Source organism: Pseudophaeobacter sp. 1A16562 (genome assembly GCF_041008785.1).
Classification (GTDB): Bacteria; Pseudomonadota; Alphaproteobacteria; order Rhodobacterales; family Rhodobacteraceae; genus Phycobacter; species Phycobacter gallaeciensis_A.
The window spans coordinates 1-115,343 of the sequence record NZ_JAXGFT010000012.1; the positions used below are offsets into that span (position 1 = coordinate 1).

102 protein-coding genes and 2 tRNA genes (1 of these 104 running past the window's edge) are annotated in these 115,343 nt (G+C 61.1%); 49 read left to right on the plus strand and 55 right to left on the minus strand.

Translation table 11 applies throughout. The features are described 5' to 3' along the window. Positions 1-233 precede the first annotated feature (233 nt). The 3 genes from SM764_RS16270 (at position 234) to grxD (ending at position 1,179) form a co-directional block, all read left to right on the plus strand. On the plus strand, positions 234-470 hold the full coding sequence (locus SM764_RS16270) for a BolA/IbaG family iron-sulfur metabolism protein (RefSeq protein WP_065270190.1): 237 nt from the start codon (positions 234-236) through the stop codon (positions 468-470). Between the two features lie 5 nt (positions 471-475). Next, positions 476-706 carry a hypothetical protein gene (locus SM764_RS16275; RefSeq protein WP_065270189.1) on the plus strand — a complete coding sequence of 77 codons (231 nt, stop codon included), beginning with the start codon at positions 476-478 and terminating at the stop codon, positions 704-706. Between the two features lie 110 nt (positions 707-816). Then, positions 817-1,179: a Grx4 family monothiol glutaredoxin gene (gene grxD, locus SM764_RS16280; RefSeq protein ID WP_274828054.1), complete on the plus strand. Its 363-nt coding sequence runs from the start codon at positions 817-819 to the stop codon at positions 1,177-1,179. A gap of 131 nt (positions 1,180-1,310) precedes the next feature. Here grxD and SM764_RS16285 read toward each other — a convergent pair whose 3' ends face one another. Further along, positions 1,311-1,712, minus strand: coding sequence for a cell division protein ZapA (locus SM764_RS16285; RefSeq protein WP_065270187.1), 402 nt, complete (start codon positions 1,710-1,712; stop codon positions 1,311-1,313). Continuing rightward, entirely contained in the window at positions 1,712-2,509 is a 798-nt protein-coding gene (locus SM764_RS16290) for a coiled-coil domain-containing protein (RefSeq protein WP_369002214.1), read from the minus strand. Before SM764_RS16290 ends, SM764_RS16285 begins: the two co-directional genes overlap by 1 nt. Positions 2,510-2,788: 279 nt before the next feature. On the opposite strand from SM764_RS16290, the gene tkt reads away from it, so the two are divergent. Beyond that, the gene (gene tkt / locus SM764_RS16295) at positions 2,789-4,810 is read left to right on the plus strand and encodes a transketolase (RefSeq protein WP_369002215.1); all 2,022 of its coding nucleotides are present in this window, start codon (positions 2,789-2,791) and stop codon (positions 4,808-4,810) included. A gap of 186 nt (positions 4,811-4,996) precedes the next feature. Here tkt and SM764_RS16300 read toward each other — a convergent pair. Continuing rightward, positions 4,997-5,082: transfer RNA gene (locus SM764_RS16300), tRNA-Leu, on the minus strand. A gap of 159 nt (positions 5,083-5,241) precedes the next feature. Here SM764_RS16300 and SM764_RS16305 point away from each other — a divergent pair. Together SM764_RS16305 and SM764_RS16310 are read left to right on the plus strand one after the other, a co-directional pair. After that, the gene (locus tag SM764_RS16305) at positions 5,242-5,820 is read left to right on the plus strand and encodes a YqaA family protein (RefSeq protein WP_274832189.1); all 579 of its coding nucleotides are present in this window, start codon (positions 5,242-5,244) and stop codon (positions 5,818-5,820) included. Then, positions 5,817-6,281, plus strand: coding sequence for a disulfide bond formation protein B (locus SM764_RS16310; RefSeq protein ID WP_368946635.1), 465 nt, complete (start codon positions 5,817-5,819; stop codon positions 6,279-6,281). The genes SM764_RS16305 and SM764_RS16310 overlap by 4 nt, the downstream gene beginning before the upstream one ends. Positions 6,282-6,324: 43 nt before the next feature. Here SM764_RS16310 and SM764_RS16315 read toward each other — a convergent pair whose 3' ends face one another. Continuing rightward, positions 6,325-6,750 carry an Lrp/AsnC family transcriptional regulator gene (locus SM764_RS16315; protein WP_065273447.1) on the minus strand — a complete coding sequence of 142 codons (426 nt, stop codon included), beginning with the start codon at positions 6,748-6,750 and terminating at the stop codon, positions 6,325-6,327. Positions 6,751-6,866: 116 nt separating this feature from the next. Between SM764_RS16315 and rocF the strand changes: the two genes are divergently transcribed. Next, positions 6,867-7,793: an arginase gene (gene rocF, locus SM764_RS16320; protein WP_369002216.1), complete on the plus strand. Its 927-nt coding sequence runs from the start codon at positions 6,867-6,869 to the stop codon at positions 7,791-7,793. Next, positions 7,790-8,854, plus strand: a complete 1,065-nt coding sequence (gene ocd, locus SM764_RS16325; RefSeq protein WP_369002217.1) for an ornithine cyclodeaminase — start codon at positions 7,790-7,792, stop codon at positions 8,852-8,854. The genes rocF and ocd overlap by 4 nt, the downstream gene beginning before the upstream one ends. 8 nt (positions 8,855-8,862) lie before the next feature. On the opposite strand, the gene SM764_RS16330 is transcribed toward ocd, so the two are convergent. Beyond that, the gene (locus SM764_RS16330) at positions 8,863-9,447 is read right to left on the minus strand and encodes an HNH endonuclease (RefSeq protein WP_065270180.1); all 585 of its coding nucleotides are present in this window, start codon (positions 9,445-9,447) and stop codon (positions 8,863-8,865) included. Positions 9,448-9,663: 216 nt separating this feature from the next. Between SM764_RS16330 and SM764_RS16335 the strand changes: the two genes are divergently transcribed. Beyond that, positions 9,664-10,353: an rRNA large subunit pseudouridine synthase E gene (locus SM764_RS16335; RefSeq protein WP_369002218.1), complete on the plus strand. Its 690-nt coding sequence runs from the start codon at positions 9,664-9,666 to the stop codon at positions 10,351-10,353. A gap of 27 nt (positions 10,354-10,380) precedes the next feature. On the opposite strand, the gene SM764_RS16340 is transcribed toward SM764_RS16335, so the two are convergent. After that, a complete protein-coding gene (locus SM764_RS16340) occupies positions 10,381-11,046 on the minus strand; it encodes an alpha/beta hydrolase (protein WP_065270179.1) in 666 nt (221 codons plus the stop codon). Next, positions 11,043-11,717, minus strand: coding sequence for a DNA-3-methyladenine glycosylase family protein (locus SM764_RS16345; RefSeq protein WP_369002219.1), 675 nt, complete (start codon positions 11,715-11,717; stop codon positions 11,043-11,045). The genes SM764_RS16340 and SM764_RS16345 overlap by 4 nt, the downstream gene beginning before the upstream one ends. Before the next feature lie 104 nt (positions 11,718-11,821). Between SM764_RS16345 and SM764_RS16350 the strand changes: the two genes are divergently transcribed. Further along, positions 11,822-13,042 carry an MFS transporter gene (locus SM764_RS16350; protein WP_369002220.1) on the plus strand — a complete coding sequence of 407 codons (1,221 nt, stop codon included), beginning with the start codon at positions 11,822-11,824 and terminating at the stop codon, positions 13,040-13,042. 91 nt (positions 13,043-13,133) lie between these two features. On the opposite strand, the gene SM764_RS16355 is transcribed toward SM764_RS16350, so the two are convergent. The 5 genes from SM764_RS16355 to SM764_RS16375 all read right to left on the minus strand — a co-directional run bounded on the left by SM764_RS16355 (position 13,134) and on the right by SM764_RS16375 (position 18,850). Further along, positions 13,134-13,910 carry a squalene/phytoene synthase family protein gene (locus tag SM764_RS16355; protein ID WP_369002221.1) on the minus strand — a complete coding sequence of 259 codons (777 nt, stop codon included), beginning with the start codon at positions 13,908-13,910 and terminating at the stop codon, positions 13,134-13,136. Beyond that, entirely contained in the window at positions 13,900-14,868 is a 969-nt protein-coding gene (locus SM764_RS16360) for an alpha/beta fold hydrolase (protein ID WP_369002222.1), read from the minus strand. Before SM764_RS16360 ends, SM764_RS16355 begins: the two co-directional genes overlap by 11 nt. After that, positions 14,868-16,490, minus strand: coding sequence for a citramalate synthase (gene cimA / locus SM764_RS16365; RefSeq protein WP_274836992.1), 1,623 nt, complete (start codon positions 16,488-16,490; stop codon positions 14,868-14,870). The genes SM764_RS16360 and cimA overlap by 1 nt, the downstream gene beginning before the upstream one ends. 109 nt (positions 16,491-16,599) lie before the next feature. Further along, the gene (gene cysS / locus SM764_RS16370) at positions 16,600-18,024 is read right to left on the minus strand and encodes a cysteine--tRNA ligase (RefSeq protein WP_369002223.1); all 1,425 of its coding nucleotides are present in this window, start codon (positions 18,022-18,024) and stop codon (positions 16,600-16,602) included. A gap of 277 nt (positions 18,025-18,301) precedes the next feature. Further along, positions 18,302-18,850 carry a hypothetical protein gene (locus tag SM764_RS16375; RefSeq protein WP_369002224.1) on the minus strand — a complete coding sequence of 183 codons (549 nt, stop codon included), beginning with the start codon at positions 18,848-18,850 and terminating at the stop codon, positions 18,302-18,304. 491 nt (positions 18,851-19,341) lie between these two features. Here SM764_RS16375 and SM764_RS16380 point away from each other — a divergent pair, with 491 nt between their 5' ends. Together SM764_RS16380 and SM764_RS16385 are read left to right on the plus strand one after the other, a co-directional pair. Next, the gene (locus tag SM764_RS16380; RefSeq protein ID WP_369002225.1) at positions 19,342-20,892 is read left to right on the plus strand and encodes a trimethylamine methyltransferase family protein; all 1,551 of its coding nucleotides are present in this window, start codon (positions 19,342-19,344) and stop codon (positions 20,890-20,892) included. A gap of 121 nt (positions 20,893-21,013) precedes the next feature. Further along, a complete protein-coding gene (locus SM764_RS16385) occupies positions 21,014-21,793 on the plus strand; it encodes a hypothetical protein (RefSeq protein WP_369002226.1) in 780 nt (259 codons plus the stop codon). Here SM764_RS16385 and SM764_RS16390 read toward each other — a convergent pair. The 6 genes from SM764_RS16390 to pdxH all read right to left on the minus strand — a co-directional run bounded on the left by SM764_RS16390 (position 21,780) and on the right by pdxH (position 29,132). Beyond that, a complete protein-coding gene (locus SM764_RS16390; protein WP_369002227.1) occupies positions 21,780-22,523 on the minus strand; it encodes a glycosyltransferase family 2 protein in 744 nt (247 codons plus the stop codon). The two genes, SM764_RS16385 and SM764_RS16390, sit on opposite strands and share 14 nt — an antisense overlap. A 219-nt stretch (positions 22,524-22,742) precedes the next feature. Continuing rightward, on the minus strand, positions 22,743-26,417 hold the full coding sequence (locus SM764_RS16395) for a vitamin B12-dependent ribonucleotide reductase (protein WP_369002228.1): 3,675 nt from the start codon (positions 26,415-26,417) through the stop codon (positions 22,743-22,745). Between the two features lie 832 nt (positions 26,418-27,249). After that, positions 27,250-27,326 (minus strand) — tRNA-Pro (locus tag SM764_RS16400). 43 nt (positions 27,327-27,369) lie between these two features. Continuing rightward, on the minus strand, positions 27,370-27,858 hold the full coding sequence (locus SM764_RS16405; protein WP_065270168.1) for a DUF192 domain-containing protein: 489 nt from the start codon (positions 27,856-27,858) through the stop codon (positions 27,370-27,372). A 4-nt stretch (positions 27,859-27,862) separates the two neighbouring features. Beyond that, the gene (locus SM764_RS16410) at positions 27,863-28,408 is read right to left on the minus strand and encodes a cold-shock protein (protein WP_065270167.1); all 546 of its coding nucleotides are present in this window, start codon (positions 28,406-28,408) and stop codon (positions 27,863-27,865) included. Between the two features lie 118 nt (positions 28,409-28,526). Then, positions 28,527-29,132, minus strand: a complete 606-nt coding sequence (gene pdxH, locus SM764_RS16415; protein ID WP_274836985.1) for a pyridoxamine 5'-phosphate oxidase — start codon at positions 29,130-29,132, stop codon at positions 28,527-28,529. A 222-nt stretch (positions 29,133-29,354) separates the two neighbouring features. Here pdxH and fabI point away from each other — a divergent pair, with 222 nt between their 5' ends. From fabI to trpE, 5 genes are all read left to right on the plus strand, one after another. Continuing rightward, positions 29,355-30,158, plus strand: a complete 804-nt coding sequence (fabI, locus tag SM764_RS16420; protein WP_274833995.1) for an enoyl-ACP reductase FabI — start codon at positions 29,355-29,357, stop codon at positions 30,156-30,158. Positions 30,159-30,315: 157 nt separating this feature from the next. Beyond that, complete coding sequence (gene gpt, locus SM764_RS16425) at positions 30,316-30,819, plus strand: xanthine phosphoribosyltransferase (protein WP_065270164.1); 504 nt, start codon at positions 30,316-30,318, stop codon at positions 30,817-30,819. 168 nt (positions 30,820-30,987) lie between these two features. Further along, positions 30,988-32,163 (plus strand): aminotransferase, encoded by a 1,176-nt coding sequence (locus SM764_RS16430; RefSeq protein WP_369002229.1) that lies wholly within the window; start codon positions 30,988-30,990, stop codon positions 32,161-32,163. Between the two features lie 156 nt (positions 32,164-32,319). Then, positions 32,320-34,164, plus strand: a complete 1,845-nt coding sequence (locus tag SM764_RS16435; RefSeq protein WP_369002230.1) for a peptidylprolyl isomerase — start codon at positions 32,320-32,322, stop codon at positions 34,162-34,164. A gap of 30 nt (positions 34,165-34,194) precedes the next feature. Further along, on the plus strand, positions 34,195-35,706 hold the full coding sequence (trpE, locus tag SM764_RS16440; RefSeq protein ID WP_274832169.1) for an anthranilate synthase component I: 1,512 nt from the start codon (positions 34,195-34,197) through the stop codon (positions 35,704-35,706). 82 nt (positions 35,707-35,788) lie between these two features. On the opposite strand, the gene SM764_RS16445 is transcribed toward trpE, so the two are convergent. After that, on the minus strand, positions 35,789-37,345 hold the full coding sequence (locus SM764_RS16445) for a divergent polysaccharide deacetylase family protein (RefSeq protein ID WP_369002231.1): 1,557 nt from the start codon (positions 37,343-37,345) through the stop codon (positions 35,789-35,791). A gap of 194 nt (positions 37,346-37,539) precedes the next feature. On the opposite strand from SM764_RS16445, the gene SM764_RS16450 reads away from it, so the two are divergent. From SM764_RS16450 to lexA, 7 genes are all read left to right on the plus strand, one after another. Continuing rightward, positions 37,540-38,121, plus strand: a complete 582-nt coding sequence (locus SM764_RS16450; protein WP_065270159.1) for an anthranilate synthase component II — start codon at positions 37,540-37,542, stop codon at positions 38,119-38,121. After that, positions 38,118-39,140 carry an anthranilate phosphoribosyltransferase gene (trpD, locus tag SM764_RS16455; RefSeq protein ID WP_369002232.1) on the plus strand — a complete coding sequence of 341 codons (1,023 nt, stop codon included), beginning with the start codon at positions 38,118-38,120 and terminating at the stop codon, positions 39,138-39,140. The genes SM764_RS16450 and trpD overlap by 4 nt, the downstream gene beginning before the upstream one ends. After that, positions 39,140-39,790 carry a uracil-DNA glycosylase gene (locus SM764_RS16460; RefSeq protein WP_369002233.1) on the plus strand — a complete coding sequence of 217 codons (651 nt, stop codon included), beginning with the start codon at positions 39,140-39,142 and terminating at the stop codon, positions 39,788-39,790. The genes trpD and SM764_RS16460 overlap by 1 nt, the downstream gene beginning before the upstream one ends. A 14-nt stretch (positions 39,791-39,804) precedes the next feature. Beyond that, positions 39,805-40,617: an indole-3-glycerol phosphate synthase TrpC gene (trpC, locus tag SM764_RS16465; protein ID WP_369002234.1), complete on the plus strand. Its 813-nt coding sequence runs from the start codon at positions 39,805-39,807 to the stop codon at positions 40,615-40,617. Further along, a complete protein-coding gene (gene moaC, locus SM764_RS16470) occupies positions 40,617-41,087 on the plus strand; it encodes a cyclic pyranopterin monophosphate synthase MoaC (protein WP_369002235.1) in 471 nt (156 codons plus the stop codon). Before trpC ends, moaC begins: the two co-directional genes overlap by 1 nt. Next, a complete protein-coding gene (locus tag SM764_RS16475; RefSeq protein WP_369002236.1) occupies positions 41,088-42,266 on the plus strand; it encodes a molybdopterin molybdotransferase MoeA in 1,179 nt (392 codons plus the stop codon). Positions 42,267-42,494: 228 nt separating this feature from the next. Beyond that, complete coding sequence (gene lexA, locus SM764_RS16480) at positions 42,495-43,187, plus strand: transcriptional repressor LexA (protein WP_369002237.1); 693 nt, start codon at positions 42,495-42,497, stop codon at positions 43,185-43,187. Positions 43,188-43,288: 101 nt separating this feature from the next. Here the strand turns inward: lexA and SM764_RS16485 are convergent, their stop codons facing one another. After that, on the minus strand, positions 43,289-45,301 hold the full coding sequence (locus SM764_RS16485; RefSeq protein WP_369002238.1) for a ComEC/Rec2 family competence protein: 2,013 nt from the start codon (positions 45,299-45,301) through the stop codon (positions 43,289-43,291). 79 nt (positions 45,302-45,380) lie between these two features. Between SM764_RS16485 and gltX the strand changes: the two genes are divergently transcribed. From gltX to SM764_RS16500, 3 genes are all read left to right on the plus strand, one after another. Continuing rightward, positions 45,381-46,781, plus strand: coding sequence for a glutamate--tRNA ligase (gene gltX, locus SM764_RS16490; RefSeq protein ID WP_368946659.1), 1,401 nt, complete (start codon positions 45,381-45,383; stop codon positions 46,779-46,781). Positions 46,782-46,909: 128 nt separating this feature from the next. Further along, on the plus strand, positions 46,910-48,205 hold the full coding sequence (gene gltA / locus SM764_RS16495) for a citrate synthase (protein ID WP_065270151.1): 1,296 nt from the start codon (positions 46,910-46,912) through the stop codon (positions 48,203-48,205). Between the two features lie 250 nt (positions 48,206-48,455). Continuing rightward, on the plus strand, positions 48,456-49,328 hold the full coding sequence (locus SM764_RS16500) for a calcium-binding protein (RefSeq protein ID WP_368997073.1): 873 nt from the start codon (positions 48,456-48,458) through the stop codon (positions 49,326-49,328). 64 nt (positions 49,329-49,392) lie between these two features. On the opposite strand, the gene SM764_RS16505 is transcribed toward SM764_RS16500, so the two are convergent. From SM764_RS16505 to SM764_RS16525, 5 genes are all read right to left on the minus strand, one after another. Continuing rightward, a complete protein-coding gene (locus SM764_RS16505) occupies positions 49,393-50,169 on the minus strand; it encodes an enoyl-CoA hydratase-related protein (RefSeq protein ID WP_274828022.1) in 777 nt (258 codons plus the stop codon). A 114-nt stretch (positions 50,170-50,283) separates the two neighbouring features. Further along, positions 50,284-50,763, minus strand: a complete 480-nt coding sequence (locus SM764_RS16510; protein WP_425537395.1) for a cytochrome c-type biogenesis protein — start codon at positions 50,761-50,763, stop codon at positions 50,284-50,286. Positions 50,764-50,774: 11 nt separating this feature from the next. Further along, positions 50,775-52,742, minus strand: coding sequence for a heme lyase CcmF/NrfE family subunit (locus SM764_RS16515; RefSeq protein WP_369002239.1), 1,968 nt, complete (start codon positions 52,740-52,742; stop codon positions 50,775-50,777). Between the two features lie 79 nt (positions 52,743-52,821). Then, a complete protein-coding gene (locus SM764_RS16520; RefSeq protein ID WP_369002240.1) occupies positions 52,822-53,415 on the minus strand; it encodes a holin family protein in 594 nt (197 codons plus the stop codon). Next, a complete protein-coding gene (locus SM764_RS16525) occupies positions 53,412-54,032 on the minus strand; it encodes a holin-associated N-acetylmuramidase (protein ID WP_369002241.1) in 621 nt (206 codons plus the stop codon). Before SM764_RS16525 ends, SM764_RS16520 begins: the two co-directional genes overlap by 4 nt. Positions 54,033-54,231: 199 nt before the next feature. On the opposite strand from SM764_RS16525, the gene asd reads away from it, so the two are divergent. Next, positions 54,232-55,122 (plus strand): archaetidylserine decarboxylase, encoded by an 891-nt coding sequence (gene asd, locus SM764_RS16530; protein ID WP_369002242.1) that lies wholly within the window; start codon positions 54,232-54,234, stop codon positions 55,120-55,122. Between the two features lie 3 nt (positions 55,123-55,125). On the opposite strand, the gene SM764_RS16535 is transcribed toward asd, so the two are convergent. Continuing rightward, the gene (locus SM764_RS16535) at positions 55,126-55,548 is read right to left on the minus strand and encodes a PaaI family thioesterase (protein WP_274828018.1); all 423 of its coding nucleotides are present in this window, start codon (positions 55,546-55,548) and stop codon (positions 55,126-55,128) included. A gap of 58 nt (positions 55,549-55,606) precedes the next feature. Here SM764_RS16535 and SM764_RS16540 point away from each other — a divergent pair, with 58 nt between their 5' ends. The 3 genes from SM764_RS16540 to gluQRS all read left to right on the plus strand — a co-directional run bounded on the left by SM764_RS16540 (position 55,607) and on the right by gluQRS (position 58,936). Further along, positions 55,607-56,395, plus strand: a complete 789-nt coding sequence (locus tag SM764_RS16540; protein ID WP_369002243.1) for an enoyl-CoA hydratase — start codon at positions 55,607-55,609, stop codon at positions 56,393-56,395. A gap of 339 nt (positions 56,396-56,734) precedes the next feature. Further along, the gene (gene trmFO / locus SM764_RS16545) at positions 56,735-58,078 is read left to right on the plus strand and encodes a methylenetetrahydrofolate--tRNA-(uracil(54)-C(5))-methyltransferase (FADH(2)-oxidizing) TrmFO (protein ID WP_369002244.1); all 1,344 of its coding nucleotides are present in this window, start codon (positions 56,735-56,737) and stop codon (positions 58,076-58,078) included. Between the two features lie 15 nt (positions 58,079-58,093). Further along, entirely contained in the window at positions 58,094-58,936 is an 843-nt protein-coding gene (gluQRS, locus tag SM764_RS16550) for a tRNA glutamyl-Q(34) synthetase GluQRS (RefSeq protein ID WP_369002245.1), read from the plus strand. Positions 58,937-58,942: 6 nt separating this feature from the next. Here the strand turns inward: gluQRS and hisI are convergent, their stop codons facing one another. Next, positions 58,943-59,338: a phosphoribosyl-AMP cyclohydrolase gene (gene hisI / locus SM764_RS16555; RefSeq protein WP_368946668.1), complete on the minus strand. Its 396-nt coding sequence runs from the start codon at positions 59,336-59,338 to the stop codon at positions 58,943-58,945. Positions 59,339-59,396: 58 nt separating this feature from the next. Between hisI and SM764_RS16560 the strand changes: the two genes are divergently transcribed. Together SM764_RS16560 and SM764_RS16565 are read left to right on the plus strand one after the other, a co-directional pair. Beyond that, on the plus strand, positions 59,397-59,849 hold the full coding sequence (locus tag SM764_RS16560) for an iron-sulfur cluster assembly scaffold protein (RefSeq protein WP_274828013.1): 453 nt from the start codon (positions 59,397-59,399) through the stop codon (positions 59,847-59,849). Between the two features lie 59 nt (positions 59,850-59,908). Further along, a complete protein-coding gene (locus tag SM764_RS16565) occupies positions 59,909-61,315 on the plus strand; it encodes a methyl-accepting chemotaxis protein (protein WP_369002246.1) in 1,407 nt (468 codons plus the stop codon). 256 nt (positions 61,316-61,571) lie between these two features. On the opposite strand, the gene SM764_RS16570 is transcribed toward SM764_RS16565, so the two are convergent. From SM764_RS16570 to sciP, 5 genes are all read right to left on the minus strand, one after another. After that, complete coding sequence (locus tag SM764_RS16570) at positions 61,572-61,694, minus strand: hypothetical protein (protein WP_274831152.1); 123 nt, start codon at positions 61,692-61,694, stop codon at positions 61,572-61,574. A 150-nt stretch (positions 61,695-61,844) separates the two neighbouring features. Next, positions 61,845-63,935 (minus strand): ATP-dependent DNA helicase RecG, encoded by a 2,091-nt coding sequence (gene recG, locus SM764_RS16575; RefSeq protein WP_369002247.1) that lies wholly within the window; start codon positions 63,933-63,935, stop codon positions 61,845-61,847. Continuing rightward, a complete protein-coding gene (gene ligA / locus SM764_RS16580) occupies positions 63,932-66,184 on the minus strand; it encodes an NAD-dependent DNA ligase LigA (RefSeq protein WP_369002248.1) in 2,253 nt (750 codons plus the stop codon). Before ligA ends, recG begins: the two co-directional genes overlap by 4 nt. A gap of 292 nt (positions 66,185-66,476) precedes the next feature. After that, a complete protein-coding gene (gene ctrA, locus SM764_RS16585; protein WP_065273438.1) occupies positions 66,477-67,202 on the minus strand; it encodes a response regulator transcription factor CtrA in 726 nt (241 codons plus the stop codon). Positions 67,203-67,374: 172 nt separating this feature from the next. Next, on the minus strand, positions 67,375-67,653 hold the full coding sequence (gene sciP / locus SM764_RS16590; RefSeq protein WP_065273437.1) for a CtrA inhibitor SciP: 279 nt from the start codon (positions 67,651-67,653) through the stop codon (positions 67,375-67,377). Positions 67,654-67,800: 147 nt separating this feature from the next. On the opposite strand from sciP, the gene mnmA reads away from it, so the two are divergent. Next, entirely contained in the window at positions 67,801-68,946 is a 1,146-nt protein-coding gene (mnmA, locus tag SM764_RS16595) for a tRNA 2-thiouridine(34) synthase MnmA (protein WP_369002249.1), read from the plus strand. Here the strand turns inward: mnmA and lpxB are convergent. The 12 genes from lpxB to pyrH form a co-directional block, all read right to left on the minus strand. Then, positions 68,943-70,100 (minus strand): lipid-A-disaccharide synthase, encoded by a 1,158-nt coding sequence (lpxB, locus tag SM764_RS16600; RefSeq protein WP_369002250.1) that lies wholly within the window; start codon positions 70,098-70,100, stop codon positions 68,943-68,945. The genes mnmA and lpxB overlap by 4 nt on opposite strands. Continuing rightward, a complete protein-coding gene (locus tag SM764_RS16605; protein ID WP_369002251.1) occupies positions 70,097-70,888 on the minus strand; it encodes an LpxI family protein in 792 nt (263 codons plus the stop codon). The genes lpxB and SM764_RS16605 overlap by 4 nt, the downstream gene beginning before the upstream one ends. Positions 70,889-70,892: 4 nt before the next feature. Continuing rightward, a complete protein-coding gene (gene lpxA, locus SM764_RS16610) occupies positions 70,893-71,678 on the minus strand; it encodes an acyl-ACP--UDP-N-acetylglucosamine O-acyltransferase (RefSeq protein ID WP_065273433.1) in 786 nt (261 codons plus the stop codon). A gap of 5 nt (positions 71,679-71,683) precedes the next feature. Beyond that, positions 71,684-72,148, minus strand: a complete 465-nt coding sequence (fabZ, locus tag SM764_RS16615) for a 3-hydroxyacyl-ACP dehydratase FabZ (protein WP_369002252.1) — start codon at positions 72,146-72,148, stop codon at positions 71,684-71,686. 99 nt (positions 72,149-72,247) lie between these two features. Next, complete coding sequence (locus SM764_RS16620; RefSeq protein WP_490363084.1) at positions 72,248-72,934, minus strand: OmpH/Skp family outer membrane protein; 687 nt, start codon at positions 72,932-72,934, stop codon at positions 72,248-72,250. Positions 72,935-72,938: 4 nt separating this feature from the next. Then, positions 72,939-75,344 carry an outer membrane protein assembly factor BamA gene (gene bamA, locus SM764_RS16625; protein ID WP_065273430.1) on the minus strand — a complete coding sequence of 802 codons (2,406 nt, stop codon included), beginning with the start codon at positions 75,342-75,344 and terminating at the stop codon, positions 72,939-72,941. A 429-nt stretch (positions 75,345-75,773) separates the two neighbouring features. Then, on the minus strand, positions 75,774-77,123 hold the full coding sequence (gene rseP, locus SM764_RS16630; protein ID WP_369002253.1) for an RIP metalloprotease RseP: 1,350 nt from the start codon (positions 77,121-77,123) through the stop codon (positions 75,774-75,776). Positions 77,124-77,132: 9 nt separating this feature from the next. After that, positions 77,133-78,302: a 1-deoxy-D-xylulose-5-phosphate reductoisomerase gene (gene dxr, locus SM764_RS16635; RefSeq protein WP_369002254.1), complete on the minus strand. Its 1,170-nt coding sequence runs from the start codon at positions 78,300-78,302 to the stop codon at positions 77,133-77,135. A 17-nt stretch (positions 78,303-78,319) separates the two neighbouring features. Further along, positions 78,320-79,093 carry a phosphatidate cytidylyltransferase gene (locus tag SM764_RS16640; RefSeq protein ID WP_369002255.1) on the minus strand — a complete coding sequence of 258 codons (774 nt, stop codon included), beginning with the start codon at positions 79,091-79,093 and terminating at the stop codon, positions 78,320-78,322. After that, on the minus strand, positions 79,090-79,848 hold the full coding sequence (uppS, locus tag SM764_RS16645) for an undecaprenyl pyrophosphate synthase (RefSeq protein WP_065273427.1): 759 nt from the start codon (positions 79,846-79,848) through the stop codon (positions 79,090-79,092). Before uppS ends, SM764_RS16640 begins: the two co-directional genes overlap by 4 nt. Before the next feature lie 9 nt (positions 79,849-79,857). Further along, a complete protein-coding gene (frr, locus tag SM764_RS16650) occupies positions 79,858-80,421 on the minus strand; it encodes a ribosome recycling factor (RefSeq protein ID WP_065273426.1) in 564 nt (187 codons plus the stop codon). Positions 80,422-80,633: 212 nt separating this feature from the next. Beyond that, complete coding sequence (gene pyrH, locus SM764_RS16655) at positions 80,634-81,380, minus strand: UMP kinase (protein WP_065273425.1); 747 nt, start codon at positions 81,378-81,380, stop codon at positions 80,634-80,636. A 132-nt stretch (positions 81,381-81,512) separates the two neighbouring features. Between pyrH and miaA the strand changes: the two genes are divergently transcribed. The 6 genes from miaA to SM764_RS16685 all read left to right on the plus strand — a co-directional run bounded on the left by miaA (position 81,513) and on the right by SM764_RS16685 (position 90,057). Continuing rightward, the gene (gene miaA, locus SM764_RS16660; RefSeq protein ID WP_369002256.1) at positions 81,513-82,391 is read left to right on the plus strand and encodes a tRNA (adenosine(37)-N6)-dimethylallyltransferase MiaA; all 879 of its coding nucleotides are present in this window, start codon (positions 81,513-81,515) and stop codon (positions 82,389-82,391) included. Positions 82,392-82,516: 125 nt separating this feature from the next. Beyond that, positions 82,517-83,338 (plus strand): helix-turn-helix transcriptional regulator, encoded by an 822-nt coding sequence (locus SM764_RS16665; protein ID WP_274827999.1) that lies wholly within the window; start codon positions 82,517-82,519, stop codon positions 83,336-83,338. Positions 83,339-83,658: 320 nt separating this feature from the next. Then, complete coding sequence (locus SM764_RS16670; RefSeq protein WP_368946676.1) at positions 83,659-85,329, plus strand: ABC transporter substrate-binding protein; 1,671 nt, start codon at positions 83,659-83,661, stop codon at positions 85,327-85,329. A gap of 137 nt (positions 85,330-85,466) precedes the next feature. Next, positions 85,467-86,513 (plus strand): ABC transporter permease, encoded by a 1,047-nt coding sequence (locus tag SM764_RS16675; protein ID WP_369002257.1) that lies wholly within the window; start codon positions 85,467-85,469, stop codon positions 86,511-86,513. A gap of 15 nt (positions 86,514-86,528) precedes the next feature. After that, positions 86,529-87,965 carry an ABC transporter permease gene (locus SM764_RS16680; RefSeq protein WP_274827996.1) on the plus strand — a complete coding sequence of 479 codons (1,437 nt, stop codon included), beginning with the start codon at positions 86,529-86,531 and terminating at the stop codon, positions 87,963-87,965. A 4-nt stretch (positions 87,966-87,969) separates the two neighbouring features. Then, on the plus strand, positions 87,970-90,057 hold the full coding sequence (locus SM764_RS16685) for a dipeptide ABC transporter ATP-binding protein (protein WP_369002258.1): 2,088 nt from the start codon (positions 87,970-87,972) through the stop codon (positions 90,055-90,057). A 53-nt stretch (positions 90,058-90,110) separates the two neighbouring features. Here SM764_RS16685 and SM764_RS16690 read toward each other — a convergent pair whose 3' ends face one another. The 3 genes from SM764_RS16690 to SM764_RS16700 all read right to left on the minus strand — a co-directional run bounded on the left by SM764_RS16690 (position 90,111) and on the right by SM764_RS16700 (position 92,472). Beyond that, the gene (locus SM764_RS16690) at positions 90,111-91,283 is read right to left on the minus strand and encodes a cytochrome-c peroxidase (RefSeq protein ID WP_369002259.1); all 1,173 of its coding nucleotides are present in this window, start codon (positions 91,281-91,283) and stop codon (positions 90,111-90,113) included. Positions 91,284-91,415: 132 nt separating this feature from the next. Continuing rightward, complete coding sequence (locus tag SM764_RS16695) at positions 91,416-91,790, minus strand: hypothetical protein (protein WP_369002260.1); 375 nt, start codon at positions 91,788-91,790, stop codon at positions 91,416-91,418. A gap of 163 nt (positions 91,791-91,953) precedes the next feature. Continuing rightward, the gene (locus SM764_RS16700) at positions 91,954-92,472 is read right to left on the minus strand and encodes a lytic transglycosylase domain-containing protein (protein WP_425537371.1); all 519 of its coding nucleotides are present in this window, start codon (positions 92,470-92,472) and stop codon (positions 91,954-91,956) included. Positions 92,473-92,870: 398 nt separating this feature from the next. Between SM764_RS16700 and SM764_RS16705 the strand changes: the two genes are divergently transcribed. Together SM764_RS16705 and SM764_RS16710 are read left to right on the plus strand one after the other, a co-directional pair. Further along, positions 92,871-93,395 carry a single-stranded DNA-binding protein gene (locus tag SM764_RS16705; RefSeq protein WP_369002261.1) on the plus strand — a complete coding sequence of 175 codons (525 nt, stop codon included), beginning with the start codon at positions 92,871-92,873 and terminating at the stop codon, positions 93,393-93,395. Between the two features lie 103 nt (positions 93,396-93,498). Then, entirely contained in the window at positions 93,499-94,578 is a 1,080-nt protein-coding gene (locus SM764_RS16710; protein ID WP_274827993.1) for a site-2 protease family protein, read from the plus strand. 57 nt (positions 94,579-94,635) lie between these two features. Here SM764_RS16710 and aroB read toward each other — a convergent pair whose 3' ends face one another. Further along, positions 94,636-95,763 (minus strand): 3-dehydroquinate synthase, encoded by a 1,128-nt coding sequence (gene aroB, locus SM764_RS16715; RefSeq protein WP_369002262.1) that lies wholly within the window; start codon positions 95,761-95,763, stop codon positions 94,636-94,638. Continuing rightward, positions 95,763-96,356 carry a shikimate kinase gene (locus tag SM764_RS16720; RefSeq protein ID WP_065273414.1) on the minus strand — a complete coding sequence of 198 codons (594 nt, stop codon included), beginning with the start codon at positions 96,354-96,356 and terminating at the stop codon, positions 95,763-95,765. The genes aroB and SM764_RS16720 overlap by 1 nt, the downstream gene beginning before the upstream one ends. Before the next feature lie 81 nt (positions 96,357-96,437). Between SM764_RS16720 and SM764_RS16725 the strand changes: the two genes are divergently transcribed. The 7 genes from SM764_RS16725 to SM764_RS16755 all read left to right on the plus strand — a co-directional run bounded on the left by SM764_RS16725 (position 96,438) and on the right by SM764_RS16755 (position 105,440). Then, on the plus strand, positions 96,438-96,587 hold the full coding sequence (locus tag SM764_RS16725) for a hypothetical protein (RefSeq protein WP_197492328.1): 150 nt from the start codon (positions 96,438-96,440) through the stop codon (positions 96,585-96,587). Continuing rightward, on the plus strand, positions 96,577-98,139 hold the full coding sequence (locus SM764_RS16730) for a hypothetical protein (protein WP_369002263.1): 1,563 nt from the start codon (positions 96,577-96,579) through the stop codon (positions 98,137-98,139). Before SM764_RS16725 ends, SM764_RS16730 begins: the two co-directional genes overlap by 11 nt. 1 nt (position 98,140) lies before the next feature. After that, entirely contained in the window at positions 98,141-99,100 is a 960-nt protein-coding gene (locus SM764_RS16735; protein WP_369002264.1) for a site-specific tyrosine recombinase XerD, read from the plus strand. 90 nt (positions 99,101-99,190) lie between these two features. Next, the gene (locus SM764_RS16740; RefSeq protein WP_368946683.1) at positions 99,191-100,501 is read left to right on the plus strand and encodes an HlyC/CorC family transporter; all 1,311 of its coding nucleotides are present in this window, start codon (positions 99,191-99,193) and stop codon (positions 100,499-100,501) included. A gap of 58 nt (positions 100,502-100,559) precedes the next feature. Then, on the plus strand, positions 100,560-102,182 hold the full coding sequence (locus SM764_RS16745; RefSeq protein ID WP_369002265.1) for an MFS transporter: 1,623 nt from the start codon (positions 100,560-100,562) through the stop codon (positions 102,180-102,182). A gap of 111 nt (positions 102,183-102,293) precedes the next feature. Continuing rightward, complete coding sequence (locus tag SM764_RS16750) at positions 102,294-104,711, plus strand: GcvT family protein (RefSeq protein ID WP_369002266.1); 2,418 nt, start codon at positions 102,294-102,296, stop codon at positions 104,709-104,711. A gap of 144 nt (positions 104,712-104,855) precedes the next feature. Beyond that, positions 104,856-105,440 (plus strand): nucleotidyltransferase family protein, encoded by a 585-nt coding sequence (locus tag SM764_RS16755; protein WP_274827987.1) that lies wholly within the window; start codon positions 104,856-104,858, stop codon positions 105,438-105,440. 153 nt (positions 105,441-105,593) lie between these two features. On the opposite strand, the gene SM764_RS16760 is transcribed toward SM764_RS16755, so the two are convergent. The 6 genes from SM764_RS16760 to SM764_RS16785 all read right to left on the minus strand — a co-directional run. Further along, on the minus strand, positions 105,594-108,680 hold the full coding sequence (locus SM764_RS16760) for a Hint domain-containing protein (protein ID WP_369002267.1): 3,087 nt from the start codon (positions 108,678-108,680) through the stop codon (positions 105,594-105,596). 754 nt (positions 108,681-109,434) lie between these two features. Next, positions 109,435-111,870 (minus strand): DUF3772 domain-containing protein, encoded by a 2,436-nt coding sequence (locus SM764_RS16765; protein ID WP_369002268.1) that lies wholly within the window; start codon positions 111,868-111,870, stop codon positions 109,435-109,437. Next, positions 111,867-112,901: a cysteine synthase A gene (locus SM764_RS16770; protein WP_065273405.1), complete on the minus strand. Its 1,035-nt coding sequence runs from the start codon at positions 112,899-112,901 to the stop codon at positions 111,867-111,869. Before SM764_RS16770 ends, SM764_RS16765 begins: the two co-directional genes overlap by 4 nt. 81 nt (positions 112,902-112,982) lie before the next feature. Then, positions 112,983-114,107: an NUDIX domain-containing protein gene (locus SM764_RS16775; protein ID WP_065273404.1), complete on the minus strand. Its 1,125-nt coding sequence runs from the start codon at positions 114,105-114,107 to the stop codon at positions 112,983-112,985. Positions 114,108-114,140: 33 nt separating this feature from the next. After that, positions 114,141-114,581 carry a TrgA family protein gene (locus SM764_RS16780; RefSeq protein WP_065273832.1) on the minus strand — a complete coding sequence of 147 codons (441 nt, stop codon included), beginning with the start codon at positions 114,579-114,581 and terminating at the stop codon, positions 114,141-114,143. Between the two features lie 162 nt (positions 114,582-114,743). After that, positions 114,744-115,343 carry the 3' portion of a cryptochrome/photolyase family protein gene (locus tag SM764_RS16785; RefSeq protein ID WP_369002269.1) on the minus strand. It continues 837 nt past the right edge of the window, so the window shows 600 of its 1,437 coding nt (coding positions 838-1,437); its start codon lies off the right edge, out of view; the stop codon is at positions 114,744-114,746.

A 115,343-nucleotide genomic window follows, 5' to 3' on the forward strand; every position in this document is an offset into this window, starting at 1 on the left:
GGCGCCTGATAACAACCCCAACCGGGCCCCCCCCCGCGCCCGCTGGCCCCCTGCACTTGCGCACCCCCCCCTTCCGGGCGTGGGCCCGGCCCGCGCCCACCGCGGGCGGCCGGGCCCAACTCGCACGGTCTGATTTTCAATCAGGTCTTGCGCGGCGGGAGCATCTCCCTGCTTGAACTGCCTCTCCGTCAGGCCTACATTTTTAGCGAACAGAACCACGAGGATCCCACGCAATGCCCATGCAGGCCCATGAAATCGAAGAGCTTCTGCGCGCATCCTTTCCCGATGCCCAAATCCAGGTCGGTGGCACCGACGGCGTGCATATGTCCGCGATGGTCGTCGATGAAAGCTTTCGCGGCAAGAACCGTGTGCAGCAGCAGCGCGCCGTTTACGCGGCCCTCAAAGGCAAAATGGACGGCGCCAATGGTGAGTTGCACGCCCTCGCCCTGACCACCAAAGCGCCCGAGTAGCACACATGTCGCTGTTCATGTCCTTTCTGGTGGTCGGCGTTATTGTGATGACGGCAGTTGTTGCCGTCATCGGTCAACGACGCGCACCAACGGAAGAGGACGACAGCGACCCGGACTATCACACGCTGCGCTCGGACTATCAGTCCGGCATGGGCGGTGGATCTGTCAGGACCTGGAAGGTCCCCAAGGACCCGCAGGAATATGCCCGCCTCTTTGTTCCCAAAGACAAGAGCTGAGCGCGCAGAGCCTCACACATCCGTTCCCCGGCCCGGATTGGAATTCTCCACATTATTCCTTATATCTCGGGCAGCAGAACAACGGCACATCCGCCAGAAGGAAACGCAACATGAGCGACGCAAAAACCCGCATCGACGAAACCGTCAAATCCAACGACGTGGTGCTTTACATGAAAGGCACCAAGGACATGCCGCAGTGCGGCTTCTCTTCCCGCGTGGCCGGTGTTCTGAACTACATCGGCGTTGACTATACCGACGTCAACGTGCTGGCCGACGAAGAGATCCGCGCCGGGATCAAGGATTACTCGGACTGGCCGACCATTCCACAACTTTATGTCAAAGGCGAATTCGTCGGCGGCTGCGACATCATCACCGAAATGACCCTCTCCGGTGAGCTCGACGGCATGTTCGAACAGAACGGCGTCAGCTTTGACAAGGCCGCGGCGGATAAGATCCGCGAAGCCAACGGTTAAGCCGCACGACCAGACAACATGAAAAAGGCCTGTCCGCAGCACGCGTGACAGGCCTTTTTGCGTTTCGGATTCGCACATTCGGCGAGCGACATCGAAAACCGATCGCCCCCGACAGCACAGCGCCCCGCCGCCTATTGCGCGGCAGAGGCTTTTTCTTCGATCTCCTGCGCCATGGCTTCGGCGCGGGCGGCCAGTTCGGCCAGGGTTTCAGCCACCTGAGGGGGCACGACAGGTACTTCAATCCGCTCCGGCTCCGGCGCGGGCTGTGCCTTCAGCGCGGCCAGTTCCGCCTCGCGCTCAGCCAGGACCGCCTCGACTTCCTTGATGCGGTCCTCGACCGCTGCGGTCTTGTCCGCCAGCATCAGCCCCGCCATCAGCAGCATGCGCGCTTCGGGCATACGGCCAATCTGGTCCGACAGCACCTGCGCCTCATCATCCAGCATCTTGGCGGCAGAATGCAGATAACTCTCCTCGCCTTCCTGGCAGGAGACCTCGAAACCGCGGCCGCCAATATGAATGGTCACTTCGGGCATCAAATTTCCTCTCCTTCGGGCAGGTTGGGCGCTGCCGCCAGCAGCGGTTCAAGCCGGGCCAGAACCGCGTTCACCTGCGCCTTGTCACTCGCCTGCGCCGCGCGCAGACCGTCGATCTCGGCGGCCATCGCCGCATTGATCAGCCCTGCATCGCCCAGCCCTTCGGCATTGGCTTCGCGCAGGGCAGCGTTGGATGTGCGGAGCTGTTCGTTGGCCAGGCGCAATTGCTGCAATTCCGTGTCCAGTCGCTGCAGCACCTCCTCGTCAGTGCCGCCGCTTTCACCATCTGCAGTTTCGGAAGCGGACGTTTCCTGAACGGATCCGGCTTCAGCCAGCTGAGCCGTGAGTTCCGCATTGGCGGCCTCGAGCTGTTCAATCCGGTCCTCGAGGCTTTCTTTCTCGGTGGCCGCCGAATTGGCTGCGCCTTCCATCTGCGCCTTCAGCCGCGCCACTTCCTGTTTCAAGGCTTCGGCCTGCGGGGCATTTGCAGCCTCATTCCGCAATAGCTCGAGCTCGGCCTGCATTGCAGCGATATCACCCGAGGCATCTGCCGTAGACGCCGCCGGTGCCTGCTCTTCCAGCTCTTTCAACCGCCCGCGCAGGACCTTGACCCGTTCGGTCAACTGGGCATTGGCGACCCGTTCTTCGTCCAGCGCCTGTTCCAGCGCGCTGGTATCGGCCGCCGCAACGGCCTTGGCCTCGGCCGAGCTGCGCGCTTGTTCAAGTGCGCCGACACCCGTCCCGATCCGGTCCATTGCGGCCAGGATCCGGCCCTGCAAGTCTTCAATCTGCTTCATGCCTGTCCCTCACCCGTCCATCTCGCTGGCGCGATCTTCGCGCTGCCTCCTGCCGTGCCGGTTTGCACCTCTGCTTTGCACCGCTGTGCGAATCGCACATGCCTGCCGATCATACGCGCAGCTTCACCCTTGCAGGAGTAAAACACCGCCTCTTTGCTTTCAAGCACTTGCAAGCGGTCCTTCGCGTTCGAAACACAGAAACGCCTGCCAACGCTTGATCTTTGCCCCATCACTGGTATTCAGCGGCTCATCAGCCTGCCAACCTAAAGGAACAGTTCAGTGGATCTGACAGCCCTGCGCACCGCAAATCCCGAGCATTGGAACAAGGCCGCGGCCATTCGCGCCCTGACCCTTGATGCCGTCGCTGCCGCAAACTCCGGCCACTCCGGCATGCCGATCGGCATGGCCGATGTGGCCACCGTCCTGTTTGAAAAGCACCTAAAATTCGACGTAAAGGCCCCAAAATGGGCCGACCGTGACCGGTTCATCCTGTCGGCAGGCCACGGCTCCATGCTGATCTATTCGCTTCTCTATCTCATGGGCGACGAGCAGGTGACGCTGGATCAGATCAAGAACTTCCGTCAGATGGGCGCGCTGACCGCGGGCCATCCGGAAAACTTCCTGATCGATGCGGTGGAAACCACCACTGGTCCGCTGGGTCAGGGCATCGCCAACGCCGTCGGCTTTGCCATGGCCGAAGAAATGCAGCGCGCCCATTACGGCAAGAAGGTCGTCGATCACAACACCTATGTAATCGCAGGCGACGGCTGCCTGATGGAGGGCATCAGCCAGGAGGCCATCGGCATTGCCGGTCGTCAGAAACTGGGCAAGCTGATCGTGCTGTGGGACAACAACAACATCACCATCGACGGCACCGTTGAGCTGTCCGACCGCACCAACCAGATCCAGCGCTTCAAGGCCTCCGGCTGGCACGTGCAGGAAATCGATGGTCACGATCCCGAAGCCATCGACGCGGCCATCACCGCCGCGAAGAAGGCGCAGAAACCCTCGATGATCGCCTGCAAGACGCATATCGCCCTTGGCCACGCCGCGCAGGACACCTCCAAGGGTCACGGCGCACTGACCGATGCCGAGCAGCTGAAAGCCGCCAAAGAAGCCTATGGCGCTCCGCTCGGCGCCTTTGAGGTCCCCGCCGAGGTCAAAGCCCAGTGGGAAGCCATCGGCACCCGTGGCGCCGCTGACCGCGCGGCCTGGGAGGCGCGCTTTGCCGAGCTGTCCAAGCAGAAACAGGAGCGGTTCAACCGCGCCTACGCGCTGGAAGCGCCGAAAAAGCTCTCTGCTGCAATCAAGGCCCTGAAAAAGCAGATTAGCGAAGAGCAGCCTAAGGTCGCCACCCGCAAATCCAGCGAAATGGCGCTGGCGGTGATCAACCCCTTGATGCCGGAAACCGTGGGCGGCTCGGCCGACCTCACCGGCTCCAACAACACCAAGACCGGCGATCTCGGCGTCTTTGACACCGACAACCGCAAGGGCCGCTACGTCTATTGGGGTATCCGTGAGCACGGCATGGCCGCTGCGATGAACGGCATGACGCTGCACGGCGGCATGCGCCCCTATGGCGGCACCTTCTTCTGCTTCACCGATTACGCGCGTCCGTCGATGCGTCTGGCGGCGCTGATGAAGACCCCGACCGTCTTTGTCATGACCCATGATTCCATAGGTGTTGGCGAAGATGGCCCGACCCACCAGCCGGTCGAACACCTGGCGATCTGCCGCGCAACCCCGAACACCTATGTGTTCCGCCCCGCCGATACGGTAGAGGCTGCAGAAGCATGGGAAATCGCGGTTACCGCCAAGGAAACGCCCTCGGTCATGGTGCTGACTCGTCAGAACCTGCCCACCGTGCGCACCGAGCACAAGCTGAGCAACCTCACCGAAAAGGGCGCCTATGTCCTGGCCGAGGCTGAAGGCAAGCGTCAGGTGATCCTGATCGCCACCGGTTCTGAGGTTGCGCTGGCGATGGAAGCCAAGGCCAAGCTGGAAGCCGAAGGTATCGGCACCCGCGTCGTCTCCATGCCCTGCATGGAGCTCTTCGCTCAGCAAGACGAAGCCTACCGCCGCAAGGTCCTGCCCGCAGGCCCCGTGCGTGTTGGTATCGAGGCCGCCGTGCGCGCCGGTGGCTGGGACCGCTGGCTGCTGGGAGAGCGTGGCCAGGAGAAGAAAGCCGCATTCGTGGGCATGGACCGGTTCGGCGCCTCCGCGCCGGCAGATGAGCTGTTCGAGAAATTCGGCATCACCGCAGAGGCCACCGTTGCAAAGGCAAAAGAGCTGCTTGGTTGATCTGCGGACCATCCGATCAATGAGACCAGAGGCGCCCCAACTGGGCGCCTCTTTTCATTTCCGACCCGTGAAGTGTGAAGCAAGAACAGACGTCAAGCTGTTGAGGCCAGGTCACAATATCGAAAGCACCGGATAACCCCGATGTGGCAACACTTGCGAATTCATAAATTTGGATGGGGTTGAGGCTGGTACCCAAGGCCGGACTCGAACCGGCACGCCCGTTAAGGCGGGGGATTTTGAATCCCCTGCGTCTACCATTCCGCCACTTGGGCCTCGGGGCTGTTGTTACCCAAGGCGGCAGATGAGGTCCAGAGCCAAACGCTGCCACATGGCATAATTCTGTGCAAACGCCTCTCGGTCCCCACCCGCATGTTGACCTTGCCGCGCCTGCGTGCAACCTCGGCGCCACTGGGGTTAAGGGCGGATGGTCAATGTTACGCAGGCTATATGATCGCACGATGGCGCTGGCGGATCATCCGCGGGCGCTGTGGTGGCTGGCCATCGTTTCTTTTGCCGAAAGCTCGGTCTTTCCGATCCCGCCAGATGTGCTGATGATCCCGATGATTCTGGCGCGCCCCTCGCGGGCCTGGTTGATTGCTCTGGTGGCGCTGATCTCTTCGGTTCTGGGCGGGCTTCTGGGCTATGCCATCGGTGCCTTCTTCTACGAAGGCATCGGTCAGCCCATCCTTGAGATGATGGGTAAGGCGGATGCCATGGAGGCCTTTAACACCCGGTTCAACGACTTTGGCTTCTGGGCGGTTCTGGGCGCGGGCATCACACCATTCCCGTTCAAGGTGATTACCATCATGTCCGGCTGGACCGGCATGCCGCTGGTGACCTTCGTTGCAACCTCTATCCTCGCGCGATCGCTGCGGTTTTTCGCGGTTGCGGCGCTGCTGCGCCTGTTCGGCGCGCCGGTACGCGCCTTTATCGAGCGGCGGCTCGGTCTTGTTTTCACGGCCTTTGTCGTGCTTCTTTTCGGCGGCTTTCTTGTGGTGAGATACCTATGACGTTCAGAACCTTCCTGATCCTGATTGCAGCAGGCGGATCCGCTGCCCTTTTGCTGGGGGCCTTTGGCTTTCAGTACATCGGCGAGATGCCGCCGTGTAAAATGTGCTACTGGCAACGCTATCCCCACGCCGCCGCCGTTGGCATCGGGGCGCTGGCGATCCTGATACCGGTCGCGGTGTTTCCCTACCTCGGCGCGTTGGCAGCGCTGGCGACCTCAACCATCGGGGCCTATCACGCCGGTGTCGAACAGGGCTGGTGGGAAGGACCGAGCGCCTGCACCTCGGGATCGATTACCGGGCTGACACCTGATCAGTTGATGGAGCAGATCATGGCCGCGCCGATGGTACGCTGCGATGAAATCCCGTGGGAGATGTTTGGCCTGTCGATGGCGGGCTGGAACGCGGTGATTTCTGCCGGACTGATGCTGATCTGGATTGCGGCCGCGCGGCAGCGTCGCTGAACACGACGAAACGGCAACGGGCGGTGCCCCCGCCCTGCCCCGCTCAGGTCTCTTTCTTGGTGGCCAGCAACAGATTGGTTTCGCTGGTCGACACCCCATCAAAGTTACGGATCTTCGCAAGCGCAGAATCGAGCGTCTCCAGCGTTTCCGTGCCGAGTTCCACGATCAGGTCCCAGCGGCCGTTTGTGGTGTGGATTGCACGCACCTCTGGCAGACCATGTAATTGCCGCGTGATCCGGCTGGCACCGCGTCCCTCGATCCCGATCATCATCAAGCCGCGCACAGGATCCCGGAGAACGTCCTCCTTCAGGACCACCGTAAATCCCAGGATGTCACCCCGCGCCTGGAGCCGTTCGATGCGCGCCCGCACCGTGGTGCGTGACAGGTTCAGCTCCAGCGCCAGATCGGACAGGGACGCCCGTGCATTGTGGCGCAGTGCCGCGATCAGCCTTTCATCCGTTTTGTCCAAATCCACCTCCATTACGTGAAATTGCTGCGCATTATGGCCAAAATATTGACTTTAATCCACCCCGAATTGGAGCTTCCCTGAAGGCTCGACACAATCGTGATGGAGATCCTTCCCCCGTGAGCACACAGAACTGCATTCTGATCGGCGCGCCGGTCGACAGTGGAAAACGTCGCGCCGGCTGCCTGATGGGACCCGATGCCTACCGCACTGCCGGATTGTCCAAGGCTTTGACCGATCTGGGCCATCAGGTGACGGACCTTGGCACGGTGACACCCGCAGCGCACCCGCCGGAGGAGGCGAACTCGCGGCTGTTCTCGCTGAACCAGACCATCGGTTGGACCAGCGCGCTCCGCGATGCTGCTGCATCCGCAATGGAGCAAGGCTTGCCAATTTTCCTTGGCGGTGATCACGCGCTGTCCCTTGGCTCGGTCATCGGTGTGGCCAATTACGCCGCCCGGCAGAACCGGCCCCAATTCGTGCTGTGGCTGGATGCACATACCGACTTCCACACGCCGCAAACCACCGACAGTGGCAATCTGCACGGCACGCCGGTTGGCTATTTCACCGGTCGCGAAGGCTTTGACGGGTTTCCCGCCGTGACGGATCCGGTGCCTGAGGAGAACGTCTGCATGTTCGGCCTGCGGTCTGTTGATACGCCGGAGCGGCAGGCTTTGGAGGGCAGCCGGATCCGTCGCCACGATATGCGCGACATTGACGAAAACGGTATCACTGGCCCCTTGGCCGCGTTTCTGGACCATGTGGCAGCCCAGAACGGCATGCTGCACGTGTCGCTGGATGTGGATTTCCTCGACCCCTCTGTCGCCCCGGCGGTGGGCACCACGGTGCCCGGCGGCGCCACGGTGCGCGAAGCGCATCTCATCTGCGAAATGCTGCATGATTCCGGGTTGATGACCTCGCTCGACCTTGTCGAACTCAACCCCTTCCTCGATGAACGCGGCCGCACCGCGCATCTGATGGTCGATCTCTGCGCCTCGGCCCTGGGCCGTCGCGTCTTTGACCGCCCCACACGGAGCTACCAATGACCAACCTCAACCCTTCCGCCAAGGCCATGGTGCCTTTTGTCAGCGTCGACAACATGATGCGCCTGATCCATCACACCGGCGTGGAAACCATGCTGCGCGACCTTGCTGCCTATGTCGAAGAGGACTTCCGCCGCTGGGAGCTGTTCGACAAGACCCCGCGCGTGGCAAGCCATTCGGACGTGGGTGTGATCGAGCTGATGCCCACCTCGGATGGGGAGGCATACGGATTCAAATACGTCAATGGTCACCCAAAGAACACCTCGGAAGGGCTGCAGACCGTGACCGCCTTTGGCCTCTTGGCGGATGTTTATACCGGCTATCCGGTGCTGCTGACGGAAATGACGATGCTGACAGCACTGCGCACGGCGGCGACCTCGGCCATGGTGGCCAAACATCTGGCGCCGAAGGGCGCAGACACCATGGCGATGATCGGAAATGGCGCCCAGTCAGAGTTCCAGACTCTGGCGATGAAGGCGATCTGCGGGCTGAAATCCGTGCGCCTTTATGATCAGGATCCCAATGCCACCGAAAAATGCGCCCGTAATCTGGCGGGCTGCGGTCTTGAAGTGGTGAAATGCAAAACCCCCGAAGAGGCCATCGAAGGCGCGCAGATCCTCACCACCTGCACCGCGGACAAACAATACGCCACCATCCTCAGCGACAATATGGTCGGCCCCGGCGTACACATCAACGCCATCGGCGGTGACTGCCCCGGCAAGACGGAACTGGCGGCTGGTATCCTGTCCCGGTCGGATGTCTTTGTGGAATTCCCACCGCAAACCCGCATCGAAGGCGAGATCCAGCAAATGCCCGAGGATTTCGAAGTCACCGAAATGTGGCAGGTGATCACCGGCCAGAAGCAAGGACGCCGGGACGACCGGCAGATTACCCTGTTCGACAGCGTCGGTTTCGCCATCGAGGATTTCAGTGCCCTGCGGTATATCCGCGACCAGATCAAGGACAGCGAATTCTTCATCGAACTCGACATGCTGGCAGACCCGGACGATCCGCGCGATCTGTTCGGCATGCTGCAACGGGCCGGAACCGCGCACCCCGCATAAACGGCGGGTCAGGCCTCCAGTTCGGAATCCCAGTAAAGAAAGTCCATCCAACTGTCGTGCAGATGGTTGGGTGGAAACTTGCGCCCGATGTTACGTAGCTCCTCGGCGCCGGGGCGTTTGGGCGCCTTGCGCAGGTGCATCCCGGCCCGGTGCAGCGATTTTGACCCCTTGCGCAGGTTGCACCTTGAACAGGCCGCGACGACGTTTTCCCAGCTGGTCACGCCGCCAGCAGCGCGGGGCACCACGTGATCGAAGGTCAGATCCCCCCGCGCGCCGCAGTACTGACAGCAGAATTCATCCCGCAGAAATAAATTAAAGCGCGTGAAGGCCACGCGCTTTTGAGGTTTGACATAATCTTTGAGGACGACAACCGACGGTATTCGGATCTGCGTACTCGGGCTGTGCACCACGGTGTCATACTCTGCCACGATCGCCACCCGGTCCAGCCAGGCTGCCTTGACCGCATCCTGCCACGGCCACAGCGACAGCGGATAATAGGAAAGCGGCCTATAGTCCGCATTCAGTACCAAGGCCGGGTGCTGTTTCAGCGCCCCGGGGTCCCGTACAAAGTCTGTTCTGAAATCGCCGTCCATTCTAAACGTCTTCCTCGCCCTGCCTGCCCGTTACCTGACACCAGAGCGGGGAACCCGCCCCAGTCTGAGATTAACTATATATCGCGGTAGAAAGCTGGCAAGCCCCTTGCGCGCTACAACATCTCGAAGTCAGGCATAGGCCGATTCCGTGACAGACAGGTAACGGGCCTGCTCAAGAAACTTGCGCCTTTCACATGCGAGGCCTATTGCGGCGCCATGACCCGGCTTATCCGCTTTAACAAACCCTTTGACGTTCTGCCCCAGTTCACCGACCGCAGCACCGAGGGCGGCCCCCGCAAGACGCTGAGCGATTTCATCGATTGCCCCGGCGTTTACCCTGCGGGCCGTCTGGATCGTGACAGCGAGGGGTTGATGCTGCTGACGGATAATGGCCGTCTTCAGGCTTGGATCAGCGATCCGCGCAACAAGATGGCAAAGACCTATTGGGTGCAGGTCGAAGGCACACCGGATGAGGCCGCGCTGCAGGCCCTGCGGCAGGGGGTGGAGTTGAAAGACGGGTTGACCAACCCCGCCAAGGCGCGGCGGATTGATGAACCTGCGGGCCTCTGGGCACGCACTCCCCCGATCCGGGTCCGCAAATCGGTGCCCGATGCATGGATCGAGCTGACCATTACCGAGGGGCGCAACCGGCAGGTCCGCCGGATGACCGCTGCGGTCGGCCACCCCACCTTGCGGCTGATCCGTTTTGCTATTGGCGCCTGGACCCTGGATGGGCTGGCGCAGGCCAAATGGGAAGATCTGGAACCGCCAAAGGTCCCGGGACGACCAAAACCCGCACAGCTACCCAACCGCCGCGCGCAGGCCCGCCGGGCCAAGGAAAAAGCCAAAGACACCGAGCAAAAGAAAACGGGCGGCAAGCCCCGAAAGCCCCGCCGCCCGTCCTAAAATCTTCCTGTTCGGCCCCTCCGCCGGTCAGAGGCTCAGCTTGTCCCGCATGAAGGCGAGCGCGACGCTCAGCCCGTCGGGCGCAATGCCATGGCCGGTGCCCTTCTGAATATGGGCAAAAACGTCCTGAAATCCGGCTTCCTGCAGAGCCTCGGCGGCCTCGGGCAGGGATTGCACCGGCACCACGTCATCCGCATCGCCATGCACGAGCAGCACCGGCATCCGGCTAACCACCTCGTCCTTAAAGGTGTCTGGGCTCAGCAGACGACCGGAAAAGGCAACGATCCCGGCCACCGGATCCTCGCGGCGCGGTGCCACGTGCAGGCTCATCATGGTGCCTTGCGAGAAGCCGAACAGCACCACCTGCTCGGGCAGTACGTCCTCATCCACCATCAGCGCGTCGAGGAAGGCATTCAGATCCTCGACGGCGGCCTGCATGCCGCGCATGCTTTCTTCCTCGGAGGATCCATCGATCCAGGGGATCGGGAACCACTGATAGCCCATCGGCGCCCCGGCGCAGTTTTCGGGCGCATCAGGCGCCACGAACAGCGTGTCCGGCAGGTGCTCGGCCAGCGGATCAGCCAGCCCCAACAGGTCGGCTCCATTGGCGCCATAGCCATGCAGAAACACCACAACCGAGCGGGTTGAGCCGGAAAGCGGCTCTTTGCGGCCAGCAGTCAATACACGAGTCATCGGATCCCTTCCCTGTCCTTCTTCACATGGTAATAGGCCCAGAGAACCCGTGCCGCAACCGCGCGCCAGGGCGACCAGTCTTCGGCCATTTTGCGCAAGGCGCGTTCCTTGGGACGTTCCGGCAGATCGAACAACAGCCGCGCGCCCTCCTGCAAGGCCAGATCGCCGGGCGCGAAGACATCCGCCCGCCCTAGCGCAAACATTGCATAGATTTCCGCAGTCCAGACCCCGATGCCGGAAACTTCGGTCAGGATCGCCACGACTTCCGCATCCGGTTTACTCCGCAAGGCATTGAAATCGATAGAGGCCTCCGCCAAAGCCCGCGCATAGCGGACCTTTTGACGGCTAAGCCCGGCTGCGCGCATTTCCTCGTCGCTGGCCGCGATGATCGCATCCGGTTCGGTCAGCCCCGCATTGGACATCCGGGTCCAGATCGAGGCCGCCGAAGCAATGCTGAGCTGCTGGCCCACGATGGCATTCAACAACTCCGCAAAACCATCAGGATGGCGCCGCAGTGGCAAAGTTTCGATCTGGGCCAACGCATCGGCAAAGCGTGGGTGCCGCGCCGCCAGCCATTCCGCGCCCTCGGTAACGCATGCATCGCTGTGAATAATCCGGCCAACACCGTGTTCCGTGATGACACGGCTTTCTGTATCTGTGTGTGACGCCACGTCACGTTTCCTTCATCTGTTAATTTTCACAAAACTGCCGACGGAGCCCGATGAGGCGCGCCTGGCGTCTTGTTCCCGCTCACATTCAGGGTTACGCATCCCACATGACACAGACCATGACCACCCCCACCGACGACAGAGTCGCCAAGAAGAATGTTGCCATTCTCGTGATGGCGCAGGCCTTCCTCGGCGCTCAGATGCCGATGATCTTTACCATTGGCGGCCTCGCGGGGCAGTCGCTGGCCTCCAACCCCTGTTTCGCCACCTTGCCGATCTCACTGATCGTCGCCGGGTCGATGATGGCAGCAACGCCGATTTCGGCGATCATGCAGCGCTGGGGCCGCCGCGCGGGCTTCTTTACCGGAGCGCTGTTCGGAGCGCTCGGCGGCATCGTTGGCGCCTATGGTCTCTATCTCGGCTCATTCCCTGTGTTCCTGCTCGGCAGCCTTCTGACTGGTGTCTACATGAGCGCGCATGGTTTCTACCGCTTTGCTGCCGCCGATACCGCGTCCGAAGAGTTCCGTCCCAAGGCGATTTCCTACGTGATGGCGGGCGGGCTTTTGTCGGCCATCATCGGCCCACAGCTGGTCAAGGCGACCAGCCAGGCCTTTGTCATCCCCTTCTTCGGAACCTATATGGCGGTGATCGCGGTCAACGTGCTGGGCGCGGCGCTGTTTCTGTTCCTGAACATCCCGAAACCGCCGGTCCCCAGCCATGACGCCCCCAAGGGCCGCAGCCGTGTCGAGCTGCTGAAAACCCCGGTGATCGCGGTGGCGGTGATCTGCGCCATGGTTTCCTACGCGCTGATGAACCTGGTGATGACCTCGACCCCGCTGGCCGTGGTCGGCTGCGGCTATACCGAAGGCAACGCTGCCGATGTGGTGACCTCTCACGTGCTGGCGATGTATGTGCCCTCCTTCTTTACCGGTCACCTGATCGCGCGTTTCGGCGTGGAGAAGATCGTTGCCGCGGGTCTGGTCATTCTGGCCGGCGCGGGCGCCGTGGCGCTACAAGGCGTCGACCTCGGAAACTTCTTCATCGCGCTTGTCCTGCTTGGTGTTGGCTGGAACTTCGGCTTTATCGGCGCGACCACCATGCTGGCGGGCGCGCATGAGCCGCACGAACGTGGCCGGATGCAGGGTCTGAACGACCTTCTGGTCTTTGGCGGTGTCACCATGGCCTCGCTCGCCTCGGGCGGTCTGATGAACTGTTCGGGCGGCTCGCCGGTGGATGGCTGGAGCGCGGTCAACATGGCGATGGCGCCCTTCTTGGTGCTGGCCGGTGGCGCGCTGGTCTGGCTCGCCCTGCGGCCCAAGCGGGTCTGACAGTTTCATTCAGCCAAAATTCAAAAAGCCGCCCCGTGGGGCGGCTTTTTTGTGTTCGCTTGCAGAGACCCACGGGCTCAAACGCACCCGTCTACCAGCGCCCCAGTGCGGCCCGCATCATCAACCCGCTGCGGCGGCGGAACTCGCTGGTGCCAAGCGTACCTGCTGCCACCCGCTCCGGCTCGCGCATTGCTTGTTTCAGAATGCTGCGCGCTTGCCAGCCCGCCAGCATCCCCGGGGCCGCTGCACCCGACACGCTACCACGGGACCGCCGCGCTTGCTCAAGGTATTGGTATCCCTTTTCCGCCAGCTGCTGCACACCCTTTGGTGTGCCATCCAGTAGCGGCACGCGCTTTTGTTTCTCCAGCTCGGGGATCGCGCGCAGCCAGTTGGCAATGCCCATCCCGCGCCCAAAGGCGCGCACGGTTTCTTCCTCCGCATCCCCCAATGAGGCCGCCGCCATCCACAACAGGCTGCCCGAGGTGGCATCGATATAGGTATCAAACGCCGCCTCGTCCTCGAACGGATCGCGGTAGATGTCCCAGCGCCGCGCCTCGGCCATGGCGTCGATCTCTTTCGCCAGTTCGGGCCGCAGCAGCCGCCCCAGCGGGGTCGCCACATAGTGACGGCGCACCTGCTTCGCCTCTGCGATTTCGGCGCCGACATCGCGCCACCATTGCACCCGCATCTCTGCGATCATGCTTTCCTGGCTGGCCCAGGGCGCGCGGGAGAGTTCAAGATTGAAGGCATAAAGCGCGAACAGAAGCGGACGCGCGGCAACGGGCGCCGCCATGGTCGCCATGAAGCGGTCCGGATCGCCCTGCCGGACCAACTCGGCGCAGCCTTTCAGATCGTCGTCAAATTCCATTTAGGAACTCCTTCACGGCCATTGCAGTTTCCGGTGCATCGACGATGCCAAGATGGCCGACACCCGGAATGATGCGATAGCTCCCCCGGTGCGTCACTGGCGCCATCAGTGGCTCATAGCCCTCCGCGACAAAGGCTTCGTCTTTTTCCCCTGCCATTACAAAGAATTCCGGAAGAGCCCTAATGTCCGCCAGATAGTCGCTTCGCGGTGCGTATGAGGTGTTGAGCCGATAGGAATATTCCGTCGTCGCCAGATGCCCCAGCGGTCCGTCCAGAACCTGTTTCGGCATCGCGAACTGGATTACGGTCAGGTGATTGAACCACGTGATCCCCAAGGCATTCAGCATCGAAAGCCCGATGATCCGGCGCGTCAGCGGCTGCGCCCATCCGCCCGAATTCTTGCGAGTTGTCGGGGCGTTATACTTCAGGAACGGCGCCAGAAGAACGGCGCGGTCCAGCATGACCCCATGTTGCCCCCCGGCAAAGCGCACCACCAGCCCGCCGCCCGAGGAATGCCCGAGCAGAACAACTTTCTGCCGCGGTTGCACGCGGGCTGCGATCAGGTCCGCAAGGTCATCCTCCAGCTGGCCAATATACTCCACATCACCACGCCGCCCTGGGGCGGCTCCGTGCCCGCGCAGATCCGGCACCAGAACATGTCCTGCGATGTGCGGTGCAAGCGTGGCATATTGCAGCCCATTCCAGCCGGAACCATGCACCATGACCACCAGCGGCCCGGCGCCGTTGTCGAAGCTGCGCACCTGCAGCGGATAGCCATCCCGCATCGGAACGGTCTCCGGCTCTGGCATGTCCGGCCCCGCAGAGACCGCAGAGAAATCCAGCCTCTTTTCCTGCGCCGCAGGCAGCATATCTGCAGGCCTCTGCGACAGGATCAAAGCAAAGGGCAGCACCGCCGTGATGGCCAGACCGATAGCCGCCGCCCGGATCAGCGCTTCCATCATGCTTCCGGCGCGCAGTCGCGTATCAGCTTCCAGCGGATCGCATCCAGCAGCGCCTCGAAAGAGGCGTCGATGATATTCGGGCTGACGCCGACCGTGGACCAGCGGCGGCCCTGATTGTCGGCGCTGTCGATAACCACACGCGTCACCGCTTCGGTGCCGCCCTGAGTGATGCGCACCTTGAAGTCCACCAGACGCATATCGTCGATCACCTCGGAGTAACGCCCCAGATCCTTGGCCAGCGCCTTCGCCAGCGCGTTGACCGGGCCGCGGTCGCTGCCGGTTTCATCCATGGATTCGCTGACCGACAGGCGTTTTTCGCCGTCCACCTTCACAACAACGACCGCCTCGGAGAGGCTCACCATCTTGTTGTACTTGTTCTTGCGCCGCTCAACCGTGACCTTGTAGCGCTTCACCTCGAAGAATGTCGGCAGTTGCCCCAGCTCCTCGCGCGCCAGCAGCTCAAACGAGGCCTGCGCCGTGTCGTAGGAGTATCCTTCATCCTCACGCGCCTTGATCCGGTCAAGGATCCGTGCCAGTGCCGGATCGCCCTTTTCCACGTTCAGCCCGGCGTCGGTCAGCCGCTTGCGCAGGTTCGACTGACCGGCCTGATTGGACATGGGAATGATGCGCGCGTTGCCCACCAGTTCAGGCTGGATATGCTCATAGGTCGACGGATCCTTCAGGATCGCGCTGGCGTGCAGACCCGCCTTATGGGCAAAGGCCGAGGCCCCGACATAGGGCGCCTGCTTCATCGGCACCCGGTTGAGGATATCATCCAGCATCCGGCTTTGTTGCGTGAGGCTGGTCAGCGCCTCAAGGCTGACGCCGGTCTCGAACTGGCTGGCGTAGGGTTCCTTCAGCAGCAGCGAGGGGATCAGCGTCGTCAGATTGGCATTGCCACAGCGTTCGCCCAGCCCATTCAGCGTGCCCTGCACCTGCCGCACGCCCGCATCCACGGCCGCCAGCGAACAGGCCACGGCGTTTTCTGTGTCGTTATGCGTATGGATGCCCAGACGGTCCCCGGGGATGCCTGCAGCGATCACCTCGGTCACGATGCGATGGACCTCGGCGGGCATGGTGCCGCCGTTGGTGTCGCACAGAACCACCCAGCGCGCGCCCGCATCCAGCGCCGCACGGCAGGCGGCCAGCGCATACTCCGCATTGTCCTTGTAGCCATCAAAGAAATGTTCGGCGTCAAAAAGCGCCTCGCGCCCCTCGGCCACGATATGCGCCACCGAGGCGCCGATATTCTCAAGGTTCTCTTCCAGCGTGATGCCGAGCGCGGCCGTAACGTGGTAATCGTGTGATTTTCCGACTAGGCAGACCGTATCGGTTCCCGCGTTCATCACTGCCGCCAGAACATCGTCATTGGCAGCCGAGCGCCCTGCCCGTTTCGTCATTCCAAAGGCCGCCAGCCGCGCGCGGGTTTTCGGCGCCACCTCGAAAAAGGCACTGTCGGTCGGATTGGCGCCGGGCCAGCCACCTTCGATGTAGTCGATACCGAGATCATCCAGCGCTTCGGCGATCTGCTGCTTTTCCGCGGTCGAGAACTGCACGCCTTGCGTCTGCTGACCATCGCGCAGCGTGGTGTCGTAAAGGTAGAGACGTTCTTTGCTCATTCCTGCCTCGTTGTGTTCGCCGGGCGGCGCCCGGCCCGGGGTGGGCGTAAAGCGCCCGCCCATGGGACGGGTCGGGCGCTGCCCGGAGGCGTGCTCCGGGCGGGTCGGATCAGATCTCGTCCAGCTTGGCCGGATCAAACCCCGGCCCCGGTACCAGTTCGACGCCTGTCTTGCTCATCCGGACTTCCAGTCCTGCGTCCATATAGGCCGTCTTCAGTCGATCCACTTCAGAGAAGTCCTTGGCCTCCATGGCAGTCTGACGGACCTCAAAAAGGCGCGTCTCATGTTTCGTCAAATCAGCCGAAGGAGCATCTGCCCAGTGACCTGTTTCCGGCAGCAAAAGCCCAAGGACATTGGCAGTCGCGACAAAATCTGCTTTGGAAACCGGCCCCTCTGGCGTCTCCACCCCGTTTTCAATAGCCCTTGCCATCGCTCTTAGGCGCTGAATTGCGAGCGGGGTATTTAGATCATCAAATAGAGGTAGCAATTCAATTTCACTGGGCTTTCCGGGCTCGGCATCCCCTGAAATACGCCTCCATTTACGGAGTGTTCTCTCGGCTTGCTCAGCCTTTTCCGAAGTCCAATCCATCGGCTTCCGATAGTGAGTTTCTAAGAACACAAACCGGATCACCTCACCCGGAATACCCTGCTCCAGCAGATCATGCACGGTGAAGAAATTGCCGAGCGATTTCGACATCTTCTTGCCTTCAACCTGCAGCATCTCGTTGTGCAGCCAGTAGTGGGCGAACTCCCCTTCGGGATGGGCGCAGCAGCTTTGGGCGATCTCGTTCTCATGGTGCGGGAACATCAGGTCGTTGCCGCCGCCGTGGATGTCAAAGGTGTCGCCCAGCAGCTCGTAGGACATGGCAGAGCATTCGATATGCCAGCCGGGGCGTCCGCGTCCCCAAGGGCTGTCCCAACCGGGCAGATCATCGGTTGACGGTTTCCACAGAACGAAATCCATCGGGTTCTTCTTATAGGGCGCGACCTCGACGCGTGCGCCCGCGATCATGTCGTCGACCGAACGGCCCGAGAGCTTTCCATAGCCCTCACGCCAGCTGTCGACGGCGAAAAGCACATGCCCCTCGGCGGCATAGGCGTGGCCCTTGGTGATCAGATCCTCGATCATTGCGACCATCTGGGGAATATATTCCGTTGCCCGCGGCATGTGGTTCGGCTCCAGCGCGCCAAGGGCGCCCATGTCATCCAGGAACCACTGGGTCGTCTCGGCGGTGATCTCACCAATCGCGCGGCCGCTTTCGGCAGCGCGCGCGTTGATCTTGTCGTCCACGTCGGTGAAATTGCGGGCATAGGTCACGTGATCCGCACCATAGACGTGCCGCAGCAGCCGATAGAGCACGTCGAACACCACGACAGGCCGTGCGTTGCCCAGATGCGCCCGATCATAGACCGTGGGGCCACAGACATACATCCGCACGTTTTCCGGATCGATCGGAGTGAAGACTTCTTTCTTGCGGGTCTTCGTGTTGTGCAGTTTGATCACCGGTTGGGTCACTGTATCGGTCGTCGTCATGACAGCTCCTTTGACAGGCACGGGCGTGCAGGGCTCAAGGCCAGGCGCACGGGGGCGCAGCGCGGGCTTAGCAAGTTGTCAGTTGGAAGGGAACGACAGAAACCAGCCCGCTGTGAAATTCAGCAGGTAATGCAGCAGCTAATGGAGATAGGCGCGGCGGTTCGGGTCATGGGATGGCTGTTAGCACGCCCCGGCCCCGCCGCCAAGCATTTCGCAATGCTATGCTGGCTCTTTCTGCCCATGGTCTCGCCAACCCTTTGCAGACCCGGTGCCGCCTTCAAAACCGGAACGCGGCCCGCACTGACAGGATATCGCCGCCCTGGCCCGCAAGCGCATTTGCCGAGTCGACATCATGGTGCAGAAATTCGCCGGTCATCTGCAACACCCGGTTCACCGAGACCCGCAACCCGAGACCAAAGACCTGGCTCGGCGCCAGACCAGAGGACGCACCGTGCTGAACCTCGCCCAGCGTGACATAGCCAAGGGCATCGCCAAAATCGTATCCGGCCCGCAGATGCAGCTGCTGACTGTCCGACTGCCTGCCAAGACCAGTAATATCCAGACCGCCGCCCTGACGGACCGTGCCACCAAGGACAAGCTCACCATAATCATGATCGAAGCCCGCCTGCAGCGCGGCAGCCCCGTTTGACTGCAGCCCCGACCGAGCGACATATGCACCATTACCGCCGGATCCCGCCTGCCCCAAAGAGCGTGCCACAAAGGAGGTGGACCAATCCCCTGCCGCTGCGGGAATGGCCAGCGCAAGCCCGGTCATCGCCCCGATGACACTGGTGCTGAGATGATGAAGCTTGAAAACCCCTGACATTGTTTCGGTCCTGTTTTCGCACCCGTATCGGTACGGTATTTTACGCCAGTGATGGCGCGGCATCCCCGTGATCCAGCTTGTCAAAAATCTCTTAACACTTTGTTCCCGTATCGCGTGTGCTGAGGTCATTCCCTCGCAAAATCACCGCTTCGTTATAACGTTTTGAAAACAAGCTACTTTCCCACCGTAAAATTTCCAGAACATTCCCCAGCCCTTGCGCGGCGTCCCCGCGCAACCCTCCATCGTCCGAGCGCGCTCGTGAAATAGATGACGTTTTTTTCACATCGGTCGCAAACACGATAGTTTTGCCTTGTCGCGCTGCCATCCTGAGAGCGTGAAGGGAGGGCGCACGGATGCAGGAGGAGCAATGCTTGGTCAGTCTGGTCTGGCGTACCATCGGCGCCGCGCGGGGTCTTGCCGCGCGCGGTCGGCCAAGATCGGGTTATCCGCTTAACAAAAGAAGGTAACCCTATCTATTCACGGAATTTTCCATGACTTCTGATCCGACAATCCGCACCAATTTACGCAGCGGTGGGCGTGCGGCCCGCCGCGCCGCGCGCGCCGCGCCGCTGGACCGCGCCCTCCGTCCCATCCGCCCCGGTATGTCCGGCGGCGCCTATTCGCCCCTGTCACAGGCCGATGTGGAGAAAATCCACCACGCAGCGCTGGACGCGCTGGAGCGGATCGGCCTTGCCGACGCCCCACAAAGTGGCATTGATAGCCTGACCGCTGCGGGCTGCACGCTGGGCAGCGACGGGCGCCTGCGTTTTCCCCGCGCCTTGGTCGAAGATACCCTGGCCCACGCCAACCGATCCGTCACCCTGTTCAGCCGCGACGGGCAGACCGACCTAAACCTCTCCGGCACCCGGGTGCACTACGGAACGGCGGGCGCAGCGGTCCATATGGTTGACGTCGATGGGCGCGCCTATCGCGAATCCACCCTGCAGGACCTGCATGACGCCGCACGGATCTGCGACGCGCTTGACAATATCCATTTCGTACAGCGCCCCATGGTGGCCCGGGACATTACCGACAGCCGCGAACTTGACCTCAACACCATCTACGCCTGCTGTTCGGGAACCTTCAAACACATCGGCACCTCATTCACCGACGCGAGCTTTGTCACGCCCGCCGTGGAGATGCTGCACATGATCGCAGGTGGCGAGGAGAAATGGCGCGAACGCCCCTTTGTCTCCAATTCCAACTGCTTTGTGGTGCCGCCGATGAAATTCGCCACTGAAAGCTGTCTGGTGATGGAGGAATGCATTCGCCACGGCGTTCCTGTCTTGCTGCTGTCGGCGGGAATGGCTGGGGCCACTGCGCCATCAACCATCGCGGGCGCGATCGTGCAGGCAGTGGCTGAATGCCTGGCAGGGCTAGTTTACGTCAACGCCGTAAGCCCGGGACATCCTGCGATTTTTGGCACCTGGCCATTTGGGCTGGACTTGCGCACCGGCGCTATGACCGGCGGATCGGGTGAACAGGCGTTGCTGACGGCGGGCTGTGCACAGATGCACCGTTTTTACGGCCTGCCCGGCGGCGCGGCGGCGGGGATCGCGGATGCAAAATTGCCGGACATGCAGGCGGGATGGGAGCAGATGTGCTCCAACGTCATGGCCGGCCTTTCCGGCCTCAACATGGTCTATGAGGCCGCCGGAATGCACGCGTCGCTACTGGGGTTCTGCCACGAATCCTTGATCCTTGGCGATGATCTGATCGGCCAAGCCCTGCGCTGCGTGCGGGGGATCGAGGTGACAGATGAAACCCTGGCGCTGGATCAAATCGCCGAGGTTTGCCTTGGTGGCAGTGGTCACTATCTTGGAACGGCGCAAACCCTGTCACGGATGCAGGCCGACCATGTCTATCCAACCCTTGGGGATCGCACCTCCCCCAAGGAGTGGGAGGAAAAGGGGAAGCCGGATCTGTTGCACAAGGCACGGCAGCGGAAGGAGGAGATCCTGTCACGCCGAAGCCCGGCGCGCCTTCCCCCGGATCTGGACCGGGTCATAAGGGAGCGGTTCCTCATCCATTTGCCCAGTTAACACAGCGCGAGCACCTGAGGGTCTCAGGCATTCCGATGCTCGCACCTAGTGTTGGGCTGTCGAATGGTCCATATAGGGGAGCGTCCGCTGCGGAGAAAGCAGCGCCCTGTTGGAGCATACGATGACAACTCCCTCCCAATTATCCGCAATCGTGACCATCCACGATCAGGACCTTCTTCTGCAGTATGAAGCTGAGAACAAATTCCAAACGATTGGGTGCCCTGTCACCTATATGTTCGTAGGCAAAGGGCCGGTAGATAAGGTTCGCGCCATGGATCCCGTCATCATTGCCCGGGAACAGGCTGACAATATTGAGGATTACAAATTCCTCGTAGACTTCACGTCTTGGTACGCCTGCATCAATAACGCTGTCCCCCTGACGGAATTTGTTGCGCTTATTCAATACGATGTAACCGTAAGCGAAAGTTTCTCCAGCGCCACGCTGTCCCAGCTTCAAACCGATCCAGACGCGGTGCTGGGATATAGCCCTGTCCCCATGGCAGATCGGAATTTTATCCGTGACAACATGGGTTACGCGCCCCTGCGTGAGGCCGTGAAGAAGGTGTATGGGTTTGACATCAAACCGATCCTGCGCAGCCACATGGCCTCAGCAACCGACAAGAACTGGCCTGCCACAAACAACGTGGCTATGCGCCGCGATACGCTGTCCGATTTCGTGCGTTGGTTTACGCCGCTTGGCCTTGCGATGGGAAACAGCCGCCCGTCCGGGCATGCGTTCGAGCGCGCCATCAAACTGTTTTGCATTTTGACAGGAAGGCACAACCTGTACGACCGTGAGGTTTTGCAGCATTTCCAGATGAACTCCCACGAAACGCAGGATTTCAAAAAGGATACCGGGCGTCTGCACCAACTGCTGGCCCGAAACTCTAGAGAGCCTTGATCCTTTGGCGCAGGTATTCAAGATAACCTGAAAGGGATGTGGAGGCGGCGAATTTCTGGCGGACATAGCGCAATTCTTTTTGGCGCAGCGATTTTGAGACGCTGGCGCTGACCTGCCCCTCGTGTATCCGGTTCACCACCAGGGTCTGCGGCAGGATCACCGGATCGCCAAGCGCATCCCACAGCCGTTTGTAGAGGTCCACATCCATCAGCCAGATCAGGTTTTCATCAAACAGCTGCATACGGCTGCGCCGCATTGCCAGCACCGATGGGCTTGAGACGGTGTTTTTGCCAAACTGCAGCTTCTCAGTCAGTCGCGGCACCATGGGGCGTTCAACCGCCCCGCCATTGCGGCTGATACCCGAGCCACACAACAGCCAGTCGCCCCCCCCATCCATCGCTTCAACAATATCACCCAAGGCACGGCTTCCATTCAGGAAATCGTCCTGAAAAAGCACTTTGATGATATCACCGGATGCGTGATCCAGGGCATTGTTCACATTGGCCGATGCCTGCCGTGGTGCATCGTGGTTCCAGATGTGGCGTATGGTCAGACGATCCGAGAAAGCGGCGCAGACATCTGCCACCGCCGTGTCATCGGATTGGTCCGAAACGACAACCTCGAAATCGCGAAAGCTTTGCCCTGTCAGAATCTCCAGCGACTGAGCCAGATACTCTGCACCCTTGCCCCCCATGCCATAGGCCGGAATGCAGATACTTATGGCAGGCATGGCGTTTCTCCGGGGCTTGTTGGACTGCACTCTTGGCCTAGCAAAGAGCCGCGCCAAGGCCAAGCGGCAGAACGGGGAAACGGATACCTCACAGGAAAAAGCCCCCTCCGATGCGGAGGGGGCGAGTTTCGCCAATCAGGCTCATTAGTGTACCGCCCGCGTTTTTTTGCCTGGGCCTTCTTGGCGTCCAGGGCGAGCGCACTCGCCCCCGATCTGGTCTCAGCTGCAGCCCGAAGTGGCGCCGCAGGTGTTGCATTTCATGCAGGTGCCGTTGCGCACCAGCGTGTAGTTGCCGCATTCGCCGCAGGCCTCGCCCTCGTAGCCCTGCATCTTGGCCTTGGTGCGGGCGTCCATGCCGGTCACCGTAACCGAAGCCGTTTCCGTCACCGTTGCGCTTTCAGTCACCTCCGGCACCAGTGTTTGCAGCGCAGTCACCGGGTCAGCACCGGTGCCAAGCGGCGCGATCCCGTCCAGCACGGTCTGCCCGCCGTTCAGCACCACAAGTTCCTGCGGCAGACGCTTGCGCAAGTACCCGGTCGAGGAGATCTGCTTCAGCACCTCCAGCGAGCGGGTTGCGGCGCTTTCGCTCAGCTCGGTGACGTTGGAGACGCCCTCTTCCTCACCGCGACCGATATCATCGAATGCGGGGCCTTCGGGTTTCACGTGCGCGAGGTCGGTGCGATCCAGGTAGCTGACCGCCAGTTCGCGGAAAACATAGTCGAGGATCGAGGTTGCGTTCTTGATGCTGTCGTTGCCCTGCACCATGCCCGCCGGTTCGAACTTGGTGAAGGTGAAGGCATCGACGAACTCTTCCAGCGGCACGCCATATTGCAGGCCAACAGAGACGGCGATGGCAAAGTTGTTCATCATCGCCCGGAAGCCAGCGCCTTCCTTGTGCATGTCGATGAAGATCTCGCCAAGGTTGCCGTCTTCATACTCGCCGGTGCGCAGGTAGACCTTGTGCCCGCCGACAACCGCCTTCTGGGTATAGCCTTTGCGGCGCTGGGGCATCTTGGTGCGGTGCGATTTCACCACTTCCTTGATGACCACTTTTTCGACGATCTTCTCGGCCAGGGTGACGGCCTTTTCCGGCTGGCTACCGCTTTCCAGGATCTCCGCCGCCTCATCGTCGTCCTCGACCAGCGCAGCCGCCAGCGGCTGGCTCAGCTTGGACCCGTCACGATAGAGCGCGTTTGCTTTGACGCCCAAGGACCAGGACAGCTCATAGGCCTTCTGGCAATCCTCGATGGTGGCATCGTTGGGCATGTTGATCGTCTTGGAGATCGCGCCCGAGATAAAGCTTTGCGCCGCCGCCATCATGCGGATGTGGCTGTCAACGCTCAGGTAGCGCTTGCCCTTCTTGCCGCAGGGGTTGGCGCAATCGAAGATGTGATAGTGCTCTTCCTTCAGGTGCGGCGCGTTCTCCAAGGTCATGGTGCCGCAGACGTGATCGTTGGTCGCCTCGATATCGGCCTTGGTAAAGCCCAGATGACGCAGCAGATCAAAGGTCGGGTCGTTCAGCTTGGTCGCCGGGATGCCCAGAACACCGGTGCAGAACTCTTCGCCAATGGTCCATTGGTTGAACACGAAACGCACATCAAAGGCGCTTTCCAGTGCGGCGTCGATCTTGGCCAGCTCGTTGGGGCCAAAGCCGTGACCGGCCAGCGAGGTATGGTTGATCCCCGGCGCATTGCCGATGGTGCCGTGGCCGACGGCATAAGCAACGATTTCTTCGATCTGGGCCGAGGTATACCCGAGCCCTTCCAGCGCGGCAGGCACCGAGCGGTTGATAATCTTGAAATAGCCGCCACCGGCCAGTTTCTTGAACTTCACCAAGGCAAAGTCGGGCTCGATCCCGGTGGTGTCGCAATCCATCACCAGGCCGATGGTGCCGGTCGGGGCAATCACGGTGGCCTGCGCGTTGCGGTAGCCGTGCTTCTCGCCCAGTTCCAGCGCCTCATCCCAGGCACCTGCGGCCAGATCGGTCAGGCGTGCATCGGGGCAATTCTTCAGATCGAGCGGCACCGGCGGCACCGCCAGCCCTTCATAGCCGGTTGTCTTCCCCTGGGCGGCGGTGCGGTGGTTGCGCATCACCCGCAGCATGTGGTCGCGGTTCTTTTCAAAACCGGGGAACGGGCCCAGCTCGGAGGAGATTTCGGCCGAAGTGGCATAGGCGACGCCGGTCATGATGGCAGTGAGCGTGCCGCAGAGCGCGCGGCCTTCGTCGCTGTCATAGCCATAGCCCATGTTCATCAAGAGACCGCCGATATTGGCATATCCCAGACCCAGCGTGCGGAAGTCATAAGACCGCTGCGCAATTTCCTTGGACGGGAACTGCGCCATCATCACGCTGATTTCCAGCGTCAGGGTCCACAGGCGGCAGGCATGCATGTAGTCCTCGGCCTGGAACTCACCGTCCTTGAGGAAGGTCAGGAGGTTCAGCGAGGCCAGGTTACAGGCGGTGTCATCCAGGAACATATACTCCGAGCACGGGTTCGATCCGCGGATCTCGCCATCTTCGGGGCAGGTGTGCCAGTCATTCACAGTGTCATGGAACTGGATGCCCGGATCGGCACAGGCCCATGCGGCGTGGCCGACCTTCTCCCACAGATCACGCGCCTTGACGGTCTTGGCAACGCGGCCATCGGTACGGTTGATCAGTTCCCAATCGGCGTCCTTCTCTACCGCGTGCAGGAACGCATTGGTGACGCGGATCGAGTTGTTGGAGTTTTGACCCGAAACCGAGGAATAGGCATCGCTGTCCCAATCGGTGTCATAGGTCGGGAATTCGATCGAAGTGTGCCCCTGCTTGGCGTAATCCAGAACCCGTTTGATATAAGTCTCCGGGATCGCGACCTTTTTCGCTTCGCGGATGGCTTTTTTCAGCCCCTCGTTCTTGCTCGGCTCATAGGCGTCTGCCTCCAGACCGTCCCATTCGCGGATCGCCGCAAAGATGCCGTTCAGCATCTGCTCGTGCATCTTCGAGCCAGCAACGATCGAGGCAACTTTCTGCTCTTCGATCACCTTCCACTGGATGAAATCCTCGATATCTGGGTGATCCGCATCGACGATGACCATCTTGGCCGCGCGGCGGGTGGTGCCACCGGATTTGATCGCGCCGGCTGCCCGGTCACCGATCTTGAGGAAGCCCATCAGGCCCGAGGATTTGCCGCCACCGGATAGAGGCTCGCCCTCACCGCGCAGGTGGCTGAAGTTGGTGCCGGTGCCGGAGCCATATTTGAACAGGCGCGCCTCGCGCACCCAGAGGTCCATGATGCCACCGTCGTTCACCAGATCGTCGGACACGGACTGGATGAAGCAGGCATGCGGCTGGGGGTGTTCATAGGCGCTGTCGGATTTGGTCAGCTTGCCGGTCTTGTAATCGACATAGTGGTGGCCTTGCGCGGGGCCGTCGATGCCATAAGCCCAGTGAAGCCCGGTGTTGAACCACTGCGGCGAATTCGGCGCCGCGCGCTGGGACGCCAGCATATAGCGCATTTCGTCGTAATAGGCGCGGGCGTCTTCCTCGGTCGAGAAATAGCCGCCTTTCCAGCCCCAGTATGCCCAGCCACCGGCAAGACGGTCAAAGACCTGTTTGGAAGAGGTTTCGCCAACAAATTCAACATCAACTCCATCGGGGACCGACCGCCACAGGAATTCTGGCACGCCCTTTTCCCGGACTTTCTTCAGGCGGGACGGAACACCGGCTTTGCGAAAGTATTTCTGGGCGATGACATCGCTGGCAACCTGGCTCCATTCAGCCGGAACTTCGATGTTTTCGAGTCGGAAGACAATGGTCCCGTCAGGATTTCGAATTTCGGATGTAGCCGAGATGAAATCGAGGTCCGCATATGCGTCCTGACCAGATTTGGTGTACTTCCGTTCGATCTTCATGCTCTGCCCCTTCGCATTAGCTCTGTCCCGTCTTTTTGTTGGCCACGTCGTGGCGCAGCCTTGCCATGAAGAAACACAGAAAACAGGCGGCAACTGCTGTCAGAAGCGTGCCAGGGAGCCCTACACCGGCCCCGGTCCTTGGAATCTCTACTAGTGTTTAGTCTTGTTGCAGCGCCCAAAGAACATACAAGATTTAGTGGCGAAGCAACCGGCACCCACAATTTGGCGTAATCACGCCGTGAGGGTCAACGCAAAATTTACCACTTAGATACCATTTTTTTGGTTGACCGGTGAAATAGGAAACGCCCGTGGTTCGCTTCATCGATTCACCGACTGCACCCGCGGGCTGACCGAGCCGCCAACACCACTTCGGTAGCCTCGAATTTTTTTGCGAAACACTAATGGTTTGCCGCAAATACCTTACTCACGGCCCCTTCACCACTTCCTCGGCGACTCCACTAACACCGGCGCGCGGTCCACTTCCGAGACATGACAGCGGACTTTTCGCGCCGACCTGACACGTTGCACGAAGCGCACAGTCGATCTGCTGAAATCCTGTGCCAAGTTAGGCAAAATCCAGCTGCAGGTGGCGCCAGTTCGCGTCACATGGTTAACAATCGGTTAACACAAGATTTGGTAGCCACCAAGATTTCGGGGTCACATTTTGCGCGATTCTAATTCTCGCCACGATCACATCTAAGTGAGATCTGGATCCCTGATCGCCCTTTCAGTGAAACTGGCTGCTTGCACGCCCGCCTTAGACTTGACCGCCAAAGGACGTCACCCTGACCGGGCCAAACCGATCAGAGCTGGGATTTTTATAAGTGGAAAGTGGTCGGGGCGGCGAGATTCGAACTCACGACCCCCTGTACCCAAAACAGGTGCGCTACCAGACTGCGCCACGCCCCGGACCGTGCGCTTTCCTAGCGGTGTGAAACGGATTTGAAAAGCCCTAACAGGGCCAAACAGACGCATTAGAAGAAAAAACTTCGTGCCGCATCTGGGTGCCCGGCCCAATGCCATATCGGCGCGCCAAACCACCATTGATTTCCAGCACCGCAAACACCCGGTCGCCGCCTGGAATGGGGGTCAGATCATGGGGAATGGCATTGGAATGCACAGACGTCACCACGCCGGTTTCATCGAGGAAAATGATATCCAGGGGGATCAGCGTGTTCTTCATCCAGAAAGCCGCCCTTTGAGGATGCTCGTAAACAAACAGCATCCCCGCCCCGCGCGGCAGGTCCTCACGGTGCATCAGCCCCATTGAACGGCTGTCGACAGTATCGGCAATCTCAACAGAGAAGGACGCCTGCCCCCAATCGCCGCGAAGATCGACACGATCCGGGGCGCAGGTCTCCTGTGCCTGTGCAATACCTGCACCAAGGCACAGTATTATGGCGGCACCCCAGCGGACAATTCCAGAGGCGCGCACCGACATGATCTTATTCTTCTTCGGATGCGGTTTCGGAAATGGCCGCTTCCCAGGCCTGGACCTCGACCGCCATGCAGCCCCGCCGACCGCTGATCGATCGCATCGCGATAGCCTCGCCCGGTTGGAGATCAGCAAGACCCGACTGGCGCAACACCTCGACGTGCAAGAAGACGTCATCTCCGTAGCCGAACAGGTTGGCAAAGCCAAAGCCCTTGCCCTTGTCGAACCACTTCACACGCGCCGGGCGCAACGGAAGTGTTTTCAGCTCCTCGATATCCATATCGACAAAATCGCTGAGAACCGGCGCGTCATCCCGGGCCGGAGGCACGATTGCGACAACCTCCACAGCCTGAACGCCGCGCTCCGTCGCGTGGGTCAGAACGGTTACGCTGGACCCGTCCGCCACCGAGCTCTGCCCGAAGTTACGCAGGACATTCACGTGCAACAGGATGTCGGGACCACCCTCGTCGGACACAACGAAGCCATACCCTTTGGTCGGGTCAAACCACTTCACTATGCCCTGGATTTGCCTGAGACTGCTTTGATCGTCTGCCACTTATCTCGTCCACCGCGTCGTATTTGATTTCTCGATGCTTGATGCGCGATTTTCGCATATGAGTTCAAGTTAAAAAAATTCCCCATTATCACGAAAATGCTATTTTATGCTTAACCCATTAAGGGTTTAGCCGCACCACACTCCATTCGTCATCCGGCGTATTTCGGCGCCAGACAAATCGGTCATGCAGCCTGAAAGCCCCATCCGCCCAGAATTCAATTTCGCTCGGAACGATGCGAAATCCACCCCAGAATGGCGGCCGGTCTGGGTTCGGGCCTTTCGTGGCCGTGATTTTTGCAACCTCTGCCATCAGGGCCGAACGGCTCTGCAATGGGCGCGATTGCTGCGAAGCCCACGCCCCAAGCCTGCTTTTCAGCGACCGGGAGTGGTAATACTCGTCTGCCTGCGGACCGTCTTCGCGTGTCACATGACCACGGACACGGATCTGGCGACGCAGGCTCTTCCAATGTAGCACGAAGGCGGCCTTGCCGGACTGCTCCAGCTCCTGCCCCTTGGCGCTTTCGTAGTTAGTGAAGAAGACAAAAGCGCCATCTTCGATTTCCTTGAGCAACACCATGCGGACATTCGGCATGCCATCAGCATCCACCGTCGACAGCGCAATCGCATTCGGATCATTGAGCTCAGTCTCTTCGGCCTCCGCGAGCCATGCCCGCGCAAGTTCAAAGGGGTTATCCCCCGCAAATAATCCCGACCGCTCTGACATGGAAACCTCTTCTTAACTGTGCGCGCCAATCTATGCCGCCTTGGTTGGGCATACAAGCCAAGGTGGCTGCGGATTTATGCGTATAAATATGTGCGGCCATGCAGGCCGACATCCAAAACGGGCCGCAAAACTGATAATGCGCCTCAACCGGTACTCTCTTGATGCAGCGGCCCGAGCATATTAAAGGTCCTTCAGTTCATATTTTACAGGCGGAGAACCTGCATGCCCAGTCAACTGCTGTCCGGCAAACGTGGCCTTATCATGGGCCTGGCCAACGACAAATCCATCGCATGGGGGATCGCCAAGGCCTGCGCCGATGCCGGTGCCGAACTTGCTTTTTCTTACCAGGGTGAAGCCCTTAAAAAGCGCGTTGGCCCGCTCGCCGAACAGCTGAACAGCTCCATCGTTCTGCCCTGCGATGTATCCGACGAAACCTCGATTGACGCCTTGTTTGAGAGCCTCGAAAAAGAATGGGGTAAGCTGGACTTTGTCGTGCACGCCATTGGTTTTTCTGACAAAAACGAACTGCGCGGCCGCTACGTCGATACCAGTCGTGACAATTTTCAGATGACCATGGATATCTCGGTCTACTCCTTTACGGCTGTTGCCCGCCGCGCCGAGAAACTGATGTCCGAGGGTGGCTCGATGCTTACCCTGACATACTATGGTGCCGAGCAGGTTATGCCTCACTACAATGTGATGGGCGTTGCCAAGGCCGCGCTCGAAGCATCGGTCAAATATCTGGCCGAAGATCTTGGAAAAGACGGCATTCGGGTAAATGCGATTTCCGCCGGTCCGATCAAAACGCTGGCCGCCAGCGGAATTGGCGACTTCCGCTACATTATGAAATGGAACGAATACAATTCGCCGCTGCGGCGAAATGTTACAACCGAGGACGTCGGTAAATCCGCTTTGTATCTTTTGTCGGACCTCGGATCGGGCGTGACCGGGGAAAACCTGCACGTGGATGCTGGTTATCACGTTGTGGGCATGAAAGCCGTGGACGCCCCCGACATTACCAAATAAATGAACTGCCCCGGGCCTGTGCTGTTTTTATTTTGAATGGTGCGCCCGGGGCTATATCAACGACGCACTCGTCAGACCAACACTGGTATCGTGCCTGCTTTGCAGCCCGGCACATGACACCGCATCAGACGCTACAATTGCCGGAGCAAATCGCAAGATGACCGACCGCCTGCCGCACGAAAAAGGGTTTCACATCAGCTGGGATCAGATCCACCGGGACAGCCGCGCGCTGGCCTGGCGGCTGGACGGTCAGGGACCTGACGGTGGCGCTTGGCGTGCCGTTGTCGCGATCACCCGTGGCGGCATGGCCCCCGCGATGATCGTCAGCCGCGAGCTGGACATCCGCACCGTCGATACGATCTCGGTGAAATCCTACCACCACCAGGACCAGGGTGAGGCCGTGGTGCTGAAAGCACCCGACGCCGAGCTGATGGGTGATGGCGAAGGTATCCTGATCATCGATGATCTGGTGGATAGCGGCAAAACCCTTGAACTGGTGCGCCAGATGTATCCCAAGGCGCATTTTGCCACGGTTTATGCAAAGCCCAAGGGCCGCCCGATGGTGGACACCTTTATCACCGAGGTCAGCCAAGACACCTGGATCTTCTTCCCCTGGGATATGGCGCTACAATACGTCGAGCCCTATCGCGGCAAGGACTGACGCCGCCCCGCCCCGTGCGCGGGACAGACCGCAGCCGATTTTCAAAACACCATGAATGCGCGCCCCCGTTGGAGGCGCGCTTTTTCTTGAGCCTGCCGCGAGGGCGTGCCACAGATAAGGCCCGAATACGCCTGCCCTGGCAGGGCCTTGCGACAATAGGATGACTGCATGCATATCTCCCGCACCGAAGCGACCTTTTGTTCTCCGATCGTCGAGTCCCGCCGCTGGACCGAAGGGGTCACTTTTCCGCCGTCGCGCCCCCTGATCAACGTCAGTCAGGCCGCCCCAGCAGATCCGCCGCCCACGGGCTTGCGGCAGGCCATCGCCGATGCCGCCCTGAATGAAACCGACGCGCATCTATATGGCGCAGTTTTGGGCCGCAGCGAGCTGCGTGCAGCACTGGCGGCACAGATCTCGGAGCATTATGACGGCACCGTTGGCGCAGCGCAGGTCGGTATTACCTCTGGCTGCAATCAGGCCTTTGCCGCTGCCATCGCCGCCCTTTGCGGCGAAGGGGACGAGGTGATCATCCCGGTGCCTTGGTATTTCAATCACAAAATGTGCCTCGATATGGCAGGTGTCAAAGCGGTTCCGCTGCCGGTAGGTGCTGATATGATGCCGGATCCGCAGGCCGCGGCCCAGTTGATCACACCCAAGACGCGGGCCATCACGCTTGTCACCCCCAACAATCCCACTGGCGCCGAATACCCCTCGGGCCTCGTGCAGGCCTTCTTTGATCTGGCCCGCAAACATGGGCTGGCACTGATTCTGGATGAAACCTACCGCGACTTTGACAGCCGCGAAGGGGCGCCGCACGACCTGTTCCAGACGCCGAACTGGGACGAGACGCTGATCCATCTGTACTCCTTCTCCAAGGCCTATCGGCTGACCGGTCACCGGGTTGGAGCGATCGCGAGTTCTGCAGAGAAATTGTTCGAAATGGAGAAGTTTCTCGATACGATAACGATCTGTCCTGCACAGCTTGGACAGATCGGCGCGCATTGGGGACTTGAAAACCTCCAGTCCTGGCTCGTGGGGGAACGGCTGGAAATTCTGGACCGCAAGGCGGCAATCGAAGAGGAATTCCCCCGACTTGCCGAGAAGGGATGGAAGCTGTTGGGCTGCGGTGCCTATTTCGCTTATGTGGAACACCCCTTCGAGGAAGCCTCGTCCGAGCTGGCCAAAAAGCTGGTGCAGGACGCGTCGGTCCTGATGCTGCCGGGCACGATGTTCATGCCCGAAGGCGATCCGGCAGGCAGCAAGCAATTCCGCATCGCCTTTGCCAATGTCGACCGGGCCGGGATCGTCTCCCTGTTCGACCGGCTTTGCGCGTTTCACCCCTAACGCTACGCTGCGCCATCCGAAACTAACAAGCCCGGCACAAGATCTTGCTCCTGTACGGGCGGCAGCGTATGCAGAACACGATTATGACACAGGCACCCTGCCCGCAGCGCCCTTCCGGCGCAAAGGGAGCGGGCAACAGGTACGAATGAGGGCACAATGGCCGCAGGCATGAAAAATCTTTCCAGAACCTTTGTTTGGATCCTGATGGGGATGCTGATCGTCGGCCTTGCCGGTTTTGGTGCGGTCAATTTCACCGGCTCGATGAGCGCGGTTGCCTTGGTGGGCGACGAAGAAGTCACCGTCGACGCCTATGTGCGCGAGTTGCAGCGCGAACAACGCGCCATGCAGGCCCAGACCGGTCAGGCAATGCCGATGTCGCAGCTGACCGCAATGGGTTTGGATCAGGTTGTGCTCGGGCGACTGATCACCCTCGCCGCCATTGACAATGAGGTCAGCAAGCTGGGCATCTCCATCGGGGATGAAAACCTGCTGTCCGAACTGACCAAGGTCTCCTCATTCCAGGACTCCAGCGGCCAGTTCGACCGCGAGACCTACCGCTTTACCCTCGACAACGCCGGTTTCACCGAAGCCGAGTTCGAAGACGATCTTCGCCGCGAGGCCTCACGCACGCTGGTCCAAGGCGCCATCATGTCCGGCACCAAGATGCCCGAAGTGATGAGCGACACGCTGGTGTCCTACATCGGCGAGCGCCGCAGTTTTTCCTACGTGCAACTGTCATCCGACGATGTGCTGCTGACGCAGGAGACGCCCGATGACAGTGCGCTGCGTCGCTTCTATGACGACAATATCGCGGATTTCACCCTGCCCGAAACCAAATCCCTGACCTACGCGCATCTCAGCCCCGACATGCTGCTTGACACCGTTGAGGTCGATCAGGAGGCGCTGCGTGGCCTTTATGAAGATCGCGCCGATCAATACCTGATCCCGGAACGCCGTCTGGTGGAACGCCTTGTCTTTGCGGACAATGACAGCGCCGCAAGCGCCAAGGCGCAGCTTGACGTGAGCGGCACGACTTTTGAGGTCCTGGTGCAGGATCGCGGTCTGGCCCTGTCGGACGTGGATATGGGCGATGTGACCGAAGCTGACCTCTCGGATGCTGGCACCGAAGTATTTGCTGCAAAGGTCGGCGATGTTGTTGGCCCGCTGCCATCGGATCTTGGCCCAGCACTCTACCGGGTGAACGGCCGCCTCGAAGCCCGCGAAACCAGTTTTGAAGAGGCCGAAGCCGAGCTACGCGCCGAATTGGCGGCAGACCGCGCCCGCCGAGTGATTGAGCAGCAAGCCGAATCCATCGAGGACATGCTCGCTGGTGGCGTCACGCTGGAAGAACTGCCGGATCAGACAGACATGCAGATTGGCACCCTCGGCTGGACCGGGCTCAACGCCGAAGGCATCGCCGCATATGACGGCTTCCGCGAGGCCGCAGAGGCCGTGACGGTTGATGATTTCCCCTCGGTCGCCTTCCTTGAGGATGGTAGCCTCTTTGCTCTGCGGCTCGACGAAGTCCTGCCCCCGCGCCCCGAGCCCTTCGAAGACGCTCGGGACAAGGTACTTGCCGCCTGGAACGAAAACCGGACAGCAGAGGCCGTAAACAACCTGGCACAGGATCTGCTGAAACAGACCGAGGCAGACGGAGCCTTCCCCGAAGGCTACGACGTGCAGACCGAGACGGCGCAAACCCGCACCGCCTATATCGACACCACCCCGGTCGAGATGATGATCGAGGTCTTCGAAATGAACCCGGGCGAGCTGCGCACCGTGTCCGGTGAAGGCTCCACCGTGGTGCTGCGTTTGGACGAGGTTCTGCCTGCAGAGGACACCAGCGAGGAAATGCAGATGCTGGCCAACGCGATGCAGACCCAGCTGGATCAGGCATTGTCGCAGGCGCTGTTCGAAGCCTTCGCGCAGGACGCACAGCTGCGCGCCGCACCGCGTGTTGACCAACAGGCCCTGAACGCGGTTCAGGCCAATTTCCAATAAGCGCGCATAGATCAATCAAGGCACCTGACGATGGCTCTGACCCCGGATTTCGACACTTTCGCCGCCGCCTATGAGGCGGGAGAGAACCAGCTGGTCTATACTCGGCTAGCGGCTGACCTCGACACGCCCGTGTCGCTGATGCTCAAGCTGACGGGCGCCCAGAAGGACGCCTTCATGCTGGAATCGGTGACCGGTGGCGAGGTGCGCGGCCGTTACTCGATCATCGGCATGAAACCCGATCTGGTCTGGCGCTGCCGCGGCACGACATCCGAAATCAACCGCTCGGCCCGCTTTGATCCCGAGGGTTTCGAAGCGCAGACGGGCGCGCCGCTGGACAACCTGCGCGCGCTTCTCGCCGAAAGCCGCATCGACCTGCCCGACGACCTGCCGCAGGCCGCGGCCGGGCTGTTCGGCTATCTTGGCTATGACATGGTCCGGCTGATCGAACATCTGCCGGACGTCAATCCCGACCCCCTTGGCCTGCCCGACGCGGTGATGATGCGCCCTTCGGTGGTCGCGGTTCTGGACGGCGTCAAAGGCGAGGTGACCGTGGTCTCCCCGGCCTGGACCGGAGACGGGAAATCGGCCAAGGCCGCTTATGCGCAGGCCGCCGAACGGGTGATGGACGCGGTGCGCGATCTGGAGCGCGCCATGCCCGCCGAAACCCGCGATCTTGGCGATGCGCACGAGGTGGCCCCGCCGGTCAGCAACTTCAGCAAATCCGGCTATATGGAAGCGGTGGAAAAGGCCAAGGAATACATCCGGGCGGGCGACATCTTTCAGGTGGTTCCGGCGCAGCGCTGGAAGCAGGACTTCCCGCTGCCGCCGTTCTCGCTTTACCGCTCTTTGCGGCGCACCAACCCATCACCCTTCATGTTCTATTTCAACTTCGGTGGCTTTCAGGTGATTGGCGCCAGCCCCGAAATTCTGGTCCGTGTCTTTGGCAAAGAGGTCACCATCCGCCCCATCGCAGGCACCCGCCCGCGCGGCGCAACACCGGAAGAGGACAAGGCGCTGGAGGCCGATCTTCTGGCCGACAAGAAAGAGCTGGCAGAACACCTAATGCTGCTGGATCTGGGCCGCAACGATACGGGCCGCGTGTCAAAGATCGGCACTGTGCGCCCGACGGAAAAGTTCATCATCGAACGCTACAGCCACGTGATGCATATCGTATCGAACGTGGTGGGTGAGCTGGACGAGGACAAGGACGCGCTGGATGCGTTTTTTGCGGGCATGCCGGCGGGCACGGTGTCCGGCGCGCCAAAGGTACGCGCGATGGAAATCATTGACGAGTTGGAGCCAGAAAAACGCGGCGTATACGGCGGCGGCGTCGGCTATTTCTCGGCCGGGGGCGACATGGATATGTGTATCGCCCTGCGCACGGCCATCGTGCAGGATCAAACGCTCTATATTCAGGCCGGTGGCGGCGTGGTCTATGACAGCGACCCCGAGGCCGAGTATCAGGAAACCGTGCATAAATCGAACGCGATCCGCCGCGCTGCTGCGGATGCTGCGCGTTTCACCGGCAGCCGCAACAGCTGATAACATCAAAGCGCTCCGGGGCGCGGGGAAGCATAAGCGACCCCGTGCCCCCGGGCTCTACCCCGTGCGTGTCTATTACGGGCTATTCTGCCGTTGCAGCCAGATTGGCGCGCAGACTGGCCGAAACCGGCGCCAGCGCCACCCGGCTGGCCCGGTCCTGCAGCCCCCACAGCAACAGTGCTGAAATCGTATCGGGCTGCAACCGCCCCAGCATGATCACTGCGCCTTCCTGTCCGGCCCGGAAGGCCGCCTGATCCAGAAACCGGCGAATGGCACGCGGGTTCTGACCGGCGCCATCGAAATCCCTGAACACCACGCCGGACGGCACGCCGTCGCGCAGCGCCAGTTTCTGCACGGTATTAAGGCCGCTGTTCTGCAGCACCAGCCCGTATCCCCCGGTCCGCGCCACATCGGACACCTGATCCGCCAGCGGCCTGTTGCCCTGCACGCCTGTCTCGACGCCTTCCAGAATTCCTAGCGCCTGCGGCACCCGGTCCAGCCAGACCTCCATCGCAGTCTCCGCGTCCTGTGGCATGGCTTCGCGCGGCAGATCCGACAGGATCAGCACCTCAAAGCCCGCGGCCCGGCGCGCGGCCATTTTCTCAATCGCCCTGGGGTCTTCGGGATCGATAGCAAAGCTCAGCGGATAGGGAAAATCGACCAGCGCCTCAGCGCCGACGGATGTTTCATCATCGATGAGGACAATCGACATCAAGGGCCGCCCATCGCTGCCAGCGAAGGGTTCGGAATAGGCATCAAACGGCTGCTGCGTGGTTTCAGCGCCCGCCGCAGAGGTCTCTTCGCTGTCGCGTTCGGTCAGCGGCACCACGCGGGTTCCGATCTGCGGCGATTGCGACGTGCGGCTTCCGTCTGCGGTTGGCAGCGCGGCGATCCGACCATTTTCCGGCGCATCTCCCGTCTCGGCCTCCTCGGCGGGCGGCATGTCTTCTTCCGGCTCCGCTTCGACGACCTCAGGCTGCTCAGGCGCGGGTTCGGGGGTGGAGAAGGCAATTACCGGAGGCGCGGTCGGATCTGGGGCGCTGCCCAATTGCGGCACCGGCACCGCAGCGCCTTGCTCCAGCTGAACCGTCTCGGGCGCGCCCTGCGGCGCCGTCATTTCAGGCGCGGTGCCAGGCGCCGGGCTGTCGGTCGGGCTCTGCCCCACCTCTGCCGTGGTGTCCGGCGCCTCGGGTGTCGGCGCCGGGGTCATGGACACCTCGACACCGTCGTCGCTCTCTTCTGTTTCGGGCAACATTGCAGGCTCAGCGCCGCTAGCAGCCGTTTCCGCCTCGGACGGGGCCTCTGGCACATCCGGCAGATCGGCATCGCCAGAGCCGCGCACATCGCCCGCGGGTCCGACTTCGGGACGGGCAGCCGGTTCGGTATCCAGAGAGGTCAGGTCATTGAGGTCATCCGCAGGTGCCGTTTCAGGTGCTACCGGCGCGGCCTCGACCAGATCGGCATCGGGTTGCGGCGTCTCTATGGGCGCCAGCGCGCCCGATTGAGGCAAAGTGGCCTTTTCCGGTCCCGTGGCGCTGACGTCGACCTGCCGCGGCAGCGGGGTCGACAACGACCACATGGCAGCGCCGCACACCGCTACCAAAGCTCCGATACTCACGCCTCCCAGAAAGCCACGCATGCCCGCTCGCCCTTTATCCTTGTGTCCGGCCTGGCCATCAGGACCAGCGGGGCGTCAGCCTGTCGCCACTGCCCCGCCGAGCCTTCAAAAACGCGCCGCGCTCTTGACGCTGCCTTGCAAGCCTGAACATGTATGTCGCAACAACTATACTGCGGCGCAAGCCCTGCCCGCCACCCATAAAAGAGCCTGCCAAGATGTTGCTGCTGATCGACAACTACGATTCCTTTACCTACAACCTTGTGCATTATCTGGGCGAGTTGGGGGCTTCGATGGAAGTGCGCCGCAACGACGCGCTGGATGTCGAGGCCGCTCTGGCCCTGCGCCCCGCCGGGATCCTGCTGAGCCCCGGCCCCTGCGATCCGGATCAGGCCGGGATCTGCCTACCGCTGACCCTTGCTGCGGCAGAGGCCGGTATTCCGCTGCTGGGCGTCTGCCTTGGCCACCAGACCATCGGACAGGCTTTTGGCGGCAAGGTCGTACGCTGCCACGAAATCGTGCATGGCAAGATGGGCGCGGTGCATCATCAGGGCAAAGGCGTCTTTGCCGGGGTGCCTTCTCCGTTCCAGGCAACGCGCTATCATTCGTTGGTGGTGGATCGCGACAGCCTGCCCGACTGCCTTGAGATCACAGCAGAGCTCGAAGACGGCACCATCATGGGGCTGCAACATCGGGAGTTGCCGATCCACGGGGTGCAATTCCACCCGGAATCTATTGCCTCCGAGCACGGCCATACCCTGCTGAAAAACTTCCTGAATGAAATGAAGGTGCCCGCATGAGCGACCAGATGAAGCCGCTGATCGACGCCGCAGCCGATCGCCCGCTGACACGGGCCGAGGCGGAGCAGGCATTCAAGCTGCTGTTCGAAGGCGAAGCGACCCCCAGCCAGATGGGCGGGTTGCTGATGGCCCTGCGTACCCGCGGCGAAACTGTCGATGAATATGCTGCTGCCGCTGCCGTGATGCGGTCAAAATGCAATCCGGTGAAGGCGCCCGAGGGCGCTATCGACATCGTCGGCACTGGCGGTGACGGCAAGGGCACGCTCAATATCTCGACCGCGACCGCATTCGTGGTCGCTGGTGCAGGCACGGTTGTCGCCAAACACGGCAACCGCAACCTCAGCTCAAAATCCGGAGCGGCAGATGCGCTGGGGCAGATGGGCATTCAGGTTATGGTCGGCGCAGAAGTGGTTGAAAAGTCACTGAAAGAGGCCGGAATTGGCTTCATGATGGCCCCCATGCACCACCCTGCGATCGCCCATGTCATGCCCACCCGGCAGGAGCTTGGCACCCGGACGATCTTCAACATCCTCGGCCCGCTCACCAACCCTGCGGGCGTCAAACGCCAGCTGACCGGGGCTTTCTCCCGCGATCTGACCCGTCCCATGGCGGAAACCCTTGGGCAGCTTGGCTCTGAACGGGCCTGGCTGGTGCATGGCTCGGACGGGACCGACGAGCTGACCATTACCGGCGTCAGCTGGGTCTCCGCGCTCGAAGAAGACGGCAGCATCCGCGATGTGGAACTGCACCCGGAGGACGCGGGCCTGCCGGTCCACCCGTTCGACGATATCATCGGCGGCACGCCGGAAGAGAACGCGATTGCCTTCCGGGCACTGCTGGACGGGCAGCCTTCGGCCTATCGCGATGCCGTCCTGCTCAACAGCGCCGCCGCGCTGGTGGTCGCCGGAGACGCCGAAGACCTGCGCGAAGGCGTCGCCAAGGCGGCCCACAGCATCGACAGCGGCGCTGCACGGGACAAGATCGCAACCGTTGCGCGGATCACCTCCGGGGGCAACTGATGCCCTTGCCGGGTGGTCTTGGCGCCTGGTCCGACCTGCCGTTTTTTCAGCGTGACTGGCCCACAATAGAGGCTGCGCTGGCGGCAGAAACGCAGCCGGTTCTGCCCCCTGCGGCGCAGCGTTTTGCTGCGCTGGAGCTGACCCAGCCTGCAGACACCCGTGTCGTTATATTGGGACAGGATCCCTATCCAACCCCCGGCCATGCCCATGGGTTGGCCTTTTCCGTAGAACCGGACGTTGCGCCCCTGCCCCGATCCCTTGGCAATATTTTCAAGGAGTTGCAAAGCGATATTGGAGCAGTGCCCGCCACGGGCGACCTGCGGAGCTGGGCACGGCAAGGGGTGCTGCTTCTCAATACCGCGCTCAGCGTACCGGCAGGCGCCGCGAACGGGCACAAGGATCTGGGATGGCTATCCCTGATCGAAGAGGTGCTGCAGCGCACATCGCAGCGCCCCACGGCCTATGTGTTTTGGGGAAAACAGGCACAAAGGCTTGAAAAACACCTGAATCCGGGCGATCACCTGATCCTGAAGACCGCGCATCCCTCGCCGCTTTCGGCGCGGCGCGGCTTCTTCGGATCCCGGCCGTTTTCGGCAATAAACACATGGCTGCGCGCGCGCGGCGAAGCGCCCATCGACTGGGCCAGCTGACTGGAGGCAACGCGATGACAGAAAACGTGCTCGACAAGATCAAGGCCTACAAGCTGGAGGAAGTGGCCGCCGACAAGGCCGCCGTGCCGCTGACCGAGGTCGAAGCCATGGCTCGCAACGCGTCTCCGGTGCGCGGATTTGCAAATGCGCTGCTTGGGGCGAGCCGCGAAGGCTACGGTCTGATCGCGGAAATCAAGAAAGCCAGCCCCTCCAAAGGATTGATCCGCGAGGATTTCGACCCCGTGGCGCTGGCAGAGGCTTATGAACAGGGCGGCGCCACCTGCCTGTCCGTGCTGACCGATACGCCCAGCTTTCAGGGCGCCAAATCCTTTTTGACCGAGGCACGTGATGCCTGCAGCCTGCCCGCGCTGCGCAAGGATTTCATGTATGATACCTATCAGGTGGCCGAGGCGCGTGCACTCGGCGCCGATTGTATCCTCATCATTCTCGCCTCTGTCAGTGACGCGCAAGCAGCCGAGCTGGAAGACTGCGCCACCGAATGGGGCATGGATGTTCTTCTGGAGGTGCATGATGCCGAGGAACTGGAACGCGCCTGCGCGCTGAAGTCGCCCCTGATGGGAATAAACAACCGCAATCTCAAGACCTTCGAGACCACTTTGGACACCACGCGGGAACTGTCGCGCATGGTTCCCGCAGATCGCACCATCGTCTGCGAAAGCGGCTTGTTCACCCCGCAGGATCTGTCGGACATGGCCCGCTATGGCGCCCGCAGCTTCCTGATCGGGGAATCCCTGATGCGCCAGGAGGACGTGGCCTCTGCAACCCGCCACCTGCTCGCCAATCCCCTGACACCGGGAGCGATTTGATGCCGCTGACGCATTTTGACGGCAAGGGCGACGCCCATATGGTCGATGTCTCGGACAAGGCAGTGACCGAGCGTATCGCCACCGCCGAAGGCCACATCACCATGGCCCGGGAAACCTTTGATATCATTTCCGAAGGTCGCGCAAAAAAGGGCGATGTGCTGAGCGTGGCCCGGCTGGCCGGGATCATGGGCGCCAAGAAAACGCCAGAGCTGATCCCGCTCTGCCATCCGCTGCCGGTGACCAAGGTCGCAGTTGAGCTGACCCTGGACCCCGATCTTCCGGGCGTGCGCATCGAAGGCACCGTCAAGACCACCGGCCAGACCGGGGTCGAGATGGAAGCCCTGACCGCGGTGTCGACTGCGGCGCTCACCGTCTATGACATGGCCAAGGCCGTGGACAAGGCGATGGAAATCGGCGGCATCCGCGTTACGCTAAAAGATGGCGGAAAATCAGGACGGTACGAGGCTTAAATGATCTCAGTCAGCGAGGCACGCGCGCATCTTCTGGAGCTGGTTTCCCCGCTTGGAACCGAACTGGTCCCTCTCGCTGAGGCTGCGGGCCGGGTTCTGGCCGACGACGTCGCCGCCCGCCGGGATCAACCGCCCTTTGCCGCATCGGCGATGGACGGGTACGCGGTAAAATCTGCCGAGGTCGAACTTCACGCCATGTTCAAGGTGATCGGCGAAGCCGCCGCCGGCCACGGATTTGACGGCACCGTCGGCGCGGGTCAGGCGGTGCGTATCTTCACCGGCGCACCGATCCCCGACGGAGCCGATTTCGTCGTCATTCAGGAAGACGTCACCGCAAAAGGCACCCTGATCACCATCACCGACGCACCCGGCGACAATCCCAACGTTCGCCCCCGCGGTGGTGATTTCAAAAACGGCCAGACCATCTCGGCGCCGCGGCTACTGACACCATCTGACATCGCCCTTCTCGCTGCGATGAATATTGCCGAGGTCCCCGTTGCCCGCAAACCCGATATCGCCCTGATCTCCACCGGGGATGAATTGGTGATGCCCGGCAGCACTCCTGGACCGCATCAGATCATCGCCTCCAACACATTTGGATTGAAGGCAATGCTGGAGGGTCTGGGCGCACAGGTCCGGATCCTGCCCATCGCGCGGGACACCCACAGCTCCCTGCGCACCGCCTTTTCGCTGGCCGAGGGCGCTGATCTGATCGTCACCATCGGCGGCGCCTCGGTTGGCGATCATGATCTGGTTGGCGAGGTTGCCGCCGACCTTGGCATGGAGCGGAGTTTCTACAAGGTGGCGATGCGCCCCGGCAAACCACTAATGGCTGGCCGCCTTGGCACCTCTGCCATGGCCGGACTGCCAGGTAATCCAGTGTCGGCCATGGTCTGCGGCCATATCTTCTTGGCACCAATGGTGCGGGCGATGCTGGGGTTGCCGCCCTTGCAAGAGGTTATTCTCTCCGCTCCGCTGGCGGCACCGCTGGGACAGAACGGTCCGAGAGAGCATTACATGCGCGCCACCCTGACGGAGGACGGGCAGATCCGCGCGTTCGAGCGGCAGGACAGTGCGCTGCTGACGGTACTGGCAGAGGCCGACGCCCTGTTGATCCGCCCGCCGCATGATCCGCCCCGCGAGATCGGCGAAACAATGTCCTATCTGCGCTTGATCTGATGTTTCCGGCGCCGGGACGGCTGCCGTATCCCAACCGTCTCTCAGGTTGACCGCTCCTGCGGTATGCCCGCGCGCCACACGCCCCTTGCCCCTTGTGATCCCCCGGCCGTTCGGTGCGTCGCCACAACGCCACCGGGAAATTCGCATGGGGTCCGTTGACACAAAACGGGAACATGACTAGAACAAAGGGAAACATGGCAAAGCGTCATAGGGCGCAGAGGGGCGGACATGCTGACCAAGAAGCAATTGGATTTGTTGGAATTCATTCACACGCGTCTGCAAAAGGACGGTGTCCCGCCCAGCTTTGATGAAATGAAGATCGCACTGGATTTGCGGTCGAAATCCGGCATCCACCGCCTGATCACTGCTTTGGAAGAACGCGGTTTCATCCGCCGCCTGGCCCACCGCGCCCGCGCCATCGAAATCCTGCGTCTCCCTGACAGTATCAGCGGCGGATCCACCGAAACGAGCACGGATCGCTCCGCCAGTGCAGATGCGGGACCGGCTGCGGCCAACACCGACCGAGCGATTGGCTCCGCAATGGACTTGCCCGTCATGGGGCGCATCGCTGCAGGTGTACCGATCGAGGCAATCAGCCAGATGGCCAGCAAGGTGACCGTGCCCAGTTCGATGCTGACCTCATCCGGCAGCCACTACGCCCTTGAGGTGCGCGGCGACTCGATGATCGACGCGGGGATCAACAACGGCGATATCGTGGTGATCCGCGAAACCGACACGGCGGACGATGGCGACATCGTGGTCGCCTTGGTTCAAGGGCATGAAGCCACGCTGAAAAAGATCTATCGCCGCAACGGCGCGATTGAACTGGAGGCCGCCAACCCAGCTTATGAAACCCGCGTCTACCCCTCCGATCAGGTCGAGGTACAGGGGCGGCTGGTTGGCTTGATCCGCAGCTACTGACCGCCCGCACCGCTGTTTGGTGTGCGAAGTGTCGGCCAGTTGTCATATGCGGCGGACACCGGCCCGGTTCGGATGAGCCTTACCAATCGCGGTCAATGGCCCTAGCGGGTCCAGATGCGCTGCCCTGACAGGTTCCTCGCCGTGGTCAATTTACCTTGCTGATCGATTGCAATACTGCCCATGCGCCGCAATTGCTGTAGCCCCAAAATGATGCAGCCGCCCTCCGGCTTCAGATCAACCGTCGACACCAGAATCTCCCCCTCGGCACATGAGGTCAAACGCTCCGCAGCCCTGCTGCCTACCGCATGCACCAGACTGTAGGGACCAACCCTGGCGTGGCGAAGGCTCGGGTCGTTGCCCTGAGACCGCCAGCGGTTTGCGGCAATGACCTGTCTGACGGGATCTCCGTCATTTTCCAGCCAGACCCGCGCCGCAAAGCCCTGCGCCTTGCTGCGGGACAAGGCCCGGCCCTCTGGCCCGATTACACCGACCAAGCCGCCATTCGATGAAATCAACGCCAGCGGCCGCGTTTCTTGCGACCAAAGCGCGAAGGCCAGAGCAATCGGCATCACCCCGAGAAGGCGCAAACGCCCCTGCCAGATCAGCAGGAACACCCCGCCGACCGAAAGCAACGGCAACACCCACTGCCCCGGCTGCATCACCGTGCCCTCTGCTCCCGGCAGCTCCGCAACCGCGCGGGCGACGGTCAGGATCCAGTCAATGCCCGCTCCCATCACCGCCAGGCCGAAGCCCTCCAAACCGAGGGGCAGCAGGCAAAAGGACAGAACTGCGGCGGGCACCACAACAAGGCCCATCACCGGCACCGCGAGCAGGTTGGCCAGCAGCCCATAGTGCGACAGGGTGTTGAAATGAGCCGCGCCAAAGGGCGCCGTGGCCAGCCCTGCAACCAGCGATGACAAGACCAAGGCGGCCACAGGGCGCAGCCATTTTGGCCCGAGGGTAAGACCGCCATCCCGGATCGCCCCAAACACCCCCACCAGCGCGGCCGTGGCAGCAAAGCTCATCTGGAAGCCCGGGCTGAGCAGCGTCTCCGGGCGCCGCAACAGAACCAGAACCGCAGCAATGGCAACCGCGCGCAAGGATATCGCCCGCCGGTCCAGCAGCACCGCGACAAACATCACCGCCACCATGATAAAGGCCCGCTCGGTCGCGACATTCCCGCCGGACAGCGCCAGATATGCCCCCGCCGCCAGCAAGGCCGCAGCCGCTGATAGTTTCTTCACGTTCAGTCGCAGTGCGATGGGCGGCACCATGCACAGGGCAAACCGTAAAGACGCAAAGACAAATCCGGCCACCAGCCCCATATGAAGGCCGGAAATGGCCAGCAAATGCGCCAGATTGCTGGCTCGCAAATCCTGCAACGTTGACTGACTGACACCGCTGCGGTCGCCGGTGGTGATGGCGGCGGCGATGGCGCCGGTCTCGCCGGGCAGCCGCTGCCGCAGCGCCAAAGACAGGTCCCGCCGCAGCCCGGCCAGCGTTGGCCCCGGCGGGCCGGGATCAAGCGTTAGCACGGCAACGCGGGTGTAGCCATTCGCGCCCAGTTGCAAAAACCAGGCATGGCGCCGGAAGTCGAAACCGCCCGGCTCAGCCGGGCCCTGCGGCGACATCAGATGTGCGGTGGTGGCCACCCTTGCGCCGGGACCGGGCAACCCGCTATCCATCGGCACCGAGACACGCACCCGCGCAGGCGTTCTACTCGGCGATACCTGCTTCAGCCGCACCTGATCCAGCGTAAGACGCAGCATATCGTGCGCGGAGCGGTCGATAGTGGCGACGCGCCCCTCCACAGGACCGTAGTAGCGAAAGCCGAGTACTGGAGCGGCAACAGAATGGGTCCGCCACCCCGCAACCATGAACCCAAGAACACAAAGAAGAACCGCCCGTGCCAGCAATCCGCTGGCGCTGCCCCGCAACGAGAAAGCAGCGCACACTCCACCAAGAACCAGGGCGCAAAGATAGGTCACCGCCTCCGGCTCGACCGGGAGCGCAAAAAAGACCCCTATTCCAAGCCCCAGAAACACCGGCACCCAGGCCAGCAAATGTCCCCTTTGAACCTGTAGCAGCTGGTCCAGGATAGGCATCATACGCATGCTTGCTCCTGACCCTTCGGGTGGGTAGACAGGCAGAAACGCTACTCCTCTTATGGTTTCCAAAAGGTAAATCACCTCCATGTCCAAACCGGTCGTCACCCGTTTCGCCCCCTCGCCCACCGGCTTTCTGCATATCGGCGGCGCCCGCACCGCGCTGTTCAACTGGCTGTATGCGCGCGGACGCGGCGGTAAATTCCTGCTCAGAATCGAAGATACCGACCGGGAGCGTTCCACCCCCGAAGCCACCGCCGCCATCCTGCAGGGGCTGGACTGGCTGGGCCTGGATCACGACGGTGAGGTGATCAGCCAGTTCGAACGCGCCGACCGTCACGCCGAGGTTGCGCATCAGCTGCTGGCCGAAGGCAAGGCCTACAAATGCTTTGCCACCCAGGAAGAGATCGCCGCCTTCCGCGATGCCGCCCGGGCCGAGGGAAAATCGACGCTCTACCGCTCGCCCTGGCGCGATGCCGATGCCTCCACTCATCCGGATGCGCCTTACGTGGTGCGCATCAAGGCCCCGCAGGAGGGGACTTCGGTCATTCGCGATCAGGTGCAGGGCGATGTTTCGATCCGCAACGATCAGCTGGACGACATGATTCTGCTGCGGTCCGATGGCACGCCTGTTTATATGCTGGCCGTGGTCGTGGACGATTATGACATGGGCGTCACCCATGTGATCCGCGGCGACGACCATCTCAACAACGCCGCCCGTCAGATGATGATCTACGAGGCGATGGGCTGGGACATTCCGGTCTGGGCGCACATCCCGCTGATCCATGGCCCCGACGGCAAGAAACTGTCGAAACGCCACGGCGCCCTTGGCGCGCAGGAGTATCAGGCCATGGGGTATCCCGCGGCTGGCATGCGCAACTATCTGGCCCGTCTCGGCTGGAGCCATGGCGACGATGAGTTCTTCACCGACGCGCAAGCACGCGAATGGTTCGATCTGGATGGAATCGGCAAAAGCCCGGCCCGGTTCGATACCAAAAAGCTGGAAAGCCTCTGCGGGCAGCATATCGCCGTTAGCGATGACGCTGCACTGCGGCAGGAGATCGAAGCCTATCTTGCCGCAGCCGGTGAGCCTGCCCTGACTGACGTTCAGTCAACTGATCTTGAACGGGCCATGTACTGCCTGAAAGATCGCGCCAAGACTTTCCCTGAACTTCTTGAGAAAGCGCATTTTATCCTGACGGCACGCCCCATCGAACCGGATGCAAAGGCGGCCAAGGCGCTGGCATCTGTATCCGATAGTATACTGAATGAATTGACGCCGCAGTTGCAAAGTGCTAGCTGGACGCGTGACGATCTGGAGGCGCTTCTCAACCAATTCGCGGAAGCACAGGATACCAAGTTCGGCAAGCTGGCCGGCCCGCTGAGAGCGGCCTTGGCAGGCCGGGCGGTAACGCCTTCGGTGTTCGATATGATGCTGATTTTGGGCCGTGAGGAAACATTGGCCCGTTTGACCGACGCTGCAGGCTGATCCCGCCTCTTAACCCTTGGGTAAGTCTGCTTCGATACGACCTCACCTGCGCAGTCCACGCGCAGGTGCTGCCTGCACGAAGCCCGGATTTCTCCGGGTTTTCGTGCCTGTAACAGGAAGGGACATCTATGACCGATACCAATAAGACAGCCCAGCTCAGCCTGAATGGCGAAACTTACGAGCTTCCCATCTTCTCTCCGACAGCCGGGCCCGATGTTCTCGACATCCGCAAACTCTACGCGCAGGCCGGTGTCTTCACTTACGATCCGGGCTTTACCTCGACTGCAAGCTGCGACAGCACCATCACCTTCATCGACGGTGGCAAGGGCGAGCTGCTGCACCGTGGCTACCCGATCGACCAACTTGCAGCCAATTCGCACCACCTCGAAGTCTGTTACCTGCTGCTTTACGGTGAGCTGCCGACCGCTGCTCAGCTGGAAGATTTCGAAGCGCGTGTGACCCGTCACACCATGGTGCACGAGCAGATGCACAACTTCTTCCGTGGTTTCCGCCGCGATGCGCACCCGATGGCGACCCTGGTTGGTGTGGTTGGCGCGATGTCCGCCTTCTACCACGACTCCACCGATATCGCCGATCCGTGGCAGCGCGAGGTCGCCTCGATCCGCCTGATCGCAAAACTGCCGACCATCGCCGCGATGGCCTATAAATATTCGATCGGTCAGCCCTTCGTCTATCCGCGCAACGATCTGGATTACGCCGCGAACTTCCTGCACATGTGTTTCTCGGTTCCAGCCGAAGAATACCACGTCGACCCGATCCTCGCCCGCGCCATGGACCGGATCTTTATCCTGCACGCGGACCACGAACAGAACGCTTCGACCTCGACCGTGCGTCTGGCGTCCTCTTCCGGTGCAAACCCGTTCGCCTGTATCGCGGCTGGTATCGCCTGCCTCTGGGGTCCGGCCCATGGCGGCGCCAACCAGGCTTGCCTCGAGATGCTGAAAGAAATCGGCACCGTCGACAAGATCCCCGAGTTCATCGCCCGCGCCAAGGACAAGAACGATCCGTTCCGCCTGATGGGCTTTGGTCACCGCGTGTACAAAAACACCGACCCGCGCGCCAAGGTTCTGAAACAGTCCGCGGATGAGGTTCTTGAACTGCTCGGCGTCGAAGACAACCCGCTGCTGCAGGTTGCCAAGGAGCTGGAACAAACCGCGCTCAACGATCCTTACTTCATCGAGAAGAAACTGTTCCCGAACGTCGACTTCTACTCGGGCATCATCCTGGAGGCGATGGGCTTCCCGACCTCGATGTTTACGCCGATCTTCGCGCTGTCGCGCACCGTCGGCTGGATCTCCCAGTGGAAAGAGATGATCGCAGACCCACAGAACAAAATCGGTCGTCCGCGTCAGCTGTACCTCGGCGAAACCGCCCGCGATTACGTGGATATCGAGAACCGCTGATCGGCATAACAGCCTTGATTGGACGCCTCGCACCTTCTGGGTGCGGGGCGTTTTTTTGGGCGTGGCGGTCACCTCCGGCTTTGCGTGCAAAGGCGAAAAAACTCCTGCTCCGACGAATTTCGGGTGCCCACATGAGCATTGTCGCTAGACGGGAAACGGTGGTAAAAGTTTGTTTTCTATTAAAAATTGACTTATCCACCTCTCGGGATTAATTTCTATAAGTTGTATTAAACAATTTCAGGACGACCCTATGATTGCCCTTTTCGCGCTTGTTTCTCTTGGCCTTTTTGCCGGGCTGATCATGGACTCCAGTGATGATGGAGATAACCTGCCCGATGACGATCTCAGCGATCTGCCCTCTCCCCCAGGAAATGGTAACACGACCCCACCGGGCGAATTGATCGAAGGCAGCAGCGGGGATGACTCGCTTACAGGCACTAACGCAGGTGAATCCATCGCAGGACGCTCCGGAAATGACGAAATCGACGGTCGTGGGGGAAATGATCGTCTGTTTGGCGATAGTGGGAGTGACACGTTGGTGGGAGGCTTTGGCAACGATTTGGTCTCCGGCGGCGACGGCAACGATCTGATGACCGGTGCCGAAGGCAATGACACCATCTTTGGTGGTCAGGGAAATGACGGAGTCATTGAGGGTCAAGGGAGCGACACTATCAACGGAGGAGAAGGCGATGACGTCCTATGGGTCAGCCGTTTTGATCTGCATCCCTCCGGCGCCATCCGGGCCGATGTCGATACCAGTGGCGATGCCGTGAATGGCGGCGCCGGGGATGATCTTATCCTCTTTGGCCGCGATGATACCGTGACTGGCGGCGACGGCGCAGATGAATTTTTCGCCGGTCGTTGGCTGGAAACCACCGAGGCTGCCACCATTACTGATTTCGAACCGGGCGAGGATCAGATCGTCTACGGTTTCAATCCCGAAGACGGCCCACCACCGCGGTTCTCTGTCTTCAATCAAGAGAATGAGGATGGGGGCAGCGATGCTATCGTCCTGGCAGACGGGGTCGAGGTCCTACGGGTTCTGGATCAGGATGGACAGTTCGATCCAGACCGCCATATCCGGCTGTTTGCCGATGGCGCTAGCGCGAGACCTACGATCTGATAACTGAAATGAAAAACCCCCGCCGGAATAACCGGCGGGGGCTTCCTGTTGCATAAGGCTGTCTTCAGCGCCCTTCGAACTTGGCTGGGCGTTTTTCCATGAAGGCAGTGACGCCTTCCAGGAAATCGCGGGTCTTGCCGCATTCGCCCTGCAGCTGCGCCTCAATCGACAGTTGTTCGGGCAGGCTTTTATCATAGCTGCCCCGCATCGCGGTCTTGATGGCGCCAAAGGCCTTGGTCGGACCCTCCGCCAGATAGGCAGCCCGCGCCCGCCAATGGGCATCGAACTCTGCATCCGGCACCGCTTCCCAGATCATGCCCCAGTCGCTGGCCTGCTTGGCCGTGATCTTGTCAGCGAACAGGGCCGCGCCCATTGCCTTGGCCAGCCCCATCTGGCGCGGCAGGAACCAGGTGCCGCCCGCATCCGGCATCAGGCCGATCCGGGCAAAGGCCTGCAGGAAATAGGCGCTCTCGGTCGCGATTACCACATCAGCTGCCAGCGCCAGATTGGCCCCTGCCCCGGCCACTGGACCGTTGACCGCCGCCATGGTCGGCACCGGGCAATCATAAAGCGCCTCAAGCATCGGCGTGTATTCGTCGCGCAGCGTCCGCTCCAGATCCAGATCGCCAGAGCCGGAGGCATCGCTCAGATCCTGCCCCGAGCAAAAGGCGCTGCCAGCGCCGGTGAGGACCACAGCGCGTGCCTCGCTCGCGGCCTGTTTCAGGGCATGGGTCAATTCGGCCCGCATCTGACCAGTCAGCGCGTTCATCTTGGACGGGCGGTTCAGTGTCAGGATCGCCAATCCGTTCTCAAGCGAATATTGGATTTCTTTATAGTCCATCAGAGGGCCTCGTCTGTCGTCTCTCGGGACCCCGCGGCCCAGTGGCGCCGCAGAGCGGATGTGATTTCAGCCATGGTGGCGTAAAGCATTGCGGCCGAAAAGCCGGACCCGGCGTCACTCGTCCAGAATTTTCCGCAGCCGGTCTTCTTCTTCGGGGCTAAGGCCCGCCTCTGCTGTTCCGGGCGCCCTGGCCCGCCCACGCAGATATCCAGCGCCAAGACCAAGGGCCAGCAACAGCATCAGCGGACCCGCCGCCCAAAGCAGCCAGTTCGCTCCCGTGGTGGTGGGCCGCAGCAGCACGTATTCGCCATACCGGTCGACCACGAAATCGATCACCTCGGTATCGCTGTCCCCGGCCACCAGGCGCTCGCGCACCAGAAGCCGCAGATCCCGCGCCAGATCGGCGTTGGATTCATCGATATTCTCGTTGCGGCAGACGAGGCAGCGCAGGTCCTTGGACAACTCGCGCGCGCGTCCCTCCAAAACCGGATCGGATAGGACCTCATCCGGCTGGACGGCCAGTACAGGCGTCGCAGGCAGCGCGACCACCCCCATGAGGGTGATCACCAGAACCTTGGCAAACCGATTGAGCATAGCCGCGCCCCTCATTCTGCGGGCACCTTGGCCGCGCCAGCGCCTTTGCGGGCCCCGGCTGCCACGCGGAATCGTCGGTCGCTGAGGCTCAGCAAACCGCCAAGCGCCATCAACAGACAGCCACCCCAGATCCAGTTAGCCAGCGGTTTGATATAGGTCCGTACGGTCCAGCCGCCATCCGCCTGCTGATCCCCGATCACCACGTAAAGGTCACGCAACAGCCGGTAGTCAATTGCGGCCTCTGTCGTCGGCATCTTCGCCACCGGATAGGTGCGTTTTTCAGGATGCAGCACAGCTACATCCGCGCCGTCCTTGAAGATGCTGACGGTGGCCATGGTGGTGAAGTAGTTCGGCCCCCGCGCGCGGTCGACCGCATCCAGCACCAGCTCGTACCCACCGACAGTAAAGGGCTCGCCGATCTTGGCAACGCGGATGTCTTCCTCTTCCCACGCCGTCAGACCGGCGATGGCAAAGATGGTGATCCCCAGCCCTGCATGGGCCACGGCCTTACCCCAGTCGGCGCGCGGCAGTCGCAGCAAGCGCCCGATCTGCCCGACCTTGCCGGTGCGCGACCACAGATCGGCAGCGGCACCAAAGACCACCCAGGAGCCGATGAACAACCCGATTGGCCCCAGACCGGAGCGGCCCGTCTGCATGGCCCAGGCCAGCACACCCAAGGCAACCGACAGGACCAGCACATAGCGCAGGTACCAGATCGTCTGGCCCAGCTTACCGCGTTTCCACGGCAGCATGGCGCCAACCGGCAGGATCATTCCCAAGAGCACCATGAAGGGAGTGAAGGCCGCGTTGAAGAAGGGCGGTCCGACACTCAGTTTGCGGGCAAAGGCCATTTCGGCCACGATCGGCCAGAGAGTGCCAAAGAACACCACAAAGCAGCTCACGGCCAGCAGGATGTTGTTGGCCACCAGCGCGCCTTCGCGACTGACGATGCCAAAGACGCCCTTGGCCTGCATCTGCTGGGCCCGCGCCGCGAACAGCGTCAGCGCCCCGCCGGTAAAGAAGGCCAGGATTAAGAGGATGAATACGCCGCGTTCTGGATCGTTGGCAAAGGCATGTACCGAGGTCAGCAGCCCCGAGCGTACGATAAAGGTCCCGATCAGCGAGAAGCCAAAGGCGAGGATGGCCAGCAGGATGGTCCAGCTTTTGAGTGACTCACGTTTTTCCACCACGATGGCGGAATGCAGCAGCGCTGCCGCCAGCAGCCAGGGCATGAAGCTGGCGTTTTCCACCGGGTCCCAGAACCAGAAGCCACCCCAACCCAGCTCGTAATAGGCCCACCAGGATCCCAGCGCGATGCCGATGGTCAGGAAGATCCAGGCGGCCAGCGTCCAGGGCCGCACCCAGCGTCCCCAAGCGGCATCAATGCGCCCCTCGATCAGGGCTGCCACGGCAAAGGAAAACGCCATCGAAAGCCCAACATAGCCGAGGTAAAGGAATGGCGGGTGAAAGGCGAGGCCCGGGTCCTGCAGCAGCGGGTTCAGATCCTGCCCGTCAAACGGCGGCGACACCAGCCTCAGGAACGGGTTCGATGTGAACAGGATGAAGGCAAAGAAGGCAACGCCAATGGCGGCCTGAACCGACAGAACCCGCGCCTTCAGCGTCTGCGGCAAGCCGCCGCCGAAGACCGAGGCCACTGCGCCGAACAGGCTGACAATCAGCACCCAGAGCAGCATGGAGCCTTCGTGGTTCCCCCAGGTGCCCGAGATCTTGTAAAGCATCGGCTTGGCCGAGTGGCTGTTGAGGGTGACAAGCCGGAGCGAGAAATCCGAAGTCACAAAGGCCCAGACCAGCGCCGCAAAGGCAAAGGCGGTAAAGAAGAACTGCGCCTGTGCCGCAGGTTCGGCGACGGCCATCCAGCCGGGCCAGCGTTTATGGGCGCCGATCATGGGAACAACCATCTGCACGATGGCAACCAGAAAGGCGAGGATGAGGGCGAAGTGACCGAGTTCTGTAATCATACCTCTGTCTATAATCTTTCACCGGGGCGGCGCCAATGGCATTTGGCGCGTCCAGCCGCCGCAGGAGGCGATTGCGCGCTTACTCTGCGGGGTCGGCCTGCGACAGCCTGAGCTGGCTTTGCTTCCATGCCGCCAGCGCCCGGTTTTCGGCTTCCGCACTCGCCGCCAAGTGTCTTTCCTGCTGCATAGAAGGGGCTTCTTGAACGGACGGCGCCTCACCACCCTGCAAAGACGCAAAACTTTCTGCGCCTTTCGGCATGCGCGCCGCGACTTTCGCGAGGCTCCGCTGGAACTCCTGGCTTTTGATCTGATGACGCGCGCCAAAATAGAACGAGACGATAACCCCCAGCAGCCACCACAACGGTTCGGGCACGGCCGCCAGCCCCTGCATCCGGGCTGCAAACCATGAGGGGTTGGCCATTGCGCTCACCATCAGCCCCACTGTCCCGAGCGCCAACAGCGGCCTTGGCAGCCGGTTGATCCCATCCATCACCCGATCAAACCCGCTACGCCGTTCAGCGCGGAATTCTGCCGCGAACTGCTGCAGCGCCGCGCCTTGCGCCCGGCTGGCCCGCTCTGCACCGGCCTCCGCGTTTTCACGAAACACCTCGACTGTATTCCGCAACACATTGCGATTTCTGCCAAACAGCAAGCGAAACAAACCTGTGATCATCGTTTTTCTTCCTGCCACCGTGCGACCCGCCGGACAAAGGCCTTCCGGTCCATGTGGTATTTGGTGCTGATGAATACCTCGGCGCGCCGGATCCATCCGCCCTTGCCGCCCGCGCGGGTCCGGGCGTATTTGCGGCTGGCCGGGCGCCGGTCTGCCAAGTCGAAATAGTAGCTGCGCCGGGCAATGCCGTAGGCGTCGTGCAGGCTCTTTCCATCCACCTGCGCCGCCCGCTGCGCCGCCGCTGCTGTATGCGTCCCAATCACCCCATCCACCGCAATGTCGAACCCCATTTCCTGTAGCAGCCCCTGCAATATCCGCACCGCGTTCGCGCCGGAATTGACGTACATATCGAACACCGATGCCTGGAGCGCCTCTGGCAAGCGGGCGATTCCTGGGCGTTCGAAATACCAGCGGATGAAGATATCCACCGCCTCTTCGCGGCTCAGCGCCTTCACATCCATGGCGTCGACCTGCCCGTCACCGCTAACATCAATTCCCAGCCGTTTCAGGGTCCCGATCGTGACCCCGTGTTTGGTGGCCCCACCCGGATCACCGGGATCATTCACATAACCGCCTTCGCGCTCGACGATCTCTTCGGCAATCTGTCTGACCTGCATCCGGACACTCTTTGCTGTTTAATGACAAAGTGTTGCACCAAACAGCTGAGATCCCGTTACCCTGGCGTCCGCGCGTGAGGCAACGGTCTGGCCCTGCGGCCCTCCGCCGCCGTTGCATTCCGCCCTTGAGCCTTCTGCGCGCACTCTGCTACCTCATCGCCACGGGCCAGACAGGCCGGACAAGCGGCAAGGCAGACAGATGACGAATACTCCGATCAAGGTGGTCGACCGGGCAAGCGGCACGGTTTTCGACGAGGTGATCCTTGGCGAGAAATGGATCCGCTGGGCTTATCAGGACGCAGGCTCCAACCTGCTGGAGCGCGCACTGTTCCGATCCTCTTTGGTCAGCCGCCTGTTCGGGCTGTGGTTCGACTCGCCCCTGTCCCGGCGCAAGATCGCCGCGGTCATCGAGGAACTGTCGATTGACATGGACGAGGCCCGCGATCCGGTCTCCAGCTTTCGCTGCTTCAATGATTTCTTCGTGCGGCACCTGAAACCGGAAACCCGCGCCTATAGCGATGAGCCACGCGACATCGTCTCCCCGGCAGATGGTCGTGTCTTGGTGTTCCCTGAACTGGAGGAGGACGTCTTTGTCCCGGTCAAAGGGCACCCGATGTCAATCCGCACCATGCTGCCCGGCCTGCACGAGCGGTTTCTGGGCGGTGCCCTCGCCATTGTCCGCCTGTGCCCCGCCGATTATCACAGGTATCATTTTCCGACCGCAGGCCAGATTACCGAAACCCGCGACATTCCCGGCGCGCTGCATTCGGTGAACCCCATCGCGCTTGGCGCCGGGCCGGATGTTTTTGGTGACAACAAGCGCAGCCTGACCCTGATCGACACGGACACGGCGGGCACCATGTGCTTTGTCGAGGTCGGCGCCTTTGGCGTGGGGTCCATCGTCAACACCCGCACCAGTGGCCGGGTCGAGAAGATGGACGAAAAGGGCTATTTCAAGTTCGGCGGCTCCACCGTCGTCGTAGTCTTTGAACCCGGGAAGGTCCAGTTCAGCGACGATCTGATCACCAACAGTTCCAAAGGCTTGGAGACCCTTGTGAAAGTCGGCGAACCTCTGGCGCGCGCCCTCTGACCCCTATTTTTCCGGCGGAATCGAGTAGGTCATGGTGGAGCGCGCCACCATCTTGTCCGAACCTTCCGAATACATATGCACATCGCCAACAGCGAGCGCGCGGCCCAGTTTCAACAGAGTTCCTTTGGCGATCAGATCGACACCCGCCTCGGGCTTGCGCATGAAATCAAGCGAGCAATTGGTGGTCACCGCCAGTGCCTTGCGTCCCAGCCGGGATAGTACCAGCCCGTAGACCGTCACATCAGCCAGCGCGAACATCGAAGGGCCAGACACAGTGCCGCCCGGCCGCAGGTGCCGTTCTGCCGTCAGCAGCCGCATGGTGATCCCTGCCTCGGACAGTTCATCCACGGCGAAATCATCCGCCACCTGCGGAAAGATCTCCGCCATATAGGCGGTCAGCCCCGCCGCATCAAAAGCCAAAGCCATGCTTTTCCTTCTCCCTTGTCCGCCATAGAGTTGCCCCAAACAGGGTCAGGAGGACAAGATGACAATTCTGGAACGTCGCGACGCAAATGCGATCGCACATCTGCGCATGAACGCTCCCGAGCGGCTGAACGCGCTGTCGGATGAGATGCTGGCCGCCCTGCAAGAGCAGATCGACGCCTTGAAAAACGACAGCACAATCAAGGCCGTTGTACTCTCTGGCGAGGGCAAGGCCTTCTGCGCCGGTCACGATATCCGACAAATGAACGCAGGGCGCGCGGCCGAGGATGGCGGCAAGGCCTATTTCGAGGGTCTGTTCGCCCGCTGCACCAGCGTGATGCTGGGTCTGCAACGCCTGCCGCAGCCGGTAATTGCCCAGGTGCATGGGATTGCGACTGCCGCCGGCTGTCAGCTTGTCGCCTCTTGCGATCTGGCCGTGGCCGCGCAGGGCACCCGGTTCGGCGTCAATGGTGTCAATATCGGTCTGTTCTGCTCAACCCCTATGGTGGCCCTGTCTCGCAATATCCCGCGAAAACACGCCTTTGAGCTGCTGACCACGGGTGAGTTTATGTCCGCCGACCGCGCCGCCGAGCTGGGCCTGATCAACCGCGCCGTGCCCGAAGAGGATCTGGAAGCTGAAACGCTGAAGATGGCAGAAACCATCGCATCAAAACTCGGCTCGGCCGTGAAGATCGGCAAGGAAGCCTATTACCGTCAAATCGAAATGCCGCTGGATGAGGCCTATGCCTACACCAGCGGGGTGATCGTCGAAAACCTGATGCATCGCGACACCATCGAAGGGCTCAACGCCTTTATCGAAAAGCGTCCGCCCAACTGGGAAGACAACTGAGTTTTCCGAAAATTTAAAACAAGTTTAGCCTTTGTTTACGATTGACCAGATATTGTTTCCATATCCGGTCTTTCAATAAAGGCAGGATAATGGCAAAGGTTGGGCACCGGTCACAGACCGGTCACAATTTTGGGCCGCTGCGTCGGAAGGTCCCTCCAACCGGGTCTCTCTCCCCGGTCGACATTCCCGCCGCAGTGGCCCCAAAATTCTCCCCTGCACAATACCGGTTCCAATGATCAGCAAACGGGTGCGTTGTCGGCCCCCTTGCATTGCGCGCCATCGCTGCCCCCGGCGCATGTCATATTGCGCAATGGCCATCCCTGCCCTATGTGGCACTTCATGACACAAGAATTGCATATCGTGGGCGGCGGCATGGCCGGGTCCGAAGCTGCCTGGCAGGCGGCGAACATGGGCGTAAAGGTCGTGCTGCACGAGATGCGGCCCAAGGTCGAAACCTTTGCCCACCAGACCGGCAACCTGGGTGAGATGGTCTGCTCCAACTCCTTCCGGTCCGATGACGATGAACAGAATGCCGTCGGCCTGCTGCATTGGGAAATGCGCGCCGCCAAGGGTCTGATCATGACCACGGCGGATAAGCATCGCCTGCCCGCAGGCGGCGCCCTGGCGGTGGACCGGGAACCCTTTGCCGAAACCGTGACCGCGCAGCTTAAGAGCCTGCCGAATGTCTCTGTTTCTTATGAAGAAATCACAGAGCTTCCCACCGAAGGTCAGTGGATCTTCGCAACCGGCCCGCTGACCTCCCCCGATCTGGGCAAGGCGATCCAGGCCGAAACCGGCGCCGAGGCGTTGGCGTTCTTCGATGCCATCGCGCCCATCGTCTATGCCGAGAGCATCGACATGTCCAAGGCCTGGATGCAGTCGCGCTATGACAAGGGCGAAACCGAGGAGGAGCGCACCGCTTACCTCAACTGCCCGATGGACAAGGACCAGTACGAGGCCTTCATTGATGCGCTGCTGGCCGCCGACAAGACCGAGTTCCACGAGGGCGAGACCGCTGGCTATTTCGACGGCTGCCTGCCGATCGAGGTGATGGCCGAACGGGGCCGCGAGACCCTGCGCCATGGGCCCATGAAACCCGTCGGCCTGACCAACCCGCATCAGCCCGAGGTCAAGGCCCACGCCGTGGTGCAGCTACGGCGCGACAATGCTTTGGGGACGCTGTTCAACATCGTCGGCTTCCAGACCAAGATGAAATACGGCGCCCAGACCGAGGTTTTCCGGATGATTCCGGGGCTGGAGAATGCCAGTTTCGCTCGGCTTGGCGGTATCCACCGCAATACCTTCCTCAACTCTCCGACCCTTCTGGACAGCCAGATGCGCATGAAATCGCGGCCCAATATCCGCTTTGCCGGGCAGATTACCGGCGTCGAAGGCTACGTGGAAAGCGCCGCCATGGGCCTGCTTGCCGGTCGTCTGGCCGCTGCGGAGATCCTGGGCAAGCCCCTGACCGATGTGCCTCAGGACAGCGCCATGGGCGCGCTGATCCATCACATCACCGGCGGCGCCGAGGCCAAGACGTTCCAGCCGATGAACGTGAACTTTGGCCTGTTCCGCCCGGTGGATGGGCTGAAAGGCGGGCGTCGGGGCCGCAAGGACCGCTACAAGGCCTATACTGACCGGGCCAAAGCCGCCTGGACCGAATGGCTGCAGCAGTTTTCCTGAACCGCGAGGGGCGCAATGACATTTCGCACCCGTTTTGCGCCCTCGCCCACCGGCCCGCTGCACCTGGGCCATGCCTATTCCGCGATCATTGCTCATGACATGGCCCGCGCCGCCGGAGGCGCCTTCCTGCTGCGCATGGAGGACACCGACCTGCAACGGTCGAAACCGGAATGGGACGCGGCCATTATGGAAGATCTGACCTGGCTGGGCCTTCGCTGGGACGAGCCTATTCTGCGCCAGTCAGAGCATCTGAACGACTATAGCAAATACCTCGAAACCTTTGAAAGAATGGGGCTTTTATACCCCTGCTCCTGCAGCCGTGCAGATATCCGCGCCGCCCTCTCCGCACCGCAGGAGGGTGTCAGCCACGACGTCTATCCCGGCACCTGCAAGAACCGCCCCATGTCGGATCGCAAACCGGGTGATGCGCTGCGGCTGCATCTTGACCGCGCGCTTTCCCGCCTCAAAGGCCAGAACGTGGTGTTTGAGGAAACCGGCGCGGCGCATAACGGCACACACCATCTGGATCCTGAGCGCGCCCGAAAGGAAATCGGCGATGTCGTTCTGTCCCGTAAAGGCGAAGAGATCATCGCCTATTTCCTGGCCTCGGCGCTGGACGACGTGCATCAGGAGATCACCCATGTGGTACGGGGCGAGGATCTGTTCGACTTCACCCAGCTACAGGTCCTGCTACTGACGCTACTGGAGCTGCCCGTCCCCATCTACCACCATCACCGCCTGATCCGTGACGAGGCAGGCAAGCGCCTCGCCAAACGCGACGATGCCCGAGCCATCGCAAAATACCGCGCCGAGGGCGCAACACCGCAGGACATCCGCCGCATGGTCGGCCTTGGCTGAGCTGCCTCAGACCATGGGCGCCATCAGTTCGACCTCTTCCCCTTCCCGCACAGCGGTATAGAAACAGCTGCGCCGGTTGGTGTGGCAGGCCGGTCCGGTCTGGCGCACGACAGCAAGCAAGCAATCCCGGTCACAATCCAGTCGCAGATCCACCAGCTCCTGCACGTGGCCCGAGCTTTCACCCTTGACCCAGAACGACTGCCGCGAACGCGACCAATAGGTTACCTTGCCCGTCTCAAGCGTGCGTGCAACGCTTTCGGCGTTCATCCAGGCCATCATCAGCACCTCTTTGCTGTCGTGGTCCTGCGCGATACAGGGGATCAGGCCGTTTGCGTCGTAACGCAGGCTTGCGGGATCAAAGGACTGTGTGGTCGCGCTGGACATGGCAAAAACCTTTTGCATCTGAAGCTTCGCTCCCTATGTATGAGGAACTCCACCCAAGGGAAACCCCGAGGCCCGCATGTCCAGCGAAACCGATCTGATCAAACTCTATTCTTCCCGCATTCTGGCCCTTGCGGCGGATATTCCGCATTTGGAGCGTCTGGAAGATCCTGATGTCACAGTGAAAAAACGCTCGCCTCTCTGCGGGTCGACGGTGACCGTCGATCTGAAGGTCGAGGATGGCAAGATCACCGATTTCGGCCAGGACGTGAAAGCCTGCGCCCTGGGGCAAGCCGCGGCATCGGTTGTCGCGGATCACATTATCGGCTGCTCGCTGGAGACGGTGGAAAAGGCCCGCAACCAGCTGAAAGCGATGCTGACCGAAGGTGCCGAACCGCCGCAAGCCCCCTTTGACGAACTTGAGGTATTGGTGCCCGCCCGTGAGTTCAAGAATCGCCATGCTTCGATCATGCTGGCGCTGGATGCGACACATGAGGCGCTTCAGCAAGTTGCTAAGGAAGAGTGTACTTAACGATAATTTTATAACACTTGGGCTACTTGTTGACTGTGAACGAGTAAACGGGTCCCTAAATGCTGCAAAAACAAGACACTCAGGCGCCATCAGTTGCGGACTCCAATCTGAACGATCTTGCCGAAATCTCTTCCCAGCTCGGTTTTGAAATCGTCGACATTGCCGGGTTTCTGGACACGATCGAGAGTAAATCCAAAACCCAACTTGAAGATCTTGACCAATTGGACCGAGGCGCCGAGCGGGTTGTCAGATCGAATGCGCAGGTCATGGAGACCGTGGGGGCCGTCTCTCTATCAACCCAGAAAACGCTGGAGTCAGCCAGAGAGTCCGTAGCCCTCGTCCGCGAAAGCAGCGGCCGCAGCCAGGAGGTTGCCGAATGGGTGCAGGATCTCAACAGCCGGACCGAGGACGTCAGCAACACCGTCGACGCTATGCGCAAGGACAACGAGATCATCACTTCGATCGCGGCGCAGGTGAACATTCTGGCCATCAATGCCAAGATCGAAGCGGGGCGCGCAGGCGATGCCGGGCGGGGATTTGCGGTCGTTGCAGAGGCGATCAATGATCTGTCCAAACGCACCCAACGCGCGGCACGGGAGATCAGCACAAATATCGAAACGCTTTACAGCTGGATCCGGACTCTGGACGAAGAGACTGAGACGATGTCCCAGTCCGCCAAACAAATCCTCGACCGCGCCCGAGACACCGACGCGTCGCTGGCTGGCATTGAAAAAGACGCCCAGAACGTGAACAGCGAAACCGGCCGGATTCTGACCGATGCCACGACCGTGCGCGACGCGATGGAGGCGTGTTTTCCCAACATCAACCGGATCAAGCATTCTGTTCAGGACACCACTGACGACATTCAAAAGACCCACCACCGTGTTGAAAATCTTATTCTTTCCTCTGAACGTCTTGTTCAGGGCACGGTCGCTCTTGGCGGCCAATCCGGGGACAAGATGTTCATCGCATTTGTCACCGACATGGCGGCCCAGATTGGCAGGCTATTCGAGGAGGGCCTGACCAGCAGCCGGATTTCGCAGGCAGATCTGTTCGACCGGACCTATGTTCCAATCCCCAACACCAATCCGACACAGGTCATGACCCGTTTCACCAAGTTCACCGACAGCGTCCTGCCGCCGCTGCTGGAGGCCGCCCTGGATCTGGATCCGCGCGTGGTCTTTTCCGCAGCAGTGGACGTCAACGGATACCTCCCGACCCACAACAAAAAATTTTCCAAACCGCAAAGCGCAGATCCTGACTGGAACATGGCCAACTGCCGCAACCGGCGGATTTTCGATGATCGCGTCGGGCTCAAGGCCGGACGCAACACAGGTCCCTTCCTGATGCAGGTTTACCGGCGCGACATGGGCGGCGGCGACTTCGTCATGATGAAGGACCTGTCGGCGCCCATTACCGTGGGCGGTCGCCATTGGGGTGGTCTGCGGATGGCCTTTACGACCTGAAGCCCAATTACACGGATCCCCGAAACAGACGAAAACCCCGCGCAACTATATATTTACGCAATAAAAAAAGCCGCCACACATCCGGGCAGATGGTGGCGGCAACTCTGGTTCTTCATGCGGGACGGGTCACGCTTTCCGGCAATCAGGCAAGGCCGGACGGGGATGGGTACAGGCAGGTGTTCCCCTCATCGGTTCGGGACAGGATGCAGTGCGACCACCATGAAGAGCCAAGATCGAATTCAGGATTGTCTCAGGCTTAGAAAGATCCCGGAAGGTGCAGCGCCGCCACCAGCATGACCGTAAGGGCGCCCGCACCAATCGCGTCCTGCAGCAGGGTGGATTGGGCGTTTTGAAGGGTCGTTTTCAACTGTGCAATCATTATCGTTCCTCCGGTCTGTTCGCTGTGTTTGCGCTTGGGCGCGCTCTTGTTTCCTCTTTGTTCTCATTTTACGAACAGCATGTAAAGAACTTTATGGGAACATTTGCGAACTTTTTGGAACAAAACCGGTTTCAGCAGGAACGAAACAGGTTAACCCACTGAAATTAAACGGAACGCCTGGTCCTGCTTCATCAACCACAGCAGGACGCGTGCGGCCTGCCCCCGGGGGCCGGTAAGATCGGGGTCTTTGGCCAGCAGCGCACGCGCATCGCTCTGCGCTACGGCCATCAATGGTGCCTGCCGTTCCAGATCGGCAATCCTGAACCGTGGAAGGCCGGATTGGGCTGTGCCAATCATGTCACCGGCACCGCGCATCTCCAGATCGGTTTCGGAAATGCGAAAGCCATCCTCGGTTTCGCGCAGCACCTCCAGCCGCCGACGGCCTCCCTCACTCAGCGGTGGCTGGTACATCAACAGGCAGGTGGATTCGGCGCTGCCACGGCCGACCCGCCCCCGCAGCTGGTGCAACTGTGCGAGGCCAAAGATTTCGGCCCGTTCGATCACCATGATCGAGGCATTGGGCACGTTGACGCCCACCTCGATCACCGTGGTCGCCACCAGAACCTTGGTCTCACCGTTTTGAAAGGCGGCCATGGCCGCATCTTTTTCCCCAACCGGCATCTGCCCATGCACGAGACCCACCACGCCTTCGCCAAGGGCGGCGCGCAAGAGCTTGAACCGTTCTTCTGCAGCGGTCAGGTCCATGACCTCGGATTCGCCAACCAAGGGGCACACCCAGTAGCACTGCCGCCCTTCCTCAATGGCGTGGCGCAGGTGGCTGACAATCTCCTCGGTCCGTTCCGTGCTGATCACAGCCGTCTTGACCGGCTTGCGGCCCGGGGGTTTCTCATCCAGCACCGAAACATCCATATCCCCGTACTGCGCCAGAGCCAGTGAGCGCGGAATGGGAGTCGCGGTCATCACCAGAACATCGGCGCCCATGCCCTTTTCTGCCAGTTCCATACGTTGACGAACGCCAAACCGATGCTGTTCATCCACGATGGCCAACCGCAAATCTGCAAAATGAACATCCTGCTGGAACACTGCATGCGTCCCGACCAGGATCTGGATATCACCTCGCTGCAGCGCTGCAAGCTTGGCCTTGCGCTCGGCGCCCTTGTCGCGGCCGGTCAGCAGTTCCAGAACCACGCCTGCTTCTTCGGCCAGGGGGCGCAGCCCGTCGTAATGCTGCTGCGCAAGGATGCTGGTCGGGGCCATCATCACACCCTGCCCGCCTGCCTCAACCGCAACCAGAAGCGCCATCAGCGCCACCAGCGTCTTGCCCGCGCCCACATCGCCCTGCAGCAGCCGGTTCATCCGCCTGTCCGAGGCCATATCGGCGGAGATTTCCTCAATCGCTCGGGTTTGCGCCCCCGTGGGGCGATAAGGTAGCGCCGACAGGACACGGGATTGCAAACGCCCGGTGGCCTGACTCTGGATGCCACGGGATTTGCGCTCCGATTGGCGGGCAATCGCCAGCGTCAGCTGATGCGCGAACAGCTCATCATAGGCCAGGCGCGCCCGTGCCGGAGCGTCAGGGGCGAGATCCTCCTGCCCTTGTGGCTCATGCGCCGTGGTGATCGCCTCGTCCCATGAAGGCCAGGCTTCGCGTTTGACTTGCTCGGGGTCGATCCATTCGGGCAGTTCCGGCGCCAGATCCAATGCGCCGCGCAGCGCCTTGAACATGGTTTTCTGCGATACCCCATGGGTCAGGTGATAGACTGGCTCGAACTCGGGAATCGTCGCGGCTTCGGCCAGTGGCACCATGTGATCGGGATGCACCATCTGCGCGATACCGTCGAACAGCTCCAGCTTGCCCGACACCAGACGGCGCGATCCCTCGGGGCATTGCGCCTCCAGATAACGGCTGCGTCCGTGAAAGAACACCAACTGAAAATCCGTCTCCGCATCCGTCACCGTAATACGGTAGGCGCCCCCGCGATTGCGCGGCGGCCTATGGCCGCCGATGGTAACCTCAACCGTGGCAACGGTCGGCAGCTCCAACCCGGAAACCGTATCGCGACGACGGCGATCCTGTACCGAGTATGGCAATGAAAACAACAGGTCACGCGGCGTTTCTATATGGATATGCTCCAGATTTTGGGCCGTCTTCGGCCCAATCCCTGGCAGTTTCTCCAGCCCTGAAAACAGGGGAAACAGGATCTCGGGACGCCCGCTCATGACTGTTCTATCAGCTCCAGCCAACTGTCTTCATCCAGAACCTTGATCCCAAGATCTGCCGCCTTGGTTGCCTTGGAACCGGCCCCGGGCCCCGCCACAAGGATATCGGTTTTCTTGGAGACCGAGCCGGAGACCTTTGCCCCCAGTGCCTCAGCCCGCGCCTTGGCCTCGGCCCTTGTCATCTTTTCCAGCGTTCCGGTAAATACCACCGTTTTGCCGGACACCGGGCTTTCGGCGGCGGGTGCATCCGGGGCGATGATAGTCAGATGCGCGGTCAACCGGTCAATCGCGGCGCGTTCCTCAGGGTTGGCGAGCGCGTCGGACAGAGACAGGGCCAGAATAGGTCCTATCCCGTCGGCGCCGACCAGATCGTCCCAGGCCGCCTGCGCTGCCTCGGGCACGTCGCAGGCGCTGACCGCAGCGGCACGGGTATCGGAGATCCGGGCGCGGCGCCCTTCCTCGGCGGCGGCGATGCGTTCGGCCTCTTCCGCCTCATCCGCCGCCCGATGCGCTAGCGCCGCCGGACGCGCGGTATCAAGCGCCGAAACCAGTTCATCCCAACCGCCGTAATGCAGCGCCAGATCGCGGCCACCGACCTCGCCGACGTGGCGAATACCAAGGGCAAAGATGAACTTGGCCAGTGGGATCTGTCGTTTCTCATCAATGGCATCAAACAGGTTGGTGGCCGATTTTTCGCCCCAGCCTTCGCGGTTTTTCAGCTGCTGCATGCCAGAGCCAAAGCGGTCCCGCAGGGTAAAGATATCAGCCGGTTCGCGGATCCATTCGTCGCCGTAGAATTGTTCGACCTGCTTGTTGCCCAGCCCATCAATATCAAAGGCCGCGCGAGAGACGAAATGTTTCATTTTTTCAACAGCCTGCGCGGGACAGATAAGGCCACCGGTGCAGCGGCGCACAGCGTCGCCCTCTTCCCTGATCGCATCGGATCCGCATTCCGGGCAGATATGCGGGAAGGCATACGGCTCTGCCCCCACGGGACGTTTGGCGAGGTCCACATCCGCCACCTTGGGGATCACATCACCAGCGCGATAGATCTGTACCCAGTCGCCGATGCGGATGTCCTTGCCGCCACGGATTTCTTCGCCCTTGGAGTCTAGCCCGCGAATGTAATCCTCGTTGTGCAGGGTTGCGTTCGAGACAACCACCCCGCCCACGGTCACCGGGGTCAGTCGCGCAACGGGACTGAGCGCACCGGTGCGGCCAACCTGAATGTCGATAGCTTCCAGCCGGGTCCAGGCCAGTTCAGCCGGAAACTTATGCGCAATTGCCCAGCGTGGCGTGGTGGAGCGGAACCCCAGCCGCGCCTGCAGCGCCATGTCATTCACCTTGTAAACGACACCGTCGATATCGTAGCCCAGTGTGGCCCGCTGTTCCTCGATGCTCCGGTAATGCGCAATCATCTCGTCCACAGTGGGGCACAGCCTGGTCAGGGGATTGATGGTAAAGCCAAAGCTTTCCAATCGTTTCATCGCCTTGAACTGCGTTTCCGCAAGAGGTTCAGAGAGCTCGCCCCAGCTATAGGCAAAGAATTGCAATGGACGGGAGCGGGTAATTTCCGGATCCAGTTGACGCAAGGACCCTGCCGCCGCGTTGCGCGGGTTGGCAAATGTCTTGCCGCCGCGTTCTTCCTGCCGGGCGTTCAGGGCGGCAAAAGCCTCATGGCTCATGTAGACTTCGCCGCGCACCTCCAGCACTGCGGGCGCATCTACGATCTGCTGCGGAATATCGGCGATGGTGCGGGCGTTTTCGGTGACGTTCTCGCCCACCGATCCATCACCGCGGGTGGCAGCCTGTATCAGCACACCGTTTTCATAGCGCAGAGAAAGAGACAGACCATCGATTTTTGGCTCGGCGGTAAAGCTGAGCGGAGTATCCTCGGACTGACCCAGGTATTTTCGGATACTGCGGGCAAAATCGTCTACATCACTGTCTTCAAATGCATTTCCCAGTGACAACATCGGCACGCTATGCGCCACCTTGCCAAAGCCAGAGGCCGCGGGCGCCCCTACGGCCTCAAGCTGAGACGCCTCGTCCTTCAACGCCGGAAATGCTTCCGTCAAAGCAACATACCGCCGCTTCGCCGCATCGTATTCAGCGTCCGAAATGATCGGCGCATCTTCCTGGTGATACGCAAGATCGGCGGTTTGCAGTTTCTCCTGCAAAGCCAGGAATTCCTGGCGGGCGTCCTCTTTTGAAAGACTCTTCGGATCGCTGTCTTGGCTTTGTGTCACGCGTTTGCCCCGTCTTGCTTCAGACTAGGTGATAGGCCGCAGAACCTGCCACGTCCAGAGAAGCAAGAGGGCTTTGGCGTCCCATCAAACACAAAAAATCCCGCCGCAGCGGGTTGAGCCAAGGCCCGTACAGAACCTTACTCACGAAAATCAAAATTGGCATGGTGCGCACATGGTAAATGGCGCAGCCACATGGTTAACGACACATGCCTTTAGTTAACAGCACATGCCATTATGATTGAGGGCAGATATCTGCCCCCAAAAAAGAGTTACAAATCGAATGGGTCGCCGATCAGGCGCCGACTGCCATCCGTTGTTCGGCACCGCCACCGAGTTGATCGTCCTGCGGATCACGCAGCACATAGCCCCGGCCCCAGACCGTTTCGATGTAGTTTTCACCGCCTGTTGCAGTGCTGAGTTTCTTTCTCAGCTTGCAGATGAAAACGTCGATGATTTTCAGTTCGGGCTCGTCCATCCCGCCATAAAGATGGTTCAGGAACATTTCCTTGGTCAGGGTGGTCCCTTTCCGCAGGCTGAGCAATTCCAGCATCTGGTATTCTTTGCCGGTCAGGTGAACGGCCTTGCCGTCAACCTCAACGGTTTTTGCATCCAGATTAACCGAGATCTTGCCCGTCTTAATGATCGACTGGGAGTGACCTTTGGAGCGGCGAATGATCGCGTGGATCCGTGCCACCAGTTCCTCACGATGGAACGGCTTGGTCAGGTAATCATCAGCGCCGAAACCGAAGCCTTTGATTTTATTGTCTGTATCATCGGCACCAGACAGGATGAGAATGGGCGTCTCAATACGTGCCATGCGCAATTGGCGCAGCACTTCGTGCCCGTTCATGTCCGGCAGTCCCAGATCCAAAAGGATCAGATCGTAATCGTAAAGCTTCGCCAGATCGATGCCTTCCTCGCCCAGATCCGTCGTATAGACGTTCAGGTTGGCATGGGTCAGCATCAACTCAATGCTTTTTGCAGTTGTAGGATCATCCTCAACAAGAAGAATGCGCATGTTCGTTTTCTCCGCCTGTATCCTGTTTCCCTCAGGTCGCTGTTAACCTTGCTGGAAAATAGTTAATGCCCCGTTACCATGATCGTTAAAACTCAACATCAAATCAACCGTTCGGTGTTGTTTTAGCACAAAATGGCACTGGGTAGGCGGAGCAAAAGGTTAGTATTAAGCACTAAGGCTTACGAAATTTCTTCAATTGGGTGGTTTTCAACGCTTCTTCGCCGTGATCGGCAACCGCAGCAACCCAGCTGCGGAATTCTTCTTCACTGAGACCATAAAGACGCAGTGCTTCCCCTTGTGGCAGCAATCCATAAAGAACGCCCCTCACCACCGAGGCCTTGCGCGAGGCAACCCAGCGTTTTGTCGTTTTGGGCGGAAGGTCTGCACGGGTCATAACGGAGCCGTCCGGCAAGGTCACAGCCCGTGGTCCATCTACTTTTTTCAAGAACATTGCTTTATCCTTGTGAGGATCTGCGTAATTAGCTTCGTGAGCAGGTTTCCCCCATTGTCCTTAATGGCGCGTGAACCACACACTTGAGAGTCGTTAGGATTTTCCTATATTCTGCAACGCCTTTCCCTTGAACTAAGGAGTCGCCCTATGGCGCTGGATACCGACGGCCCGCTGAATTCGCTTGGCTTTGCCAAACCGCCCTCGGAAACGCGGGTGGTTGTTGCCATGTCCGGCGGCGTCGACAGCTCTGTTGTTGCTGCATATTTGGCCGATCAGGGCTATGATGTGGTGGGCGTCACGCTGCAGCTTTACGACCACGGCGCGGCCCTGGCCAAAAAGGGCGCCTGCTGCGCTGGGATCGACATTCACGATGCGCGGCGAGTCGCCGAAGAGCGCGGATTCCCGCACTATGTTCTCGACTATGAGAACATTTTTAAGGATGCGGTTATCGATGAGTTTGCCGACAGCTATCTGGCCGGGGCAACGCCAGTGCCCTGCATCCGCTGCAATGAACGGGTCAAATTCAAGGATCTTCTGGAGACCGCAAAGGATCTGGAGGCCGATTGCATGGCGACGGGTCACTATATCCAGCGCAAGATGGGCCCCAACGGCCCCGAGCTGCATTCGGCCGAGGATGCTAACCGGGATCAGAGCTATTTCCTTTTTTCAACAACGCCGGAACAGCTGGATTATCTGCGCTTTCCGCTAGGGCATCTGCCCTCCAAGGATGCCACCCGCGAGATGGCCTCCCGCTATGGGCTGGCAGTGGCCGACAAACCCGACAGTCAGGACATCTGTTTCGTACCCGATGGCAACTATGCGAGCGTGATCGAGAAGCTGCGCCCGGGTGCGGCCGATCCGGGCGAGATCGTTCATGCGGACGGACGCGTTCTGGGTCAGCACACCGGGGTGATTCACTATACCATCGGCCAGCGCCGCGGCCTGGGAATCGGCGGCCTCAGCGAGCCGCTCTATGTGGTGCGGCTTGATGTGGACAAGAAACAGGTGGTCGTCGGCCCCAAGGAATTGCTGGCCACCCGAATCGTACCCGTGCGGGAAATCAACTGGCTGGGCGACGAACCCTTTACCAGCCAGAAGGAATGGCACGTCGCGGTGAAGGTCCGCTCGACCCGCCCCCCGCGTGAGGCGATTATCCGTCCATTGTCCGAAACCACGGCCGAGGTTGAGCTCCTGACGCCCGAAGAAGGCGTATCGCCCGGACAGGCCTGCGTTTTCTATGACACCGAAAGTAGCCGCATCTTTGGAGGCGGCTGGATCTGGCGCGGCTACTAAAGGCGCGCCAGAACCGCGCGGGCGGCGCGCAGGCCCGGAGCCTCCCCGCCCTCGCCCAGACGCTCCATGGTGAGCCCCATGGCGTCCTGCTGCGCCTCAGGGTTGGCACGGACATCTGCCAGCGCCCCGGCGATCCGCGACGGGGTGCAATCTGGCCCAAGGCATTCCGGCACGACGCGGGTCTCGCTCACCAGATTGACGAGTGTGACCGTATCAATCAGGGCCATGCGCTTCATGATCTGCCAGGTCAGCCATTGGAAGCGATAGGCGATCACCATGGGCGTGCGCGCGGCGGCTAGCTCCAGCGACACGGTGCCCGAAGCTGCAAGCGCCAGATCCGCCGCGGCAAAGGCCGCTCGTTTGCGCGCCTCGGCAACAGCCGGGTCAAGACCGGTCGGGTCGAGCAACACAGTGCCCTGTGGCCAATCTTTGGCGTGCTCGCGCACCAATTCAGCCACCGGACCGGCGGTCGGCACCACGAATCGGTATTCGGGATAGGCCGCCGCGAAATCCCCCAGCGCCGCGCCAAAGACGGGCGCCAAGCGCCCCACCTCTGACCGTCGTGATCCCGGCAGGGCCAATAGGATCGGCGCATCGCCAAGGTCACAGGTCTGGCGCAACGCGGCGATCTCTTCTGCCGTCGCCTTTGGCTCTGCTACTACGGGATGGCCGACAAAATCGCAGTCCATCCCGGCAGCTTCCATATAAGGCGGCTCGAACGGCAGCAGCGCCAGCACGTGATCGATGCAGGTGGCCATCTTCTGCGCCCGGCCCGGCCGCCAGGCCCAGACGGACGGTGCCACGTAATGCACGGTACGGATGTCGCTGCCCTGTTTCACCAGCCGCGCCACGCGCAGCGAGAAATCCGGGCTGTCGATGGTGATCAACACATCAGGGCGCATGGCGATCACAGCATCAGCGGTTTCACGGATACGGCGTTTCAGATGGCGGTATTTCGGCAGAACCTCGGCCAGGCCCATGACGGACAGCTCGTCCATCGGAAACCGGGACTGCAGCCCCTGCTCAGCCATCAGGGTACCGCCAATCCCTTCAAATGAAACATCGGCCGCTAGCGTTTTCAGCCCCTCCATCAGGGCCGCGCCCAGCCGATCCCCCGAAGGCTCCCCGGCCAGGATAAAGACCCGGAGGCTCATGCCGCGTCGCGCAGCCACAGGAACAGGCCCAGACGGTCACAGGTGGCAATCACCGCCTCCTGCTCCAGCACGATCACGCCTCCGGCCTCCAGCACGATACCGGACAGACCGGCTGCTGCGGCCTTTTCCACCGTCGCAGGGCCAATGGTAGGCAGATCGGCGCGCCGGTCCTGTCCTGTCTTCGGCGCTTTGACCATCACTCCGCCCTGCCCGTCCGGACGGCGGATCAAGGTTTCCAGCATCCAGTCGGTGCCAAAGACCGTTTCCACCGCAACCGCTTGCCGCGCCCGCACCGCGCAGGACTGGCCAATGTCCGCAGCGCTCATCGCGGCAACGATCTCTGTTCCCCTGGCTGCGTCTGCCTTGTCGAGCTCACCTGGCTGAATACGGGTCGGCACCCCTGGCTGCATCAAAAGGTCAGGCGCCACATCATGCGCAGCCCGTACCGCAAAACCTGCTGACTCAAAAAGTTCCATGATCGCCCGCAATGCGCCGTCATCCCCGGCGCCAAGTGCAGCCTGCAACACCGGCACCATCGGCAGGGTTTCGGCATCGATGGCCGCAGGATCAATGGCCGGGCGCGACACGCCCCCCGCCAGGCAAATCTCCGTTACGCCTGCGGACGTCAGCCGGGCGAGGAAACTGCCCAACTGTTCCAGCCGAAAGGTGATTTCCGGATCAAGCGTATCCGGCTCGGACCCCGCCATGGCGCAGACCAGCGGCCGTTCGGACAGGCGATTACAGATTTCAAGCGGCAGCGCACCGCGCCCCGCGATCAGAGCGATCATGCGATCATCCCCCAGGTGTCAAAAACGACCGGTCGCTTGCACCGGTGATAAAGGCGATGATTTCCTGCACATAAGCGCTGTCGGTTTCCTCACCAAGGCGCCGGGCGCGTTCCTGAAAGGTGCCCTCCCCCTGTGCCAGCATCTGGAAGGCGGCGCGCAGGGCGGTAATATCTGCCCGCGACACACCGCGGCGTTTCAGGCCGACAAGGTTAAGCCCGTCCAGCTCTCCGCGCGGGGCCTGTACCAGTCCGTAGGGGATCACATCATTTGTGACCATGGTCACCGCGCCGATGATAGCGCCGCGCCCAATACGCACCCATTGGTGGATACCCGAAAGACCACCGATGATCACATCATCCTCGATCACGCAATGACCTGCGACGGCGGCAGAATTGACCACGATCACCCGATCCCCGATCTGCGCGTCATGGGCAATGTGGCAACCGGCCATGAACAAGCCGTCATCGCCGATCCGGGTCACCCCGCCGCCACCTTCGGTACCGGCATTGATGGTCACATGTTCACGGATCCGGTTGCGCGCACCGATCACGGTCCGGCTTTTCTCTCCCTTGAACTTCAGATCCTGCGGAATCTCACCGATCACTGCGAAGGAGAACACCGTCGTCTCTGCGCCGATCTCGGTTTCGCCGGTGACCACCACATGGGATTTCAGAACCACCCTTTCGCCAAGGGTGACGTCAGCGCCGACCATGCAGAACGGGCCGATTTCGCAGCCCTCACCAATGGTGGCGCCCGGTTCGATCACCGCCGACGGATGGATCTGGCTCATCGCGATCAATCCTTCTGAATGTCGACCATGGCCGAGAATTCAGCCTCGGCAGCGGTTTCCCCATCGACCGAGGCAACGCCCTTGAACTTGAAGATCTTGCCACCTTTCTTCCCGCGTAGGGTTTCGACATGCATGTTCAGGACGTCGCCCGGGATCACCTTGCGGCGGAATTTGCACTTATCGATATTCATGAAGTAGATCAGCAGGTCGGTATCGACCATATCCATTCCGACACCCAGCATGACGCCGGCGGTTTGCGCCATCGCCTCGACGATGGTCACGCCCGGCATGATCGGCGTGCCGGGGAAGTGGCCCTGAAAATGCGGTTCGTTCATGGTGACGTTCTTGATCCCATGCGCCGAGGTGTATCCGTCGATTTCGATCACTTTGTCGACCAGCAGGAACGGGTAACGATGCGGCAGAATGCGCTGGATCAGGTGAATATCGGCACTTTTCAGATCGGCGGTCATGGCGGGTATCCCGTTTTTTTATATGTCCTGCGTCACTACCAAGCGGGAACGGTCTGGGCAAGCGCACCGCGCCGATGTCAGGCACCGGTCAGACCTGTTTCACTGGTCAGACGACTGGCTTTCAAGGTCTGCCCCGTCTCCCAGAACGGCATCGATGCGCGTGATCGCAAGATCCGTCACATCCGCGGCCTCAGAGCTGAGGAAAACCGAAGAGTTATCCAGAATGGCACCGGCGCCGCTGTCACGCATGATCCCCTGAAGGATGGGCAAAGAGGCAACAAAGAACTCCCGGCGGGCTGTTTCGCCCATTTGAGTGATCTCGCGCAGTTTCTGATCCTGCGTGCGCCGGGTCTCCTGCACCTTTTTGTCAAAGGCATCCGCAAGCGTGCGAAACGCCTCGGGCTCCATAGAGGGCCGCCGCTGAGTCAGGTCCTGCTCTTCGGCGCGCAGCTCTGCTTCGATACGGCGGTTCTCGGCGGTGAGCACGGCACCTTCGGCTTCCAGCTCACGCGTGACACGCTGGCCAAAGGCGCTTTCGGAGAAGAGACGGTCGGGCTGAATCGTCAGAATGCCACTTTGCGGCGCGCCAATCTGCATTTCCTGGCCGAGAGACAGATTGAAAGGCGCGGGTGTTCCAATAGCCGTTGACTGGGCCAACGCTGTTCCAGCGGTCAAAGGCAGGCACAGCGCTAGGCCCATAACGAGCGCCCGGCGCGCCAGATAAAGGGGCGCCGACCAGCCGGTCGGCGCCCTCGTTTTTATACGCGTCGGCCTTGCCTGCATCACCGGGTCAGAACCGGGCCTGCAAGGTCAGATCGAAACTTTGTTCCTTGTCAAAGTCTTCTTTCTTGACCGCATTGGAAAAGTTGAACCGCAACGGGCCAAAGGCCGTGGTCCAGAGGACCGAAAAGCCGACCACGTGCCGGAAAGAGCCGTTACGGCCGACGACGAAACCACCGCTGGCCGGTGTGTCCACGTCCTGCAGGCCCCAAAGGTTGCCGACATCGTAGAAAAGACCACCGCGTAGCCCCAGTTCCTCAGGCAGGCCCAGCGGGAATTCGGCATCAAAACGTGCAACGGCATAGACGTTGCCGCCGAGGAAATCGTCGTAACTTCCGCCATCAGCCCGCGGCGCAGTATCCCGAGGCCCGATCCCGCCGGGTTCGAACCCTCGCATAACGCTGGGGGTCAGAACAAAACGGTCAATCGAGCGGCTGTAATCGTCGCCCATCCAGTGCAGCGAGCCAGTTTCCAAAGTCGCCCGAAGCGTGACTTCCTCGTTGAGGATCTTGCGCTGTGCGACCAGCTTGGCCGTGGTTCTGAGGTATTCGCTATCCCCGCCAAGTCCGGCATAATCAGCGCCCACCTGCATGGTGAAACCGATATTGGGGTCGAGACCGGTCAGACGGCTGTCATAGGAATATGTGAACCCAAGGGAGCTGGACGTTTTGCTGCCTTGATTGATCTCACTTCTTATCACAGGGCCCGCCACAGGGTAGGTCCCTCCGACAAAGCTCACGTCATCGCGGCGGATCATCTCACTGTCGGCCCAAGTATAGCGCACTTCCAGAGTGGTATCTTCGGTCACATTGAAGGTCAGCGCCGGACGGAAGAACGCGCGGGAGGTGTCATACTCCGCATAGCTAGAATCGGTTTCGGACACACCAAGGTCCAAATCGAATTTCAGATCGCGTCCCAGCAGATGCGGCTCGGTAAAGCCAAGAACGTACTCTTCCGATTCCTGAGCAGTCGCGATCGAGAAAGACAGGCGTTGACCGCGGCCCAGGAAGTTGTTCTCGGTCAGGCCAACGTTAACCCCAAAGCCGTCGTTGACAGAGTATGCGCCGCCAAGGCTCAACGAACCGGTCGGTTGCTCTTCGACGTTCACATCTACGATCACCTGGCTTTCGGAGCTGCCTTCCCGGACGTCCACGTCTGATTTGGCAAAGAAGCCAAGCGCACGAATCCGTTCTGCGGCATCCCGGATTTCACGCGGATTGAAGGGGTCGCCTTCGACCGAGCGGAACTTCTGGCGGATCACCCGGTCCAGCGTTGTCGTGTTGCCTTCGATATCGATGCGTTCGACGAAGACACGCGGCCCGCGCACCATCGCGAATTCAACATCCAGCGTCAGATCGCGGTCGTTGCGGGTCACCCGCGGCTCAACGCGCAGGAAATCAATCCCCTGACGCGTTGCCAGCGTTTCCAGCATCTCGATGGAACGTTCAACAATCAGCGGCGAATAGGTCACGCCCGGTTTGACTTTCAACGCAGAGCGGTAGAGGTCAGCATCGGCCTCAGCGATTTCGCTGGTCACCGAGATATTGCCGAACTCGAACTGCTGACCTTCGGTAACATCGACGACCAGATAGACGGCGTCACGCTCCCGAGTCACTTCGGCGTTGGTGCTGTTGACCCGAAAATCCACATAGCCACGCGACAGGTAGAAATCGCGCAACACCTGCCGGTCAAACTGCAGGCGGTCCTCGATCAGCGTGTCCTTGTTGATGAAGGTCCGCAAGAGACCAGCCTGCTTGGTTTCCAGAACCCGGCGCAGACGCCGATCCGAATAGACCTTGTTTCCGACAAACGAAACGCGCTCGACTTCGATGGTGTCGCCTTCGGCAATCTCGAACACCAGATCGACGCGATTGTCGCTACGGCGGATGATGCGCGGCGTTACACGCGAGGCCAAACGTCCCTGCGCCCCATAGGCTGCAGCAATGGTCTCGGCGTCCCGTTCGGCCTGCGCAGCGCGAAACACGCGGCGCGGCGCGGATTCGATCAGCTCGGCCAGCTTGTCATCCTTGATCCGCCGGTTACCTTCAAAATTGATCTGGTTAATCGTCGGGAACTCGGTGACCTTGATGATCAGAGAGTTGCCGCTTGGCACCAGCTCAACGGTTTCAAAAACACCGCTGTCAAGAATACGCTGATACGCGTCGTTCAACTGGCCAGCGCTGACCGGTTTTCCCCGTTCCAGCGCCGCATAGGACACGATCGTATCCGATTGGATGCGCTGATTGCCCTCCACCCGGACCGAATTGAACTGGTAGCTTTGCGCCGATGCGAAACTGGGCGTCAGGACAAATCCCAAGGCAACAGCCAATACGGCGCTCGATACGCTTCTATACAGTATATTGGTGCGTTTTGTGCGCACACCGCAGGATGTACCCACGACCTTCCCCCGAACCATCAGTCATAATCCGATTTTTTAAGCAGCTTTTAACTGTGCGTACCGGGTTTACTGACCGTTGTCAAAACTAAGAAATCACTCCGGGGCATGAAGATGCGCACAGACTGAGCACGGGTGACCGACGCGTTGCGCGGTGCAAACGCCGCATCCCCATGGTTTCAAAGGGATCCGAACCAGGCACCTGCAGTCAGAGCGAGAAAAATCGTCACGACCGACAGTGCGCGATCCCAATTCAGGCGCATCAAAAGACCCAGGCCATTGTCCGTTCTCATCAGAGCGTGCATGGTGACTTCCTTTCCCCAGTCGATGCCGCGCGCAAGGCTGCGCTGCGAGCGTAGCAGATTGAGAAAGGGTTAATGCGGGAATATGGCGACAGTTGGGCACCTGCCCCCTTCCCGGAGGCGGGCGCCACAACAAGTGTGTTAAATTTTAACAGAAAAGATCGTTGCCGAGTGCAAAGACCATCAACGACAGAATCATCGCAATGCCAAGGGTCATCAGGATGCGCATGGCTCCATCACTGGGCGGACGCCCTGTGACCGCCTCATAGGCGTAGAACACCAGATGCCCCCCATCCAGCGCTGGCACCGGGAAGAGGTTCAGGAGGCCAACAGCCGTCGACAGAACCGCGATGAAGCGGATGAAGCTGACCGCGCCCTGGCTTGCCATTGCGCTCGAGGTTTCCGCGATCCCGATGGGCCCTGATAGATTGCAGGTGCTGATGGCGCCGGTAATCATATGCGTCAGGCCCGAAATCGACATGTCGATCACTGACCAAACCTGCGACGCCCCTGCTACCAGGGATTCGCCGACGCCGCCCACTTCGGTTGCGGGCTCAAAGGCCTGACCGCCGACCACACCAATCCGCCAACGGGTCGCGAAACTTCCGTCGGGCTGCGGCTCATCCGTGCGACGCGGTGCCAGCGCAAGCTCCAACTCCTGCCCTTGTCGCCAGACATCCAACAGCAGTACGCGGCCATCGGCCTGTTCTACGGTCTGCTTAAGCTGATCGAAGGCAAAAATCGGCTCTCCGTCGACCCCCGTGATGACATCTCCGGCCTGAAGCCCAGCATCCGATGCAGCGCTGCGCGGCGCAACGGCCCGCACATGCGGCGGCGACAGGAACGGGCCCTGAACCGAGACCAGCTGACCATCCCGGCGCACCTGATACTCCATCGGCTGCACCATCGGCAGTTGGTCGCGGAATTCCCCCCAGGACATGGCTCCGGCCTCGTCCGGGATGGCAACGCCCTCGATTGCGACCAATTCGTCGCCTTCGCGCAGTTGGTTTTCGATGCCGGGCAGCGGCACCAAGGTGCCGATAGCCAGCGGATCCCGCAGGGTTCCCTGCGTCATCGCCAGAACCGAGAAAATGATCACTGACATCACAAAATTGAACACCGGTCCGGCAGCAACCGTAGCGCTACGCGCCCAAAGCGGGGCACCGTGCATGGTCTGGCGCAGGCGCGTCGGATCATTGGCCGCCGCCTCCATCGCGGCGCTGTCCTTGCCCGAAGCCGCATCTGCATCGCCAAGGAATTTCACATATCCCCCAAAGGGCAACAGCGCGATCTGCCAGCGGGTGCCACGCTTGTCGACGCGGCTGAACAACACCGGGCCAAAGCCCAGCGAAAAAACCTCCGCATGGATTCCGGACCACCGGCCAACGATGTAGTGGCCGTATTCATGCACCGCGACGATCACCGAAAGCGCGACAACAAAACTGCCGATGGTGTAGAGAAAGCCGCCAAACTGCGGGAGTAGGGTCACGATATCCAAGTTCTTACCTTATCTGCGTTCCGCTGCGGCGCGCTCTGCCTCTTGTCGGGCGAGATGGTCAATCTCAGTGACGTTATCAAGGGTCATTGCGGAATCAATAAGGCCGCTTTGTGCCTCCATCCGCTCCAGAACCGCGGCCGTTACCTCGGCCATTTCGGTGAACCCGATCTGTCCCGCGATGAACAGATCCAGCGCCTTTTCCTTGGCTGCGTTGAAAACGGCGCCCATCAGACCGCCGCGCTGCATTACATCATAGGCTTGCCGCAGTGCGGGGTACCGCGCGGTATCCGGAGCCGTGAAATTCAGCTGACCGATTTCCGCCAGATCGAGCCGCGCAACCGGCAGATCCTTTCGCTCGGGCCAGTGCAGCGCGTATCCGATGGCATGGCGCATATCTGGTGCGCCCAGATGCGCCATCAGGGCACCATCGCGAAAGCCAACCAGCGCATGCACCATCGATTCGGGATGCACCAGAACTTCGATCTGTTCTGGCGCGACACCAAAGAATTCTTTGGTTTCAATAACCTCTAACGCCTTATTGAACATTGATGCGCTGTCGATGGTGATGCGCTGCCCCATGTCCCAGTTTGGATGAGAGGACGCCTCGGCTAGGGTTGCCTTTTGCAGATCTTCCAGCGGCCAGTCGCGGAACGCGCCACCGGATGCGGTGATGATGATCCGCTCAACCGCGGAAACCTCTTCACCGACCAGCCCCTGAAACACCGCCGAATGTTCACTGTCCACCGGCAAGAGCCGGGCGCCATGTCGCAGCGCGGTCTGCATCAGAAGGCCACCGGCACAGACCAGCGATTCCTTATTGGCCAGCGCCAGCGTGGTGCCCTGCTCCAGCGCCTTGAGACCCGGCGCAAGACCGGCGGCGCCAACGATGGCCGACATGATCCAGTCCGCCGGACGGGTTGCCGCCTCGATCAGGGCAGCCTCGCCCGCTGCGGCCTCCACGCCACTGCCCTCCAGCGCGGCGCGCAGATCCGGCAGGCGCTCCTCATAGGCCGTTACCGCAATATCAGCCTTGAGCGCGATGGCATCCGCCGCAAGCCGGGCAATATTGGCACCGCCCGTCAGAGCGACCACGTCATAGGCGCGCTGATCGCGCCGGATCAGGTCAATGGTGTTCTGACCGATCGAGCCGGTGGCGCCGAAGATAGAGATTTTACGCATGGTCATGCCCTACAAGGCTATCCCAGAAATGTCACGAAGATCAGGAAGGCCGCCGCCGCCCCGAGCATCCCGTCGAACCGGTCAAAAAGGCCACCGTGACCGGGAATGAGAGCGCTGGAATCCTTCACGCCGGTCTTCCGCTTCAGAGCGCTTTCGGCGATGTCACCGGCCTGACTGGCCATCGACATGACAACCGACAGGACAATTGCGCCCAGTCCCAGCCCCGAGGCTTCGCTGAAGAAGGCCCCGACAAACGCCGCAGCGATCCAGCCAGCCGAAGATCCAGACCAGGTTTTCTTGGGGCTGACACGCGGCCAAAGCTTTGGCCCGCCGATCATCTTACCGGCAAAATAGCCTGCTACATCGGTGGCAACGACAACGCCGATCAGCCACAACAGCCAAGAGGCCCCCATTTCATTGCGCAGCCATACAAAGGTAAAGCCGGCGCAAACGATCCAGAGACCAAACAAGCCAAAACGCAGGCGGGCAGCAACAGGCAGTTGAAACATACCGCCAAGGATAGGCGAAACCAGCAAGGGCATCCCCCAGACCGGCGGCAGCAGGGTCGCGCCCAGCACCGCAATGGCTGACATTGCCCCCAGTTGCAGCGCCTGTCCGATCTTTTCGGGCGCCAGCATCCGGACAAGTTCCCAGATCATGCCACCGCAAGCGGCAGCGATGAGCACAGCAAACCAGATGCCACCCAGCCAGATTTCCACGGCGCCTACCACAAGCATGACGACCGCAGACAGCAAGCGCGGCATCAGGTCGGACCAACGTCCCGCGCTCATGTCTTCACCGCGCCAAAACGTCTGTCACGGGCGCCATAGCCCCGGCACAGGCGCCCCAGTTCTTCGGCGGTGAAATCCGGCCAGAGCGTGTCGATGAACTCATACTCCGCATAGGCAGATTGCCACAGCAGGAAGTTGGAAATCCGTGCCTCACCGCTGGTGCGGATCACCAGATCGGGATCCGGCAACACATGGGTGTCGAGGTATTTCGGCAGGGTTTCCTCGTCCACATCGTCAGGAGATAGCTTTCCAGCCGCAACATCCTGCGCCAGCCGTTTCGTGGCGCGGGCCACCTCGTCCCGCCCGCCATAGTTCAGGGCAATTGTGAGATTGGTGCCGTCATTACCTTTGGTTTCCTCTTCCAACTGATCCATCAACTGGATCAGCTTGGCATCAAGCCGCACCCGATCCCCGATGAAACGCACCCGCACATTACGTGCGGCCAGCGCCTTCATCTCCTTGGAGATATAGCGGCGGAACAGGCTCATGAGGCCCGCGACCTCGACCTGCGTCCGTTTCCAGTTCTCGGTCGAAAAGGCGAATATGGTCAGATACTTGATGCCCAGGGACGGGCAGCATTCGACGATTTCCCGCACCCGTTTGGCGCCTGCGTGGTGCCCGAACAGACGCGGGCGGCCACGGGACTGTGCCCACCGGCCGTTGCCATCCATGATGATGGCAACATGGCGTGGGCCCTGCCCCGTGCCGTCTTCGGACGCGCCCTCGGAAGGCGCCGTGTCGGTATTGCTGACCATATCCGGGCGTCAGACCTGCATGATTTCGGCTTGCTTGTTTTCCAGCGCCTCATCCACGGCCTTGATCATCGCGTCGGTCAGATCCTGAACTTCGCTTTCCCAGAACTTCTGGTCGTCCTCGGACATGCCGTCGGCCTTGGCCTTCTTGATCTGATCCATGCCATCGCGGCGCACGTTGCGCACCGACACACGGGCGTGTTCAGCGTATTGGCCGGCAACCTTCGTCAGTTCGCGGCGGCGTTCTTCGTTCAGCTCCGGAATGGGCAGCATGATGATGGTGCCGTTCAACTGCGGATTGATACCAAGGCCGGATTCCCGGATCGCCTTTTCAACTTTGCCAACAAGGGATTTATCCCACACGTTGATCGTCACCATGCGCGGCTCCGGCACGTTGACGGTGCCGACCTGGTTGATCGGCGTCATCGAGCCATAGGCATCTACCATCACCGGATCCAGCATCGAAGCCGAGCCACGGCCGGTTCGCAGCGAGGCAAACTCGGTGCGCAGGTTGGCCATGGCGCCATCCATGCGACGTTTCAGATCGTCGGTATCCAGTTCAAAATCATCAGACATTCTGCTCTCTCCCCTGACTTGAGGCGGTCTTTACACCGCTCATAAGCGATTGTCGCAAGATTGTATAGCAATCTCGGCCCGCTGACGGCCACTCTGCCCGATGGCAGCAGCTAGCCACAGCGTTGATACCGGCTCGCAACCCCTTGCATAAACGAAAAGACACGCCTCCTGCCGGGACACGCGTCTTTTGCCATTTTCAAACCAACTGCGGTTCAGCCCTGAACCTTGGTGTAGGTGCCTTCGCCAGCCAGAATACCGCGGAACCCGCCTGGCTCATCCAGCGAGAAGACAATGATCGGCAGGCTGTTGTCGCGCGCCAGAGCAATTGCCGAGGCATCCATAACCCCCAGGCGTTTGGCCAGCACATCGTCATAGCTGACGGTGTCATAGCGCTTGGCGTCGTCGAACTTCACCGGGTCCTTGTCATAGACGCCATCGACCTTGGTGCCTTTGAAGATCGCCTCGCAGGCCATTTCATTGGCGCGCAGCGTCGCCGCAGTGTCGGTGGTGAAATAGGGGTTGCCGGTGCCGGCCGCGAAGATGCAGACCCGCTTCTTCTCAAGGTGGCGCACGGCGCGGCGGCGGATATAGGGCTCGCAGACCTGATCCATCGGAATGGCGCTGATCACCCGGGTGAAGACGCCAAGCGATTCCAGAGCGGCCTGCATGCCAAGGGCGTTCATCACGGTCGCCAGCATCCCCATATAGTCAGCTGTGGTGCGTTCCATCCCCTGCGCAGCGCCGGACAGGCCCCGGAAGATATTGCCGCCGCCGATAACCATGCAGATCTCGACGCCCATGTCGTGTACCGACTTCACCTCTTTGGCGATCCGCTCCACAGTCGGCGGATGCAGGCCAAAGCCCTGATCCCCCATCAACGCCTCCCCAGAGATTTTCAGCATGACACGTTTATAGGCAACGGCCGAAGTGGCGGCCGGTGTTTCGATTTCTTGGGGCATGTTGCGCTCCGGAATATGACGGGGTTAATTTGCGCCGCAAAATGAAGCAAATCACCGGCAGGATCAATGCAGGCCAGGCGCCTTTTCTTCCCCGGAGTATAACAAATCCGCCCTCGGTGAGGACAGGCTGACATGACAGAACTTCGCATCGATCCGGATAGGCCCGTTCTGATCGCTGGCCCAACGGCCTCGGGGAAATCCGCGCTCGCGCTGGAAATTGCGGAAAAACAAGGCGGTGTGGTGGTCAACGCCGATGCCAGCCAGGTGTTCGACTGTTGGCGGATCGTTACCGCCCGCCCTTCTGCCGAAGAAGAAGCCCGCGCGCCGCACCGGCTTTATGGGCATGTGGCCTATGATGCGCCCTATTCCGCCGGTCACTGGCTGCGGGAGGTGGTGCCGCTGCTGTCAGGAGCGCAGCGGCCGATCATCGTCGGCGGAACCGGTCTTTATTTCAGTGCCTTGACCGAAGGTATGGCTGAAATCCCGCCCACACCTGCAGAAGTCCGGGCCGAGGGCGATTCGATGTCGCTCGAAGACTTGCTGTCGGCGCTTGATCCCCAGACCGCGGCCCGCATCGATGTGCAGAACCGTGCCCGCGTGCAGCGCGCCTGGGAGGTGCTGACCGCCACGGGACGGGCGCTGGCCGATTGGCAGGATGACACCCCGCCGCCGCCCCTGCCGCTGGACGCCTGCAGTGCGTTGGTTCTGGAAAGCAGTAAGGACTGGCTGGAGGCACGCATCCGCAAACGATTCCGCGCCATGCTGGAACAGGGCGCCATGGATGAAGTCGAGGCCATGCGAGATCGGTTCGACCCCAGCCTGCCCTCCTGCAAGGCGATCGGCGCGCCGGAACTCATGGCCTATGCCACTGGCAGAATGACGCTGGAGGAGGCGGAGGAAAGCGCCGCGATTGCCACCCGCCGTTTCGCCAAACGGCAGCGCACCTGGTTCCGTGCCCGCATGGAGAAATGGCGGAAAATCTCCCCGGAGATCGGCTATCAGCTCAGCTAAACGGCAGGTGCAGGTAAGAGGCACAAATTTATCAATTTTTAACCTTCTTCGGCAGGAACTTGCCAGAATCACATTTTCATGCGCTGTTACATCGATAAAGTTTAAGTAAATCTATGTAACATCTCATGCCATTCGACCCGAAACCAGCCGAAGATCTTCACGTTTCGCCGCTTTCGCGTCTCTACCCAGACGGTCCTTGGCAAACAGAACTTGCGCATGATCGCGCCGAGCATGTGCTGATCTGGATCACACGCGGACAGGGTCGTTTTCTGATGGATGGGCACCGGCGCGGGTTTGGCGCGCATACGGCGCTGTTCTTTCCGGCCGGCAATCTGTGGTCAGTGGAATTCGGACGCCAATGCCTGGGTCAGGCCCTGATCGTGCCTGCCACCGCGCCCGTGTCGATGCCGCCCGAGCCGCTACACCTGAAGTTCAACGACCCGGTCGAGCAAGCGCGTCTCAACAGCCTGCTTGAGGCGGTGTCGGTCGAACAATCCACTCATCCTGCCTTGTGGCGCCGGGCCATGCAGTCCTACACCGATCTGATCAGCATCCAGCTGCGCCGTCAGCCCCCCTCCGGCCCCCTGCCCCCGGTGAAACCAAACGCCGCGCGGCGCCTGTCACAGGCCTATTGCAAGCGGGTGGTAACCTATTTCGATGAACACGCCAGCATGGCGGATCACGCCGCTGCGCTGAACGTGACGCCGACCCACCTGACCCGTGTCTGCAAGGCGGAAACCGGTAAGACTGCCGCCACGCTGCTGACAGAGCGGCAGCTTCACGCGGCCCGCAGCCTGCTGATTTCAAGCGATCTGGCCATGCGCGACATCGCCGCCCAACTAGGGTTCGGCAGCGCCGCCTATTTCACTCGCTTCATCACCCAGCACACCGGTGAGACACCAAGCGCCCTGCGCAAGAAGGCGCGCAAAGCCGCTATTCCCCAGTAACGTTCCAGCCTCTGACCGCGACCTGCCGTCGTGAGTCGGCCCAGGCCCCCGTTTGCACCTCAACCCTGCGGAGAACTGGGCACTTCTGCCCAGTCCTGTGGCGCGACCCACCACGAATATACGAAAACGACGCAAAAAAGGTCGCTTTTCTGCCGTATTCCGCCGAATCTGTGCATTGACCTAAGCCGCCTTATGAGGCCGAATAGGTGCGTGAGACGGCGAAATTCAAAAATAGCACCTTTCCGGACCGCAATCCGGACATACCATCGCCACCTCGAGGCAGGGCCAAGCGTCCTGTTGGTGCAAACAGGGAGATCCGTATGAACAACGATACCACCACCGGCGCGCCGATCCACTGGGCCGCCCAGATGCATGCCGAGGAAGTCAAAAACGGCAAACTGAGCCGCCGTGAATTCCTAGCCCGCTCCACCGCACTGGGCGTCAGCGCCGCAGCCGCCTACGGGCTGATCGGTCTGGAGACCCCGGTGCAGGCCGCTGCACATGCCCAGAAGGGTGGCACCCTGCGTATGCAGATGGAGGTCCGTGCGCTCAAGGATCCGCGCACTTTTGACTGGACCCAGATCGCGACCTTTACCGCCGGCTGGCTGGAATATCTGGTCGAATACAACAGCGACGGCTCTTTCGGCCCGATGCTGCTGGAAAGCTGGAGCGCCAATGCCGATGCGACCGAATACACCCTGAACGTCCGCAAAGGCGTCAAATGGAACAACGGCGACGATTTCACCGCCGAGGACGTGGCTCGCAACATCGCCGGCTGGTGTGACAAGGGTGTCGAAGGCAACTCGATGGCAGGCCGCATGGCATCGCTGATCGACGAAGCCACTGGCAAGGCCGCAGATGGCGCCATCACCGTGGTGGACAACCACACCGTGATGCTGAAGACCAACACGCCGGACATCACCATCATCCCCGGCATGGCGGACTATCCCGCAGCCATCACCCATGCCAGCCATGACGCCGCAACCATGTTGGAGAACCCGATCGGTACCGGTTACATGCTGCCCGAGAGCATGGAAGTCGGCGTCAAGGGTGTGTTGGTGCGCAACGAGGACCACGAGTGGTGGGGCTACGCCGCTGGCAAGGGCGGCCATCTGGACCGCATCGAGTTCATCGACTACGGCACCGATCCGGCCGCCTTCCTGGCCGCCTTCGAAGCCGAAGAAATCGACATGAACTGGGAGTCGGTCGGTGAATATGTCGACATCTTCGACAGCATCGGCCTGACCCGATCGGAAATCCCCTCCGGCTTTACCATCGTCATCCGCCCGAACCAGCTGGCCGAAGTCGATGGCATGAAGCCCTATGCTGACAAGCGCGTGCGCCAGGCCCTGGCCATGGCAGTCGACAACAACGTCTGCCTTGAACTGGGCATGTCCGGCTACGGCATCCCGGCAGACAACTGCCACGTCGGCCCGATGCACCCGGAGCACGACCCCAGCGTCACCCGCATCCCCTATGACCCCGCCAAGGCCAAGGCCCTGATGGATGAAGCGGGCATGGGCGATTACGAGCACGAGCTCTTGTCGATCGACGATGACTGGCGCCGCAACACCACCGATGCGGTGGCAGCCCAGCTGCGCGATGCAGGCATCAACGTGAAGCGGACCATCCTGCCCGGTTCCACCTTCTGGAACGACTGGGTGAAATATCCCTTCTCCTCGACCAACTGGAACCACCGCCCGCTGGGCACTCAGGTTCTGGCACTGGCCTATCGCTCGGGCGAGGCCTGGAACGAAAGCGGCTTTGCAAATGCCGAGTTCGACGCGCTGCTGGCCGAGGCCAACTCGATCGCAGATGCCGACAAGCGCCGCGAAGTGATGGGCAAACTGCAAGCCATCATGATCGACGAAGGCGTCACCATCCAGCCTTACTGGCGCACCGCCATGCGTCACCACCGGGATACCCTGGTCGGTGTCGACAAGCACATTGCGGACCTGCCCCAGCTTTACAAGTGGGCTCTAAAAGCCTGACCTGGACCTGCACGGGCCGCGCATCGCGCGGCCCGTTTCCGCTGGACCCGTAGCACAGCCAAAAGACAGGGCGCATCCGCGCCTAGCAAAAGCGCAGCGGCATTGAACCGGGCGCATAGCCACCAATGGGGGCATCCATGGGACTGTTTATCCTCAGACGCGTCGGGGTCATGATCCTGACGGCGCTTTGTCTGACCTTTGTCGTGTTCTTCATGACAAACCTCTATCCGAACCTTGAAAAACTCGCCAAGACACAAGGCAACTTCCGCATGTCGGACGAAGCTGTGGCCAGCTGGCTGGAAAAGGGCGGTTACCTGCAATCCACGCCAAAGAAATACATGGAATGGATCGGCATCGCGCCTTCGTACCAGCACACGGCTGAGGATGGCACCATCACCGGCCGCTGCATCACGCCGGGCATGGACCCAGCGGAGGCCCCGCGGTTCTGCGGCATCCTGCAGGGCTATTGGGGTTATTCCACGGTGTTCAAGGATGAGGTCAGTTCCATCATCGCCACCCGCCTGTCGCTGACGGGCACTCTGATGTTCTGGGTGATGCTGGTCATGGTGCCCTCGGCGCTGATCCTCGGCGTTCTGGCGGGCATGAAGGAAGGCTCTGCCACCGACCGAACACTGTCGACCTTTGCCATCACCACCACGGCGACGCCCGAATATGTTTCCGGCGTCCTGTTTATCGCTATTTTCTCCTCCTCTGCCGTCGGCCTCAAATGGTTCAAGGGCACCGCGACCAGCGCGATGGAAAGCCCGAACATCGAAAATTTCCTGCTGCCGGTTCTGACCATCGCCCTTTATGGCATGGGCTATATCGCCCGCATGACCCGCGCCTCGATGACCGAGGTGATGACGGCGCAGTATATCCGCACCGCCCGGCTCAAAGGGGTGAGCTTTCCCAAGATCGTCATGAAACACGCCCTGCGCAACGCGCTGATCGCGCCCTTCACCGTGATCATGCTGCAGTTCCCCTGGCTCCTGAACGGCGTGGTGATCGTTGAGACCCTGTTCAACTACAAGGGCTTTGGCTGGACGCTGGTACAAGCCGCTGGCAACAACGATATCGAACTGCTGCTGGGCGTCTCGGTCGTCTCGGTTCTCGTGGTGTTGATCACGCAGCTGATCTCGGACATCGGCTACGTCTACCTCAACCCACGCATTCGCATTTCCTGAAGACGGAGAAAGACTATGGAACCACTCAGCTGGACCGGATCAATCGCCTTTCTCAACCCGCTTCTTTTTGCGGCTTTGGGACTACTGGCAATCTCGATCCTTCTTTGGATCATCATCGGCGCGGTCACCCCCGAGGAACGCGCCATTACCAACGCAGGCGGCACACTCAGCCTGTCGGCCGGGCCGCAGGGCCTTGCCGCGCTGGCCGTGCGTCTCACCTTCCTGGCCTCGGCCGTCATCCTGCTGGCCTATCTGCTGCTTGGCCTCGTGATGGGCACCGGCGCGGGCATCATCGGGGCGCTGTCGCAGCAAATGCTGCCGGTTTGGATTGCCCTTGTGGTGCTTTATGCCGTTTCCATCACGTTCAAGCGGCGCCTTGGCCTTTATGGCAAGCTGTTTGACAGCCCCATCGGCATGATCGGCTTTGGCCTTGTCATGTTCTGGGTCTTCACCGGTTTTTTTGCGGCCTTTGACATGCTGGCCACCCATGATGCGCTGTCGCAGGCGTCGGGCATGAAAAACAAAGCCCCCGGTACGCCCCTGCGCGGCGCCGAAGAAGGCGAGTTCCAATGGTATCTCCTTGGCGGTGACAACCTGGCGCGGGATGTGTTCAGCCGGATGGTCAAAGGTTCCTGGGAGGTGGTGAAAATTGCCCCGCTCGCGACGACCTTTGCCTTCATGGTGGGGATCACCCTGGGGCTGCCGGCCGGATACTATGGCGGCAAACTGGACACCTTCCTGTCCTTCCTCGCCAACCTGATCCTGGCCTTCCCGGTGATCCTGCTGTTCTACCTGATGGTAACCCCCGAAATCGTCGAGACCGGCCTGCCGCAATATATGGCAGTGGTGCTCTTTGCCTTTCCGATGGTGTTCTTCGGGGTGCTGCTGAACGCCCGCTATCGGACGCAGCCCAAGAAAAACTTCATCATCCTAGCTGTCGTTCTCGCGCCGCTGTTCATCCTTTACATGTCGCTGATCAATGCCAAGGGGTCCAAGATCGACTTCTGGCCGGTGGATCTGTTCGACATTCCGGGCGGTATCCTTGTCGTCTTTGTCTCGGTGGTCTTCGTGAACTCACCCACCGTGTTCCGCATCGTGCGGGGCCTAACGATGGACATCAAGACCCGCGATTACGTGGCCGCCGCGCAGACCCGGGGTGAGCGTCCCTGGTACATCATGCTGTGGGAGGTTCTGCCGAACGCCCGCGGGCCGCTAATCGTCGATTTTTGCCTGCGCATTGGTTACACGACCATCCTTCTCGGGACTCTGGGTTTCTTCGGCCTTGGCCTGCCGCCCGAAAGCCCGGACTGGGGATCGACCATCAACGAAGGGCGCAAGCTCTTGTCGATCTACCTGCACCCGGCCCTGCCCCCCGCCATTGCCCTGCTGAGCCTGGTGCTGGGTCTGAACCTGCTGGCCGATGGTCTGCGCGAAGAAAGCCTGAGGGATTGATGACATGAGCAAGCTTGAGCAAACCGATGGCCCGATCCTGGAAATCGACCGCCTGTCGATCTCCTTTTTCACCCGGCTGCGCGAAATCCCGGCGGTGATGGACTTTTCCGTCTCCGTGATGCCCGGCGAGGCGGTTGGCCTTGTAGGCGAATCCGGCTGCGGCAAATCCACTGTCGCCCTTGGGGTGATGCAGGACCTTGGCAAGAACGGCCGCATCGTGGGCGGATCGATCAAGTTCAAGGGCCGCGATCTGGGCGAGATGAGCGTCGAGGAGCTGCGCGATATTCGCGGCAACGAGATCGCAATGATCTACCAGGAGCCGATGGCCAGCCTTAACCCGGCGATGAAAATCGGCAAACAGCTGATGGAAGTGCCGATGATCCACGAGGGCGTCAGCGAAGAGGAAGCCTACAAGCGCGCCCTCGAAGTTGTCACCGACGTGCGCCTGCCCGACCCAGAGCGGATGCTGAACAGCTATCCGCACCAGCTGTCGGGCGGCCAGCAGCAGCGGATCGTCATCGCCATGGCGCTGATGTCAAAACCGGCACTGCTGATCCTGGATGAGCCCACCACCGCGCTTGACGTGACGGTGGAGGCAGCCGTGGTCGAACTGGTCAAGGATTTGGGCAAGAAATACGGCACCTCGATGCTGTTCATCTCGCACAACCTTGGTCTTGTTCTGGAAACCTGCGACCGGCTCTGCGTGATGTACTCCGGTGAAGCGGTGGAACGCGGCAGTATCGAAGACGTCTTTGACGAGATGCAGCACCCCTATACGCAGGCGTTGTTCCGCTCGATCCCGCTGCCGGGCGCCGACAAGAACGCGCGCCCGCTGGTGGCGATTCCGGGCAACTTCCCACTGCCCCACGAACGCCCGCCGGGCTGCAACTTCGGTCCGCGCTGCGATTATTTCGAAGCGGGCCGTTGCGACGCGGGCGATATTGCCATGGCCGATGTGCCCGGCAATGACCGCCACGCCACGCGGTGCCTGAAGTTCCAGGAAATCGACTGGAACGCGCCGATCACCGTAGCCGACAAGAAGGAAAAGACCGCCCCGGGTGAGGTTGTCCTCAAGATCGACAAGCTCAAGAAATATTACGAGGTGGCAGCAAATGCCCTGTTCGGTAGTGGCGCCAAGAAAGTGGTGAAGGCCAATGAAACGCTGAGCTTCGAGGCCCGCGAATCCGAAACACTGGCCATCGTCGGGGAGTCGGGTTGCGGGAAATCCACCTTCGCCAAGGTTCTGATGGGATTGGAAACCGCCACCGACGGCGACATCCTGATGGATGGCCAGAACATCGAACAGACCCCGATCGAAGAACGCAACACCAAGACGATTTCGGACGTGCAGATGGTGTTCCAGAACCCCTTTGATACGCTGAACCCGTCGATGACCGTCGGACGGCAGATCACCCGGGCGCTGGAAATCTTTGGCATCGGTGACAACGACGCGGAGCGCAAGCAGAGGATGCTGGAGCTGCTGGATCTGGTGAAACTGCCACGCGCCTTTGCCGACCGCATGCCGCGGCAGCTGTCCGGCGGGCAAAAGCAGCGTGTCGGCATCGCCCGTGCCTTTGCTGGCGGTGCACGCATCGTTGTGGCGGATGAACCCGTCTCGGCACTGGATGTGTCGGTGCAGGCGGCGGTGACCGATCTACTGATGGAGATCCAGCGCAACGAGAAGACGACGCTGCTGTTCATCAGCCACGACCTGTCCATCGTGCGCTATCTCAGCGACCGGGTGATGGTGATGTATCTCGGCCATGTGGTGGAGCTGGGGACGACCGATCAGGTCTTCTCGCCACCCTATCACCCCTATACAGAGGCCCTGCTGAGCGCGGTTCCCATCGCCGATACATCGGTGGAAAAGGAGCATATCGTTCTCGAAGGCGACATCCCGTCAGCGATGAACCCGCCATCAGGCTGTCCGTTCCAGACCCGCTGCCGCTGGAAGAGCGAAGTTCCGGGCGGTCTCTGTGAACGCGAGGTCCCCCCGGTGCGCGACATGCAGGGCGGGCATCAGATCAAATGCCACCTCAGCGATGAGATCCTTGAACGGATGAGCCCGGTCATCAAGATCGCGGCCGAGTAGCCACTCTGATCACACCCAAAGCGGCGCCCGCGTTCATCCCGCGGGCGCCCTTTCTATTCCAGATACTCTTCGTAGCGCTGATCGGTCAGCGTTTTCAGAAACGCAACCAGGGCGTCAATGCGCCGGTCATCCAGCGCAGGCCCGTGGGTGAGCTCGGTGGTCGACAAGGTGCCTGCAACCGGCGGTGGTCCCCAGGGTTTTCCGGTTTCGGGATTGATCTGCGCGGCGTCTGATTTGCTGTTGTAGCGATTGTAAAAGGCAATCACCGTGCGCAGCTCCTGAAACACCCCGTTGTGCATATAGGGGCCGGTCACCGCCGCGTTGCGCAATCCCGGCGTCTTAAACTTGCCCCGCTCTGCCGGATCGCTGACCGCCGGGTTGGCAAGCAGCCCGTCGTCAATGGTACCGGCGGCAACGCCGTTCTCGGCCCGCCCCAGAACATTCTCAGGCACGCCGATATTGTGGTAGCTGTAGTTGGTGAAGGTCTCCTGCGGATCCATCGCGCTGCGCTTCAATTGGTGGCACTGGTTGCAATTGGTGAACTGCTCCGAGAAGAACAGGATCCGGCCCAATTCTTCTTCTTTGCTCAGCTGCACTTCACCGCGTAGGAAACGGTCGTATTTACTGTCGAACGGCGCAAAGATGGCGGCTTTTTCATAGGCCGCCAGCGCCTCGGTCATCGCAGCATACCCGGCCTCAGGATCCTTCAGGATGTCCGCGCCGAAGTTCTGCTGAAAGGCTGTGACATAGTCCGGCTCTTCCTGCAGGCGCGCGACGAGCTGCGCCTTGTCACTTAGCCCCATCTCGATCGGGTTCAGCGGCGGCCCGCCGGCCTGCTCTGCCAGATCCCGGGCGCGCCCGTCCCAGAACATCCCCCCGGCCCAGCTTCCGTCTTCCTTCTGGTGAAATGGCGGCGTAAAGGCCGCGTAAGCCGCGCTTGGCGCGTTGCGATCGCCCAGCGAATGCCCGTCATCCCCCAGCGAAAACGCCCCATCGGCGAAACGCCGCGGATCGGTAAAGCCGTATTCCGCGTCGTGGCAACTGGCACAGGACTGCGTGCGGTTCTGCGACAAGATCGGATCGTGAAACAGCGCCTCTCCCAAGGCCTCAACCGGCGTCAGCTCTGCATCCTCGGCCAATGCAGAATGCGGCGATGCCGCGACGACCAGCAAGGTAAGGCAACGGGCAGCGGCGCGCATGCGCCAGAAGGGAGAAAACGTCATCATCAGGGCCTTTGGATCCGGGGCAGTCCCCACGCGAGGTACCCGGCAGCTATAGCCCCGACCTTGATCGAGCGCAATTCCCGACAATAAAACTAGGAAAAGGCCCACCCCGATCATGGGGCGGACCGATACTGGTTAACTCAGCAACAGAACAACGATCATCAGAAGGTTCATCGAGGCGAACTGCATCAAGCGCGGGAAACGTTTGCTTTTCCACGCCGCGAACAAGGCCAGCGTGACCGACAGGGCCAGACCGGCCAGCGACAGGGTACCAAACACGAGACCGACCGCACCGCTGCCCGGCCCCCAGGGCGACTGTTCGAAGGACATGCCGATCAGGCCAAAGCCAATCAGTATTCCCACGATGGCGCCGGCAAGGGTAACGCCGACACTGCGGGCGCTGGCACGCTGCCGCGCGCCAAGGACGCTGTCGACGATCTCGCGGCTGGGACCCGTCGACGGGGTCCAGTGCATACGGTCAAGGCGATCATCAAAACTGTAGGCTGTCACGGCAAATCCTCCTGAAACTGCTCGCTTTTTTCAGGGGGAATTCGGGCAGCTTCGTGGCGGAGAAAAGAAGTTAACGCGGCATTTACCAAGTTTACCGAGGCGTTAACACGGTCGTGATCCGGGCCGCCCCAAACGGGCACGGTTCAAGGCGTTTCGTAAGCGGTCAGCCGCCCCAGATCGTTTTTACATAGGCCTGGGTTTCACGGTAAGGCGGCACGCCGCCGTGTTTCTGGACTGCCTCCGGACCCGCGTTATATGCAGCCAGTGCCAAGCGCCAGGAGCCGAACTTACGGAATTGGCGCGCCAGGTACCGCGCGCCGCCTTCCAGGTTTTCCTGCGGGACAGCGGGATCCACCCCCAGCGACCGGGCAGTCTGCGGCATCAGCTGCGCCAGCCCCAGCGCGCCTTTGTGGGATTTCGCGCCGGGGTTCCAGTTGCTTTCCTGTTGCACGAGACGCAGGAACAGATCCTCGGGCACGCCGTGTTTGCGCGCTGCGGCACGCGCCATGGTCATGAATTTCCCACGGTATTTGCCGGTATAGGGCAGACTGCCATACTGGCCCGTTTCAAATGAGGACCGCGGCAACAGACGGCTGGAGTTCTCGTATTGTTGCGCCGCACGGCCATCCAGAACCTTGGTATGGGCGGCGAACAGGCTGCGCTGGTTCTTGGTCGAGAACATGTCGGCGGTAGCGCCAGTCGCCAATAACGAAACCCCGGCAGCCGCAGCAAGGCCACGAGCGTTCATTGCATAGACATTGATCAAAGCGGTCTTAAACGTGGCTTGCCCAAACATAGCGGCCCTCAACTCTGTTACCGTCGCGATCCGTTTTCCGACCGGCGAGACTATAGCGGATCTTAACTAAATTGAAAGCGTCAGCGTGCGGCGAACAGATTCTGGTGGGAGGCTGCCCGACCGAAAACCTACGAAAACCCCCGCCCCGCGGCCAAGAAGGTTGCTTTCATCAGAGCTTGCGGGTCTGTACTGTGGCCCAAAATCCGGGCGCGCTCAGATTCGGTTCTGACACCAGATGCCCATCCACAGACAAGAACATCCAATAAGAACAAGGACAGGACCAAATGGCCGGCTCAGTCAACAAAGTCATCCTCATCGGCAACCTGGGCCGCGACCCAGAGGTGCGGACCTTTCAGAACGGTGGCAAGGTGTGCAACCTGCGCATCGCCACCTCTGAAACCTGGAAAGACCGCAACACCGGTGAACGCCGCGAAAAGACCGAATGGCACAGCGTTGCCGTCTTCAACGAAGGTCTGGTGCGCGTCTGCGAGCAATACCTGCGCAAGGGCTCCAAGGTCTATATCGAAGGCCAGCTGCAAACACGCAAATGGCAGGATCAGAACGGTCAGGACCGCTATTCCACCGAAGTCGTTCTGCAGGGCTTTGGCTCGACCCTGACCATGCTGGACGGTCGCGGTGAAGGCGGCGGTGGCGGCGGCCAGGGTGGCGGCAGCTACGGTGGCGGCGGCGGATATGGCGGCGGCGGTGGCGGCGGTGGCTACGACAGCGGACCCCAGGGCGGTGGCTTTGGCGGCGGCGGTCAGGGTGGCCCCTCGCACAATATCGACGACGACGAGATCCCGTTCTGATCTAACGGTTCTGACGCGTGATATCACCCTGGCGATACAGCCTTGGTGATATCCTTCTGATGATCCTTGCCCGATCCGCACAGGCTGCAAAAGGAATGACGCGATGACATGGTCTTTTTCTCTCGGCCGCCTCTTTGGCTCAGAGGTCAGAGTTCATGTCACCTTCTTCCTTCTTCTGGGGTGGATCGGGCTATCTGCCTACAGCGAACAGGGCCTGCCGGGCGCCATCGAGAACACCGTTTTCGTGCTGGCGCTGTTTGCCTGTGTTCTGGCCCATGAATTCGGCCATGCGCTGATGGCGAAGCGCTACGGCATTGCCACCCCCGACATCACCCTGTTGCCCATCGGCGGTCTGGCAAGGTTGGAACGGATGCCGTCCAACCCCTGGCACGAGATCGCGGTGGCCTTTGCCGGACCTGCCGTCAACATTGCAATCTGGGCCATTCTGGTGGTGATTGGTGCGGGCCGCTGGGATCTGGCGAGCCTGGCAGATCCGGCGCAGGAGTTTTCCGGATGGAATTTCCTGGGCCGTTTGGCGCTGGTGAACCTGATCCTTGCAGTCTTCAACCTGATCCCCGCCTTTCCGATGGATGGCGGCCGGGTGCTTCGTGCTGCGCTGTGCCTGAAGATGGACCGGGTCAAGGCGACCCGCATCGCCGCCATCGCCGGGCAGATCGCCGCCATGGGGCTGGCATATCTCGGCCTCACCTCGGGCAACCCGGTATTGGTGCTGGTGGCGGGCTTTGTCTTCATTGCCGCCAATGCCGAAAATCAGGACGTGGCGATGCGCGCCGTGACCAAGCGGTTCATGGCTCGCGATGCCATGATCACCAGTTTCGAGGCGCTGCGCCCTGAGGACACGCTGGAGACAGCCTCTGCCGCAGTCATCCGCACCACCCAGCATGAGTTCCCTGTTCTGGATGCCACCGGCCGCCCGCTGGGTTTTGTGACGCGCGGCGATCTGTTCGCCGCCATCGCCGCAGAAACCCCGCGCATGAAGGCGGTTTCCATGCTGATGACAAATGATATCCCCTCGGTCCCGCTGACTGCCGGGCTGGAGACCGTTCTCGACGCCCTGCACAAGGGCGCGCCTGCCGTTGTCGTCACGACAAAAACAGGCGCTCTTGCAGGCTATATCACCTCGGAAAACATCGGGGAGATGATGGTGGTGAAAGGCCGCTGACCAAAGGCAGACGACCTGTAACAGGACGGGGGCCAACAGCCCCCATTCCCCGGAAGGTTACGCCTGCTCGACCTGACGCAGGGCCAGCGCATCCTCCAGCACGGCCAGCACCGTCTCACGCGGCACATCTGCCGTCACGAAGGCCTCGCCAATGCCGCGCGCCAGAACGAACCGCAGCTGGCCTGCGAGCACCTTCTTGTCCTGCCCCATCAGGTCCAGCAGCGCCACGGCGCCGGGCAGATCGCCGGGAATATCCGACAGATCCGCCTTCATGCCCATCGCCTTCAGATGGGCGCGGACCCGGCTGGGGTCTTCCTGACTGCACAGCCCCAGACGCGAGGACAATTCGAACGCAAGCGCGCAGCCGATGGCAACGCCTTCGCCATGCATCAGACGGTCGGAATAGCCGGTCGCCGCCTCCAGCGCGTGGCAGAATGTATGGCCAAGGTTCAGCAAAGCGCGATCGCCCTGTTCGGTCTCATCGCGCACGACGATATCGGCCTTCATCTGGACCGAGCGGGCCACCGCTTCGACCCGGGCCGCCATATCGCCCGCCGCCAGTGCCGGGCCGTGTTCTTCGAGCCAGTCAAAGAACGCAGCATCGCCCAGCAGGCCGTATTTCACCACCTCGCCATAGCCGGACAGGAAATCCCGCGCCGTCAGAGTACCGAGGACCTCGGTATCGGCCAGCACCAGCGAGGGCTGGTGAAAGGCGCCGATCAGGTTCTTGCCCTGTGGCGCGTTAATTCCGGTCTTACCCCCGACCGAACTGTCCACCTGCGCCAGCAGGGAGGTCGGGATCTGCACGAAACGCACACCCCGCCGCAGGACCGCCGCCGCAAACCCGGCCAGATCCCCGATCACACCACCACCAAGGGCAATCACGATGTCAGAGCGTTCCACCTGCGACTCCAGCAGCCATTCGACGGCGCGCGAAAACTGTGGCCAGGCCTTGGTGCTTTCGCCGGGCGGCAAGGCCAGCGCATCCATTTCGATGCCTTCCGCCGCCAGTCCGGCCCGCAGGGTATCAAGGTGCCTGGCCGCCACGTTTTCGTCGGTCAGAACCGCAACCCGGGGGCGGTTCAGCAGCGGTTTGATCCGCTTGCCCGCCTCCCGCAACAGGCCGGGACCGATCACCACATCATAGGCGCGCTCGCCAAGGGGTACGTGAACTTTGCGCTGCATTATTTCGTCCATTCCAATACGTCTGGCCGCTCCTTCAGGGCCTCAAGCACCCGGTCGACCATTGTTTCAATCGAAGCCTGCCCGTCGGATTTCACCGTCAGGTCGGCCTTTTCATAGAATGGCACCCTCGCGTCATAAAGCTCGCGCAGGGTGGCCTTGGGGTCACTGGTACGTAACAAAGGACGACTGTCCCGGTGGCGCACCCTGTTCCACAGAACCTCAAGGTCCGCCTGCAGCCAGACCGACACACCGCCCTCGGTGATCAGGGTGCGATTCTCTTCGGACAGAAAGGCGCCGCCCCCGGTCGACAGCACACCGCGCTCTTCTTCGAGCAACCGGGCGATGACCTGACGTTCCTTGAGCCGGAAAAACGGCTCCCCATCGCGCGAGAAGATCTCCGGGATAGACATATTGGCCGCAGCTTCGATTTCATGGTCGCTATCCAGAAACGGCACATCCAGCCGGGCAGCCAGCGCCCGGCCCACAGCGGTCTTGCCCGCGCCCATCATCCCAACCATGACGATCGTCTTTTTCAGCCTTCCCGGTGTCGGTCCGACGGTCACAGTTTCTTCGGTTTGCTCTTTTTCGCTCATTCTTCAGTGAATGACGTGATATTGCCGAAAAGGCCATATATAACTTGAGCAAAACACAAAGAAGCAGGCAGCAGGGACGCAATGGCAAGTTTGATCAAATATCTATTTTATATTGTTGTTCTGGCCGCGATCGGCCTGGTGGGATACGCCTATGTCGGCCCGTGGTTCGGCGCTGATTTCAGCGCCCCGACAGAGGAGATCCGCAAACCGGTGGTCCTGCATGCCGACTAGGCGTTCTTCAGGACCTCTGGCCCTTGCCGTTGCGACGATATTTGCGGGCGCTGCGGGCGCCTCTCCGCCACTGGCAGAGGAACCGCTGACGGTGATCGACTGGCTGGGACAAACCCAAAGCCAGGTATTGCCGGATACAGTACTGCTGGAGCCGCCAACCGCGGGAAGCGCCGCGCGGCCGGAAATCTCGGTAACCCCGCTTGAGGCGCTGTTGCCCCCGATCGGGCTCGTAACACCTTCTGCCACCGGGCTACCAATCGACCTTTGGCGCGGCAGCGCTCCGCAGGACATTGCACGGCTGCTGCGCGACGTGCCGGTGCATAACAGCCCGGCGATGCAGTCGCTGCTGTTCACTGTCATTCTATCAGAGAGCCGCCCCTTGCCCGGCGGCGATGACGCCATTCTGCTGGCCCGCCTCGACCGGCTGATCGACCTCGGTGCCATCGACCCGGCACAGGCGCTGGCCGAACAGGCTGGACCGTCGGAAACACGCGCGCGATTCGACCGCTGGTTCGACAGCACGCTCCTGACCGGGGATGAGGACCGCGCCTGCGCCGCCCTGACCGCTGCCCCCTATCTGGCGCCAGATTACAGCGCGCGGATCTTTTGCGCGGCCCGGCGCGGCGACTGGCCGACTGCGGCGCTGATGCTGGAATCCGCCCATGCGCTGGAGCTGCTGGATCCACCGGCGCTGGCCTTGCTCGACCGGTTCCTGAACCCGGATATCTTCGAAGGAGCCGCACCGCTTCCGGCGCCAGACAATCCTGATCCCCTGACCTTCCGCCTGTTTGAAACCATCGGAGAACGGCAACCGACGGCGCCCTTGCCGCGCGCCTTTGCCGCCGCCGATCTGCGCGACATTGCCGGTTGGAAGGCCCAGCTTGAGGCGGCAGAGCGACTGACCCGTGTCGGGGCGCTAAACCCCAACCAACTGCTTGGCCTGTTCACCGAACGCAAACCTGCCGCCTCCGGCGGTATATGGGACCGGGTCCGCGCCCTGCAGACCTTTGAAACCGCGCTGCGCGGCAATCGGAGCGATCCGGGCACATCTACGGCAGTGGATGACGCCCTTCAGTCTGCCTGGGAGGCCGCGCAAGCCTCTCGGATCGAAGTCGCCTTTGCCGATCTTTTTGCCGACGATCTGGGCCGCGCACGCCTGCAGGGAGAGGCCGCCGAACTGGCCTGGCGTATCCGGCTCTTGGCGCGAAGCTATGAACTCGCGGCGCACAATCCGCCGTCGCGCTCCGCCGAAGATCTGTTTCTGGCTGCTTTGGCACAAGGCCGCCCGGCAGAGGTACAGCCCCCTTCCGATCTGGCGGCCTCCATCGCGACCGGTTTTGCTGCCGACGCAGAAATGCCTGTTTCCATCGCCCGCCTTCTGGACAACGGCCAGCTGGGCGAAGCGATCTTGCAGACCATGGAACTCTTTGCCCATGGCGCCGATGGCAACCTGGGTGATCTCAGCGCCGCGCTGGTTGCACTACGGGCGATGGGGCTTGAGGATACCGCGCGCCGGGCGGCGCTTCAGCTCTTGCTGCTCGGCAGGCACTGATATGGATGCCCCGCGCGATGATCTGCAATGGATCGCGACCTTCCTTGATGCTCAGGCAGCTGATCTCGGAGCGGCGCGCAACACGCTTTTGGCCTATGGCCGCGATCTGAAGGATCTGGCGGGCTGGATGGCCCGGCGTGGTATTTCCTTTAGCGCGGCCAGTCAGGATGACATCGAATCCTACCTGGTTGCCTGCGACGCCGAGGGCCTCTCTCGCGCCACCCGCGCGCGGCGTCTCTCCGCGATCCGGCAGATTTATCGCTTTGCCTTCGAAGAAGGCTGGCGCACAGACAATCCCGCCATTCAGATCAAAGGGCCGGGGCGCAGCAAATCCCTGCCCAAGACGCTGGAGGTGACCGAAGTCGACCGCCTGCTAGAGGCCGCGCGTCAGACTGGCCGCACACCCGACGACCGGCTGCGCAACACCTGCCTGATGGAGTTGCTCTATGCCACCGGCATGCGGGTGAGCGAACTGGTCTCGCTGCCGGTCAGCGCCGCACGGGGCGATCCGCGCATGCTGCTGGTTCTGGGCAAGGGCGGCAAGGAACGCATGGTACCCCTGTCGCCCCCGGCCCGCGATGCGCTGGCCGAATGGCTGCAAGCCCGCGATGCCGCCGCTGCCGAGGTTGAAAAACAGGGCAAGCCCGCCTCACGGTTTCTGTTCCCCTCGCGCGGCAAGGAAGGGCACCTGACCCGGCACCGGTTCTACCTGTTGATCAAGGAATTTGCCGTCACCGGTGGCGTGTCGCCGCAAAAGGTGACGCCGCACACGCTGCGCCACGCCTTTGCCACCCATCTACTGGCCAATGGCGCCGATCTGCGCGCCATTCAAGCGCTGCTGGGGCATGCCGACATCGCCACGACCGAGATCTATACCCATGTGCTGGATGCCCGGCTGAGCGAGCTGGTCCTGCAGCACCACCCCCTGTCCCGCAACAAGGGCCCTGGCGACAAAGAATAAGCCGCGCCGCACGGAAGCGCCCTGCCCCTTGAACGAAACCGGCAGGACGCCCATAACCATAAAAAATCCTTCTGATAAACTGGACCCGACATGGAAACCGATCCGACCACTCTGGACAGCGCATTCTGGCTTAGCGCCGGATCCATTGCTCTGCTGCTCGTTCTTTCGGCCTTCTTCTCTGGCTCCGAAACAGCCCTAACCGCCGCCTCGCGCGGGAAGCTGCGCACCCAGGCCGACAAGGGCGCACGCGGCGCCCGCAGCGCCTTGGTCGTAACCGAGGACAGCGAGCGGCTGATCGGCTCGGTTCTGCTGGGCAACAACCTCGTCAATATCCTGGCGACCTCACTGGCGACAGCGCTTTTCACCCGCGCATTCGGCGAAGGCGGCGTTGCTCTGGCGACCCTGGTCATGACTCTGCTGGTTCTGATCTTTGCCGAGGTTCTGCCCAAGACATACGCGATTTCCAACGCCGAAAAGGCCGCGTCTGCCGTAGCCCCGGTGATTGGCTTTCTCGTGACCATACTGGCGCCGGTCGTCGGTGCAGTACGGCTGCTGGTGCGCGGCGTGCTGCGCCTCTTCGGAGTTCAGATCGACCCGGACAGCCACATCATGGCAGTGCGCGAAGAAATCGCAGGTGCCCTGCAACTCGGCCATTCCGAAGGCGTCGTGGAAAAAGAGGACCGCGACCGTATCCTCGGCGCGCTGGATCTGTCCGACCGTTTTGTGGAAGAGATCATGCTGCACCGTTCCCATATCGAGATGATCGACGCCAATTCCGACCCAGAGGTCATTCTGGAGCAATGCCTGACCTCGCCGCATACCCGTCTACCGGTGTTCAAGGATGAGCAGGAAAACATCATCGGCGTGGTGCATGCCAAGGATCTGCTGCGCGACATGTATGCCCAGATCGGCGGGCCGGATGGCGATGCCGCGGCGTTGCGCAACTTCCAGATCACCTCGGTCGCGAAACCGCCCTACTTTGTACCGGAAACAACCACGCTGGACGACCAGATGCGCCAGTTCCTGCGCATGCGCAGTCATTTCGCCCTGGTGGTGGACGAATATGGTGCCTTGCAAGGTCTCATCACGCTTGAGGACATCCTTGAGGAAATCGTCGGCGAGATCACCGATGAATTCGACCCGGCGGAGCAATCCCTTGCCAAGAAGACCCAGGACGGCAATTTCCTCGTGGAGGGCGCCACGACCATTCGCGATCTCAACCGCGCCACCGAATGGAACCTGCCCGATGATGAGGCGAACACCATCGCCGGTCTTGTGATCCATGAGGCACAGATGATCCCCACCGTTGGACAGGTGTTTTCCTTCCATGGCTTCCGGTTCGAGGTGACAGGTCGCGAAGGCAACCGGATCACCGATCTGAAGGTGCGCCCGCTGACATGACCCAGAGCCCGCGCAGAAACGGAGGCGATAGCCCCGCCTCCCGGACCGGACGCAGCCCATGACCCGGGCGTGGCGGTGGATCGACAGTATCTTCGTGGATCTGTCCCGGCAGATGCGCTGGTCGTTCCTGCCGCCGCTGCTGATCTATTTCGCCTATGGGGCGCAGGGCATCACCTCGGTTGCCGGGGCCTTTTACGTCAAGGAATATCTGGATCTGCCCGCATCCTTCCTCGCCGGGCTCAGCTTTTGGGTGGGTATTCCCTGGGCGCTGAAAATGCCGATCGGGCATCTGGTCGACCTGATCTGGCGCTGGAAATACCTGCTGATCCTTCTGGGTGCGGCGTTGATGGCGTCAAGCTATGGGATCATCGTGGCATTATTGACCCTGCCCGAGGTTATGCAGGCGATCATGCCGGTCAATGCCTGGTATGTAACCGCAATCATTCTGGCGCCCTGCGGTTTTGTGCTGCAGGACGTGGTCGCCGATGCCATGTCTGTCGAGGCGGTTCCGCACCGGGATACCGACGGCACGTTGCTGGCCGAAGAAGAAACCCGTGCCCTGCACACCACCATGCAGACCCTGGGCCGTATCGCCCTGATCGGCGGCTCCAGCGCGGCGGCCGCGCTGAACGTGCTGTTGTTCGAAGGCGCCGAAGCCCTGCCACAAGCCGAAAAGGGCGCGCTTTATGCCCATGTCTATACGCTGGCGCTGTTGGTGCCGGTACTGTCCCTGTCCGGGGTCGCGCTTGCCCTTGTACAGCGCTTGCGCAGGACTGCCGATCTGCGCCGCGCCGGACTGCCACAGGCCGAGATCCGCGTCCGGCTCGATCCGCCGCGCGATCCGGTAGATGTGAACTGGTGGTATTTCATCGGCGGCGGCGCCTTTGTTGCGCTGTCGCTTAGCGTCGGACTCAGCGATCTGGCCTATGGGCAGGAAATCATCTTTGCCGGATCCATGGCCATCGTCCTACTGCTGATGCGCCAGTTGATCGCGGTGCTGACGCCAGCCCAGGCCCGCGCGCTGATTGGCACCGCGATCATCATTTTCGTCTACCGTGCCAAGCCCCTCAGTGGCCCCGGGGCCAGTTGGTTCGAAATCGACGTTCTGGGTTTTGATCCTCAGTTCTTTTCGGTGCTGTCGCTGATCGCTTCGCTGCTGACACTGGTCGGCATGATCGTTCTGCGGCCAATGATGGCCAACCACACGATTGCCTGGATCGTGATTTTCCTGACATGCAGCGAGGCCCTGCTGAGCCTGCCGAATCTGGCGCTTTACTACGGTGTCCATGAATGGACCTCGGCGATGACCGGTGGGGTCGTGGATGCCCGTTTCATCGCACTGGTGGACACGGCCGTGGAATCGCCGCTGGGACAGGTGTCGATGATCCCGATGCTGGCATGGATTGCCCGCAACGCGCCCTCGGGGCTGAAGGCGACCTTCTTTGCGGTGATGGCCTCCTTCACCAATCTAGCGCTTTCGGCCTCCAGCCTTGGCACCAAGTACCTCAACCAGATCTTCGTGGTCACGCGTGAGGTCACAGATGCCGATGGCACCGTCGTCACCGCCGCCGATTACACTCAGCTCGGACCATTGTTGATCACCGTTGCCGTGCTGACGCTGGTCGCGCCGCTGATCGCCATTGTCATCATCCAGAACAGCCGTTTCCGCAGCGAAGACTGACAGTTCCCCTCTCCTCCGATCTGCCAGCGACATGAGATGTCGCTTTTTCACTGGACTACTGTTCACTTCTGTCCAGAATAGCCGAAACGCAGAACGCCAGGGAGCACAATTATGAAGACCACAACGCGCGTGGCAGTCATCGGCGGCGGAGTCGTCGGCTGTTCGGTCCTTTATCACCTGACCAAACTGGGCTGGTCCGACGTCATGCTGATCGAACGGTCCGAGCTGACCTCGGGTTCGACGTGGCACGCGGCAGGCGGCTTTCACACGCTCAATGGCGACACCAATATGGCGGCGCTTCAGGGCTATACCATCAAACTCTACCGCGAGCTGGAAGAGATCACCGGCATGTCCTGTGGCTTGCACCACGTCGGCGGCATTACCCTGGCTGATAACCAGGAACGCTTTGACATGCTGAAGGCCGAGCGGGCCAAACACCGCTTCATGGGGCTTGAAACCGACATCATCGGCCCCGAAGAAGTGAAGAAACTGTCAGAGGTCACCAATACCGACGGCATCCTTGGCGCGCTTTACGATCCGCTCGACGGGCACCTTGATCCCTCGGGCACCACCCACGCCTATGCCAAGGCAGCGCGCATGGGCGGTGCAACCATCGAAACCCATTGCAAGGTGATCGAGACCAACCAGCGCCCCGATGGCACCTGGGACGTGGTCACCGAAAAGGGCACCATCCACGCCGAACACGTGGTCAACGCAGGCGGTCTTTGGGCGCGCGAAGTGGGCGCGATGGCCGGGGTTTATTTCCCGCTGCACCCGATGGAGCACCAATATATCGTCACCGACGAAGTGCCTGAAATCGCGGCCATTATCGACGCGGGTGGCGAGCACCCGCACGTGATGGATCCAGCCGGCGAAAGCTACCTGCGCCAGGAGGGGCGCGGCCTCTGCATCGGTTTCTATGAACAAACCTGCAAACCCTGGGCGGTGGATGGCACGCCGTGGAACTTTGGCCACGAACTACTGCCCGACAATTTCGACAAGATCGAGGACAGCATCGCCTTTGCCTATCGCCGCTTCCCCGCGCTGGAGCGCGCCGGGGTGAAATCGGTGATCCACGGTCCCTTCACCTTTGCCCCCGACGGCAACCCGCTGGTCGGCCCCGTGCCCGGCATGCGCAACTACTGGTCCGCCTGCGCCGTCATGGCAGGCTTCAGCCAGGGCGGAGGTGTTGGCCTGATGCTGGCGCAATGGATGGTCGAAGGTGAATGCGAACGCGATACCTTTGCCATGGACTGTGCCCGTTACGGCGACTGGATCACGCCGGGCTATACCCGTCCCAAAGTGATCGAAAACTACCAGACCCGGTTCTCCGTCTCCTACCCGAACGAGGAACTGCCCGCCGCGCGTCCTTTCCGCACCACACCGATGTACGATATCTTCGACAAGATGGGCGCGGTCTGGGGCCAGCAGTACGGCATGGAAGTGGTGAACTACTTCGCCGCAGAGGGTGAGCCGCGCTACGAGACGCCCTCTTTCCGCCGCTCCAACGCCTTTGGCGCCACCGCGCGCGAAGTCAAGGCCGTGCGCGAAGCGGTTGGGATCAACGAGGTGCATAACTTCGGTAAATACCGCGTCACCGGCCCCAATGCGCGCGCATGGCTGGACCGTATCATGGCCGGCCGGGTGCCGCAGCCGGGCCGGATCAGCCTGACGCCGATGCTGTCGCACAAGGGACGCCTGATCGGTGATTTCACCATCTCCTGCCTGGATCAGGAAACCTACCAGCTGACCGCTTCTTATGGCGCGCAGGCCTATCATATGCGCTGGTTCCAGCAGAACGCACAGGACGACGTTCACGTCGAGAATATCTCGGACCGGGTTAACGGCTTCCAGATCGCCGGCCCCAAGGCACGCGAAGTGCTGCAGGCCTGCACGCGACAGGATATTTCCGACATGAAATTCCTGGACGTGCGCCGGATGAGCGTCGGCATGGCAGACTGCGTGGTGCAGCGGGTCAGCTACACCGGTGACCTCGGCTATGAGATCTACTGCGATCTGCCCAGCCAGCGCGCCCTGTGGAATGTGTTGTGGGAGGCAGGCCAGCCCCATGGCATGAAGCCCTTCGGCATGCGGGCGATGATGTCGCTACGTCTGGACAAATTCTTTGGCGCCTGGCTGCGGGAATTCTCCCCCGACTACACCGCCGCCGAAACCGGTCTGGACCGCTTCATTTCCTTCAAGAAGGACGTGGACTTCATCGGCCGCGCTGCTGCCGAGGCAGAACGCGATGCGGGTCCTGCGCGCAAGCTCTGCGCCTTTGAGGTTGATGCGGATGACGCCGATGTCACCGCCTATGAACCGATCTGGCTGGATGGCACGGTTGTCGGCTTCTGCACCTCGGGCGGCTATTCGCATCACGCCGGGAAATCCATCGCGCAAGGGTTCGTACCGACCGACAAGGTGGCCGAAGGGCTGGAGGCCGAGATCGAAATTCTCGGCAAGATGCACAAGGCCCGCCTGATCACCACGCCGCTGTTCGACGCCGACAGCGCCCGCATGCGCGGCTGACCAGTGATCTGAAACGCATTTCGCCTCCGCCTGTTCCCGGGCGGGGGTGACGCAGGCGCCAGAAATCTCTGGCTTTATGGGCACAATGCCCACAAGATCCCCAAACGGCTGGCAGGTGACAGAGCAGCCACGGGGGAACGTTCCATGTCCAACATTGCTATCCTTCTGCTTGCGGCAGGCGCGTCGTCCCGTATGGCTGGGCGCGACAAGCTGAGCGAAGATGTGGAAGGCCAGCCCCTGCTCGCTCTGATGTGCCGCCGCGCTGCGCTGACCGGATTGCCGGTCTATGTCACCGTCCCGAACGAGGCACACCCGCGCACCGGTCTGACCGGTACGGCAACGCCCGTCCCGGTACCGGACGCGGATGAAGGCATGGCCGCCTCGATCCGGCGCGGAGTGACAGCCCTGCCGGAGACGACCGAAGGGGTGATGATCGTGCCCGCAGACATGCCCGAGCTGGAAACGCAGGACCTGATGCACATGGCAGCGCATTTCCATGGCGGCGATGGCCCGATCCTGCGCGCCACGGCCGAGGACGGCCAGTCCGGGCATCCGGTGCTCTTTCCCAAACGCTGTTTTGCGGATCTTGAGGCGATCACCGGCGATCAGGGCGCCCGTGTGCTGCTGAAGCAGGACAAGGTACAATACATCGCCCTGCCCGCCCGCCATGCGACAACGGATCTGGACACGCCCGAAGCCTGGGCCGCCTGGCGTGCCGCGCGGGTTTGAAGGCCTACCCTCGGACGCCTACCCCAATCCGAAAGACCACCTGATAACAAGAAAGGCAGGACCCAGCGGCCCTGCCCCTCCCCCGAAGCCTCGGTCTGCAGTGGTTCACGGGTCCTCTTCCGCAGCTTCCCCCCGGTGCTACGGACGGACCGTTCAGTGAACCAGCAGCCGCGCTTCGTGTTTCTTCAACGACCGGCGCGCTGACGTATAGGCCTCGCGGCCCTCGACAGTCTGCAATTCGGGGAACAGTTCCAGCACCTCGTTGCGCTGATCCCCATCCAGACCACGCAGGGTCAGATCACCGGGCTGGAAACTTTCGGTCCAGGCACCATCCGACAGAACCACCTCGTGCTGGTCGAACATGAAGTGGATGTAGGTCACCGCAGTGGTTTCCACCACGTCCACCCCTTCAAGGCCGGTCAGGTGCTTCGCCGCGACCAGAACCTCGCGGTCCTCGAAATAAAGCGCCGTTTTGTCGTTGGCGACCAGTACCCGGTGGTTCGGACTAACCATCATGTCGCGCTCCGGCAGACCATTGCCAAGCGCACCCTGACGGATCAACACCGGTTGCAGATGCGCGGCGTCCTTCAGTTCGGCTTCGGTCAGGCTACGGGCTCCGATCCAGCGGATTTCCTGAATGCCGTTGTCACGGGTGATCACCCGGTCCCCCGCCTGCAGATCCTCGACCTTGCGCTCCCCATCAGGGGTCGCGATCAGGGTGCCCGGCGTGAAACAGGGAATGATCCGTTCGATCTCGCTGTAGGTCATGGATCCAATCACGGAATCGGCGCCATCCAGCAGGTTGATAGTGCCCGAATAGCTGTTGCCATCGGCGTCCAGCGTGCGGCTGGTGATTTCAAAGTTCTGACCGGTCAGATCCAGCGTGTCATAGTCATCGCCAGTGGAGCCACCATCGACCACATCGCCATCGGATGCACCGATGAACAAGTCGCGGTCGGCGCCGCCACTCAGCGTGTCGGCCCCATGGCCGCCGGTGATCACGTCGTTGCCGGTGCCGCCGGTCACCTCGTCGTCATCGATACCCGCATCAATGGTGTCGTCGCCTTCACCACCGGAAATGACATCGTCGTCGTCCTGGCCATAGATCAGATCGTTGCCGGCACCGCCTTCGATGGTGTCCATGCCATTGGTCGGATCAGGATCAACAGGGCGCCCATCAGCGCCATCGTCCATGATGTTGAGCCCATCCGGGAAGGCCGGATCAAGACCGCCATAAAGGGTATCGTCCCCATCGCCCCCCAGCAGAACGTCCGAGCCCTCACCGCCGATGATCATATCGTTGTCGGCGCCGCCATCGACCGTATCGTCGTCAATGCCACCATCGATGCTGTCATCACCGCTGCCACCGGAAATCAGGTCGGCGTCATCACCAGTGGTGATGGTGTCATTGCCCGCCCCGCCCGCGACGGTATCCATGTCATCATAGGGATCGCTGTCCGCCGGGATCGGCGGAATGTTCGGCGTGGTGCCGGTGTAGCCCGGGAAACCGCGATCCGGCAGCGGTGTCGGTTCGTTGCCAGAGGTGTCGATGACATCATCCCCGTCGCCGCCATCGACGCTGTCAGACCCGTCACCGCCGGTCAGGCTGTCGTCCCCGCCATTGCCGATGATCACATCATCGCCGTCGCCGCCATCAATGGTGTCATTTCCCGGCACGATCGGCGCGGTGGGATCGGTGGCATCGAAATAGACGTCGGAGACGTCGATGCCACTGTTGTCATGTCCATCCTGCGTGTGGCTGATCACGATCGAAGATACCGGCCCCGGTATCGTCACCAAGAGGGAAATGTCCGGGTCGAAATCGCTGGCATAGGTGCCGTCAACCTTGACCTCGGCGCTGTCATCGCCCGGTACGGCATCCGCATCCGCCAAAGTCAGCGCCGGTCCGCCCGAGAGATTGACGACTACCGGGTTTCCATCGGCGTCAAATGCGCTGACCTGTACCGAGCCATCGCCATCGATATCGTTGATACGGAAGGAAACATTTCCAACCGGGTCAGAAAAGTCGAGCTGATAGGCCGCGTTGTTACCGTCGCCGTCCAGTTCAGACGCCATGCCGCTGTTGGCATCGGCAGCACTGCCATCGGTGTCGATATTGCCAACAAACTGCGTGGTGTCGCTGAATAGCGTCTCAGAACCCGAGGTCTGAGACAGCACGGAGAAGTCCACGGTGACCGAACCTGTATCCTGCGAAAAGCCGCCGCTCAGATCGTCCTGCGGATCAACGGCGCCACCGTCATCCGGGTCCGGAGCCAGATCCCACTGGAACACCTCGCGGCTGCTGGGACCGGCGCCCGGCGCATCGGTGTCACCATCCAGCACGTCATCGCCTGCGCCCCCGCTAAGGCTGTCTGCCCCAGAGCCACCATGCACGGTGTCGTCCCCGGCGCCCGCTTCAACGGTGTCATCCCCGGCTGCGGCGTTGACCAGATCGTCATCCGGGCCATCTGCCGGGTTAATCGCATCACCGGCGTCGATCCGGTCGCCTTCTGGATCACCGGTATAGGCCGTGTCGATCAGGTCGTCCGTGGCTCCACCTTCTACAATCCCGTCCAACTCACCGGCGATCACGTCTTCATCCAGCACGGCCACATAATCAATCAGACCGTTAAAGGACGCAGACCCGTCCCCGGCGGCGCCGATGGAGAAACTGTCATCGCCGTCAGCGGTAACATCCAGAGACAGGCCAGCCACATCATCCCCGGCGGTGGCAACCGTGCCTTGAGTGGTGTTTTCCACCACCATCGTCTGGCCCCCATCGGTCCAGCTGTATTTCACGGTCAGCACATCGCCATAGGTGAAAAAGCCCGGGTCCGTCGTCAGCAGCACGGAAGCGCCGCCATCGGCATGTGCGACCTCGACCGCCCCATCGGCGGTGACCCGGATTTCGAAATTCTCGCCATCGGCATCGCCCGACGTTTCCAGACCGCGGCTGACAACGGTTTGGGGCTCGGAGGCCGGGACCTCATTCGGCTGGAAGGTGCTGATAAGGGTGCCTTCGGTCAGATCGAAGGGGCCATCATTGCTGCCATCGACAGAGAATTGCGTGTTGCTGCCATTTCCGAGCATCCAGCCGCCAGCGTAGGTGGTGGAGGGCGACCCCGTCCCATCCTGAGCAATGCCATCGCCCAGACCGGTGTCCTCAGTGGTATAATCCTCGCGGAAGTCCCACAAACCAATCAGATTTGCCGAATACGGGTTGTCGAAATTCTCAGCCATCACATTCTCCTCTTCGGCACGCGCTCGCACCAGAAACTCTGGACGCCGGAGCGACCGAATACCAAATAACCATGCCGCACAGATTTGCCGACATCGCCAATACCCGATCATGTAGGGGGATGCGGCCTATTCTACCGCCGCCGTATTCCGCACAGCCCGAAAGGCGTGCAGGTCAACAATGCACATTCAACGACACACTCACTGCCAGGCAGACGACAGCAAATACCAGAGCGAACAGAACCCCAGTGCCGAATTTCGGCGTACTCAAAAACAGCCCCCCCCAGATGGGCTCAATCGAAACTACCCTAGGCCCTGAAACCAACAAAGGAAAAAATCGAAAGAAAATTTAAACGATTTGTAGAAACTCAAAGAAACGCGCCCTCTTTGAGTTTGTAACGTTGAAAAACTGTTTCCAAGCTGGGGTATATCAACGACGGCAAGGGCTTAACTTGCAACGACCATTCGAAACAATCCGGCACTTACCGCCCTTATTGTGTGCAAAATTCACTCAATACCCGGCCTTCTGTTTCTCTGCTCATTGCAATTTCTGCCTGTTTGAAGCGCCAAACATCCGAGCAGCCGTGCCGGGCCAATTTCTCGGATAATCACCCAGTTTGAGGCAATCACAAGAAACAAGCGCCAATGTTGCTGCGTACGAAACAAACAGCCGCGGCAATCTTAACGAATCAACTATTCGCCGTCGCCCGCGACGCCGCATCGCGCAAGGTTTTACGGGCACGTCAGGCGCGCCCGCTCAATCCTCTCCGTCGGCTTGATCGGGGTCGAGATCCTGAAGATCGGGTTTAACCGGATCGTCGACCGCCGAACGAGGGGCAGCCGGACCGGAAGACTGCGATGTCGCGAGAGCCTCGGGGTTGCGGATCCAGATATCGCGCTGCGAGAACGGGATCTCGATGCCTTCTTCGTGGAACCGGCGAGCGATCTCGTAGTTCATCTCGGATTTGACTGAGAGCACCCAATTCACATCCCGCAGAATGGCGCGGATTTCAAAATCGAGACTGTCAGCACCAAAGCCCTGGAAGATCACACTGGGTGCCGGGTTCATCAGAACCAGCGGATTGGCCTTGGCAATCTCCATCAGGATACTCTCGACCTTGCGCAGGTCCGTGCCATAGGCCACCCCGACCGGCACGATCACGCGACCTACCGTGTTGCCGCGCGTATAGTTGGTCACAGTCCCGGTGATAAGGTCAGAGTTCGGGATGATCACATCAGAGCGGTCAAAGGTCTCAATCCGGGTGGAGCGCACCGAGATATCCCGCACGTAGCCCATCAACCCGCCAACCTCGATCCAGTCGCCTTTGGAGATCGGGCGTTCGATCAGCAGGATGATGCCCGATACGAAATTCGACACGATGGTCTGAAGGCCGAAACCGATCCCGACAGACAGGGCACCGGCAACAATCGCCAGCGAAGACAGGTCCAGTCCGGCCAGGGAAATCGCCACCACAGCGGAAATGAATATCCCCGCATAGCCAAGCCCCGAAACAATGGCATTCTGGCCGCCCGGATCGATCTTGGTCTTTGGCAGCAGAGAATTGCGCAGGCTACCCTGCACCAGACGGGTCAGCGCATACCCGGCGGCGAATACGATTGCAAAGCTAAGGAAAGCGGTCGGAGAAATCCGCGTATCGCCAATCGAAAAGCCCGCAAGGAACCGAGACCACAGCTCCGTCAGGTCGGCAACGCGGGCCCCCCAGACGATGGCCAAAATCGGCAACGACAGCGTCACCAGCAGGAAGCCAGAGATCACCGTGAGCAGCGAATCCTGCGCGGTCTGCCCCTTGCCGCTAAGCCAGCCGTAAACATCGCCAATGAAGCGTTGCAGCACGAGCATTGCCGCGAGGATCGCAAGCGTGGAGATTGCCGGATGAATCAGCGCCTCGGCCGCATTGGTATAGCCGACTGCAGCCACCAGCGGCGACACGATCCCCAAGGTATAGGCGCCACGTCGCACGACGGACCGTATCCGCCCGACATTTGAAACAGCTGGCGCTCCTGTGTCGTCGTCCTCGCTCTGCTGGGTCTCGGACATCTCGGAGATGGCCGTTAGCCGCTGTACCCGTAACATCACAAGCGCCGCAAAGACGATCAGCGGGAAGCCCAGCACCGCATGGGCCTCGACCGAGATCCTTTCGATCTGCTCAAGACGGATCAGCGCATCCTTCAGCACCAGCAACACCGCCAGAAGATCCAGCATCAACCGGGCCTGCTGGTGCCGGTTGTCTGCAACCGGGATCAGACTGCTGCCGTCGCGCGGCTTGAAGACCTGTTCGCCCAACCAATGGAAGGACAACAGCAAGAAGGCCCAGACCGGCACGTAATCCGTCAGCAGCGAACCGCGCAGCCCAAGAAGACCGGACAGATCAATTGCAGCGGTCAGCAACAGGATGCCACCGAACGGCAGCAGAACTTCCAGCAAGGAGACCACGAAACTCCAAACGCCGGTGCCACCGCCGCCATATTGGCGCAAATGGCTGCCCGCAGCCCGTGCCCAAGGGCGTCCCCGCAAGAGCAGCAGCCCGGACAACAGCAGCAGCAGCAAAATCGCCGGCAGGTTGTTGCTGATCCGCTCCCGCGTGGTGTCATTGCCCAATTGGAAAGCGGTTTCATGCCACACTGCCATTCCGGCATCGGACAGATCGGCGGCTGCCTCGGGCCAGTATTGCGGGTTCAGAGGTGACGGCCCCCGTTCCAGCAACCGTTTGGTGCGCCGTTCGCGAATGATTTTGTCGATCTCTGCAATCAAGCCGTCGGCGCGGCTGTAAGCCTCTTCAGAAACCACCCGTGGGACCCGCAAGGCATTCAGCTGATCTCGGAGGCTTGCCCGCAACTGGGCGATATCCTCGGCCTCGGTCTCGCCCTCTGCCGGGGGCGGACCTAGCGCCTCCAGCTGCCCTTCCAGCGTGCGAATCCGGTCAGCGTTGTCGGTGCCTGAAGACAGAAAGGTCTGCCGGAATCTGGCCAATTCGCTTCGCAGCTGTTCCAGCGCAGCGTTGGAAGCCCGGTTGGCATCAATAACCTGTTCCGCACGCGTCGCGGTTTTCTGCCATTCGGCAGACATGGCCCGGATCTCTTCCGTGCTCTGTGCAGACAGCGGAAGGGCCAGGCCGATCAACAGGATCAGCCCAGCCCCCCAAATGCGCAGCAAGTCAGCTATGCGTTTCATACGTCCTCGAATACACCCGGGATGGAGGCAGGAGCGTGAGTCATCCAGTCCGGCACCGGCAGGCTTTTCTCACGCAGAAAATCGGGGTTGAAAAGTTTCGACTGATAGCGCGTGCCATAATCACACAGCACCGTAACGATGGTTTTGCCCGGTCCCATTTCCTTGGCCATGCGTACGGCGCCCGCGATGTTGATCGCCGACGAACCGCCAAGCACCAGACCTTCGTTATGCAGAAGATCAAAGACAAACGGCAGGGCTTCTTCGTCCGGGACCTGATAGTTGAAATCCGGTGTGAAGCCTTCAAGGTTCTTGGTGATGCGTACCTGACCGATGCCTTCGGCAATGGAGGAGCCCTCCATCGCGATTTCACCGGTGGTGTAATAGCTGTAAAGCCCGGCGCCCATCGGATCGGCAAGACCGATCTTCACGCCCTTGGGCTGCAGCGCCTCGGCGACGCCGGCCAGCGTACCACCCGAGCCGACAGCGCAGATGAAACCATCGACCTTGCCGTCGGTCTGCTGCCAGATCTCGGGGCCGGTGGTTTCCACATGGGCCTGACGGTTGGCGACATTGTCGAACTGATTGGCCCAGATCGCACCATTGGGTTCGGTCTTGGCCAGTTCCTTGGCCAGACGCTCGGAATAGCGCACGAAGTTGTTCGGGTTGCGATAGGGCGCCGCCGGAACCTGCACCAGTTGCGCACCCGCAAGGCGCAGCATGTCCTTTTTCTCTTCGGACTGGGTTTCGGGAATCACGATGACGGTCTTGAATCCCATCGAGGCCCCCACCAGCGCCAGACCGATCCCGGTGTTGCCCGCGGTGCCTTCAACAATGGTGCCGCCCGGCTTCAGCTCGCCGCGTGCGATGGCGTCGCGGATAATATAGAGCGCCGCACGGTCCTTGACCGACTGGCCGGGGTTCATGAACTCCGCCTTGCCCAGAATTTCACAGCCGGTTTCGTCGCTGACGCGGTTCAGCCGGATCAGTGGCGTATGGCCGATTGCATCGGCCAGATCACGTGCAATGCGCATAGTATCCCTTTCGATCTTTCTCTACAGACTTAGCCAACCGCCCCTCCGATCACAAGGCGCGAAGCCACAACTGTGCCCCGCTCAACCGATGTGCGCGCGAAGCCTGTCCCGGTGCCGGGCCAGCCACAGCGCTGCCGTTACCAAAGGCATGTCCTGATAGGTATTCCTGTCCACCGCATCGATAAATTCAGAGAACGAAATGACTTTACTGCGGATGTCCTCGTGTTCACTGGCCAGCCCGCCGCCACCTTCGACCGCATCAAGATCGGCAAGCCCCACAAAAATGTGAATGAATTCACCTGAAGCGCCGCTTGAGGGATAGACCTCGGCCACGCGCTCCAGCTGGGTGACGGCTACGCCCGCCTCTTCCTGTGCTTCGCGCCGAGCGGTTTCTTCCGGCGTTTCACCGGGGTCGATCAGACCCGCCACCGGCTCCCACATCCAGGGGCGTTTTTCTCCGGCAATATAGGTCGCGGCGCGGAACTGCTCGATCAGCAGCACCTGATCGCGGACCGGATCATAGGGCAGAACCACCGCCGCCCGTCCAACCAGCGCCACTCCCCGGTTCACCACCGGGCTGAAGCTGCCATCGTAGCGGCGGAACTGGAGGTCCATCTCTTCCATGGCGAAGAAATTCACATAGGCACGTTTGTGGCCGTGCACCCGCACATCCCGCGCCAGATCGTGGGCCGGATCCTCTGGCCGGGCCTGCGCCGCCAACCAGGACGCGGCGCGGCGGCGGATCGAGGGGAAGATCCGGGCGATCTCCTCAGCCGATTTGCAACCGCGCAGGTCCATGACCTCCTCGGCAGCGCGCAGTGACAGCGCGCCCCAGTCTGCAATCCAGCCGTCCAAATCCCAGAGCTCAGTGGTATCCCACATACCGGGCGCTGGGAAATATACCTCTGCATGCGCAGGCTCTCCCCCCTCCAGGCGCACCTCCACCTGTTTCAGCGCATAATCGAAACCGCCTTCATAGAAATTGAGCGCGTCGAGATCCTGCTGCGTCACACCGCGCAGCAGCAGCCCCGGCGCAGAGGCGCCTTCGCAGGCCTCGATGGCGGGAAAGGGCTGGTCCCTGACCTGCCGCACTGCGTGATCGGCAAGCTGCGCCTGCCGCGCATCAAGACTTTCGGCGCTGCGTCCCAGAACGCATTCCAGCAGCGGCACATAGCGCAGCGTGCCGTATAAAAAGAGATCAGCCACAAGGCTCCCCCATTATGAAGTGAAAATTGACAGTCAGCGCCAGCGGTTGTGAGCGTTCTCGGTGGCGAGGCCCGCCAGAACCCCGCCGATCACCAGCGCCAGCAGGACATGCGGCACCGCCATAACGAAGAAATAGTCCAGCGAAATGGTGAAGATCGCAGTCAGCGCCTCGAACGGCCCGTCAAACCGGTGCCGCATGGCCAGCCGGAACATCTCCCAGACGCCCTGCACGAACAGCCCCCAGAACACCATCACCGCCATGCCGGTGATCCCGTTGTTGATGGCAGGCACCAGACCATGACCAGCCCGCCGCCCCATCAGGATCCAGCCACAGACAACCCCGATGGCCATGTTCACATAGGTGAAATAGCCAAAATCGGTACCCTCGGGCATCAGGGGCATGATCATGCCCGAAACAACAAAGGCAAGCAGCGCCATCGACAGGGCTGCGATCAGTCGTGCTCCGTTTGGCATCCCGGCGGGTTCCGTTCCTGTTGTGGCGGTCGCCCCCAAACGGCCACCGCATCCTGCATTGACCAGCAATTTCGCCGGTTCCCGCCTCGCAGACAAGGGTGCCGGGAACAAGTTCTGCCACCATGCGCAACTGGGCAACAAAGCTACCCTGCCCGGCGTCACTCAGCCTGCTTTCTGTCCGGCGCTACGGTGCTGCCCATAGGCCTCCAAAGCCCGCTCCCGCCCCGCTTTCAGATCGATCAGGGGCCGGGCGCGCATCTGGTCCGGGGACAGGCCCCAACTGAGCGGCGCCGCATCAAAAAAGCTGGTCGCGCTTTGCGGCGGTCTGCGCTGGCCTTCGGCGATCCAGCGGCGGATATAGCGCCGATCCGCGTCGAACTTGTCGATCTGGCCTTCCGGGTTGTAGATGCGGAAGAACGGCGCCGCATCGGGGCCGGAGCCTGCGGTCCATTGCCAGCCCATCGCATTGGCCGCCGGATCCCAGTCCACCAGACAATCCGCAAACCAGTCCATCCCGACCTTCCAATGCACCATCAGATGTTTGGTCAGGAAACTTGCCACGATCATGCGCGATCTGTTGTGCATCCTGCCGGTGACATACATCTCCCGCATCGCGGCATCGACAAAGTCATACCCGGTCTGCCCCCGTTGCCAGGCCTCCACATCCGGGGTGATCTCGCTGGACCAGCCAAAACCGTCCCATTCTGGCCGCCAGTTTTCCGTCAGGATCTGCGGGCTGTGATACATCAGGTGGTAGGCAAA

Coding starts and splice junctions, on each gene's coding strand:
- SM764_RS16605 (WP_369002251.1), bottom strand. CDS start 70,888: ATGATCGCTCTGATCGCGGGGCGCGGTGCGCTGCCGCTTGAAATCTGT.
- SM764_RS16500 (WP_368997073.1), top strand. CDS start 48,456: ATGATTGCCCTTTTCGCGCTTGTTTCTCTTGGCCTTTTTGCCGGGCTG.
- SM764_RS16285 (WP_065270187.1), bottom strand. CDS start 1,712: ATGCCCGAAGTGACCATTCATATTGGCGGCCGCGGTTTCGAGGTCTCC.
- SM764_RS16355 (WP_369002221.1), bottom strand. CDS start 13,910: ATGGAATTTGACGACGATCTGAAAGGCTGCGCCGAGTTGGTCCGGCAG.
- SM764_RS16505 (WP_274828022.1), bottom strand. CDS start 50,169: ATGGACTATAAAGAAATCCAATATTCGCTTGAGAACGGATTGGCGATC.
- SM764_RS16740 (WP_368946683.1), top strand. CDS start 99,191: ATGGAAACCGATCCGACCACTCTGGACAGCGCATTCTGGCTTAGCGCC.
- SM764_RS16690 (WP_369002259.1), bottom strand. CDS start 91,283: ATGATGACGTTTTCTCCCTTCTGGCGCATGCGCGCCGCTGCCCGTTGC.
- SM764_RS16405 (WP_065270168.1), bottom strand. CDS start 27,858: ATGTCGGTGCGCGCCTCTGGAATTGTCCGCTGGGGTGCCGCCATAATA.
- aroB (WP_369002262.1), bottom strand. CDS start 95,763: ATGCAGCGCAAAGTTCACGTACCCCTTGGCGAGCGCGCCTATGATGTG.
- SM764_RS16705 (WP_369002261.1), top strand. CDS start 92,871: ATGGCCGGCTCAGTCAACAAAGTCATCCTCATCGGCAACCTGGGCCGC.
- SM764_RS16750 (WP_369002266.1), top strand. CDS start 102,294: ATGAAGACCACAACGCGCGTGGCAGTCATCGGCGGCGGAGTCGTCGGC.
- SM764_RS16430 (WP_369002229.1), top strand. CDS start 30,988: ATGCATATCTCCCGCACCGAAGCGACCTTTTGTTCTCCGATCGTCGAG.
- SM764_RS16710 (WP_274827993.1), top strand. CDS start 93,499: ATGACATGGTCTTTTTCTCTCGGCCGCCTCTTTGGCTCAGAGGTCAGA.
- SM764_RS16445 (WP_369002231.1), bottom strand. CDS start 37,345: ATGCGTGGCTTTCTGGGAGGCGTGAGTATCGGAGCTTTGGTAGCGGTG.
- ocd (WP_369002217.1), top strand. CDS start 7,790: ATGACCAACCTCAACCCTTCCGCCAAGGCCATGGTGCCTTTTGTCAGC.
- SM764_RS16760 (WP_369002267.1), bottom strand. CDS start 108,680: ATGGCTGAGAATTTCGACAACCCGTATTCGGCAAATCTGATTGGTTTG.
- fabZ (WP_369002252.1), bottom strand. CDS start 72,148: ATGACCGCCGATCTGAAAAGTGCCGATATTCACCTGATCCAGCGCATT.
- SM764_RS16435 (WP_369002230.1), top strand. CDS start 32,320: ATGGCCGCAGGCATGAAAAATCTTTCCAGAACCTTTGTTTGGATCCTG.
- trpC (WP_369002234.1), top strand. CDS start 39,805: ATGACAGAAAACGTGCTCGACAAGATCAAGGCCTACAAGCTGGAGGAA.
- trmFO (WP_369002244.1), top strand. CDS start 56,735: ATGACACAAGAATTGCATATCGTGGGCGGCGGCATGGCCGGGTCCGAA.
- SM764_RS16670 (WP_368946676.1), top strand. CDS start 83,659: ATGAACAACGATACCACCACCGGCGCGCCGATCCACTGGGCCGCCCAG.
- sciP (WP_065273437.1), bottom strand. CDS start 67,653: ATGTTCTTGAAAAAAGTAGATGGACCACGGGCTGTGACCTTGCCGGAC.
- recG (WP_369002247.1), bottom strand. CDS start 63,935: ATGAGCGGGCGTCCCGAGATCCTGTTTCCCCTGTTTTCAGGGCTGGAG.
- SM764_RS16475 (WP_369002236.1), top strand. CDS start 41,088: ATGATCTCAGTCAGCGAGGCACGCGCGCATCTTCTGGAGCTGGTTTCC.
- SM764_RS16450 (WP_065270159.1), top strand. CDS start 37,540: ATGTTGCTGCTGATCGACAACTACGATTCCTTTACCTACAACCTTGTG.
- lpxA (WP_065273433.1), bottom strand. CDS start 71,678: ATGAGCCAGATCCATCCGTCGGCGGTGATCGAACCGGGCGCCACCATT.
- miaA (WP_369002256.1), top strand. CDS start 81,513: ATGACAGAACTTCGCATCGATCCGGATAGGCCCGTTCTGATCGCTGGC.
- SM764_RS16685 (WP_369002258.1), top strand. CDS start 87,970: ATGAGCAAGCTTGAGCAAACCGATGGCCCGATCCTGGAAATCGACCGC.
- SM764_RS16540 (WP_369002243.1), top strand. CDS start 55,607: ATGACAATTCTGGAACGTCGCGACGCAAATGCGATCGCACATCTGCGC.
- grxD (WP_274828054.1), top strand. CDS start 817: ATGAGCGACGCAAAAACCCGCATCGACGAAACCGTCAAATCCAACGAC.
- SM764_RS16640 (WP_369002255.1), bottom strand. CDS start 79,093: ATGAGCGCGGGACGTTGGTCCGACCTGATGCCGCGCTTGCTGTCTGCG.
- dxr (WP_369002254.1), bottom strand. CDS start 78,302: ATGCGTAAAATCTCTATCTTCGGCGCCACCGGCTCGATCGGTCAGAAC.
- SM764_RS16290 (WP_369002214.1), bottom strand. CDS start 2,509: ATGAAGCAGATTGAAGACTTGCAGGGCCGGATCCTGGCCGCAATGGAC.
- SM764_RS16700 (WP_425537371.1), bottom strand. CDS start 92,472: ATGTTCTCGACCAAGAACCAGCGCAGCCTGTTCGCCGCCCATACCAAG.
- lpxB (WP_369002250.1), bottom strand. CDS start 70,100: ATGAGCCTCCGGGTCTTTATCCTGGCCGGGGAGCCTTCGGGGGATCGG.
- SM764_RS16770 (WP_065273405.1), bottom strand. CDS start 112,901: ATGCGCATTGCACGTGATCTGGCCGATGCAATCGGCCATACGCCACTG.
- ctrA (WP_065273438.1), bottom strand. CDS start 67,202: ATGCGCATTCTTCTTGTTGAGGATGATCCTACAACTGCAAAAAGCATT.
- SM764_RS16305 (WP_274832189.1), top strand. CDS start 5,242: ATGTTACGCAGGCTATATGATCGCACGATGGCGCTGGCGGATCATCCG.
- SM764_RS16675 (WP_369002257.1), top strand. CDS start 85,467: ATGGGACTGTTTATCCTCAGACGCGTCGGGGTCATGATCCTGACGGCG.
- SM764_RS16360 (WP_369002222.1), bottom strand. CDS start 14,868: ATGGAAGCGCTGATCCGGGCGGCGGCTATCGGTCTGGCCATCACGGCG.
- SM764_RS16520 (WP_369002240.1), bottom strand. CDS start 53,415: ATGATCACAGGTTTGTTTCGCTTGCTGTTTGGCAGAAATCGCAATGTG.
- SM764_RS16535 (WP_274828018.1), bottom strand. CDS start 55,548: ATGGCTTTGGCTTTTGATGCGGCGGGGCTGACCGCCTATATGGCGGAG.
- moaC (WP_369002235.1), top strand. CDS start 40,617: ATGCCGCTGACGCATTTTGACGGCAAGGGCGACGCCCATATGGTCGAT.
- SM764_RS16375 (WP_369002224.1), bottom strand. CDS start 18,850: ATGTCAGGGGTTTTCAAGCTTCATCATCTCAGCACCAGTGTCATCGGG.
- SM764_RS16730 (WP_369002263.1), top strand. CDS start 96,577: ATGCCGACTAGGCGTTCTTCAGGACCTCTGGCCCTTGCCGTTGCGACG.
- mnmA (WP_369002249.1), top strand. CDS start 67,801: ATGGCGCTGGATACCGACGGCCCGCTGAATTCGCTTGGCTTTGCCAAA.
- SM764_RS16395 (WP_369002228.1), bottom strand. CDS start 26,417: ATGAAGATCGAACGGAAGTACACCAAATCTGGTCAGGACGCATATGCG.
- SM764_RS16515 (WP_369002239.1), bottom strand. CDS start 52,742: ATGATTACAGAACTCGGTCACTTCGCCCTCATCCTCGCCTTTCTGGTT.
- SM764_RS16665 (WP_274827999.1), top strand. CDS start 82,517: ATGCCATTCGACCCGAAACCAGCCGAAGATCTTCACGTTTCGCCGCTT.
- gltA (WP_065270151.1), top strand. CDS start 46,910: ATGACCGATACCAATAAGACAGCCCAGCTCAGCCTGAATGGCGAAACT.
- SM764_RS16390 (WP_369002227.1), bottom strand. CDS start 22,523: ATGCCTGCCATAAGTATCTGCATTCCGGCCTATGGCATGGGGGGCAAG.
- SM764_RS16565 (WP_369002246.1), top strand. CDS start 59,909: ATGCTGCAAAAACAAGACACTCAGGCGCCATCAGTTGCGGACTCCAAT.
- SM764_RS16745 (WP_369002265.1), top strand. CDS start 100,560: ATGACCCGGGCGTGGCGGTGGATCGACAGTATCTTCGTGGATCTGTCC.
- SM764_RS16780 (WP_065273832.1), bottom strand. CDS start 114,581: ATGCCAAACGGAGCACGACTGATCGCAGCCCTGTCGATGGCGCTGCTT.
- fabI (WP_274833995.1), top strand. CDS start 29,355: ATGCCCAGTCAACTGCTGTCCGGCAAACGTGGCCTTATCATGGGCCTG.
- SM764_RS16755 (WP_274827987.1), top strand. CDS start 104,856: ATGTCCAACATTGCTATCCTTCTGCTTGCGGCAGGCGCGTCGTCCCGT.
- SM764_RS16735 (WP_369002264.1), top strand. CDS start 98,141: ATGGATGCCCCGCGCGATGATCTGCAATGGATCGCGACCTTCCTTGAT.
- SM764_RS16330 (WP_065270180.1), bottom strand. CDS start 9,447: ATGGACGGCGATTTCAGAACAGACTTTGTACGGGACCCCGGGGCGCTG.
- hisI (WP_368946668.1), bottom strand. CDS start 59,338: ATGCAAAAGGTTTTTGCCATGTCCAGCGCGACCACACAGTCCTTTGAT.
- pyrH (WP_065273425.1), bottom strand. CDS start 81,380: ATGCCCCAAGAAATCGAAACACCGGCCGCCACTTCGGCCGTTGCCTAT.
- SM764_RS16720 (WP_065273414.1), bottom strand. CDS start 96,356: ATGAGCGAAAAAGAGCAAACCGAAGAAACTGTGACCGTCGGACCGACA.
- frr (WP_065273426.1), bottom strand. CDS start 80,421: ATGTCTGATGATTTTGAACTGGATACCGACGATCTGAAACGTCGCATG.
- SM764_RS16275 (WP_065270189.1), top strand. CDS start 476: ATGTCGCTGTTCATGTCCTTTCTGGTGGTCGGCGTTATTGTGATGACG.
- uppS (WP_065273427.1), bottom strand. CDS start 79,848: ATGGTCAGCAATACCGACACGGCGCCTTCCGAGGGCGCGTCCGAAGAC.
- gltX (WP_368946659.1), top strand. CDS start 45,381: ATGTCCAAACCGGTCGTCACCCGTTTCGCCCCCTCGCCCACCGGCTTT.
- trpD (WP_369002232.1), top strand. CDS start 38,118: ATGAGCGACCAGATGAAGCCGCTGATCGACGCCGCAGCCGATCGCCCG.
- SM764_RS16380 (WP_369002225.1), top strand. CDS start 19,342: ATGACTTCTGATCCGACAATCCGCACCAATTTACGCAGCGGTGGGCGT.
- SM764_RS16725 (WP_197492328.1), top strand. CDS start 96,438: ATGGCAAGTTTGATCAAATATCTATTTTATATTGTTGTTCTGGCCGCG.
- cimA (WP_274836992.1), bottom strand. CDS start 16,490: ATGAGCAAAGAACGTCTCTACCTTTACGACACCACGCTGCGCGATGGT.
- gpt (WP_065270164.1), top strand. CDS start 30,316: ATGACCGACCGCCTGCCGCACGAAAAAGGGTTTCACATCAGCTGGGAT.
- pdxH (WP_274836985.1), bottom strand. CDS start 29,132: ATGTCAGAGCGGTCGGGATTATTTGCGGGGGATAACCCCTTTGAACTT.
- SM764_RS16350 (WP_369002220.1), top strand. CDS start 11,822: ATGACACAGACCATGACCACCCCCACCGACGACAGAGTCGCCAAGAAG.
- trpE (WP_274832169.1), top strand. CDS start 34,195: ATGGCTCTGACCCCGGATTTCGACACTTTCGCCGCCGCCTATGAGGCG.
- bamA (WP_065273430.1), bottom strand. CDS start 75,344: ATGGTTCGGGGGAAGGTCGTGGGTACATCCTGCGGTGTGCGCACAAAA.
- SM764_RS16560 (WP_274828013.1), top strand. CDS start 59,397: ATGTCCAGCGAAACCGATCTGATCAAACTCTATTCTTCCCGCATTCTG.
- asd (WP_369002242.1), top strand. CDS start 54,232: ATGACGAATACTCCGATCAAGGTGGTCGACCGGGCAAGCGGCACGGTT.
- SM764_RS16335 (WP_369002218.1), top strand. CDS start 9,664: ATGACCCGGCTTATCCGCTTTAACAAACCCTTTGACGTTCTGCCCCAG.
- SM764_RS16570 (WP_274831152.1), bottom strand. CDS start 61,694: ATGATTGCACAGTTGAAAACGACCCTTCAAAACGCCCAATCCACCCTG.
- SM764_RS16385 (WP_369002226.1), top strand. CDS start 21,014: ATGACAACTCCCTCCCAATTATCCGCAATCGTGACCATCCACGATCAG.
- SM764_RS16310 (WP_368946635.1), top strand. CDS start 5,817: ATGACGTTCAGAACCTTCCTGATCCTGATTGCAGCAGGCGGATCCGCT.
- cysS (WP_369002223.1), bottom strand. CDS start 18,024: ATGACGACGACCGATACAGTGACCCAACCGGTGATCAAACTGCACAAC.
- SM764_RS16510 (WP_425537395.1), bottom strand. CDS start 50,763: ATGCTCAATCGGTTTGCCAAGGTTCTGGTGATCACCCTCATGGGGGTG.
- SM764_RS16765 (WP_369002268.1), bottom strand. CDS start 111,870: ATGAAACGCATAGCTGACTTGCTGCGCATTTGGGGGGCTGGGCTGATC.
- SM764_RS16460 (WP_369002233.1), top strand. CDS start 39,140: ATGCCCTTGCCGGGTGGTCTTGGCGCCTGGTCCGACCTGCCGTTTTTT.
- SM764_RS16525 (WP_369002241.1), bottom strand. CDS start 54,032: ATGCAGGTCAGACAGATTGCCGAAGAGATCGTCGAGCGCGAAGGCGGT.
- SM764_RS16340 (WP_065270179.1), bottom strand. CDS start 11,046: ATGACTCGTGTATTGACTGCTGGCCGCAAAGAGCCGCTTTCCGGCTCA.
- gluQRS (WP_369002245.1), top strand. CDS start 58,094: ATGACATTTCGCACCCGTTTTGCGCCCTCGCCCACCGGCCCGCTGCAC.
- lexA (WP_369002237.1), top strand. CDS start 42,495: ATGCTGACCAAGAAGCAATTGGATTTGTTGGAATTCATTCACACGCGT.
- SM764_RS16680 (WP_274827996.1), top strand. CDS start 86,529: ATGGAACCACTCAGCTGGACCGGATCAATCGCCTTTCTCAACCCGCTT.
- SM764_RS16485 (WP_369002238.1), bottom strand. CDS start 45,301: ATGCGTATGATGCCTATCCTGGACCAGCTGCTACAGGTTCAAAGGGGA.
- SM764_RS16270 (WP_065270190.1), top strand. CDS start 234: ATGCCCATGCAGGCCCATGAAATCGAAGAGCTTCTGCGCGCATCCTTT.